The organism is Nocardia sp. NPDC051833 (assembly GCF_040681225.1).
Classification (GTDB): domain Bacteria; phylum Actinomycetota; class Actinomycetes; order Mycobacteriales; family Mycobacteriaceae; genus Nocardia.
In genome coordinates, this window is the sequence record NZ_JBFAYK010000002.1 from 1 (window position 1) to 113,738 (window position 113,738).

At 70.0% G+C, this 113,738-nt stretch carries 106 protein-coding genes and 2 pseudogenes (1 of these 108 running past the window's edge); 50 read left to right on the forward strand and 58 right to left on the reverse strand.

Features of this window, described 5'->3' with window-relative positions; translation table 11 throughout:
* Positions 1-1,001 (reverse strand): alcohol dehydrogenase catalytic domain-containing protein (locus tag AB0L91_RS17995; RefSeq protein ID WP_365011397.1); only part of this gene is annotated, 1,001 nt, incomplete at its 3' end.
* 45 nt (positions 1,002-1,046) lie between these two features.
* The gene (locus tag AB0L91_RS18000; protein WP_365011398.1) at positions 1,047-1,856 is read right to left on the reverse strand and encodes an enoyl-CoA hydratase-related protein; all 810 of its coding nucleotides are present in this window, start codon (positions 1,854-1,856) and stop codon (positions 1,047-1,049) included.
* A gap of 236 nt (positions 1,857-2,092) precedes the next feature.
* Between AB0L91_RS18000 and AB0L91_RS18005 the strand changes: the two genes are divergently transcribed.
* From AB0L91_RS18005 to AB0L91_RS18055, 11 genes are all read left to right on the forward strand, one after another.
* Entirely contained in the window at positions 2,093-2,245 is a 153-nt protein-coding gene (locus AB0L91_RS18005; RefSeq protein WP_365011400.1) for a hypothetical protein, read from the forward strand.
* Entirely contained in the window at positions 2,242-3,867 is a 1,626-nt protein-coding gene (locus AB0L91_RS18010; RefSeq protein ID WP_365011402.1) for an AMP-binding protein, read from the forward strand. Before AB0L91_RS18005 ends, AB0L91_RS18010 begins: the two co-directional genes overlap by 4 nt.
* Positions 3,864-4,703, forward strand: a complete 840-nt coding sequence (locus tag AB0L91_RS18015) for an amidohydrolase family protein (protein ID WP_365011404.1) — start codon at positions 3,864-3,866, stop codon at positions 4,701-4,703. Before AB0L91_RS18010 ends, AB0L91_RS18015 begins: the two co-directional genes overlap by 4 nt.
* Before the next feature lie 27 nt (positions 4,704-4,730).
* Entirely contained in the window at positions 4,731-5,777 is a 1,047-nt protein-coding gene (locus AB0L91_RS18020; RefSeq protein WP_365011405.1) for an acyl-CoA dehydrogenase, read from the forward strand.
* A 15-nt stretch (positions 5,778-5,792) separates the two neighbouring features.
* The gene (locus AB0L91_RS18025; RefSeq protein ID WP_365011407.1) at positions 5,793-6,995 is read left to right on the forward strand and encodes an acyl-CoA dehydrogenase family protein; all 1,203 of its coding nucleotides are present in this window, start codon (positions 5,793-5,795) and stop codon (positions 6,993-6,995) included.
* 20 nt (positions 6,996-7,015) lie between these two features.
* On the forward strand, positions 7,016-8,680 hold the full coding sequence (locus AB0L91_RS18030) for an OB-fold domain-containing protein (protein ID WP_365011409.1): 1,665 nt from the start codon (positions 7,016-7,018) through the stop codon (positions 8,678-8,680).
* Positions 8,677-9,591 (forward strand): alpha/beta fold hydrolase, encoded by a 915-nt coding sequence (locus tag AB0L91_RS18035; protein WP_365011411.1) that lies wholly within the window; start codon positions 8,677-8,679, stop codon positions 9,589-9,591. The genes AB0L91_RS18030 and AB0L91_RS18035 overlap by 4 nt, the downstream gene beginning before the upstream one ends.
* Positions 9,591-10,007, forward strand: coding sequence for an OB-fold domain-containing protein (locus AB0L91_RS18040; RefSeq protein ID WP_365011412.1), 417 nt, complete (start codon positions 9,591-9,593; stop codon positions 10,005-10,007). Before AB0L91_RS18035 ends, AB0L91_RS18040 begins: the two co-directional genes overlap by 1 nt.
* 18 nt (positions 10,008-10,025) lie before the next feature.
* Positions 10,026-11,174, forward strand: a complete 1,149-nt coding sequence (locus tag AB0L91_RS18045; RefSeq protein WP_365011413.1) for a thiolase family protein — start codon at positions 10,026-10,028, stop codon at positions 11,172-11,174.
* 62 nt (positions 11,175-11,236) lie between these two features.
* Positions 11,237-12,247, forward strand: coding sequence for a Rieske 2Fe-2S domain-containing protein (locus AB0L91_RS18050; RefSeq protein ID WP_365011414.1), 1,011 nt, complete (start codon positions 11,237-11,239; stop codon positions 12,245-12,247).
* Between the two features lie 25 nt (positions 12,248-12,272).
* Positions 12,273-12,890: an isochorismatase family protein gene (locus AB0L91_RS18055; protein ID WP_365011415.1), complete on the forward strand. Its 618-nt coding sequence runs from the start codon at positions 12,273-12,275 to the stop codon at positions 12,888-12,890.
* Positions 12,891-12,963: 73 nt separating this feature from the next.
* Here AB0L91_RS18055 and AB0L91_RS18060 read toward each other — a convergent pair whose 3' ends face one another.
* From AB0L91_RS18060 to AB0L91_RS18080, 5 genes are all read right to left on the reverse strand, one after another.
* On the reverse strand, positions 12,964-13,266 hold the full coding sequence (locus AB0L91_RS18060; protein WP_365011417.1) for a hypothetical protein: 303 nt from the start codon (positions 13,264-13,266) through the stop codon (positions 12,964-12,966).
* Positions 13,263-14,780 (reverse strand): fatty acid--CoA ligase family protein, encoded by a 1,518-nt coding sequence (locus tag AB0L91_RS18065; protein WP_365011419.1) that lies wholly within the window; start codon positions 14,778-14,780, stop codon positions 13,263-13,265. The genes AB0L91_RS18060 and AB0L91_RS18065 overlap by 4 nt, the downstream gene beginning before the upstream one ends.
* Positions 14,781-14,853: 73 nt before the next feature.
* Complete coding sequence (locus tag AB0L91_RS18070; protein WP_365011420.1) at positions 14,854-16,155, reverse strand: amidohydrolase family protein; 1,302 nt, start codon at positions 16,153-16,155, stop codon at positions 14,854-14,856.
* A gap of 54 nt (positions 16,156-16,209) precedes the next feature.
* Entirely contained in the window at positions 16,210-16,368 is a 159-nt protein-coding gene (locus AB0L91_RS18075) for a DUF1059 domain-containing protein (protein ID WP_365011422.1), read from the reverse strand.
* Entirely contained in the window at positions 16,365-17,585 is a 1,221-nt protein-coding gene (locus AB0L91_RS18080; protein WP_365011424.1) for a CoA transferase, read from the reverse strand. The genes AB0L91_RS18075 and AB0L91_RS18080 overlap by 4 nt, the downstream gene beginning before the upstream one ends.
* A 169-nt stretch (positions 17,586-17,754) precedes the next feature.
* Here AB0L91_RS18080 and AB0L91_RS18085 point away from each other — a divergent pair, with 169 nt between their 5' ends.
* The 7 genes from AB0L91_RS18085 to AB0L91_RS18115 all read left to right on the forward strand — a co-directional run bounded on the left by AB0L91_RS18085 (position 17,755) and on the right by AB0L91_RS18115 (position 24,458).
* Positions 17,755-19,218, forward strand: coding sequence for an aldehyde dehydrogenase family protein (locus AB0L91_RS18085; RefSeq protein WP_365013609.1), 1,464 nt, complete (start codon positions 17,755-17,757; stop codon positions 19,216-19,218).
* A gap of 48 nt (positions 19,219-19,266) precedes the next feature.
* Complete coding sequence (locus tag AB0L91_RS18090; protein WP_357347458.1) at positions 19,267-20,115, forward strand: mycofactocin-coupled SDR family oxidoreductase; 849 nt, start codon at positions 19,267-19,269, stop codon at positions 20,113-20,115.
* A gap of 3 nt (positions 20,116-20,118) precedes the next feature.
* Entirely contained in the window at positions 20,119-20,310 is a 192-nt protein-coding gene (locus AB0L91_RS18095) for a rubredoxin (protein WP_355278275.1), read from the forward strand.
* Positions 20,307-21,575: an FAD-dependent oxidoreductase gene (locus AB0L91_RS18100; protein ID WP_365011426.1), complete on the forward strand. Its 1,269-nt coding sequence runs from the start codon at positions 20,307-20,309 to the stop codon at positions 21,573-21,575. Before AB0L91_RS18095 ends, AB0L91_RS18100 begins: the two co-directional genes overlap by 4 nt.
* Positions 21,576-21,657: 82 nt before the next feature.
* Positions 21,658-22,839, forward strand: a complete 1,182-nt coding sequence (locus AB0L91_RS18105; protein ID WP_365011428.1) for a thiolase family protein — start codon at positions 21,658-21,660, stop codon at positions 22,837-22,839.
* 36 nt (positions 22,840-22,875) lie between these two features.
* Positions 22,876-23,637, forward strand: a complete 762-nt coding sequence (locus AB0L91_RS18110; RefSeq protein WP_365011429.1) for a crotonase/enoyl-CoA hydratase family protein — start codon at positions 22,876-22,878, stop codon at positions 23,635-23,637.
* A 50-nt stretch (positions 23,638-23,687) separates the two neighbouring features.
* Complete coding sequence (locus AB0L91_RS18115) at positions 23,688-24,458, forward strand: SDR family NAD(P)-dependent oxidoreductase (protein ID WP_365011431.1); 771 nt, start codon at positions 23,688-23,690, stop codon at positions 24,456-24,458.
* A gap of 69 nt (positions 24,459-24,527) precedes the next feature.
* On the opposite strand, the gene AB0L91_RS18120 is transcribed toward AB0L91_RS18115, so the two are convergent.
* Positions 24,528-26,210 (reverse strand): FAD-dependent oxidoreductase, encoded by a 1,683-nt coding sequence (locus AB0L91_RS18120; RefSeq protein ID WP_365011432.1) that lies wholly within the window; start codon positions 26,208-26,210, stop codon positions 24,528-24,530.
* A gap of 198 nt (positions 26,211-26,408) precedes the next feature.
* On the opposite strand from AB0L91_RS18120, the gene AB0L91_RS18125 reads away from it, so the two are divergent.
* Together AB0L91_RS18125 and AB0L91_RS18130 are read left to right on the forward strand one after the other, a co-directional pair.
* Positions 26,409-27,257, forward strand: coding sequence for an NAD(P)-dependent oxidoreductase (locus tag AB0L91_RS18125; RefSeq protein ID WP_365011433.1), 849 nt, complete (start codon positions 26,409-26,411; stop codon positions 27,255-27,257).
* A 44-nt stretch (positions 27,258-27,301) separates the two neighbouring features.
* Positions 27,302-28,102, forward strand: a complete 801-nt coding sequence (locus tag AB0L91_RS18130; protein WP_365011434.1) for an enoyl-CoA hydratase-related protein — start codon at positions 27,302-27,304, stop codon at positions 28,100-28,102.
* 11 nt (positions 28,103-28,113) lie between these two features.
* Here the strand turns inward: AB0L91_RS18130 and AB0L91_RS18135 are convergent, their stop codons facing one another.
* On the reverse strand, positions 28,114-28,971 hold the full coding sequence (locus tag AB0L91_RS18135; protein ID WP_365011435.1) for a TetR/AcrR family transcriptional regulator C-terminal domain-containing protein: 858 nt from the start codon (positions 28,969-28,971) through the stop codon (positions 28,114-28,116).
* Positions 28,972-29,175: 204 nt separating this feature from the next.
* Between AB0L91_RS18135 and AB0L91_RS18140 the strand changes: the two genes are divergently transcribed.
* Positions 29,176-30,042 carry a CoA ester lyase gene (locus tag AB0L91_RS18140; protein WP_365011436.1) on the forward strand — a complete coding sequence of 289 codons (867 nt, stop codon included), beginning with the start codon at positions 29,176-29,178 and terminating at the stop codon, positions 30,040-30,042.
* A 24-nt stretch (positions 30,043-30,066) separates the two neighbouring features.
* Here AB0L91_RS18140 and AB0L91_RS18145 read toward each other — a convergent pair whose 3' ends face one another.
* The 6 genes and pseudogenes from AB0L91_RS18145 to AB0L91_RS18170 all read right to left on the reverse strand — a co-directional run bounded on the left by AB0L91_RS18145 (position 30,067) and on the right by AB0L91_RS18170 (position 36,824).
* Positions 30,067-31,296: a CoA transferase gene (locus AB0L91_RS18145; protein ID WP_365011438.1), complete on the reverse strand. Its 1,230-nt coding sequence runs from the start codon at positions 31,294-31,296 to the stop codon at positions 30,067-30,069.
* Positions 31,293-32,843, reverse strand: coding sequence for a class I adenylate-forming enzyme family protein (locus AB0L91_RS18150; protein ID WP_365013610.1), 1,551 nt, complete (start codon positions 32,841-32,843; stop codon positions 31,293-31,295). Before AB0L91_RS18150 ends, AB0L91_RS18145 begins: the two co-directional genes overlap by 4 nt.
* Positions 32,844-33,005: 162 nt before the next feature.
* A pseudogene (locus AB0L91_RS18155) lies at positions 33,006-34,124 on the reverse strand (AMP-binding protein); the annotation flags it as partial.
* Positions 34,061-34,777, reverse strand: coding sequence for a TetR/AcrR family transcriptional regulator C-terminal domain-containing protein (locus AB0L91_RS18160; RefSeq protein WP_365011439.1), 717 nt, complete (start codon positions 34,775-34,777; stop codon positions 34,061-34,063). The pseudogene AB0L91_RS18155 and the gene AB0L91_RS18160, both read right to left, overlap by 64 nt.
* Entirely contained in the window at positions 34,774-35,574 is an 801-nt protein-coding gene (locus AB0L91_RS18165; protein ID WP_365011441.1) for an enoyl-CoA hydratase-related protein, read from the reverse strand. The genes AB0L91_RS18160 and AB0L91_RS18165 overlap by 4 nt, the downstream gene beginning before the upstream one ends.
* The gene (locus tag AB0L91_RS18170; RefSeq protein ID WP_365011443.1) at positions 35,571-36,824 is read right to left on the reverse strand and encodes a CaiB/BaiF CoA-transferase family protein; all 1,254 of its coding nucleotides are present in this window, start codon (positions 36,822-36,824) and stop codon (positions 35,571-35,573) included. The genes AB0L91_RS18165 and AB0L91_RS18170 overlap by 4 nt, the downstream gene beginning before the upstream one ends.
* A gap of 154 nt (positions 36,825-36,978) precedes the next feature.
* Between AB0L91_RS18170 and AB0L91_RS18175 the strand changes: the two genes are divergently transcribed.
* Both AB0L91_RS18175 and AB0L91_RS18180 read left to right on the forward strand, forming a co-directional pair.
* Positions 36,979-37,890, forward strand: a complete 912-nt coding sequence (locus AB0L91_RS18175) for a TIGR03619 family F420-dependent LLM class oxidoreductase (protein ID WP_365011445.1) — start codon at positions 36,979-36,981, stop codon at positions 37,888-37,890.
* Between the two features lie 57 nt (positions 37,891-37,947).
* Entirely contained in the window at positions 37,948-38,328 is a 381-nt protein-coding gene (locus AB0L91_RS18180; RefSeq protein ID WP_365011446.1) for a pyridoxamine 5'-phosphate oxidase family protein, read from the forward strand.
* A 71-nt stretch (positions 38,329-38,399) separates the two neighbouring features.
* Here the strand turns inward: AB0L91_RS18180 and AB0L91_RS18185 are convergent, their stop codons facing one another.
* From AB0L91_RS18185 to AB0L91_RS18195, 3 genes are all read right to left on the reverse strand, one after another.
* Positions 38,400-39,608, reverse strand: coding sequence for an amidohydrolase family protein (locus AB0L91_RS18185; protein ID WP_357347430.1), 1,209 nt, complete (start codon positions 39,606-39,608; stop codon positions 38,400-38,402).
* Positions 39,609-39,816: 208 nt separating this feature from the next.
* On the reverse strand, positions 39,817-41,067 hold the full coding sequence (locus AB0L91_RS18190) for a GGDEF domain-containing protein (protein WP_365011448.1): 1,251 nt from the start codon (positions 41,065-41,067) through the stop codon (positions 39,817-39,819).
* Positions 41,068-41,239: 172 nt separating this feature from the next.
* Positions 41,240-42,121: an enoyl-CoA hydratase-related protein gene (locus AB0L91_RS18195; protein ID WP_365011450.1), complete on the reverse strand. Its 882-nt coding sequence runs from the start codon at positions 42,119-42,121 to the stop codon at positions 41,240-41,242.
* A gap of 62 nt (positions 42,122-42,183) precedes the next feature.
* Here AB0L91_RS18195 and AB0L91_RS18200 point away from each other — a divergent pair, with 62 nt between their 5' ends.
* Positions 42,184-42,840, forward strand: coding sequence for a winged helix-turn-helix transcriptional regulator (locus tag AB0L91_RS18200; RefSeq protein WP_365013612.1), 657 nt, complete (start codon positions 42,184-42,186; stop codon positions 42,838-42,840).
* 174 nt (positions 42,841-43,014) lie between these two features.
* Here AB0L91_RS18200 and AB0L91_RS18205 read toward each other — a convergent pair whose 3' ends face one another.
* A complete protein-coding gene (locus tag AB0L91_RS18205; protein ID WP_365011451.1) occupies positions 43,015-44,280 on the reverse strand; it encodes a helix-turn-helix domain-containing protein in 1,266 nt (421 codons plus the stop codon).
* Between the two features lie 504 nt (positions 44,281-44,784).
* Here AB0L91_RS18205 and AB0L91_RS18210 point away from each other — a divergent pair.
* Both AB0L91_RS18210 and AB0L91_RS18215 read left to right on the forward strand, forming a co-directional pair.
* Positions 44,785-45,342, forward strand: a complete 558-nt coding sequence (locus tag AB0L91_RS18210; RefSeq protein ID WP_355278222.1) for a helix-turn-helix domain-containing protein — start codon at positions 44,785-44,787, stop codon at positions 45,340-45,342.
* Positions 45,343-45,582: 240 nt separating this feature from the next.
* Complete coding sequence (locus AB0L91_RS18215; RefSeq protein ID WP_365011453.1) at positions 45,583-46,872, forward strand: lipase family protein; 1,290 nt, start codon at positions 45,583-45,585, stop codon at positions 46,870-46,872.
* A gap of 42 nt (positions 46,873-46,914) precedes the next feature.
* Here the strand turns inward: AB0L91_RS18215 and AB0L91_RS18220 are convergent, their stop codons facing one another.
* The 3 genes and pseudogenes from AB0L91_RS18220 to AB0L91_RS18230 form a co-directional block, all read right to left on the reverse strand.
* Entirely contained in the window at positions 46,915-47,850 is a 936-nt protein-coding gene (locus AB0L91_RS18220; protein WP_365011455.1) for a CoA ester lyase, read from the reverse strand.
* A 28-nt stretch (positions 47,851-47,878) separates the two neighbouring features.
* Positions 47,879-49,063: a CoA transferase gene (locus AB0L91_RS18225; RefSeq protein WP_365013615.1), complete on the reverse strand. Its 1,185-nt coding sequence runs from the start codon at positions 49,061-49,063 to the stop codon at positions 47,879-47,881.
* 13 nt (positions 49,064-49,076) lie between these two features.
* A pseudogene (locus AB0L91_RS18230) lies at positions 49,077-50,114 on the reverse strand (NtaA/DmoA family FMN-dependent monooxygenase); the annotation flags it as partial.
* A gap of 153 nt (positions 50,115-50,267) precedes the next feature.
* On the opposite strand from AB0L91_RS18230, the gene AB0L91_RS18235 reads away from it, so the two are divergent.
* A complete protein-coding gene (locus AB0L91_RS18235) occupies positions 50,268-51,653 on the forward strand; it encodes an ammonium transporter (RefSeq protein ID WP_365011457.1) in 1,386 nt (461 codons plus the stop codon).
* A gap of 40 nt (positions 51,654-51,693) precedes the next feature.
* Here AB0L91_RS18235 and AB0L91_RS18240 read toward each other — a convergent pair whose 3' ends face one another.
* A complete protein-coding gene (locus AB0L91_RS18240; protein ID WP_365011458.1) occupies positions 51,694-52,008 on the reverse strand; it encodes a hypothetical protein in 315 nt (104 codons plus the stop codon).
* 234 nt (positions 52,009-52,242) lie between these two features.
* Between AB0L91_RS18240 and AB0L91_RS18245 the strand changes: the two genes are divergently transcribed.
* The 7 genes from AB0L91_RS18245 (at position 52,243) to AB0L91_RS18275 (ending at position 58,583) form a co-directional block, all read left to right on the forward strand.
* Positions 52,243-53,556, forward strand: coding sequence for an ABC transporter substrate-binding protein (locus AB0L91_RS18245; RefSeq protein ID WP_365011460.1), 1,314 nt, complete (start codon positions 52,243-52,245; stop codon positions 53,554-53,556).
* Positions 53,553-54,353 carry an ABC transporter permease subunit gene (locus AB0L91_RS18250; protein WP_365011462.1) on the forward strand — a complete coding sequence of 267 codons (801 nt, stop codon included), beginning with the start codon at positions 53,553-53,555 and terminating at the stop codon, positions 54,351-54,353. Before AB0L91_RS18245 ends, AB0L91_RS18250 begins: the two co-directional genes overlap by 4 nt.
* A 2-nt stretch (positions 54,354-54,355) precedes the next feature.
* Positions 54,356-55,177: an ABC transporter ATP-binding protein gene (locus AB0L91_RS18255; protein WP_365011464.1), complete on the forward strand. Its 822-nt coding sequence runs from the start codon at positions 54,356-54,358 to the stop codon at positions 55,175-55,177.
* Entirely contained in the window at positions 55,174-56,016 is an 843-nt protein-coding gene (locus AB0L91_RS18260; protein ID WP_365011466.1) for an ABC transporter permease subunit, read from the forward strand. The genes AB0L91_RS18255 and AB0L91_RS18260 overlap by 4 nt, the downstream gene beginning before the upstream one ends.
* Before the next feature lie 45 nt (positions 56,017-56,061).
* A complete protein-coding gene (locus AB0L91_RS18265) occupies positions 56,062-57,324 on the forward strand; it encodes an amidohydrolase family protein (protein WP_365011467.1) in 1,263 nt (420 codons plus the stop codon).
* Positions 57,325-57,478: 154 nt separating this feature from the next.
* A complete protein-coding gene (locus AB0L91_RS18270; RefSeq protein WP_365011468.1) occupies positions 57,479-58,132 on the forward strand; it encodes a GntR family transcriptional regulator in 654 nt (217 codons plus the stop codon).
* Between the two features lie 178 nt (positions 58,133-58,310).
* Positions 58,311-58,583, forward strand: coding sequence for a hypothetical protein (locus AB0L91_RS18275; RefSeq protein WP_365011470.1), 273 nt, complete (start codon positions 58,311-58,313; stop codon positions 58,581-58,583).
* A gap of 21 nt (positions 58,584-58,604) precedes the next feature.
* Here AB0L91_RS18275 and AB0L91_RS18280 read toward each other — a convergent pair whose 3' ends face one another.
* The 11 genes from AB0L91_RS18280 to AB0L91_RS18330 all read right to left on the reverse strand — a co-directional run bounded on the left by AB0L91_RS18280 (position 58,605) and on the right by AB0L91_RS18330 (position 72,027).
* On the reverse strand, positions 58,605-59,558 hold the full coding sequence (locus AB0L91_RS18280; RefSeq protein WP_365011472.1) for an NAD(P)-dependent alcohol dehydrogenase: 954 nt from the start codon (positions 59,556-59,558) through the stop codon (positions 58,605-58,607).
* A gap of 73 nt (positions 59,559-59,631) precedes the next feature.
* Positions 59,632-60,999, reverse strand: a complete 1,368-nt coding sequence (locus AB0L91_RS18285) for a hypothetical protein (RefSeq protein WP_365011473.1) — start codon at positions 60,997-60,999, stop codon at positions 59,632-59,634.
* Between the two features lie 11 nt (positions 61,000-61,010).
* Positions 61,011-61,835 (reverse strand): ABC transporter permease, encoded by an 825-nt coding sequence (locus AB0L91_RS18290; protein WP_365011474.1) that lies wholly within the window; start codon positions 61,833-61,835, stop codon positions 61,011-61,013.
* A gap of 14 nt (positions 61,836-61,849) precedes the next feature.
* The gene (locus AB0L91_RS18295; RefSeq protein ID WP_365011476.1) at positions 61,850-62,797 is read right to left on the reverse strand and encodes an ATP-binding cassette domain-containing protein; all 948 of its coding nucleotides are present in this window, start codon (positions 62,795-62,797) and stop codon (positions 61,850-61,852) included.
* A complete protein-coding gene (locus AB0L91_RS18300; protein ID WP_365011478.1) occupies positions 62,794-64,137 on the reverse strand; it encodes a nucleotide disphospho-sugar-binding domain-containing protein in 1,344 nt (447 codons plus the stop codon). Before AB0L91_RS18300 ends, AB0L91_RS18295 begins: the two co-directional genes overlap by 4 nt.
* Positions 64,138-64,141: 4 nt before the next feature.
* Entirely contained in the window at positions 64,142-65,557 is a 1,416-nt protein-coding gene (locus tag AB0L91_RS18305) for a condensation domain-containing protein (protein WP_365011480.1), read from the reverse strand.
* Positions 65,558-65,987: 430 nt separating this feature from the next.
* Positions 65,988-67,307 (reverse strand): diacylglycerol kinase family protein, encoded by a 1,320-nt coding sequence (locus AB0L91_RS18310; RefSeq protein ID WP_365011481.1) that lies wholly within the window; start codon positions 67,305-67,307, stop codon positions 65,988-65,990.
* Between the two features lie 52 nt (positions 67,308-67,359).
* Positions 67,360-67,791, reverse strand: a complete 432-nt coding sequence (locus AB0L91_RS18315) for an acetyltransferase (protein WP_355271768.1) — start codon at positions 67,789-67,791, stop codon at positions 67,360-67,362.
* A 172-nt stretch (positions 67,792-67,963) separates the two neighbouring features.
* The gene (locus AB0L91_RS18320; RefSeq protein WP_365011483.1) at positions 67,964-69,802 is read right to left on the reverse strand and encodes a glycoside hydrolase family 15 protein; all 1,839 of its coding nucleotides are present in this window, start codon (positions 69,800-69,802) and stop codon (positions 67,964-67,966) included.
* A 70-nt stretch (positions 69,803-69,872) separates the two neighbouring features.
* Entirely contained in the window at positions 69,873-71,477 is a 1,605-nt protein-coding gene (locus tag AB0L91_RS18325) for an MFS transporter (protein WP_365011484.1), read from the reverse strand.
* 16 nt (positions 71,478-71,493) lie between these two features.
* A complete protein-coding gene (locus AB0L91_RS18330) occupies positions 71,494-72,027 on the reverse strand; it encodes a hypothetical protein (protein ID WP_365011486.1) in 534 nt (177 codons plus the stop codon).
* 601 nt (positions 72,028-72,628) lie between these two features.
* Between AB0L91_RS18330 and AB0L91_RS18335 the strand changes: the two genes are divergently transcribed.
* The 3 genes from AB0L91_RS18335 (at position 72,629) to AB0L91_RS18345 (ending at position 74,722) form a co-directional block, all read left to right on the forward strand.
* Positions 72,629-73,198, forward strand: coding sequence for a hypothetical protein (locus AB0L91_RS18335; protein ID WP_365011487.1), 570 nt, complete (start codon positions 72,629-72,631; stop codon positions 73,196-73,198).
* A 69-nt stretch (positions 73,199-73,267) separates the two neighbouring features.
* The gene (locus AB0L91_RS18340) at positions 73,268-73,639 is read left to right on the forward strand and encodes a nuclear transport factor 2 family protein (RefSeq protein WP_355271776.1); all 372 of its coding nucleotides are present in this window, start codon (positions 73,268-73,270) and stop codon (positions 73,637-73,639) included.
* Between the two features lie 96 nt (positions 73,640-73,735).
* Positions 73,736-74,722 carry a helix-turn-helix domain-containing protein gene (locus AB0L91_RS18345; RefSeq protein ID WP_365011489.1) on the forward strand — a complete coding sequence of 329 codons (987 nt, stop codon included), beginning with the start codon at positions 73,736-73,738 and terminating at the stop codon, positions 74,720-74,722.
* Between the two features lie 22 nt (positions 74,723-74,744).
* Here AB0L91_RS18345 and AB0L91_RS18350 read toward each other — a convergent pair whose 3' ends face one another.
* Positions 74,745-75,086, reverse strand: coding sequence for a hypothetical protein (locus AB0L91_RS18350; RefSeq protein ID WP_357347391.1), 342 nt, complete (start codon positions 75,084-75,086; stop codon positions 74,745-74,747).
* 260 nt (positions 75,087-75,346) lie between these two features.
* Between AB0L91_RS18350 and AB0L91_RS18355 the strand changes: the two genes are divergently transcribed.
* On the forward strand, positions 75,347-76,063 hold the full coding sequence (locus AB0L91_RS18355) for a hypothetical protein (protein WP_365011490.1): 717 nt from the start codon (positions 75,347-75,349) through the stop codon (positions 76,061-76,063).
* Here AB0L91_RS18355 and AB0L91_RS18360 read toward each other — a convergent pair.
* The 16 genes from AB0L91_RS18360 to AB0L91_RS18435 all read right to left on the reverse strand — a co-directional run bounded on the left by AB0L91_RS18360 (position 76,053) and on the right by AB0L91_RS18435 (position 92,504).
* Positions 76,053-76,391 (reverse strand): ferredoxin family protein, encoded by a 339-nt coding sequence (locus AB0L91_RS18360; RefSeq protein ID WP_355271782.1) that lies wholly within the window; start codon positions 76,389-76,391, stop codon positions 76,053-76,055. The two genes, AB0L91_RS18355 and AB0L91_RS18360, sit on opposite strands and share 11 nt — an antisense overlap.
* On the reverse strand, positions 76,388-77,977 hold the full coding sequence (locus AB0L91_RS18365; RefSeq protein ID WP_365011492.1) for an FAD-binding protein: 1,590 nt from the start codon (positions 77,975-77,977) through the stop codon (positions 76,388-76,390). The genes AB0L91_RS18360 and AB0L91_RS18365 overlap by 4 nt, the downstream gene beginning before the upstream one ends.
* A 65-nt stretch (positions 77,978-78,042) precedes the next feature.
* A complete protein-coding gene (locus AB0L91_RS18370; RefSeq protein ID WP_357347383.1) occupies positions 78,043-78,978 on the reverse strand; it encodes a TauD/TfdA family dioxygenase in 936 nt (311 codons plus the stop codon).
* 107 nt (positions 78,979-79,085) lie between these two features.
* Entirely contained in the window at positions 79,086-80,426 is a 1,341-nt protein-coding gene (locus AB0L91_RS18375) for an LLM class flavin-dependent oxidoreductase (protein WP_365011494.1), read from the reverse strand.
* 15 nt (positions 80,427-80,441) lie between these two features.
* The gene (locus tag AB0L91_RS18380) at positions 80,442-81,335 is read right to left on the reverse strand and encodes an ABC transporter permease (RefSeq protein WP_365011496.1); all 894 of its coding nucleotides are present in this window, start codon (positions 81,333-81,335) and stop codon (positions 80,442-80,444) included.
* Positions 81,328-82,188: an ABC transporter ATP-binding protein gene (locus AB0L91_RS18385; RefSeq protein WP_365011498.1), complete on the reverse strand. Its 861-nt coding sequence runs from the start codon at positions 82,186-82,188 to the stop codon at positions 81,328-81,330. The genes AB0L91_RS18380 and AB0L91_RS18385 overlap by 8 nt, the downstream gene beginning before the upstream one ends.
* A complete protein-coding gene (locus AB0L91_RS18390) occupies positions 82,185-83,267 on the reverse strand; it encodes an ABC transporter substrate-binding protein (protein ID WP_365011500.1) in 1,083 nt (360 codons plus the stop codon). Before AB0L91_RS18390 ends, AB0L91_RS18385 begins: the two co-directional genes overlap by 4 nt.
* Positions 83,268-83,576: 309 nt before the next feature.
* Entirely contained in the window at positions 83,577-84,317 is a 741-nt protein-coding gene (locus tag AB0L91_RS18395; protein ID WP_365011502.1) for a helix-turn-helix domain-containing protein, read from the reverse strand.
* A gap of 102 nt (positions 84,318-84,419) precedes the next feature.
* On the reverse strand, positions 84,420-84,581 hold the full coding sequence (locus AB0L91_RS18400; RefSeq protein WP_365013722.1) for a hypothetical protein: 162 nt from the start codon (positions 84,579-84,581) through the stop codon (positions 84,420-84,422).
* A gap of 33 nt (positions 84,582-84,614) precedes the next feature.
* Positions 84,615-86,003, reverse strand: a complete 1,389-nt coding sequence (locus AB0L91_RS18405) for a hypothetical protein (RefSeq protein WP_365011504.1) — start codon at positions 86,001-86,003, stop codon at positions 84,615-84,617.
* A gap of 10 nt (positions 86,004-86,013) precedes the next feature.
* Complete coding sequence (locus AB0L91_RS18410; RefSeq protein WP_365011506.1) at positions 86,014-86,838, reverse strand: ABC transporter permease; 825 nt, start codon at positions 86,836-86,838, stop codon at positions 86,014-86,016.
* Between the two features lie 29 nt (positions 86,839-86,867).
* Positions 86,868-87,830: an ATP-binding cassette domain-containing protein gene (locus AB0L91_RS18415; RefSeq protein ID WP_365011508.1), complete on the reverse strand. Its 963-nt coding sequence runs from the start codon at positions 87,828-87,830 to the stop codon at positions 86,868-86,870.
* Positions 87,827-89,083 (reverse strand): glycosyltransferase, encoded by a 1,257-nt coding sequence (locus tag AB0L91_RS18420; RefSeq protein ID WP_365011510.1) that lies wholly within the window; start codon positions 89,081-89,083, stop codon positions 87,827-87,829. The genes AB0L91_RS18415 and AB0L91_RS18420 overlap by 4 nt, the downstream gene beginning before the upstream one ends.
* Before the next feature lie 2 nt (positions 89,084-89,085).
* Positions 89,086-90,513, reverse strand: a complete 1,428-nt coding sequence (locus tag AB0L91_RS18425; protein WP_365011512.1) for a condensation domain-containing protein — start codon at positions 90,511-90,513, stop codon at positions 89,086-89,088.
* 302 nt (positions 90,514-90,815) lie between these two features.
* On the reverse strand, positions 90,816-91,760 hold the full coding sequence (locus AB0L91_RS18430; RefSeq protein ID WP_365011514.1) for a hypothetical protein: 945 nt from the start codon (positions 91,758-91,760) through the stop codon (positions 90,816-90,818).
* A 57-nt stretch (positions 91,761-91,817) separates the two neighbouring features.
* Positions 91,818-92,504 (reverse strand): TVP38/TMEM64 family protein, encoded by a 687-nt coding sequence (locus AB0L91_RS18435; protein WP_357347359.1) that lies wholly within the window; start codon positions 92,502-92,504, stop codon positions 91,818-91,820.
* A 178-nt stretch (positions 92,505-92,682) separates the two neighbouring features.
* Here AB0L91_RS18435 and AB0L91_RS18440 point away from each other — a divergent pair, with 178 nt between their 5' ends.
* The 5 genes from AB0L91_RS18440 to AB0L91_RS18460 are packed head-to-tail and all read left to right on the forward strand — an operon-like array spanning position 92,683 to position 98,876.
* Positions 92,683-94,554 (forward strand): methylmalonyl-CoA mutase family protein, encoded by a 1,872-nt coding sequence (locus AB0L91_RS18440; protein ID WP_365011516.1) that lies wholly within the window; start codon positions 92,683-92,685, stop codon positions 94,552-94,554.
* Entirely contained in the window at positions 94,554-96,818 is a 2,265-nt protein-coding gene (scpA, locus tag AB0L91_RS18445; RefSeq protein ID WP_365011518.1) for a methylmalonyl-CoA mutase, read from the forward strand. Before AB0L91_RS18440 ends, scpA begins: the two co-directional genes overlap by 1 nt.
* Before the next feature lie 52 nt (positions 96,819-96,870).
* Positions 96,871-97,983: a methylmalonyl Co-A mutase-associated GTPase MeaB gene (gene meaB / locus AB0L91_RS18450; protein WP_365011520.1), complete on the forward strand. Its 1,113-nt coding sequence runs from the start codon at positions 96,871-96,873 to the stop codon at positions 97,981-97,983.
* Between the two features lie 57 nt (positions 97,984-98,040).
* A complete protein-coding gene (locus AB0L91_RS18455) occupies positions 98,041-98,406 on the forward strand; it encodes a metalloregulator ArsR/SmtB family transcription factor (protein WP_357347353.1) in 366 nt (121 codons plus the stop codon).
* Positions 98,403-98,876 carry an SRPBCC domain-containing protein gene (locus AB0L91_RS18460; protein WP_355271818.1) on the forward strand — a complete coding sequence of 158 codons (474 nt, stop codon included), beginning with the start codon at positions 98,403-98,405 and terminating at the stop codon, positions 98,874-98,876. Before AB0L91_RS18455 ends, AB0L91_RS18460 begins: the two co-directional genes overlap by 4 nt.
* Here AB0L91_RS18460 and AB0L91_RS18465 read toward each other — a convergent pair whose 3' ends face one another.
* A complete protein-coding gene (locus tag AB0L91_RS18465) occupies positions 98,877-100,355 on the reverse strand; it encodes a multicopper oxidase domain-containing protein (protein WP_365011522.1) in 1,479 nt (492 codons plus the stop codon).
* A 161-nt stretch (positions 100,356-100,516) separates the two neighbouring features.
* Between AB0L91_RS18465 and AB0L91_RS18470 the strand changes: the two genes are divergently transcribed.
* From AB0L91_RS18470 to AB0L91_RS18485, 4 genes are all read left to right on the forward strand, one after another.
* Positions 100,517-101,665 carry a histidine kinase gene (locus tag AB0L91_RS18470; RefSeq protein ID WP_365011523.1) on the forward strand — a complete coding sequence of 383 codons (1,149 nt, stop codon included), beginning with the start codon at positions 100,517-100,519 and terminating at the stop codon, positions 101,663-101,665.
* Positions 101,662-102,315: a response regulator transcription factor gene (locus AB0L91_RS18475; protein ID WP_365011525.1), complete on the forward strand. Its 654-nt coding sequence runs from the start codon at positions 101,662-101,664 to the stop codon at positions 102,313-102,315. The genes AB0L91_RS18470 and AB0L91_RS18475 overlap by 4 nt, the downstream gene beginning before the upstream one ends.
* A gap of 65 nt (positions 102,316-102,380) precedes the next feature.
* Positions 102,381-103,010 carry an NAD(P)H-binding protein gene (locus tag AB0L91_RS18480; RefSeq protein ID WP_365011527.1) on the forward strand — a complete coding sequence of 210 codons (630 nt, stop codon included), beginning with the start codon at positions 102,381-102,383 and terminating at the stop codon, positions 103,008-103,010.
* A gap of 123 nt (positions 103,011-103,133) precedes the next feature.
* On the forward strand, positions 103,134-104,180 hold the full coding sequence (locus AB0L91_RS18485) for an alpha/beta hydrolase family protein (RefSeq protein ID WP_365011529.1): 1,047 nt from the start codon (positions 103,134-103,136) through the stop codon (positions 104,178-104,180).
* Here AB0L91_RS18485 and AB0L91_RS18490 read toward each other — a convergent pair whose 3' ends face one another.
* Positions 104,181-105,062, reverse strand: a complete 882-nt coding sequence (locus tag AB0L91_RS18490; protein WP_365011531.1) for an amidohydrolase family protein — start codon at positions 105,060-105,062, stop codon at positions 104,181-104,183.
* Positions 105,059-106,102, reverse strand: a complete 1,044-nt coding sequence (locus AB0L91_RS18495; protein WP_357347337.1) for a nucleoside hydrolase — start codon at positions 106,100-106,102, stop codon at positions 105,059-105,061. The genes AB0L91_RS18490 and AB0L91_RS18495 overlap by 4 nt, the downstream gene beginning before the upstream one ends.
* A 211-nt stretch (positions 106,103-106,313) precedes the next feature.
* On the opposite strand from AB0L91_RS18495, the gene AB0L91_RS18500 reads away from it, so the two are divergent.
* The gene (locus tag AB0L91_RS18500) at positions 106,314-107,861 is read left to right on the forward strand and encodes an acyl-CoA carboxylase subunit beta (RefSeq protein ID WP_365011534.1); all 1,548 of its coding nucleotides are present in this window, start codon (positions 106,314-106,316) and stop codon (positions 107,859-107,861) included.
* A 39-nt stretch (positions 107,862-107,900) separates the two neighbouring features.
* On the opposite strand, the gene AB0L91_RS18505 is transcribed toward AB0L91_RS18500, so the two are convergent.
* Positions 107,901-109,115, reverse strand: coding sequence for an FAD-dependent monooxygenase (locus AB0L91_RS18505; protein WP_365011535.1), 1,215 nt, complete (start codon positions 109,113-109,115; stop codon positions 107,901-107,903).
* Between the two features lie 107 nt (positions 109,116-109,222).
* Here AB0L91_RS18505 and AB0L91_RS18510 point away from each other — a divergent pair, with 107 nt between their 5' ends.
* On the forward strand, positions 109,223-109,792 hold the full coding sequence (locus AB0L91_RS18510) for a TetR/AcrR family transcriptional regulator (RefSeq protein WP_365011536.1): 570 nt from the start codon (positions 109,223-109,225) through the stop codon (positions 109,790-109,792).
* Between the two features lie 10 nt (positions 109,793-109,802).
* Here AB0L91_RS18510 and AB0L91_RS18515 read toward each other — a convergent pair whose 3' ends face one another.
* Positions 109,803-111,173 (reverse strand): CoA transferase, encoded by a 1,371-nt coding sequence (locus AB0L91_RS18515; protein ID WP_365011538.1) that lies wholly within the window; start codon positions 111,171-111,173, stop codon positions 109,803-109,805.
* 43 nt (positions 111,174-111,216) lie between these two features.
* Here AB0L91_RS18515 and AB0L91_RS18520 point away from each other — a divergent pair, with 43 nt between their 5' ends.
* Positions 111,217-111,969: an alpha/beta fold hydrolase gene (locus AB0L91_RS18520; protein WP_365011540.1), complete on the forward strand. Its 753-nt coding sequence runs from the start codon at positions 111,217-111,219 to the stop codon at positions 111,967-111,969.
* Here AB0L91_RS18520 and AB0L91_RS18525 read toward each other — a convergent pair.
* The gene (locus tag AB0L91_RS18525) at positions 111,950-112,330 is read right to left on the reverse strand and encodes a DUF2784 domain-containing protein (RefSeq protein ID WP_355271843.1); all 381 of its coding nucleotides are present in this window, start codon (positions 112,328-112,330) and stop codon (positions 111,950-111,952) included. The genes AB0L91_RS18520 and AB0L91_RS18525 overlap by 20 nt on opposite strands.
* Positions 112,331-112,403: 73 nt before the next feature.
* Positions 112,404-113,738, reverse strand: partial view of an SDR family NAD(P)-dependent oxidoreductase gene (locus AB0L91_RS18530; RefSeq protein ID WP_365011542.1) — the 3' portion only. Its footprint extends 96 nt past the window's final position; 1,335 of the gene's 1,431 nt are visible here — the last part of the coding sequence; its start codon lies off the right edge, out of view; it ends in the stop codon at positions 112,404-112,406.

Below are 113,738 nucleotides of genomic sequence, written 5' to 3' on the forward strand. Positions count from 1 at the left end.
CCGAGTTTGTGCAGCGCGAGCACCTCGAGGATGTCCTCGTGCGGGTTGCCGCCGCCGAACAGGGTGGCCTGGATGTTCTTCTGTAGCAAGGCGCGCATCGACAACGTGAGGGTGGCCTCGCCGGCCATGGTGGGACCCATGGCGGTGAGGACACAGGTGCCCGTTCGCGCGGTCAGGTTCAGCCACGCCTCCGGATCGTGGCCGTCGCGGCGGCTCATCGACGCGATCACCTTGTGGCACATGCGTCCCGCGGTCGCGTCGGCGATCGCCGTGGTGGCGGTCGCGAGGTCCGGGAAAACCGCGGTGGCGCCGAGCTTCTCGGCCTGCGCACGCTTCCAGGCGACCGGATCGACGACGAACACCCGGCCGGCGCCCGACAGCACCGCGCCTTGCAGCGTGGACGCCCCCGCCCCCGCCAGGCCGACGATGGCGACATCGTCACCGGGCTGGATCCGTGCGGTGTGCACCGCCGATCCGTAGCCGGTGGTGATGCCGCAGCCGACGAGACAGGCGACCTCGAACGGGATCGAGGGGTCGATCTTGACCACCGAGGCGCGATGCACGACGGCATAGGGCGCGAACGCCCCCACCAGGGCCATCGGATAGACATCGCGGCCACCGGCGGTGACCCGGAAACTGCCGTCGGAGACGGCGGCACCGCCGAGCAGACCCGCGCCGAGGTCGCACAGATTGCACAGACCGGCCCGGCACGGCGGGCAGACGCCGCAGGAGGGCACGAACGACATCGCCACGTGGTCGCCGACCCGCAGATCGTCGACGCCGTCGCCGACCTCGACGACGACGCCCGCGCCTTCGTGCCCACCCAGGACGGGGAAACCGGCCAGGTCGAGGTCCCCGGTCGCCAGATGGTGGTCGGCATCGCACAATCCGGCCGTCTCCATCCGGATCTTGACCTCACCGGCCCGCGGGTCGCCGATCTCGATATCCTCGATCGACCACGCCTGGTGCCGGTCCCGGATCAGTGCGCCTTTGGTTTTCATCGGACCTTCTTCGTCGAGTCGGGCGGGGATGTGTGGTCGGCCGGGTCAGCGGCCCTGGAAATCCGGGGCGCGGCGCTGCCGGAACGCCGCCAGACCCTCCTTGAAATCCGCGGTACGGCAGGCGAGTTCGAGCGCGTAGAGCTCGTTGTCCATGGCCTCGGCGAGCCCGGTCCCGAGGTTGCGGTGGACGGCCTGCTTGGCCAGGCCCAGCGCGACCGTCGGCGCGTTCGCCAGCCGGTCGAGCAGCTCGGCGGCGACCTCGTCGAGGTCGGCCGGTGCGGAGGTGGCGTGGATCAGGCCCCAGTCCGCGGCCTCGGTGGCGGACACCTTCTCCCCGAGCAGCAGCATGCGTTTCGCCCGGGCGAGCCCGATGAGCCGGGGCAGCAGCCAGGTGGCGCCCGAATCCGGGCTGAATCCGCGCGGCAGGAAGGGTTCCCAGAACACCGCGTTGGTGTCGGCGAGGGTGAAATCGGCGGCCAGGGCCAGATTGCACCCGAGCCCGGCCGCCCATCCCCGGACGGTGCACACCACGGGCAGGTGACAGGTGTGCAGGAGTTCGATCACGCGGTGGGCGGTGTGGGGGATCCGGCGGACCAGATCGCCGGCGGGCGGCCTGCGTCCGGCGTCGTTGGTCGAGACCCAGTCGACACCGGCGCAGAAGTGCTCGCCCGCGCCACCGAGGTGGACGACGCGCAGCTGCTCGTCCGTGGCGGCGTCGGTCAGTGCCGTGGTCAAGGTATCGATCATGCCGGGGGACAAGGCATTACGCCGGGTGCGCCGATGCAGCCTCAGGCGCAGTACCGGCCCGTCGCGGGTCACCTCGACCCTGCCCGTGTCCTCGTCTTCGCCTGCCACCCGCTGTCACCTTCCGATCAACACTTCACGGTTACTGTCGTAGTTACTGTAAACGATACCGTTCTGACTGGAGGGTGTTCGGGTTTTGCGGCCCGATTCCTTGCTTTCGTCCCTACTGTTACGTATACAGTAGTCATATCTATTCGAGCTGCGGTACGTCGTGCGGCCACCGGGACGCGGTGGATCGACACCGGTGGCCACATGTCGAAGCGACCCCGCGACACGAGAGGATGTTGATGACCGCGCTCAGCTGTTCGGCGATCGACGTCGGCACCCAGTATTACGAGCCGCTCACCGCCCTCACCTCCGACGGGCGATCGCCGCGGGCCGTGCCGGACGGCGCCGGCGCCGGCGTATCCGGTGACGTCGGCAGCGGAGTGCCGCGGTGAGCGAGTGGACGATCAGCGCGGTCTTCGACGAGATCGCCGCGGCGGTACCCGACCGCACGGCCACGGTCTGCGGCGAACGGCGCCGTAGCTTCGGCGACACGGCGCTGCGCACCCGCCGATTCGCGAACTTCCTCGCGGGCCGGGGATTCGGCGTGCACACCGAACGGACCGAGCTCGACCGGTGGGAGTGCGGCCAGGACCGCATCGCGCTCGTCCTGCGCAACGACCAGTACCTCGACGTGATGCTCGGCTGCCTGAAAGCCCGTGTGGTGCCGGTCAATATCAACCACCACTACACCGTCCACGAGATCCGCGACCTGCTGGCCTACCTGCGGCCCCGCGGCATCGTCTACCACCGCTCGTTCGGGCCCGTCGTCGCCGAGGCGATGCCCGAGGGCGTGGACCTGCTGATCTCGGTCGAGGACGGCAGCCGGGTCCCGGAGATCGCCGGCGCGACCGGATACGAGAACGCGGTGACCGTCGGCCGCCCGGAACCGGTGATCGAGACCTCGCCCGACGACCTGGTCATGCTGTGCACCGGCGGGACCACTGGCAGGCCCAAAGGTGTGCTCTGGCGGCAGGGCGACATGTACGTCTCGTCCATGAACGGCGCCGATCACGACTCACCGGACGGACTGCACGAGCTGGCGCGGATGACCGGGCACGTGTGGTTCGCGGTATCGCCACTGTCGCACGCGGCCGGCATCTGGACCTCGTTCGCGGGCCTGCTGGCCGGGCAGACCGTGGTGCTCTACGACGATCGCGAGCGCTTCGACGCCGCGAACGCCCTGCGGATCGCCGAGGCCGAGCGGGCCGCGCTCATGACCATCGTCGGCGACGCCTACGCCGGACCACTGGTCCGCGCGTTGCGCGCCGGCGACTACGACCTGTCGGCACTGCTGGCGATCGGCACCGGCGGCGCGGCGACGAACCCGGTGCACCGGCACGACCTGCTCGAGCTGCTGCCGCACGCCTACATCGTCGAAGGCTACGGATCCTCCGAAACCGGGGGAATGGGCTTCGGCCGCAGTACCCGCGGCAACGAGGTCGACACCTTCGCCCCCATGCCGGGCGGCACCGCGGTGTCGCACGACCTCACCCGTTTCCTGACGCCGGGGGAGACCGAGGTCGGCTGGGCGGCCCGGACCGGCCGGGTGCCGCTGGGCTACTTCCAGGACCGCGAGGCCACCGAACGCACCTTCCCCGAGATCGGCGGCGTGCGCACCGCGGTGCCCGGGGACCGGGCCACCGTCGACGCCGACGGGACGCTGCGACTGCTCGGGCGCGACGCCCTGGTCGTGAACACCGGTGGCGAGAAGGTGTTCGTCGAGGAAGTCGAGGAGGTCCTGCGCGCCCACCCGGACATCCGCGACGCGCTGGTCGTCGGACGCCCCAGCGCCACCTGGGGAAACGAAGTGGTCGCACTGGCGTGCACGGACACCCCGGGCGACGACATCGCGGCGGCGCTGCGCGACCTGTGCCGGTCGCGCCTGGCCGGATTCAAGGTCCCCAAAGCGGTGATCTTCGTGGAGGAGATCCGGCGACTCGGCAATGGAAAGCCGGACTACCGGTGGGCCATGCAGCGGGCGGTCGAGGAAACCGCGGAAGGAATCGGAGCATGAGCGAACGCAAGGTCAACGACTGCCTGGTCAATGTGCACTTCGGCGAACGGGCTCAACCGCCCTGGATGCTCAAGGTCCGCGACGACTACTTCAAGGGCGGCAGCTCGATGTATGCCCCGGTCGACCTCGACGCCCTGCTCGGTGAGATGGACGAACAAGGCGTCGAGAAGGCAGTGCTGATGTACTCGATGGTCAAGCCGTCGACGACCGCGCTGAAATTCGTCGAACAGCGACCGGACCGATTCTCCCTGGCGGTCAACGGAGTCGACCTGCTGCACCCGGTCCCGTCGCTGCGGGAACTGTCGGCACTCGTGCGCGATCTGCCCGTCAGCTATACGACCACCGGTGCCAGCTTCTGGGGCGACGGCCGGTATCCGCCCACCGACGCCGTGTATTACCCGCTCTACTACAAATGCGCGGAAATGGGCCTGCCGCTGTGCATGAACACCGGCCTTCCCGGCCCGCCGATTCCGGGTGAAGTGCAGAACCCGATCTATCTCGATCGCGTGTGCTACCAGTTCCCTGAACTGCGCCTGTGCATGATCCACGGCGCCGATCCCTGGTGGGACACTGCCATCCGGCTGCTCATCAAGTACGAGAATCTGCGCTTGATGACCTCGGCGTGGTCACCGAAACGCCTGCCGGACAGCCTGATCCACTTCATGCGGACCCGGGGCAAGAACAAGGTGATCTTCGGCTCGGACTGGCCGGTCCTGGCCATGCGCCGGGTGGTGCCCGAGGCGCTGGCGCTGGATCTGCCCGAGGACGTGGTGGACAACTACCTCTACAACAACGCCGAGGAATTCTTCTTCGGCGACCGGCCCGTCAGCAATTGACGCAGGCGAAATCAGGAGCAAACCACAATGGACCGTTACGAATTGCGCAGGCAGGACTACTCCCTGTCCGCCGACCAGACCGAACTCCAAGCCGTCTACGCGAAGTTCTTCCGCTCGCGGAGTCCGATCGACACCGTCCGGGCCGCCGAGGAATCCGGCTTCGACAAGGACCTGTGGGAACAGCTGTGCGCCACCGGCGCCACCACGATGGCACTGCCCGAAGCCGCCGGTGGTGACGGCGCGACGCTGGTCGACCTGTCGCTGGTCGCCGAGGAACTCGGCCGTGCGCTCGCTCCGGTGCCGTGGATCGACCACGTCTGCGCCGCCCGGCTGCTCGCCCGCCTCGGCGCGCTGACCGGCGCGGCAGGTAGCGCCGTCGTCGAGGGCGAGCGCCTGGTCGCGCTCGACACCCGCGTCGATTCCGCGACGGGGCGGCGACTCGTCGGCGCCGCCGCCGCGGCCGACCGGATCATCGTGCGTGACGGCGAGGAGATCGTCGAGCTCGGCTTCGACACCCGTCCGACGCCGGTCGCCAACATCGGCAAACTGCCGATGGCGTGGGTGGATCCCGCCGCGGCCGACCACCGGACGGTGCTGGCCGCGGGGGCGGCGGCCCTGGCCGAATACGATCGCGCGCTGGACGAATGGCGGGTGCTCACCGCGGCGGCACTGGTCGGGCTCGTCGAGGAGACCTTGCGGATCGCCGCGGAGTTCGCGACCACCCGCTACACGATGGGCGTGCCGATCTCGACGCTGCAGGGTATCTCGCACCCGCTGGCCGATATCGCGATCACCGTCCACGCCGCCCGCAACCTGACCCGACGCGCGGCCTGGTTCCTCGAACACGAACCCACCGTGCAGCCGGGTCTGCCCGCCGCGGCCTTCGTCTACATAGCCGAAGCGGCGCCGAAAGCGGCGACCACGGCGACCCACGTCCAGGGCGGTCTCGGCGTGTCCGAGGAATCGGCGGCCGCGTCCTACCTGCTCCGGGCCAGGGGCTGGCCGTTGGCCGCTGGTGACCTCGGAGCCAGCGCGGTGCAGGTCGCCGAACTCTTCGCCGCGGCGACCGCCTAGAAACGGAGTACGAACATGGATTTCTCACGCGTCGAACTGTCCAGCGAGGATCAGGAATTCCTCGACGGGGCACGAGAGTTCCTCACCACCCACGTCACCGACGAGGTGCGGCGCCGGGATCGCGAGACCGGCGACAACTTCGACGAGGGCGTCCATCTGGCCCTCGGTGCGGCCGGCTGGCTGAGCGCCGAACTCGCCGACGAGAGCGACGGGGGACTCGGCAGGCTGCGCAGGCGCCTGTGGGATCTGGAGAAGCGGCGGGTGCACATCCCCTGGGTCACCTGGGGCACCACCGCCATCGTGGCGACCTCGGTGCGCTCGCACGGTTCGGCGGAACTGCAGGCCGAAGTGCTGCCGGGGCTGGAGCGTGGCGAGATCCGGCTGTGCCTGGGCTACACCGAACCCGAGGGCGGATCCGATGTCGCGATGTGCAAGACCAGGGCGGTGCGCGACGGCGACCAGTGGGTGATCAACGGCTCGAAGATGTTCACCACCGGTGCGCACAACTGCCAGTACGTCTTCCTCATCACCAACACCGACCCCGAGGCGCGTAAACACAAGAGCCTCACCATGTTCCTGGTGCCGCTGGACAGTCCGGGCATCGAGATCCAGGGCATCAAGACGGTCGACGGCGACCGCACGAACATCGTGTACTACAGCGATGTCCGGGTCGACGACAGGTACCGCCTCGGCGCGGTCAACGAAGGCTGGTCGGTCCTGATGGGTCCGCTCAGCACCGAACACGGCGTGGTCGACGCCGAAGCCGACGGACTGCAGGACGTGTCGATCCTCGTGCACCAGGGCACCATGATGGCGACCTCGGTCGACCGGGTCACCGCGATCGCGGCGAAGCCGGGGCCCGGTGGGCAGCGGCTGCTCGACGACCGCTCGGTGGCGTTGCGGCTGGGCCGCAGCATCGCCCGGATGGAAGCGGCCCTGTCCGCGCCGCACATGTTCGGCCGGGTGGCCATCGCCCAGACCATGCGCGACATCTCCCCGGACCTGATGGACATTCTCGGGCCCGCCGCCGCGCTGCCGATCGACACCGAGGGCGCGGCCGACGACGGCGGCATGGAGTACATCTTCCGATGGGCGCCGCTGTGCGGCATCTACGGCGGCACCCTCGAGGTGTTCCGCAACATGATCGCCCAGCACGTCCTCGGACTCGGCAGGCCCACCTACGCACCGCTCGCCACGCCGAAGGCCACGGCGAGCTGACCGGCTCGGAGGGAGTACCCGTGGCCGAGGACATCCAGCGGCTGGCACCGCCGACGACGCCGGAGACCGAATTCTATTGGGCCTCCGGCGCCGACGGACTGCTGCGCTTCCGGCAGTGCCGGTCGTGCGCCGCGCTCGTGCATCCACCGCGGCCGGTGTGCCGGTACTGCCGGGGCGAGGACTTCGACATCGAGGCGGTCTCCGGGTACGCCACGCTGATCGGATTCACCGTCAACCACCGCTTCACGGTGCCCGGTCTGCCCGCACCGTATGTCGTCGCCCAGGTCGCGATCGCCGAGGACGACCGGGTTCGGCTGACCACCAACGTGATCGGTGCCGACCCGGCCGATCTCGCGCTGGGACAGCGGATGGTCGTGGAGTTCCAGCAGGCAGGCCGGAGCTGGCTGCCGCTGTTCCGGCCGGCGGATCCAGCGGCGGCGCAACCGCTTTCGGCGCTACCCACCGATCCGGTGGAACCGGCACGGCTGCGTGAGCGGATTCGCGGGCCGGTGACCGGGGCCAAGTTCGAGGACCGGGTCGCGATCACCGGCATCGGCCGGTCCCGGATCGGCCGTCGGCTCCTGGCCGACCCGATGTCGCTGACGGTGCAGGCGTGCCGGGCGGCGGTGCAGGACGCGGGACTGTCCTTCGACGACATCGATGGACTGTCGACCTACCCCGGATCCGGCGACTTCGGGCCGTTCGGTGAGGGCGGCGTCACCGCGGTGGAATCGGCACTCGGCCTGTACCCGACCTGGCACAACGGTGGCGCGGAAACCTTCGGGCCCGGCGGATCGGTGATCGCGGCCATGCTCGCCGTCGCCGGCGGGCTGGCCCGGCACGTCCTGTGCTTCCGCACGGTCTGGGAATCGAGCTACGGCGAACTCGTGCGCACCGGGCGGATCACCCCGGCGGGCGGCATCACCGATCCCTGGCTGGTGCCCTTCGGCGCCGTGTCGGCCGCGCACCTGCTGGCCCAGACCGCGCAACGGCACTTCCACCGCTACGGTACCGACCGGGAGACCCTGGGCTGGATCGCGCTCAACCAGCGCGCCAACGCGGCGCTGGACCCGAGCGCGATCTACCGGGATCCGCTGACCATGGACGACTACCTGTCCGCGCGCACGATCACCACCCCGTTCGGACTCTACGACTGCGACGTCCCCTGCGACGGCGCCGTTGCCGTGGTCGTCTCCGCGCGCGAAACCGCGGCCGATCTGGCCCAGCCCGCCGTCCTGGTGGAAGCGGTCGGAACGCAGATCGCCGAGCGCCTGGAATGGGATCAGAGCACCCTCACCCACGAACCGCAGGTGCTCGGCCAGGCCGCCCACCTGTGGTCACGCACCGACCTGCGCCCCGACGACGTGGATGTCGCCGAGCTCTACGACGGGTTCACCTTCAACTGCCTGTCCTGGATCGAAGCCCTCGGCTTCTGCGGCATCGGCGAGGCGAAGGACTTCCTGGCCGGCGGCGTCAATATCGCCCGTGACGGCGTTCTGCCGCTCAACACCCACGGCGGTCAGCTCTCGCACGGGCGCACGCACGGCATGGGCCTGATCCACGAGGCGGTCACCCAGCTGCGCGGGCAGGCGGGACAGAGACAGATACCGGACGCCCGCGTCGCGGTCGTCAGCAGCGGGGGACTGACCCCCAGCGGAGTGATGTTGTTGCGGAGGGACGCATGAGTGACGAGAACGGTCCGGCCACCACCGGTCCGGTGACCACCCGCACGGTCGACGTGGCAGGCACGAGATTCTCGGCGCTGTGCGCCGAGGTCGCCGACCCACGCGCGGTCGTGGTCGCCCTGCACGGCGGCGCGACCACCGCACAGTACTTCGACCTGCCGGATCGGCCGTGGTTGTCGCTGCTCCGGATCGGCGCGCGGCTGGGATTCACCGTGCTGGCGCTCGACCGCCCCGGCTACGGCGAATCCGCGCCGTGGGACCGCTCTTTCGACCCACCTCAGCAGCGGGTCGACGCCACCTTCGCCGCGATCGACGCGCTGCTCGGCACCGGTCCGCGCGGCGCGGGCGTGTTCGTGCTCGGCCACTCGGCCGGCTGCGATCTGGCGGCCCGGATGGCCGCCGACCCCCGCGGGCACGACCTGCTCGGCCTCGAGCTGGCAGGCACCGGCGTGCACAAGCAAACCGCCGCGATCCGGGTCATCGAAGAAATCCACCGCACCCGGCGCCCCGGCGGCATCCGGGACCTGCTGTGGAGCCCGCCGGACGGCTATCCACCCGAGGTGTTCGGCGGCCGGTCCCTGTCCTCGGCCACCCCGGCGTACGAAACCGTCGTCGTGCGGGAGTGGCCGACGGACTTCCCGGTGCTCGCCGAGCAGGTGCGGATCCCGGTGCGGCTGACCCACGCCGAGCACGAACGGGTGTGGCGCACCGATCCCGGCGCGGTGCGCGAGCTGGCCGCGATGTTCACCGCGGCGCCCCGGGTCGTGAACCACGAACAGGCCGGATGTGGGCACAACATGAGCGTCGGCTTCGGCGCCGCGGGCTATCACCTCGGCCTGCTGGCCTTCGTCGAGGAATGCGCGGTGCGAGCCGGAGACCTGGTGACCAATTCGACGAAGAGGAACGACTGATGCAAAGAATGATCGCCCCCGAGATATCCACCTGGCCGGAGCCGGACTTCCAGCTGATCGCCGGATCGTGCGGCGACTGCGGCGCCGCGGTGTTCCCGGTCCAGGACATGTGCCCGCGCTGCAGCAAGCCCGCGATCGAGCCGATCACGTTGCCGCGCACGGGCACCCTCGTCGCCTGGACCACGCAGGGATTCCTGCCCGGCGCACCGTATCTCGGCGACGAGACCGCGGCGACCTTCGTGCCGTTCGGCGTCGGGCTGGTCCAGCTCGGCGACACCATCCGGATCGAGGGGCGGCTGACCGAGAACGATCCGGCGACTTTGACATTCGGGATGAGTGTCGTGCTGACCAGCATCCCCCTCGGTACCGACGCCGAAGGCAACGAGGTTCTCACCTTCGCCTTCCAGCCCGCCTGACGGACAGGAACTTCTGAGATGACCAACGAGGTCGCGATCATCGGTGTGGGTATGCACCCGTTCGGTCGCTTTCCCGGCAAGACCGCCATGCAGATGGGGACCGACGCGATCCGCGCCGCCCTGGCCGATGCCGGCCTGGAATGGCGGGACATCCAATTCGCCGTCGGCGGCAGCTGGGAGGTCGCCAACCCCGATGCCATCGTGTCGCTGATGGGCCTGACCGGGATCCCGTTCACCAACGTGTTCAACGCGTGCGCCACCTCGGCGTCGGCCACCGAGGCCTGTGCGGACGCCATCCGGCTCGGCAAATACGACATCGGCATCGCGATCGGCATGGACAAGCATCCACGCGGCGCGTTCACCGTCGACCCCACCCTGGTCGGGATGCCGAAATGGTACGGCGAGAACGGTCAATACCTGACCACCCAGTTCTTCGGGATGAAGGCCAACCGCTACCTGCACGACCACGGCATCTCGGTGGACACCCTCGCCAAGGTCGCCGCCAAGAACTACCGCAACGGCGTGCTCAACCCGAATGCCTTCCGCCGCAAGCCGGTCGCCGAGGCCGACATCCTCGCCGCGCCCATGCTGAACTATCCACTGACCCACTACATGTTCTGTGCGCCGGACGAGGGCGCCGCCGCGGTGATCATGTGCCGCGCCGACATCGCGCACCGGTTCACCAGCACGCCGATCTATGTCCGGGCGGTGGAGGTACGCACCCGCACGTACGGTGCCTACGAGGTGAACACCACCTACGCGCCCGTGCAGGAGGTCGCGTCGCCGTCGGTGTTCGCCGCCCGCGCGGCATTCGAGAGCGCGGGCATCGCCCCGGCCGACATCGACGTGGTCCAGTTGCAGGACACCGACGCGGGCGCGGAGGTCATCCACATGGCCGAGGCGGGCTTCTGCGCCGACGGCGAGCAGGAACGGCTGATCGCCGAAGGGGCGACCGAGATCTCCGGGACACTGCCGGTGAACACCGACGGGGGGCTCATCGCGAACGGAGAACCGATCGGCGCTTCGGGCATGCGCCAACTGCACGAGCTGGTGTTGCAACTACGCGGCACCGCCGGTGAGCGGCAGGTCGCCGGCGGCCCGAAGGCCGGATTCGCCCTGCTCTACGGTGCGCCCGGCACCGCGGGCGCGACCATCGTGACGACCTGATCGGGCCAGGCTATGCGATCCCGTGAATGTCCGAGTACCCCATCCGGCACAGGAGGTGCCCTGTGAAAGTCCCGTTCACCTGGAAAGTCACCGGCTGGTTCATGGTCGGTTGGTCCGCGGAATTCCCGCAGGGGGAGACCAAGCCGCTGCACTACTTCGGTGAGGATCTCGTCGCCTACCGGGACGAGGCCGGGGAACTGCACATCCTCACCGGGCACTGCAAACATCTGGGCGCGCACCTCGGCCACGGCGGCAAGGTGGTCGGCGACTGTGTCGAGTGCCCGTTCCACGGCTGGCGGTGGGGCCCCGACGGCAGGAACCGGCACATCCCCGGCGAAGACCGGGTCAACCGCGGCCTGCGGCTGCAGGTCTATCCGGTCAACGAACAGAACGGGTGTGTCTTCCTGTGGCATCACCCCGAAGGCAACCCGCCGTCGTGGGAGATGCCCGACATCCTGCGCATGTTCCCGGAACGGGGCTCCGATCCGGTCGACTACTACCGGCCCTATCCGGAGTTCTCGAGCAAGACCGAACGCGAGCCGGTGCATCCGCAGGTCGTGCTCGAAAATGGTCCGGACAGTCTGCATTTCGAGTATGTCCATGGTGCGACCGTCACCCCGCAGATGCTGGACTACAGCGCCGTCGATCACACCTGGTCGTTCTTGACCGGCTGGCCCGACGCGCGCAGCGACGACCCGGACAAGATGGCGCTGAAGATCCACGCGCAGATGTTCGGTCTCGGTGGTTCGATCAGCGCGTTCGAGGGCTCGTCCCGGCATCGGCTGATCTTCGCCACCACCCCGGTCGACGACGAATCCTCGGACCTGTTCTATTCGATCTGGTGGCCGCGCAACCCCGGTGACGACTCCGACGTTCCGCCACCGGAAGTCCGGGCGCGGGTGGAGAAACAGTTCCTGGTCACGGTCTGGGAGGACCTGAGCATCTGGCGGTACCAGAAATACGTGGAACATCCGCCGCTGTCGCCCAAGGACGCCAAACCGTATCTGTCCCTGCGCAAGTGGGCGAAGCAGTTCTACGACGTGCCGCCGGTGGATACGCCGGTGCGGACATGACCACGCCGTGCCTGCGGGCTCCGGCATGACACGCAGGTCGCTGGCCGAGCTCGCGGCGCCCGGCCACACCGCCATCGTCACCCAGGAACTCCAGGGTGCGGTGGTCGGTGCGTCGGCCGGGCTGCGCACGCTGGCCGAGGAGGCCCGCGTCACCGCGTTGCCCGCGATCGGCGCCCTGCTCCCCGTGGCCAGGGCGGCCGGCGTGCGGGTGGTGCACTGCCTGGTCTGGCGTCGGCCCGACGGCCTAGGGTCCAACCACAACGCGAAGCTGTTCGCCCTCGGAGCGCGCGGCGTGCCGCTGGCGCCCGACACCGAGGCCACCGCGCTGCTGCCCGAATTCGGGCCAGAGCCGGGTGATCTGGTGCTGCGGCGCAGGCACGGGCTCGGTCCCATGGGTGGCACCGATCTCGACGCGGTGCTGCGCAACCTCGGGGTGACGACAGTGGTCGCGGTGGGCGTCTCGCTGAACGTGGCCATCCCGAATCTGGTGATGGACGCGGTCAACGCCGCCTACGACGTGGTGGTGCCCCGGGACGCCGTGGCGGGCATCCCCCGCGCGTACGGGGCGGCGATGATCGAGAACACACTGTCGATGATCGCCACGATCACCACGACCGAAGAACTGCGGGCCGCCTGGCGCTGACCCGATCGGCACCACGAAACACCAACGGCGCTCCTGCCTTTCGTGCTGGAGCGCCGTCGGTGTTTCGTTGCGCTCAGTCGCTGGACGGAAGTTGCTTGGCTTCCTTGAGATCCAGGGGCACCGCGTCGACGTCGAGGGTGCCCACACCCGCCCGGGTCACCAGGATCTCGGCGCCGGTGGCGTGGACGTATCGCTTACCCACGGCGGTCCCGTGGGCGAATTCCGGGTCGATGACCGCGCGTGCGTCCTTGGCCGCGCCCAGATTCACCATGGGGGTGCCACCGCAGCGCAAGCCCGCGATGGCGTCGGTGGCTTTGATGACGATGACCTGGGTGTCGCAGACCTGGCTTTCGAGGCGGGTTCCGCTGGTGATCACGATGCTCCTCGGGTGGTGGTCGCGGCGGAGAGCTCGTCGACGAGATCGCGCCGCAGGATCTTGCCTGTGGGGGTGGTCGGGAGGTCGGTCCGGAAGACGACCCGGTCCGGAGTACGGGAGCCGCGCAGGTTCGCGCGGACGTGTGCGCGCAGCCGCTCCGGGTCCGGAGCCGCACCGGGGACCGGCACGACAACGGCGACCAGGAGCTGGCCCCACTGCTGGTCCGGTAGGCCGACGACGGCGACCTGTGCCACCTCGGGATGCTCGACCAGTACATCCTCGAGCTCGGCCGGGGCGATGTTCTCGCCGCCGCGGATGATGGTGTCGTCGGAGCGCCCACCGATGAACAGATAGCCGTCGGCGTCCAGCGCGGCCAGGTCCCTGGTCGGGAACCATCCGTCGTCGTCGAGTACCGAGCCGAGGCCACGATAGACCCCGGACACCTGGGGGCCCCGGACGAAGAGCTCGCCGATCTCGCCGGGCGCCAGGACGGTTCCGTCCTCGGCCCGGATCTGCAGTTCGATGCCGGGCACCGCCCGTCCGACCGAACCGAGCCTGCGGGCGATCGCGGGATCGGTCGCCGCGAAGGCGATCCGATGATCCTCCGGTGTCGACACCGCGATGGTCGAGCTGGTCTCGGTGAGCCCGTAGGCATTGACGAGACCGACCTCCGGCAGCAGCTCGAGGGTCGCGCGGACCAGCGGCATCGGCGCCCGGGAACCACCGTAGGCGAGGGTGCGCAGGCTCGGCAGTCCGGGCTCCGGCTCCGCGCGTAGGGCGGTGACGATCCGGTCGAGCATCGTCGGCACCACCGTCGCGTTGGTGACGGCTTTCTCCCGGACCAGCGTGATCCAGCGCTGTGCGTCGAACTGGCGCAGATACACCGTCGTCCGGCCGGCATAGAGGTTCGACAGGGCGGCACCCACACCGGCGATGTGGTAGGGCGGGACACAGACCAGGGCCGCGTCCGCCGGTGCGGCGGAGCCGAAATCGACGGTGCCCATGACATAGCTCGTCAGGTTGGCGTGGGTGAGTTCGACGGCCTTGGGCTGTGCGGTCGTGCCCGAGGTGAACAGCAGGACCGCCGTGTCCTCGGGAGCGGGCTCGGCGATCGTGGTGTCACCGGCGGCGTCGCGGATCGCGGCGCAGAAGAGCGCGGAGCTGATCACCTGCGTGCCGGTCCCCGCGACGATATCGGCGTACTCGTCGTCGGCGACGACCAGCGGTGTGGGGAGTCGCGCGATGAGCTCCAGCAGTGCGTTCGCGCCGAGGCGGTAGTTGAGTGGGGTGAACGCGCGACCCGACCGCGCGGACCCGAACAGCAGCAGCGGCAGCATGATTCCGCCGGTGCCGACATAGGCGACATGGCCGACGCCCGCCGAGTCGATCAGGCTCGCCGCGCGGTCGGCCAGGCCGTTCAGCTCGGCCACGGTGGTCGTGGTGCCGTCGGCGACGACGGCGTTGTGGTCGGGCCGGGTGGCCGCGGCCATCTCGAGGAGCACGGAAATGCTCAAGATCTCACCTCATCGGTTCACAGCGGAGGCGGCCACCCCGAAGGTGTTCCGGGGTGGCGCGCGGTCGTACCGGTCAGCTCGCGGTGTGCGCGGTGGCTGCCTTGATCTGGGCCTGGAAGGCGGCCAGCTTGTCCTCGGCCGCCGAGGTGGTCCGCTGGCTGCGGGACCGGATGCTGACGTCGTGGTCGGCCGCGGCGGCACGCAGCGCACCGACGGTGGCCTGCTCCCTCGGGATGTGCTGGAACGGGTCGAAGGAGTACCAGCGCATCGCGTTCAGGTGCGTGATCTTGTCGATCTCCTCGTCGGGCACCCGCTCCTGCTCGAGCAGCGCGAACAACACCTCGGGAGCGTCGGGCCACATGGAATCGCTGTGCGGGTAGTCCATCTCCCAGGAGATGTTGTCGACGCCGATCTCGTGCCGGAGGCGGACACCGACCGGATCGCTGATGAAGCAGGTGAGGAAGTGATCGCGGAACACCTCCGAGGGCAACTTGCCGCCGAAGTTCTGCAACGTCCAGGTCGAATGCATCTCGAAGGTGCGGTCCACCCGTTCGAGGAAATACGGGATCCAGCCCGTGCCGCCCTCGGACAGCGCGATTTTCAGGTCGGGGTAGTCCTTGACGGGCCGGGACCAGAGCAGATCGGCAGCCGCTTGCACGATGTTGAGGGGCTGCAGCGTGATCATCACGTCCGGCGGGGAGTCGACCGCGGGAATGGACAGCCGCCCCGAGGACCCGATGTGCACACTCAGCACGGTGTCGGTATCGACGAGTGCCTTCCACAGCGGATTCCAGTACGGGTCATGGAAACTGGGATAACCAAGCGCCGCCGGATTCTCACTGAAGGTCAGCGAATGGACGCCCTTGGCCGCGACCCGGCGGACCTCGGCGGCGCACAGCTCGGCGTCCCAGATCACCGGCAGCGCCATCGGGATGAAGCGGCCGGGGTAGGCGCCGCACCATTCATCGATGTGCCAGTCGTTGTAGGCCCGGACGAGCGCCAGCGAGAAGTCCGAATCCTCGGTCGCGAACAGCCTGCCCGCGAAGCCGGGGAAGGAGGGGAAGTTCATCGACGCCAGGATGCCGCCGGCGTTCATGTCCTTGATGCGCTCGTGCACGTCGAAACAGCCCGGGCGGATCTCGTCGAGGCCGTCGGGCTCGAGGCCGTACTCCTCTTTCGGCCGCCCCGCCACGGCATTGAGGGCGACATTCGGGATGACGGTGTCGCGGAACTTCCAGACATCGGCACCGTCGGGGGTGTGCACCAGGCGCGGAGCGTCGGCGGCGTATTTCTTCGGCAGGTGTTCGGCGAACATGTCCGGCGGTTCGATGATGTGGTCATCGACGCTGATCAGGATCATATCGTTCTTGTCCACGAGCACTCTCCTAACTTAGATACTGTAAGTATTACTATAGAGATTTCCGCAAGGCTAGTGGGCCAGGAAGAGGATTTGGTCCCTGGTATAGCTGTGGTCGGGATGGCGCTCGGTCAGGTGCTGCCGAGCTCGCTCGACGAGGTCGTCTTCGTCGGCGCCGGTCAGCCACTCGCCGCACGGGCAGCTGAGGTGCCGCTTCCCCGTCTCGGTCACAGGATTGCTCCGCTGTCCTTGGCCGCGACGATGTCGTCCCAGCTCAGGCCGATCTCGAGCAGGATCGTCTCGGTGTGTTCGCCGTACTCGGGTGCGCGGCTGGCCGGAGCCGGGGTCTCGTCGAACTGGACCGGGGCGGCGACCGTGCGGTACTCGGTGCCGCCGCTGTCGGTCATGGTCATGAGGTAGCCGTTGGCGGTGACCTGGGGGTCGGTCAGCACTTCCCGGGGGCTGGCGATGGTGGCCCACACGCCCGGCTCGTCCGCGAGGGCCTTCTGCCAGTGGGCGAGGTCTGCCTCGGCGAAGGTCTTGCGCAGCTCGGTGGTGGCGGCTTCCTGGTTGACGACCAGATTGGCGAGTGGGGTGAACCGTGGGTCGGTGCCCAAATCGGGGCGGCCGATGCGCTCGCAGAAGCCGGCCCAGAACCGATCGGCCTGCAGCAGCACCAGTTGCACCCAGCGGTTGTCCCGGGTGCGGTAGCGGTTGACGGCGGGGTTGAGGGCGGTGCCCGCCTCGCCGGCCGGAATCCGGTCGATGGCGTAGTAGTCGGCGGCGGCGATGTCGGGCGCGACCGACCACATGCCCTGGGCGAGCAGCGAACTGTCGACGATCGGCGCGTGGCCGGTGCGCTCGCGATGGAACAGCGCGGCGGTGACGCCACCGGCCAGCGTGATGCCGCCCTGCAGATCGCCGAAGGCGGGGCCCTGTGCCATCGGGAACTCGGCGTCGGTCGGGGACAGGGCGTAGGCCACGCCCGCGCGGGCCAGGTAGCTCGCCGCGTCGAAACCGCCCCGGTTCTTCTCCGGGCCACGGCTGCCGTGGCCGCTGCCGCGCGCGATGATCACCGACGGGTTGAACTCGCGGATCTGCGGCACGGTCAACCCGGCGCGTTCGAGCGGCGCGGGCAGCCAATTGGTCAGGAAGACGTCGGCTTCGGCGATGAGGCGGCCCAGGATCCGCCTGCCCTGGTCGGATTTGATGTCGACGCCGATGCTGCGCTTGCCGTGATTGCCGAGTTCCATCATGAAATTGGCCTGGACCGCGGTGCCGGTGCCGTCGAGGCCACCGATGGTCAGGTTGCGGCAGGGATCTCCGCCCCGGGTGTCCTCGACCTTGATGACATTCGCGCCCCAGTCGGCCAGTGCCGCGCCGGCGCTCGGCACATAGGTCCACGACGCCAGCTCGACAACCGTGACGCCACTGAGCAATCCGGACATCGGTGCTCCTTTCCCGCGATTGATACGTGTCCCGAAGTACTATACGGTAATCATTACAGTTAATCATCCAGGATGGTCATCGGGAGGCAATGTGAGCGAGGTCGTCGGCGAGCGGGCCGCACTGAGTCCGGAGCTGGGGCTGGTGGCCGCCGCGCAGGCCGAGTCGCGCATGCTCATCGACGGTGAGCTGACCGGCGCGCGGTCGGGCGCGACGTTCGACAACCGCAGCCCGGCCACCGGGGCGGTGCTCGGCGTCACCGCCGCCGCGGGGGAGGCGGACATGACCCGGGCGATCGCCGCCGCGCGGCGGGCGTTCGATCACAGTTCCTGGCCGGTCGACCGGGCGCTGCGCCGCCGCTGCCTCGAACAGCTGCAGAGCGCGCTGGAAGCCGAGAAGGAACTGCTGCGCACCGAGCTGGTCGCCGAGGTCGGCTGCCCGGTCATGACGACCCACAACGCCCAGCTGGACTGGCCACTGGCCGAGGCGCTGCGCTATCCGGCCGGGCTCATCGACGAATTCGCCTGGGAGCGGGTGCTCGCGGGCGGCGGCCTCTTCGGTGACCGGAACAAGCGCACTGTGGTGCAGGAACCGGTCGGTGTCGTCGCGGCGATCTGCCCGTCGAACTTCCCCGTCGAAGTCGTGCTCAACAAGCTCGGCCCCGCCCTGGCAGCGGGTAATACCGTTGTCCTGAAACCGGATCCGCACACACCGTGGAACGCCACCCGGCTCGGCAGGCTGATCGCCGAGCACACCGACTTCCCGCCGGGTGTGGTGAACATCGTGACCACGCCGTCGAACGAGGTGGCCGGACTGCTGTCCACCGATCCGCGCGTCGATCTGGTCTCGTTCACCGGGTCGACCGAGGTGGGGCGCCTGCTCCTGCGCCAGGGCGCGGCGACGATGAAGCGGACGTTCCTCGAGCTGGGCGGGAAGTCGGCGCTGATCGTGCTCGACGACGCGAAGCCGGAGCTGGCCCTGCGCAGCGCCGTCGGGGTCTGCGTGCACGCGGGTCAGGCCTGCGCGGCGACGAGCCGGATGTTGGTGCACCGCTCGATGTACGACGACATGGTCGAGGCCGTCGCGGCGGCCTTCGCCGCGGTCCCCGTCGGCGATCCGGCACTGCCGGAGACCCTCGTCGGTCCGTTGATCAGTGCCGCACAGCAGGATCGGGTCCGCGCCGCGTGCGCGCGGGCGGTACGCGACGGTGCCCGTCTGGTGACCGGCGGCGAGGTACCCACCGATCTGCCCGGACACCTGGCCGGCGGGCACTTCTTCTCCCCGACGGTCTTCGCGACCGAGGATCCCGGTCTGGCGATCGCGCAGGAGGAAGTGTTCGGGCCGGTACTCGTCGTCATCCCGTTCTCCGACGACGACGAGGCGGTCCGCATCGCCGACAGCACCGCGTTCGGTCTGGCCGGCGCCGTGCTCTCGCGCAGCGACGAACGCGCGATGGCGATCGCGCGTCGTCTGCGCACCGGCGCGGTCGGCGTCAACGGCGGCATGTTCTACGGCGCTGACGCGCCGTTCGGCGGCTACAAGAACAGCGGAGTCGGCCGCCAATGCGGCATCGAGGGCTTCCAGCAGTACCTCGAGACCAAGACCATCGGCTCCCGGCTCCCGCGACAGCACTGAGCCCGCGAGCACCCCGACCACCGTAGAAGTACTGAAAGGTTGCCATCAGTGGGAAGTTTGGACGACAAGGTCGCCGTCATCTCGGGCGCGGCCCGCGGACAGGGGCGGTCGCACGCGGTCAACCTGGCCGCCGCGGGCGCCGACATCATCGCCCTCGACATCTGCGCGGACCTCGAGGGGAACACCTACCCCCTGGCCCGCCCCGAGGATCTCGAGGAGACCGCCAGGCTGGTCGAGAAGGAGGGCAGGCGCTGCCACCCGGCGATCGTCGACGTGCGCGACCGCACCGCGGTCTGGGCCGCGGTCGCCGCCGGCGCGGAAGCGCTGGGCCGCCTCGACATCGTGGTCGCGAACGCGGGCATCGCGCCGCTGGGCAGCGGGCAGAGCATGCGATCGTGGTCGGACACCATCGACACCGATCTGGTCGGGGTGTTCAACGTGGTGCAGGCCAGTCTGCCGCACCTGGGCGCGGGCGCCTCGATCATCGCGACCGGTTCGCTGGCCGCGCAGCTGGGCAGCTCCACCAAGCAGGGGCCGGGCGGTTCGGCCTACAGCTTCGCCAAGCAGGTCGTCGCGCACTACGTCAACGATCTGTCGATCCAGCTGGCCAAACAATCGATCCGGGTCAACGCCGTCCACCCGACCAACGTGGACACCGACATGCTGCACAACGACGGCATGTACAAGATCTTCCGCCCCGACAAGGACGCCCCGACCCGCGCCGACGCGGAGCAGGCGTTCCCGGCCATGCAGGCCATGCCCGTGCCCTACATCCAGCCGCAGGACGTCTCGAACATGGTCGTGTTCCTGGCTTCCGACGCCGCCCGATTCGTGACCGGCAGCCAGATCCGCGTGGACGCAGGCGGATTCGTCAAGGCCGTGCCCTGGGGGAAGTGAACCATGACCGAAACGACCACGGCCAGCAAGCTCTTCCGCTGCGTCATCTGCGGCTGGGAGTACGACGAGGAACTGGGCTGGCCCGACGACGGTATCGCTCCCGGCACCCGCTGGGACGACATCCCCGACGACTGGACCTGCCCGGACTGCGGTGCGGAGAAATCCGACTTCGAGATGATCGAGGTCGCGCGGTGACGGTTCCGCGCCGCGGGCAGATCGTGATCGTCGGCTCCGGCATCGCCGGCGTCAGCGCCGCCAGAACCTTGCGCAAGGAGGGGTTCGCGGGGTCGATCGTGCTGACCGGTGCCGAACGGGCACAGCCCTACCGGCGGCCGATGGTGTCCAAGGAACTGCTGGCCGGCGCGGCCTCCGCGGAGCGGGCCCGGCTCGAACAGCCGGCCTTCTGGGCGGACATGAGCATCGAGCTGCGCACTGCCACGATCGCCACCCGCCTCGATACCGATGCCGCTCGTGTCGAACTCGGGGACGGATCCGAGCTGGCGTACGACGCTGTGGTGCTGGCGACCGGAGGCCGCGCGAAACGGCTGGACCACCTCGTCCCCGAGGCGTATACGGTGCGGCAGCTGGCCGACCTCGACGCGCTGCGACCGGTGCTCGGCGCGGCCGGAAAGGTCGGCGAGACCCCGTCGGTGCTGGTCATCGGCGGCGGGTTGATCGGTATGGAGGTGGCCGCCGCCGTGCGCGGCAGCGGGGCCGAGGTCACCGTGCTCGAGGCCGCCGACCAGGTGCTCGAGCGGGTGCTGCCCGGCGCGATCTCGGCGAGTTACGCACGCCTGCACCGTGATCGCGGGGTCGGCGTGCACACCGGAGTGCGGCTCGTCGCGGCGGAGACCAGGGACGCGGTGACCACGGTGTCCGCCGAGGACGGCCGGTCCTGGCGCGGCGATGTCGTGATCGTCGCGGTGGGGATGACACCGGAGACCGGCCTGGCCGAGGCCGCCGGGCTCTCGGTCGCCGACGGTGTGGTCGTCGACGAGTACTGCGCGGCCTCGGCGCCCGCGGTGTTCGCCGCCGGCGACGTCGCCCGGTTCCCCAACGCGATCCTGGGCGGGACCGAGCGGGTCGAGCACTGGAACCATGCCCAGGCACACGGCAGTGCCGCGGCACGCAGCGTGCTCGGTCACGGATCGCCCTACCGCGAGGTCCCGTGGTGCTGGACCAGCCAGTTCAGCCGCACCCTGCAGATCGCCGGATGGCCCACGCGCGGTGACGAACTCGTCGTCCACGGCGACCTCGACGGCTCCTTCCTCGCGCTGTCCCTGGCGGAGGACCGGCTGATCGGTGCGCTCGGCGTCGGCAGGCCGAAAGACATCCGTGCCGCACAGGACCTGATCGGGGACGGTGCCCCGCTTCCGCGCGACCTGCTCGGCGCGGGCGACCTCGATCTGGTGGCGGCAGCGGCGACGCTCCGATCCGCCGGCGCACCGGCGGCGTCGTGACGCCCCGCAGCCCCACCGCTGTCACCGAACAGACCAACGCCGCACCGCCCGGTGCGGCCCAGAGAGACGAAGGTTGAGAGATATGGCCAAACCGGTCATCGTCAGCGCGGTACGGACCGCGATCGGGCGGTCCTTCAAAGGCGCGCTCGTCAATGTGGCATCGGAGACCCTCGCCACCGAGATCCTGACCGAGGCGGTCCGCCGCTCCGGTATCGACCCGGCCGAGGTGGACGATGTCATCCTCGCCGAATTGAACTACGGCGGTGGCGATCTCGCCCGGCACGCCGCGGTGGCCGCCGGGATGACCGGCGTGCCGGGCCAGGCCGTGAACCGGCACTGCGCGGGCAGCCTGACCTCGATCGCCAACGCCGCGGCCCACATCAGCGCAGGCGTGGAACGGGTCATCGTCGCCGGTGGTGTGCAGTCGCTGTCGACGGCCCCGCTGATGAAGTGGCGGGTGCCCGGCGTCGGCCCCGATCTCGAGTTCCGCGAGCCCTGGATCCCGCCATCGCATCCGGAGACCCCCGACGCCCCGGCGACCGACATGTCGATCACGGTCGGCTGGAACACCGCCAAGAAGGTCGGCATCAGCCGCCAGGAGATGGACGAATGGGCGCTGCGGTCCCACCAGCGGGCGATCGCCGCGATCGATGAGGGCCGCTTCGCCGAGGAGATCCTGCCGTTGAAGGTGGCCCAGGCCGACGGCTCGGTGCTCGATTTCGCGGTCGACGAGCATCCTCGCCGCGACACCACCCTCGAGCGGCTGGCCTCGCTGCCGGTGCTGCACCCCGGGATCGAGGGCTTCTCCATCACCGCGGGCAACAGCAGCGGCATCAACGACGCCGCCGCCGCGGTCACCGTCACCGCCGACGACTACGCCGCGGGTGCCGGTCTCGAGGTGCTGGCCACGGTCCGCACCTGGGCCAATGTCGCGGTGACTCCGGCCGACAACGGGATCGCGGCGGTCGAGGTGGTCGGCAAGGTGCTCGATCGCGCGGGGCTGAAGGTCTCCGATGTGGCGCTGTGGGAGATCAACGAAGCCTTCGCCTCGGTCCCGATCGCCGCCTGCCGCAAGCACGGCATCGACGAGTCGAAGGTGAACTTCTCCGGCAGCGGTTGCAGCCTCGGCCACCCGATCTCGGCCTCCGGCGCCCGCCAGGTGGCGACGCTGATCTACGAGCTGCGCCGTCGCGGCGGCGGGATCGGTGTCAGCGCCATGTGCGCCGGTGGCGGTATGGGCGGCGCCCTGGTCATCGAAGTCTGAGCACCCGGCAATCAGCGAAAGAACAAGGAGGTCCCTGTGTCGGATGAGGTACAGGTCGAACGACGCGGCCGGACACTGGTCGTCACGATCAACCGGCCGCAGGCACGCAATGCGGTGAATCTCGCGGTCAGCCAGGGGCTGGCCGACGCCATGGACGAACTGGACGGCGACGCCGAACTGTCGGTCGCGGTGCTGACCGGCAGTGGCGGAAACTTCAGTGCCGGAATGGATCTGAAGGCGTTCGCGGCGGGGGAGTACCCGTACGTCGCCGGTCGGGGTCTCGGCTTCACCGAGCAGCCGCCGCGCAAGCCGATCATCGCCGCGGTCGAAGGCTACGCCCTGGCCGGCGGCACCGAACTGGTGCTGGCGACCGACCTGGTCGTGGCCTCGCGCACCGCGCAGTTCGGTGTCCCCGAGGTCAAACGCGGCCTGGTCGCCGGTGGCGGCGCGTTGCTGCGGCTGCCGCGCCGGATCCCGTACCAGAAGGCGCTGGAACTGTCCCTGACCGGCGACACCTTCACCGCCGCGGACGCCGCGTCGTGGGGTCTGGTGAACGAGCTGGCCGAGCCGGGCGAAGCCCTGGACCGGGCACTGGCGCTGGCCGAGCGGATCACCGCCAACGGGCCGGTCGCCGTCGCGGTGACCAAGCAGGTGATCGTCGAGGCGGCCGCATGGCACCCCGACGAGATGTGGCAGAAGCAGATGGCGCTCATCGGGCCGGTCTTCGCCACCGCGGACGCGCAGGAAGGCGCGAAAGCCTTCGCCGAGAAGCGAACCCCCCAGTGGACGGGCAAGTGAGGCCGCACGGCCACCTTGTCCGCCGTCGAACCGAGAAGTGAGGAGAAACAGTGTCGTTCGAAGGTGAAGTGGTATTGGTGACCGGCGGTGCCGGTGGCCTCGGTGCCGCGACGGTGCGCAAGGTGCACGCCGAGGGTGCGGCCGTGGTGATCGCCGACCTGAATGACGAGAAGGGCAACGCCCTGGCGACCGAGCTGGGCAACAAGGCCGTCTACGTGCGGACCGATGTGCTCGACGAGGACTCGGTGGAGCACGCGATCGCCGCGGCCGCCGAGCTGGGCACGCTGCGCTACGCGGTGATCGCCCACGGTGGCTTCGGCGTGCTGGAGAAGGTGGTCAACCGGGACGGATCCCCGCACACCCTGAAGGGTTTCACCGACACGATCGCGCTCTATCTGACGGGCACCTACAACGTGCTGCGGCTCGCGGCGGCCGCGATGGCCGAGCTCGAGGCCAAGGCCAACGGTGAACGCGGTTCCGTGGTGATGACCAGCTCGATCGCCGGCTACGAGGGCCAGATCGGCCAGTCCGCCTACGCGGCGGCCAAGGGCGGCGTGATCGGCCTGACGCTGGTCGCCGCTCGCGATCTGAGTGCGGTGGGGATCCGGGTCAACAGCATCGCGCCGGGCACCATGCACACCCCGATCATGGATTTCCTCGGTGAGGAGAAGCTCGCGCAGTTCGCCGCGTCCGTGCCGTTCCCGAAGCGGCTGGGCGCACCGGTGGAATACGCGTTGCTGGCCCAGCACCTGCTCGAGAACCCGTACATCAACGGGGAAGTAGTGCGGATCGACGGCGGTCAGCGCTTCCAGCCGAAGTGAGCTGTGCTGTCACCACGGCCACCCGAAACCGCTACCGCCGCTCCGTGATCCGGAGCGGCGGTAGTGCTGTCAGGAGGGCTGGGGTGTGGTGGCCGCGGCGAGCAGTGCGGCACGGGTGGTCAGTTTGACCCGCGGTCTGCCCGTGGCGGCGCCCACGGCCAGTTCGGCGCGATCGATGGCCGCCCAGCCGTCCCGGTCGATGCGGTCGGGCTGCCTGCGGTCGAGCAGTTCGGTGAGTGCGGCCCGGTCGCCGCTGGGCGACGGCAGGCGCCCCGCGGCGAAGTCGGACAGGATGGCCTCGACCGTCTCCTGCGCGTCGACTCGGTTGGTCCCGATGACGCCCTGCGGACCGCGTTTGATCCAGCCGGTCACATAGACCCGCTCCACCGGTGCGCCGTCTGGTCCGACGACCCGGCCGTGCTCGTTGGGGATCACCCCACGTGCGGGATCGAAGGGCAGACCGGGTTGCGCAGTGCCGCGATAGCCGACCGCGCGCAGTACGAGTCCGGCCGGGAGGGTTTCGGTGCGGTCGGTGGGTTCGGCATGGAGGCGCCCGTCCCGCGCGGTGAGTTCGTTGTGGACCAGCTCGACGGACTCGACCTTGCCGTCCCCGGTCAGTTCGGTCGGGGAGACGAGATAGCGGAAGACGATGCGGCGGTGTCCCGGCGTTGCTGCCGACGTCGAGTACTGCTGTGCCACCGAATATTTCAGCCGCAGCGATGGTTCGGCGGCGGGATCGTCGAGCCGGGCGCGGCTCCCGGGGTCCAGGTCGAGGTCGGTCTCCTCGACGACGATATCGACACCGTCGAGATGACCCAGCGCGAGGAATTCCGGACCCGTGTAGGCCGCCTGGAGCGGACCGCGCCGCCCGATCAGGACGACCTCGGTGATACCGCTTTCCCGCAGGGCCGTGAGCGCGTGCTCGGCGATGTCGGTCCGGCCCGCGAGCAGATCCGGCGGCATCGTCAAGACCCGGGCCACATCCAGGGCGACATTGCCGTTGCCGATGATCACCGCGCGCGGGCCCGACAGGTCGAACACCCGGTCGGCGTAGTCGGGGTGACCGTTGTACCAGGCGACGAACTCCGTGGCGGAATGCGAGCCCGGCAGGTCCTCGCCCGGGATGTCCAGCGCGCGGTCACCGGAGGCGCCGACCGCGTAGAGCACCGCGTGGTGATCGGCGAGCAGCTCCTCGTGCGAGATATGCACGCCCACATCGACATTAAGGTGGAGTCCGACGGCCTCGCGGTCGAGGAGCGGCTCGAACCGGGTCGTCATCGCCTTGGTGCTCCGGTGATCCGGCGCGACTCCGGATCGGAGCAGGCCCCACGGGGTGGGAAGGCGGTCGAAGATCTCGATCTCGGCGGCGGAGCGCCGCAGCAGTTCCTCGGCGGCGTAGCAGGCCGCGGGGCCGGCGCCGACGATGGCGACCCGCAGCGGCCCGAGGTCCTTCGGCAATTGTACAGGTGCGACGGGGCCGGACGCGGGCAGCAGCGGATGCCGCCGGAAGTACGCCGCGTTGATGTCGGCGAATCCGGTCAGCACGTCGGGCAGGTCGTCCTCGGCGAAGACGGCGTCCACCGGGCAGGCGTCGACGCACGCGCCGCAATCGATGCAGGTGTCGGGATCGATGTAGAGCATCTCGGCGGTCGCGAACTCGGGTTCGTCCGGACGTGGCCGGATGCAGTCGACGGGGCAGTCGGCGACGCAACTGGCGTCGTTGCAGCAGCGCTGGGTGATGACGTAGGCCATGGTGTTCCGCTCCTCGGGGCAGGGTGGGGTGAACCGTCGTCGACGGGAGAGAGCGCGGGCCGGAGTCGGCCGGAAAGATACTGTCATTATTACAGTAAGTATTATTGGACGCGAGTCCGCGGAGTGTGTACTGTAATAGCAACAGTATGATCACCCGCCGGTCTGGCCGCCGGGTCGAGCGGATCGGAGACCGGCCGAATGCCCGACGGTGACAGAGCCCTCGCGGGGCGAACGATGATCATGTCCGGCGGCAGCCGCGGCATCGGACTCGAGATCGCCCGGCGCGCGGCCGCGGACGGCGCCAACATCACTCTGATCGCCAAAACCGATCAGCCGCACCCGAGTTTGCCCGGCACCATCCACACCGCCGCCGAGGAGCTCGAGCTGGCGGGCGGCTCCGTGCTGAAGGTGATCGGCGATGTCCGCCGGGACGAGGTCGGCGCGGCGGCCGTCGAGCAGACCGCCGAGCGGTTCGGCGGGATCGACATCGTGGTCAACAACGCGTCCGCGATCGACCTCTCGCGCACCGAGGACCTGTCGATGAAGGCCTACGACCTGATGCAGGACATCAACTGCCGCGGCAGTTTCCTGCTCGCCAAGACGGCGCTGCCGTACCTGCGGAAATCGGCTGCGGCGGGCCGTAATCCGCACATCCTGACGATGTCGCCACCGCTGAACCTCGAACCGCGCTGGGCCGGAGCTCATCTCGGTTACACCATCGCCAAGTACGGTATGTCGCTGGTCACGCTGGGGCTCGCCGAGGAACTGCGCGGCAGCGGCATCCGGGTCGACTCCCTGTGGCCGCGCACGACGATCGCGACCGCGGCGATCCGCAACCGGCCCGGTGGTGCGCAGCGCGTGGCCACCGCGCGGATTCCACAGATCTGCGCCGACGCCGCCTATCTGGTGTTCACCGCGCCCCGTGGCGAGGTGACGGGCCGGTTCCTCATCGACGAGGACGTGCTGGCGGCGCACGGCGTCACCGACTTCGGCCGATACCGGGCGGTGCCGGGCCTGGCTCCGCTCGACAAAGACCTGTTTCTCTGATCGCGCACCGGGTGACGCCGGCAGGACGGAAGGACCCGATCCACGTGACCGACATTCTCCGCCGTGAGCGCGACGACCGTGTCGTGACGCTCACGCTCAATCGGCCCAGCCGCAAGAACGCGATCACCCTGGAACTGTGGGACGCGCTGCGCGGTGCGCTGGACGCGATCGCCCATGAGCCCGGCGTGGGTGCCGTCGTCCTCACCGGGGCGGGCGGCGCCTTCTGCTCGGGCGCGGACGTCGTCGACAGCGATCCCTATGCCGCGCCGTTCCGGAAGCTGCGGGCGATCACCGATGTCGCCCAATACCTGCACGATCTGCCGGTGCCCACCGTCGCGAAGGTGCGCGGCGTCGCGGTCGGCGCGGGCTGGAACCTGGCGTTGGGCTGCGACCTGGTCGTCGCCACACCGGACGCGACGTTCTCCCAGGTGTTCACCCGGCGCGGGCTCTCGATCGACTGCGGGGGCTCGTGGCTGCTGCCCAAGCTCGTCGGCGTCCAGCAGGCCAAGCGGCTCGCGCTGCTCGCGGAGACGATCGACGCGGCCGAAGCGCGCGAACTCGGCCTCCTCACCTGGATCAAGCCCGAGGCGGAGATCGACGAGTTCGTCGACGGGATCGCGCAGCGGCTCGCCGCGGGCCCGCCGATCGCGATCTCGCAGACCAAGGCGTTGCTCAACGAGGGGGTGGACCGATCCCTGCGTGAGGCCCTGGCCGGCGAGTCGCGCGCGCAGGCGGTCAATTTCGCCGTCGAGGATCTGCCCGAGGCCTACGCGGCGTTCGCGCAGAAACGGGAGACGGCGTTCACCGGCCGATGGAATGTCCGTCGGCTCGACGAGCTGGCGTAGCGGTCGGGTCGCTACTCGGTGCCCGCCGCCGCGCGGGTACGGCGAGGGGTGGCAGTCTTGCGGGCCGTCGTGGTCTTCTTCGCCGCGGTGGCCTTCGCGGCGGGTTGCGCGGCCGCCTTCTTTGCCGGGGCCTTCTTCGCTGCGGCTTTCTTGGCCGCGGCCTTCTTCGGGGGCGCGCCGATCAGGCGCACCGCTCGTTCGAGAATGCAGTCGAGCCCGTATTCGAAGTTGTGATCGTCCGGAGCGCCGCTGTGGTGGCCCCTGGCGCCCGCTTCGGCCAGCAGCGGGGTGGTGTCCGGTGCGATCTGCAGGTGTTCGTAGTACGCACCCGGTTCGTCGCCGGATTCCTTGTTCTTGTCGTAGAGCCGCTGCAGAACCACCGAGCCGCGCGTGTGCAGCTGGACCGCGGAATAGGTGTCCACCGCGTCGTCGATCGACATCCCCGCGTCGACCAGATTGGCGACGACCTTCTCGGTCATCACGGCGCCGACCTGTGCCGCACGAGGACTCAGCGCGCCGCGGATGAGGATCAGATCGCACAGGATCGGGTTGCTCAGGAACGTCTTGCGCATGGTGCGCGCGTGGTTGCGCAGGGTGTCCTGCCAGTCGTCGGTCTCGATGAACGGCGCGGCATTCTCGTACTGCTGCAACGCTCGGTCGGTCATCGCGTTGAGGAGTTCGTCCTTCTTGCGGAAATACCAGTAGATGCTGGTGACGCCGACGCCGAGGTGCTTGCCGAGCAGCGGCATGCTCAGGTTGTCCAGCGAGATCTCCTCGGCGAGCTCGAAAGCGCGGTCGAGGATGTCGTCGGGGTTCAGCGAACCCCGCTCGCGCCGGGGGCGCCTGTCCGTGGTTGCTCGTTTCGTCATCTGTGGCCACCTTCGTGGAGTCTTTGGTGTGGGGGCTATATCGGTGCGCGGCCTTTGTTATTTACCACAGTAACCATTACCGATGGAGTTTCCGCTGCCCGGCACGCGGGCGCGCGGCTCGCGGAAATGATTACCTGAATCGAATACAGTAACATTCACGGGATGATATACAGTGAGGCGCGCGGCGCAGGTGCCGCCCTCGGTATGAGATCGTGGTTGTTCGCTCCCGCCGACAGCGAGCGGAAGACGACGAAAGCCGCGGCGAGCCCGGCCGATATCGTGATCCTCGATCTCGAGGACGCGGTGGCCCAGGATCGCAAAACCCACGCTCGCGCCCAGTGCGCCGAATTCCTGGCCGACTGCCCCGCCGCGGACCGGCGACGGCTGTGGGTCCGGGTGAACCCGTTCGACAGCCCGCACACCCTGACCGACCTGGCGGCGGTGCTGCCCGCCCGGCCCGGCGGCATCATGCTGCCCAAAGCCCGCGGCGGCCAGGACCTGCGGACGCTGGACAACTATCTGTCCGCCCTGGAAGTGGCGGGCGGAACACCGCCCGGGCACACCGCGGTCATCGCGCTGGCCCCCGAGACCGCCGAATCGGTCCACACCATGGGGACCTATCGAGGCGCGCCCCGGCTGGCCGCTGTCACCTGGGGTGTCGCCGATCTCGCGGCCGAGATCGGCGCGGCGGCGGCGAGCGGCGCCGACGGACGGTTCGGCCCGGTCCTCGAGACGGCGCGCAGCCTGTGCCTGTTCGGCGCCGCTGCCGCCGGGGCGGTCGCCGTCGACACCATCCACGCCGACTACCGCGACTCCGCCGGGCTGCGGGCGCGCTGCGTCCGTGCCGGGCAGGACGGTTTCGGGGGCATGCTGGCCATCCATCCGGACCAGGTCGAGATCATCAACGACGCGTTCACGCCGACCGAGGACGAACTGGCCGCCGCGCAGGAGATCGTGGATCTGTTCGCCGCCGACCCCGCGGCAGGGGCGATCGGCCATCGCGGTGCCCTGCTCGACCGGCCGCACCTCACCCGGGCCCAGGCGCTGCTCTCGCAGCGGCGCCCGAGCTGACCGGGCCGTCCGGTCGCTCGCGGATCAGGTATCGGCCGCCACGACCGCTGCCTTCCGTAACTCCGCGATGGACGGGTTCGAGAGCCCGATCAGGTCGCGCAGGACCGCGGTGGTGTGCTGACCCAGCGCCGGAGCGATCCGGGCGGGCGGGTGCGTCCCATTGATCGAAACCGGCCCGCCGGGCGCGAGATAGGTGCCGATGCCGGGCTGGTCCAGGGGCGAGAACAGGGGATTGGCGGTGACTTTCGGGTCGGCGGCGACTTCGCCGAAGGTCCGGTAGCGCTCCCACAGCAGGGATGTCCCCGCCAGCCCGGCGGCGATCTGTACGCCGGTGTGGGTCCGGAACCAGGGCGTGAAGAGACCGGTGAGCACCTCGCGATGGCGATAGCGATCTCCTTCGTCGGCGAAGTTCGCCCCCAGCGCGTCGGCGAGCGCGCCGACGACGCGGTCGGTCCCGGTGAGCTGGGTGAGATCCCGGAAGTGCCGGGCGGTCAGTGCCACCACCATGAAGGTCGCGCCGTCGGTTCCGGTGAAATGCCCGCCGAACTGGCCGTAGACGGCATTGCCGAGCCGGGGACGGGTGCGCTCGCACACCATGGCCTCGGTGAGGAACCCGAGGTTGCCCGCGGTGGCCAGCGCGACGTCCTCCAGTGGCAGCGAGATCCGGCTGCCCTCCCCGGTGGCGTCGCGGTGCCGGACCGCGGCGGCGATCGCGAGCGCCGCGTACAGGCCGCAGAGCAGGTCCCACACGGGCACCACATGATTGACCGGTTCGGTGTGGTCGGCCGGTCCGGTGACGAGGGGGAAACCGGTGGCCGCGTTCACGGTGTAGTCGACGGCGGTCGACCCGTCCGCACGGCCGAGGATTTCGAGATGGATCAGATCCGGCCGCAGGGCGGACAGAGCGGCATGGCTGTGCCAATCGCGGCCGGACACATTGGTCAGCAGGATTCCGCCCGCGGGGCCACCGGCCGTGATCAGCCGGCTGATCAGCTGCTGTCCCTCCGGCGATCGGAGATCTGCGGTGACCGAGTGTTTGCCCTTGTTCAGGCCCGTCCAGTAGATGCTGGCGCCGTCATCGGTCAGCGGCCACCGGTGGACATCGGCGGCACCGCCGAGCGGGTCGACCCGGATGACCTCGGCGCCGAGCTGACTCAGGGTCATCCCGGCCAGCGGTGCGGCCACGAAGCTGGAGATCTCGACGACCCGGACCCCGGCCAGGGGCTGTGTCGCGGACCGCTGATCCTCGGTCATCGGCCAGTTCCTTCCGGCTGGGGGGACTGCAGCAGGGTGCGCAGACCACGGATGTCGACCTTGCCGGTCGCGCCGCGCGGTATCCGCTCGGGCGAATCCGTCAGCACCCACACCGTGGGTATCTTGAAGGCGCTCAACGACTCCCGGACCTGGGCGCGCAGCCCGTCCGGCGTGGCCGACCTGTCGCAGACCACGAGCGCGCCCACGCGTGCGCCCTGTTCGCCCGCGACATCGGTCACGCACGCATCGATGACGCCGTCGAGACCGCGCAGCGCCCGCTCCACCTCGCTGGGATACACCGTCGCGCCGCTGACCTTGAACATGTCGTCGGCACGGCCGTGATAGAAGAGGAAACCCCGGTCGTCGACACGGCCGAGGTCACCCGTGCGGTAGAAGCCGTCCGGTGTGATGAATTCGGCGCGCTCGCGCAGGCACATCCCACGCAGCAGGTGAGGTCCGCGCAGTTCGATGACACCCACGCCGCCGGTGGACACCGCGGATCCGGTGTCCTGGTCGGTGATCCGGAGCTGCGTCCCGGCGAACGGCTGTCCGCAGCTGCCCCAGGCCGACGCCGGCATGTCGGTGTGCGCGGGATACCCGCTGTACGGGCCGAACGATTCGGTCATGCCGAACAGGTTGGCGCGAGCGCCGGGTCTGGGCCGTAGATCGGTGGGCAGCAACGCGTCCAGGCTGCCCGGCAGCAGCGTCGTCACGGCGACACCGTCGGTCGCGGCCACCCGGGCAAGGGCCTCGGCCTGCTCGGGCCAGCCCCGGAACAGTGTCACCCCTTCTCTGCGCAACAGCTCGAGGGTGGACTGCGGGTGGGGGACGGCTTCGGTGACGAGGGTGGCACCGGCGAGCAGTGTCGAGAGCACTCCACCGCCGAGGCCACCGACCCAGAAGAACGGCATCGGCAGGTAGAGGCGGGTGCTCGCGTCGATGGCGCGGGCGGACAAGCCGGCCCGGACAGCGCCGAAGGCACTGCCGTGGGAGTGCAGGACTCCCTTGGGCATGCCCCGGCTTCCCGACGTGAACAAGACGGCGAAAGTGTCGGCCGCCGACACGGATTCGGCCAGGGCCGTCGCGATCCGGACCGCCCGGCCGGTCGGCTTCGCGGTCAGGAGCCGATCCGCGGTCCAGATCTGCCTGAGTGCCGGGAGCGACGAATCGGGGGCGACCGCGCCGTCCTGGTGAGCCGGTGGGAGATCGTCGAGATAGTTCCGGCCGCGGAACTCCGGCACCGTCACCACGATCCGGACCGCGGCGACTCGCAGCTGGGCACGCAACTCCGGCGGACGCAGCAGCGTGCTCAACGGGACCAGGGTCGCACCGGTCCTGGTGAGCGCCACAGCGATCCGGACCCAGTCGATGCCGTTGGGCAGCAGCAGCCCCACCCTGGTTCCCTTGCCGACACCGGAATCGACGAGCACGGCGGCGAGTTCTCTTGTCGCCGAATCGAGCTCGCCGTAGGTGAGTCGGTCACCGGGTTCGATCACCGCCGGTACATCGCCGAACCTCTCGGCCCGATCGCGGACGAGCCGGTCCATGGTCGTGGCCGGATGCTCACCCGGGTGCGTCCGCGGCGACGGCTCGATGCCGCGACCCACCGGGTGGATCACGCCGTCGTCGTCGCGATGGACGAGTTCGCCCGTGTGGAACCACTGGTCGGGATCGAAGCACTCCTCACGGCTTCGCCGATGGTAGTTCTGCATGACGAACGGTCCGCGGAAACAGAACTCGCCGACCCTTCCCGGAGCGACCTCGGCGCCGGTATCGGGGTCGAGCACCGCTGTATCGAAGCCCGGCATCGGCTTTCCGCCGGATCGGAGATCGTCCCCGGGCAACAGAACCGAACCGCCCGCTTCGATCGAGCCCGGCCCCTCGGAGCGACCGGCGGGGACCGGCGGGGGACCGGTGACGTCGTGGCATTGCAGCGTCGCGCCGGCGAGTACGGCGGGCAGCAACCCGGACAGGATTCCGGCGGGGGAGGGGAGCGGGTGATCGGTCCGCAGCACGGACGCCGCGGCCGGCCCATGCGCGCGGTTGCGTACCCGATGTCCGCCGAGCAGCGAGCCGTGGGTATGGACGGCACCGGTGAGCGAGTCGGTCGATGGCAGGTACAGCAGGCACAGCGGATCGGCGGCATGGATATCGTCTTCGAGCGCGGCCAGCTGTTCGTCGCCCACGGCGTCGGCCCATCGGTGGACGTCCGGGGCGTACCGTGCCGGTGTCGTGCTGTCGGTGACCACGTGCCGTAACTGTGGTGCCGCCGTGCAATACCACCGCCCTTCGGCATCGAACTCCGTGCCGCGCAGGGCCTCGGACACCACCCTGGCCGCACTGGGCAGGTGGTCTTCCCTTGCCCGCAGAAGGATCCGGACATCACCGTGGGCCAGGAGATTCCGGATCTCGACGGGGCCTACGGAGGCGGGCAGCGGGACGGCGACGGCTCCGATGCGCGCGGCGGCGAGCAGCGCGACGACGAATTCCGCCCCGTCGGGGTACAGCAGGCCGATGTGCACGCCCTTGCCCGCGCCGAGCCCGGCGAGACCTCGGGCAAGCAGCGCTGAACGATGCTCCGCGACACCGAAGGTCAACTGCTCGCCGCCCCGGTCGAGCAGCGGCCGGTCCGGGAACGCTCGCGCGTGCGCGCGCAGCACTCCGCCCAGAGTCGTGAGTTCTGCGCCGGGTGCTCGCCGTGTCGGCTCCACCTCGGTACCGCCTTCCATCCAGGTTCTCCTGTCACGCATGGCCATCCGCGCGGCTAAGGGCTGCTTCGCGTCGCGATGGCCTGCTGGGCGCGGTCGAGCACGGAGGCCAGACCCCATTCGAAGTTGTGGTCGTCGGGTGCGCCGGAGCGGCGCCCTTCCGCCATGGCCGCGGCGAGCAGCGGTGTCGTCTCGGGCTCGATCCGGATCACGTCGTAATACGCGGCGGCCTCGCTGCCCAGCTCCTGGTTCTTGTCGTGCAGGCGCTGGAGCACCACCGATCCCTGGACGTGCAGGTTGACCGCCGAATAGACGGTGAACGCGTCGTCGAGCGACAACCCGGCGCTGACCAGGTTCGCCACGGTCCGCTCCACCTGCTCGGCGCCGAGGCGCGCGGCGTGCTGGCTCAGCGCCGAGCGGATGAGGACCAGGTCGCACAGGATCGGGTTGTCGAGGAAGGTGCGGCGCATGATCCGCGCGTGCCGGGCCAGCGAATCCCGCCAGTTGTGCGGCTCGACCGAGGGAAAGGGCACCGCGTACAGGTAGCGGCGCAGCGCGCGGTCGGTCATCGCGTTGAGCAGATCGTCCTTCTTACGGAAGTACCAGTAGATGCTGGTCACCCCGACGTCGAGGTGTTTGCCCAGCAGGGGCATGCTCAGGCCGTCGACGGTGACCTGCTCGGCCAGTTCGAACGCGCCGTCGATGATGTCCTCCGGATTGAGGGAGCCACGTTCGCGCCGCCGTCGCGGTGTGCTGCCCTGACGGCCGCTCACGCGGTGACTTCCGTGGCGCGGGTGTAGCGCGGTTCGCGCTTCTCCGCGTAGGCGGCGAACGCCTCGAGCACGTCCGGTCCCGCGAGATTGGCGCTCGCCGCCGATGCTTCGGCGTCGAGGGCCTCGGGGAGGGTACGACCGGTGCCGGTGTTGAGCAGGTCCTTGGTCTGCCGGAGTGCCAACGGCGGACCGGCGGCGAGGCGCTGCGCCAGCTCGGTCGCGACGCCGTCGATCGTGTCGGCGGTGTGCAGCCAGGTGACCAAGCCCAGTTCGAGGGCTTGCGTTCCGTCGATCATCTCCGCGAGCAAGGCGAGGCGTTTGGCCTGCTGGAGGCCGACGAGTCGCGGCAGCAGCCAGGAACCACCACAGTCGAGTGACAATGCCCGGCGGGCGAAGATCTGGCAGAACCTCGTCTCCGGCGTCGCGACCACGAGGTCGCAGGCCAGCGCGAGGTTCCAGCCGGCGCCGACGGCGACGCCGCGAACCTTGGCCAGGGTCGGCACCGGCAGTTCGTGCAGCAGGCGCACGGTGTCGTTGATGGTCGCGAGTTCCGCGCGGGGATCGGGGAATTCGTCCATGCCCTCGGCGTCGGCGATATCGGCACCGGCGCAGAATGTTTCGCCCGCACCGGTGAGGACCACCGCGCGGACCGTCTCGTCTCCGGCGATATCGCGCAGTGCCGCCCGCAGCGCGTGCCACAGCGGGAAGCTGATCGCGTTCTTGCGGTGCGGGCGGTTCAGTGTCAGGGTGCGCACCCCGTCGGTCTGGTCGATGAGCAAGGTGGGTTCTGCGGTCACTGGATCGTCCTTTCGTCGTTGTTCCCGGCGGGCCCGAGTGCGCCCCGGCTGCGGAACTCCTCGATCTCGTCCGGCGTGAAACCCGCTCTCGCCAGGACCGTCTCGGTGTGCTCGCCCAGTGCCGGTACCGCCCCCATCGGCGGCTCGAAGCCGGTGATGACCGGTGGTGGCAGCAGTGCGGTGACCGGACCCGCCGGGGTCGGGATGTCACGCCAGCGCCGCCGTGCCGCCAGGTGCGGATGCGTGAGGACCTCGCCGGGAGTCCGGAACCGGGAATTGCCGATACCGGCCGCATCCGCCTGTTCCTGCACGGCATCGGCCTCGTGGCGGCCGCACCAGCGGGCGATCTCCCGGTCGAGTTCGGCGCGCAGCCGCACCCGGTCGGCATTGGTGGCGTAGCGGGGGTCGTCGGCGAGGTCGGGCCGGTCGATCAGGTCGCGGGACAGGCGCTGCCATTCGCGGTCGTTGGTGGTGCCGAGGACGACTGTCGCGCCGTCGGCGGTGCGGTACGCGCCGTAGGGGGCGACCGCGGGCGAACTCATGCCCAACGGCTGCTGGTCGACTCCGGTGTGGCGGGTGTAGGTGAGGTGGTAGCCCATCAGCTCGGCCGCGGTGTCGAACAGGCTCACCGATGCGCTGGTGGGCACGGCGGATCGACCGGCGGGAGCACGTTTGGCGCAGAGCAGCGCGAGGATCGTCAGCGCCGCGTACAGGCCGGAACTCACATCGGCGATGGGTGGTCCGGGCTTCGCCGGCGCGTCCGCCGTACCGGTGACCGCGCAGGTGCCCGACTCGGCCTGGATGAGCAGGTCGTAGGCCCGCTTGTGCGACAGCGGGCCGTCGGCGCCGTAGCCGTCGATCTCCATCACCACCAGCTCCGGGAACTCCGCCGTCAGCTGCTCGGCCGACAACCCCAGGCCGGCCGCCGCGCCCGGTGCGAGGTTGGACACGAAGACATCGGCGGTCCCGAGGATCCGCCACAGGATCGCGCGGCCGTCGGGATCCTTGAGATCCAGCGCGACGGATTCCTTGCCCCGATTGGCCCACACGAAGTGCGCGGCCAGGCCGTGGACGACATCGTCGTAGTGCCGGGCGAAGTCGCCGCCGGCCGGATTCTCGATCTTGATCACCTGGGCACCGAAGTCGGCGAGGACGCGTGTGCACATCGGCGCCGACACGGCCTGCTCCAGCGCGACCACGGTGACCCCGGACAGCGGTCCTTCCGGTCCTGCGTCGGCGGAAATCTGCACAGTTGACCTCGTTTGCGTCGTTCGGGTCGGTGACATCGACCGCGATAGTATCTACTGTAATATATACAGTAGTAGAAACCGCACGGGCTACTGTCGTCAGGTGGCCGTGCGCGTGACGGCGGCGCGAGGATCGGTGAGGCAGAGGTTGTCAGTGATGAAATACGTTCTGGAGTACCCCGGTGAGCGCCCCGGCGCATCGGAGGCGTTTATGCATCCCGCGGTGATCCGCGAACTCACGGTCGCGGCCGAGGAATGCGGATTCGCCGCGGTGGCGCTGAGCGAGCACCCCGCGCCGTCGCTGAAGTGGCGGCACAACGGTGGGCACAACACGCTGGACCCGATCGCGGCGCTGAGCTACATCGCCGGCGTGACCTCGCGGATCCGGCTGCTCACCAACCTCTACGTGCTCCCTTTCCGCAACCCGTATCTCGCCGCGAAGGCGCTGGGAAGTCTCGACATCGTCTCCGGCGGCCGGCTGATCGCCGGTGTCGGAGCCGGATACCTGCGCGCGGAGTTCGCCGCGCTCGGCATCGATCACACCCGGCGGGGCCGCCTGCTCGACGAGTCGCTCGCGGCGATGTGCCGGATCTGGTCCGACCCCGGATCTCCGGTCGCCGGAGAAGGTTTCGGCGCGCCGGGGCCGGTGTGGCTACAGCGTCCGGTTCAGCGGCCCCATCCGCCGCTGTGGATCGGGGGCAACGGCGCCGCCGCCCGGCGCCGGGTCATCCGGCACGGTGCCGGATGGATGCCCATCATCGCGGATCGAGGGATGGCCGCGGCGATGCGCACGACCGCGATCGAGAGTGCCGAGGAGTTCAGCGAAGGTGTCGACGGTTTGCGTCGCGAACTGGCCGCCGCCGGACGTGATCCGGACTCCGTCGACATCCAGATCGTCTGCCCGGTGATCGATTTCGCCGACGGCTCCTCGGTGCGGACCGCGATAGATGTCCTGGAGGACCTCGGGAAGCGCGGCGCCACCTGGGCCGTCGTGCATGCCGACAGCACGAGTCCCGATGCCGCGGCCCGGTCGATCCGGGCGTTCGCGGACTCGGTGATCGCGCGGTAGACGCGCCATGGAAATCGTCACAGCGAACCGAAGATGGAGTGTGTCATGACCGCACAGGTGCCCGCCGAACTCGCGGACCTTCTCCGGCGGCCGATCGTCGGTGTTCTCGGAACGGTCGCGCCACACGGTGCTCCGGATCTGTCGCCGATGCGGTTCAAATGGGACGGTGCGCATCTGCGGATGAGCCATACCATTCCGCGTCGCAAGTTCACCAGCCTGCAGGCGAATCCGAACTACTCGTTCCTGATCACGGATCCGGATGCTCCGTCGCGATGCCTGGAAACCCGAGGGTGGCTGGTCACGGTGCTCGGGGACGAGAAGGGTGAGTTCTATCAGGAGCTGAACGAACTCTACGGTGACGCGGGAGGTGAACTGCCCGACGACGTCTACGACCGTGTCGTGCTGATTCTCGATGTCACCAGGTTCCTGGTCAAATGAGGACGGCCGCCCGCCCCGGCACCGTCGTTCCGGTGCTGGGGCGGGCGGCCTGATGGGGTGGGTCCGCCGAGTCAGTCCAGCGTGACCTTGGCGCCGATCAGTTCGAGCGCGTTGTCCCGCATGACCTTTCGGGTGTCCTCGTAGGAGAACTCCGGGAACTGCGGGATATCCGCGGTGAAGGTGGTCGGATCGGCGAGACCCTCACCGTGCGGCCAGTCGGAGCCGAACAGGATCTTGTCGACGCCGATCGTCTCGGCCAGCAGCTTGACGTCGTCCTCGTAGTACGGGGCGATCCAGACGTGGTTCTTCAGCTGCTCGACCGGGTCCTCCGTGAAGTGGTACGGCGCGGTGTTCGCCGCCTTCTTCAGGCGCTTGATCAGGCGGTGGACGAAGTATGACCCGTTCTCGATGCTCGCGACCTTGAGCTTCGGGTGCCGGGTGAAGACCTGGTGGACGATCATCGAGGCGATGGTGTCGTGGATCGCCCGGTCGTCCAGGAGGATCTGATCCAGCGGATCCTTCTTGCCGAACCCCTCGAATTGGGCCTTGCCGCCCCACAGTGCGTTGATCGCGAGGTACCCGCTGTCGGACAGGTGGAAGCCGACCGGCACCCCGGCCTCGGCCAAGCGGGCCCACACCGCGTCGTGCAGCGGGTCGCCCAGCGATCGTGGGTGCGTGACGCCGGGCACCGGCGCCGGGCGGACCAGGACCATCTTGGCTCCCCGGCTCAGCACGAACTCGACCTCTTCGATCGCGGCCACCGGGTCGGCGAGCGAAATGATCGGCGCCGCGATGATCCGATGGTCGGGCCGGTCGAATCCCCAGTCCTCGTCGAGCCACAGGTTGAAGGCGTGCAGGGAAGCCATCGTCGCGGGGATGTCGTGCTTGAGTGCTTCCTCCACCCCGCAGGCGAAGGTGGGCAGCATGAAGACGGTCTCGAGCTTCTGCCGGTCCAGGACCGGTACGCGGGCGTCGCGCTGCTGGTACTCCGGGTGGTCGGCCAGGCGGTCGACTTTCATCAACGAGGCGGGATCGACGCCGTCCGGGATCTCACCGCGGAACAGCAGATCGAGGCAGCCGGGTTCGATGATGGGGTCGAACGTCGGGTTGGGGACGAAGTGATTGACCTTCCCGCCCATGATCGCGAGGGTGCGCTTGCCGTCCTGGACCATCTGCACTCCGCGCTGCCGGAATTCCTTGGGCAGGTGGCGGGTGAACGCGTCCAATGATTCGTAGTAGTGGTTGTCGACGTCGATGGCGAGATAGTCCAGCGTTGTCATTCCCTGTCCCTTCGTTGCGGATACCGCCGTCGAGGCCTCGTAGCAGACCGCCGGAGACGCTGCGGTGGGTCATACTGTATCGCTTCCAGTATTGCATTTAGAACATCGGATGACGAGGTTTCCGGTCGCACGGCGGCAGCGGCTGTCGATCGGGCTAATCGCGCGGCCGACCGGGTGCCGCCGGATCGGGTGGGGCGGGCGGTGATCGCTACTCGTGGTGATCCGGGGTCGCGTGGTGGTGGTTCGGCGGCGGCGTGAGATCGTCGACCACCACCAGATTCCCGCCGGATCGTTTGGCCCGGTACATCGCAGCGTCGGCGGATTGCAGCAGCCGGTCCGGCGTCGGGCTCGGGCACTGTGCGCACAGCGTCGCGTCGAAGACGGCCACGCCGACGCTCGCGGTGACCACCACACCGGACGCCGGCGGTTCGGCGACCACTCGGCACAACCGCTCGGCCTCGATTCGAGCGGCCGCTGCGGCGATCGGGGCGGCCACGACGAATTCCTCTCCGCCGGTGCGTGCCACCACCGCCAGTTCCCCGGCGGCGTCGCGCAAGCGGTGCGCGGTTCGTTCCAGGACGGTGTCGCCGATGCCGTGTCCCCAGGTGTCGTTGACGTTCTTGAACCGGTCGAGGTCGAAACAGATGACACAGATCGCGGGATTGCGGTCCATCAGTTGCGGCAGCCGGTTCTCCAGGCCTCGGCGGTTGAGCAGTTCGGTCAGTGGGTCCGACAGCGACTCGGAGCGTAGTAGCCAGTAGAGGAGCTGGTACGCGGGCATCGCGCCGGCCACCGACGCGAGGAGGAGTGCGACCGCGACCGCCAGATGAACATCGCCGCCGCCGGTGGCGATGCGCACCGACAACACCAGTACCGACAGCACCGACCAGGCCGAGTGCACGGCCAGTGCCCGCGCACTGTGGAAGAAGCTCAGGTAGCTGCCGGTGACCAGGAACAGGACCGTGCCCATCGCCCCGAACAGCCGATCCTGCAACTGCAGGAATTCGACCGTGAACAGCACGTCGGCACAGGCGATCAACAACAGCGACTCGGTCCGGTTCGGCCACGGCAGCAGCCACCAGCGCACCGCCCACAGCGTCCCGGACAGCACGCCGATCGTCGAGGCGATACCGGGATCGCCGGGCGGACCTACCGGGGTTCCGGCGATCACCGCGCCCATCACCGCGATTGCCGCTCCAGCCCCGCCGATCAGCACTTTGAGGGGCCCCAGAGCCGAGCGAGCCGCCAGGGTGCAGACCAGCCATCGGTAGTCGACCGGGTCCTTCCACCAGGCGCGCAGCATGTCGCCGCCCGTCATCGCCCCACCCTGGGTCCCCGACCGCGTTGCCGACTGTCGCTCGCGCCGTTTGGGAGAAGTCCGGAAATCCCACCAGCTCATCGGCAGTAGTCTAGGTCGCACCCGTTCATGCCCGACGCGTGCGTGTGTGTCGCAGCCCACGATCGACGTGTCGGGCGGAGGGCTTCGCCGCTGCGGCGCGCGGTTCGCTCGATCCCGCGGTCACGTCACGCCGGAAAGCGACTCGACCGACGTCGGTGTCGACCGGGCGGGCGCGGGGTGCCGCGGTCCGTCGGGCTCGCGACTCCCTGGCCGCCCATGCACGGCGAAGGACTCAGTTGCTGAGGCGATCCCAGGCCTGTCGGATGGTCGGACCGGTGGGGAGCGCGTGCCGGTTCAGCTCGCTTCGCAGAGCCAGGAAGTGTGCTTCCGCGCCCGGTGCCGTCACCGCGGTGACGAGGCCGGCGGCCTCCATCGCCAGTCCGGTGCCGAGCGGACGTGAGCCCGCGTCGTATACGGCGCGCTTGATCTCCCGGTTGACCAGTGCGGAGCGATCCGCCAACCGCTGCGCCGTGGTCAGTGCTTCGGTGAGCAGTTGATCTGGTGCGACGACCCGGTGGACCAGGCCGATCGCGGCGGCTTCGTCCGGGGAGAGGCGGCGGCCCTCCAGCAGGAGTTCGGCGGCGCGCGCGGTGCCGACCATCCGGACCAGCCGTTGCGTACCACCGGCGCCGCCGAGCATCGCCACCGCGCTTTCCGGCAGCCCGATGACGTGGTCGCCCTGCGCCGCCAGGCGGATGTCGCAGGCCAGCGCGAAGACACAGCCGAAACCCAACGCCGTGCCGTTGAGCGCGGCGATGAAGACGGTGTCCATGCGGTTCATCCGCACGAAGGACGCGCTGGTGCGGGGGAGGAACATCAGTGCGCCTGCGCGCGTGCGGCGGAGCAGTCGGTCGAGTAGGCGGCTGCGCCGCGCGAGATCGGCGACGGTGACGAGTGCCCGTGCCGGGCGATAGGGGATCGCCAGCGGTGTCAGGCGTGCACCGCGGAGCAACTCCTCGATCGACAGGTGGGTGAAGGCGGTGTCCTGTCCGGTGAACACGACCGCGCCGACGGTGTCGTCGCGCTGCACCCAGCGGGTGAGCTGGTCGAGTTCGACGCTGGTCTGTTCGTCGAAGAAGTGATGGGGCGGGTTGTTGAAGCGGGCGATCACCACCCGGCCGATCCGTTCGGTCAGGAACCTGGGCGTGACCTGCCCCTGGTCGTTGCTGCTCAGCGCTGGAGTCTGCTGGTGGTGCGCGAGTTGATGTCCGGCCCAAGCGCTACTCGGATCTGGCCGCGGCGCTGGTCGGCATCGGCACCAGCATGCTCGCCTCCCGGATGCGGTATCTCGAGGTGGATGGGATCGTCGCCCGCCGTCATCTGCCGCCGCCCGCGGCGTCGCTGGTGTACGAACTGACACCCGCGGGCCGGGAGCTCGCCGAGGCGATGACGCCGCTGGCCATGTGGGGTGTGCGTTACCGTCTCGGCGCGCCCCGGTTGCCGGAACAGACCTTGCGGGCGGAGTGGAGTCTGGTCTTTCTCGCCGAACTGATGGACCGTGACGCGCTCGCCGGCGTGCGCGCGACGATCGAATTCCGGGTCGACGAGTCGATCGCGCAGATGCGGCTGGCCGATGGGCACGTCGAGGTCCGGCCGGGTGAGGCGATCGGTGAGGCGGACGCGGTGGTGACGACGGACGTCGTGACACTGGCGGCGATCGGGGCCGCGCGGCTCTCCGCCGTCGACGCGATCGCCGCGGAACGTGTTGTCCTGGACGGTGATCCGTCGGTGCTGCAGGTGCTGCTGGCGGCGCTGCCGTCCGCCCTCGTCAACGGGGAGGCGGGCGGCAACAGTTCCGCTGCCGCCCCCGCTGGCGAGCTGAAAGCTATGTGATGTCGAAGGGGTCGGATCGTCGAGGATCTAGGAGGGGATGATGGACGTTATGAACGGCCTCGCGTGGGGACGGATCGCGCTGGGTGTCGTGTCGCTGGTGGCACCGCGCAGGTCGGCCGGATCTCCGGGCTGACGGACGGTTCCCGGTCGACGAGCTCGCCCGGGAACCACCGGCTACGGAGCAGGCAGGAGCTCGTCGCCGTAGATCTCGAGGCAGCGCAGGGCCAGTTCGATATGGACCCGGCGGCGCTCGATCTGGTGACCCATGCGACGCTCGGCCTGGTGGAGCCGGTAGCGGATGGTGTTCGCGTGCACGCCGAGCAGGTCCGCCGTCGCCGCGATACTGCCTCCGGCGTAGAGGAATTCGCGCACCGTATCGCGAAGCCGGGCGACCGGCTCGCTGCGCTCGGTGAGTTCGCCGAGTTCGCGCTCGACGAGCGCGCGCACGGCATCGATGTTCCCGTCGCCGGTGAGCAGGCACACCAGGTCGACGTCCTGATAGGCGGTCACGGTGGCGGCGTGCGAGGCCGTGGTCGCGATCCGCTGTGCGGCACGTGCTTCCAGATGACTGCGGCGGAAGCCGTCGACGCCGGGACTCGGAATGCCGACCGCGACATGGGTGTGCGTGGTCGGCGGCGCCGGGAGATGGCCGGTCTCCGGGCGGTGCGGTGTCCCCACCCAGGCCCACATGCCGTGGGTGCCGCTGCTGATCAGCAGCGGCGGTGGTGCGCCGAGCCAGTCGGCGAGGTGCGTCGCGTGTTCGCGAAGCAGGTGCGTTGCCTGCCGGGCGGGCACCTCGCCGTCGGTCCAGAGCACGAGCGCTGTCTGGAAATCGTCCATCGGGTGACCGAGATCGTCGGGCGAGTCGGCGGTCGGCGCCGGCTCGCCGTGCAGGATGGCCTGGACGGTCGCGGTGCGGTGGGCATCGGAGTCGTGGATGCGGTGCTCGCGCTCGTTCAGGTACGCGGCGACGATGTCGTCGAGACAGCTGTCGAGCCACAGGGTGCTGCGTTCCCAGAAGGTGACCAGGACGACCCCGCGCAGCTCGGAATCGGGAATCTGCTCGTTCAGTACGTGAGTGATGTACCGCCACAACCCGCGCTGGGCGGCACGATATGTCTTGAGCAGGATGTCCACGCCGTAGCCGCGGCGCGCCACTGTCCGCGCGCCGTCCACGGCCTCGGTGGGCGGCCGTGCCTCGAACCGGGTGTGCCCGACGACGGTGAGGAAGCTCAGCCAGTGCGCCCGGGTGGCCGCCCTGACCTCCCCGCGGAGTTCGGCGTCGGCGAGGAAGTGCGGAAACGTCTCCTGGATCGCGGAATCGACGGTGGACAGGATCGTCTCGCTCGCGGGTTCGGACCGCATCCGCAGTGCGAACCCGGTCAGCCAATCGAGGGCTGTCGCCTGGTCCGCCACGGCGGCGCGGATCGGTTCCGGCACGCGGGGGCGCGCTGTCCTCACTGCGCCGCGGCGTGGTCGAGCCGAGGCGCCTGTCCGGTGGGTGTGGATGTGCTGTCGGGAGTAGCGGATGCCGGCATCACTGCACCATAGCCCAACCGGACTCGACTGTCCGGATGTTTGGGGTTCTCACAGTTCCGGGCACGCGGCATTGTGCGGGCGCATCAGTCGCGCGACCATATTTGGAGGGGAAAACAATCTCACGACGCACGGTTGGAGCGGCCGTATTTCGCTGCTACATTCGAAACGGTCGATGTCGAGTTGGGGTGGGAGGTCCTAGGCTTCCGGCGTTTCTCGGAAGTCGGGAGATGGTGAATTCAACACCTGTTTCCGCGGCGATAGAAAAATGCGGGAAACGGTCGATGCACTTTTCGGCATGACCGCGCGGGAGAAGTTGATCGGCGCGGTCTGTCGCCCGGTGAGCGTGCGCCGCCCGGCTGGCGATTCGCGACCGGGCGGGGCTCGCCTGTGGGTAGCGTTGTCCGGATGAGCTCGCCACGTCGTGTCAACAGGGGGCCTGCCGCCGCCGCCGGGAATCGGGTCGCCCTCCTCGCCGCGGCGAAGACCACCTTCGCCGAACACGGCCTCGACGCGCCGCTGAACCTGATCGCGCGCACGGCGGGAGTCGGGCAGGGCAGCCTCTACCGGCATTTTCCGACTCGTGAGGCGATCATTCTCGCCGTCTTCGACGAGAACCTCGCCCAGTTGGAGGCGATGGTCGCGAAGACCGACTCGACGCTCGACGAGCTGCTGGCGGAGATCTTCGACCAGATCGTCGAGGTGGCGGTCTTGTTCGACCTGTTCCGTCTCGCCGACAGCAGCGACCCGCGGCTGGTGGAGATCATCGCCCGCCTCTACGCCCTGCTCGACGAGAAGCTCGCCGACGACAGCAGGCGGGGCAGCGTCCGCCGCGGGGTCACGGCGGAGGAGATCTTCCTGGCCGTGGGCATGCTGGGCGCACTGCTGAACAAGACGCCGGAACAGGACCGGGTGGTGGTGGCGGGCAAGTGCTGGGGACTGTTGTTGCGCGCGCTGTGTGAGTGAAACCCGGCACACTTGACGCCGCCGGGTGGTCCGGTTCACAATATGCCTCGGCAACCGGATATTCATGTCCGGTTGTGGTCGGGGGACGCGCCGGTGAAATCACCGGCGCGTCGGCGGCGACAATTTCGCGCAGTGCGCCGATTCCGCACTCGGCCCGGTCGAAATGACGACCGGACATGGTCCGGTGTCAGGTAGCAGATTGCAGGGGAATTCTTGAAGAAAGCACGTACAGTCGCCCCGATGACGTCGGCGATTGCTGCGCTCGCGGTGGCATGCGCCTCGGCGACGGTGTTCGCGCCGCCGGCGCACGCGGTGTCGGACTCGTTCTACAGCTACCGCGGGGAGACGTCGCTGGCCGATGTCGAGCCCGGCACCGTCCTCGACACCAGGACCACGACCTATCACCTCATCGGCATCCCCACGCCGATCACCGCGGTGCAGCTGCTGTACCGGACGACGGATGCCCAGTATCGGCCCAGCGCCAACGTCACCTCGATCCTGCTCCCGCCCGGCGGTGTGGATCCGGCACGGGCGGTCGCCTACCAATCCTTCTACGATTCGCTCGATCCGGAGCACGGTCCCTCGCGATCGATCGCCGGCGACGTCAGCTTCGGCGGCATGGTGCTCACCTCCGAGGCCACGGTGATCGCCGACATCCTCGCCCGCGGCTACACGGTGATCATCGCCGACACCGAAGGGCAGCAGGCGAATTTCGCGGCGGGGCCCGAATACGGGATGAATACCCTCGATTCCCTCCGCGCGGCCGTGCGCTCGGCCGAGACCGGACTCACCGCGCAGACGCGCATCGGTCTGGTCGGCTACTCCGGCGGCGCGATCGCGACCGACTGGGCCGCGGCGCTGGCGCCGGACTACGCGCCGGAGGTGAACGCGAGGCTGGTCGGGGCGACCCAGGGCGGTCTGCTGGTGAATCCGGCGCACAACCTGCGCTACGTCAGCGGCAGTCTCGGCTGGTCCGGTGTCGCCGCCATGGCGATCATCGGTGTCGCGCGGTCCTACGACATCGACTTCACGCCCTATCTGAGTGACTACGGCACCCGGGTGGTCGCCGCGCTGCGCGACGCCTCGATCGGCAATGTGATCTTCCAGTACCCAGGCCTGACCTGGCAGCAGCTGGTCAAGCCCGAGTACGCCGACCCGAATTCCGTTGCGCCGCTGGTCGAAGCGGTCGACAAGGTCAACCTCGGCTACGCGCCGACGCCGACCATCCCGCTGTACATCGCCCAGGGCGCCAACGGGAATCTGGAAGGCACCGACGGCGGCAAACCTACCGTCGGCGCCGGTGACGGTGTCATGGTCGCCGGCGACGTCCGCAGTCTCGCCCGCAAGTACTGCGCGGACGGTAACCCCTACGTCGAGTACCGGCAGTACGACGAACTGAGCCACATTCCGACCCTCGCGGCGTGGAGTGCCGGTGCGATCTCGTGGATCGACGCGCGCTTCGCGGGCCTGCCCGCGGGCTCGAGCTGCGGTTCCATTCCCGAGGGCAACCCGCTCACCTCGGACCTGTGACGGCCGGGGCCGCCGGTCGGGTGAGACCGGCGGCCCCGATCCTCAGACCGACACGGTGGTGTCGGCGCGCCGAGCGGGATCGATCGCGGCGGCGCGGGCCAGCGTCGCCCGTGCCATCTTGATGTGCGCGGCGTCGACGAGCACGCCGTCGACGCCGACGGCGCCGCGTCCAGCCGCCTCCGCCTCCCGGTAGGCGGCGATATTGCGTTCTGCCAGCGCGATTTCCGCCGCGGTGGGGGAGTAGACGGCATTGGCGATCGGCACCTGGCTCGGGTGGATCGCCCATTTCCCGGTGTAGCCGAGCAATGAGGCCCGCTGGGCGTCGCGCTCGTAGCCGGCGAGGTTGCCGTAGTCGGGGAACGGCGCGTCGATCGCGTCGATACCCGCGATGCGGGCCGCGACCAGCACCTTGTTGCGGGCGTAGTGCCAGAAGTCGCCGGGGTAGTCGCCGAGCGGTTCGAAATTCGTGTCCACCCGGGCGCCCTGGGACAGCGAGAAGTCTCCGACCCCGAAGATCAGGGCGTCCACCCGGGGACTGGCGACGGCGATCGCCTCGGCGTTGGCCAGTCCCTCGACCTCTTCGATCAGCACCTCGAGCCGGATCTCGCGCTCGAGCCCGAGCTTGTCCTCGAGCTGGGTCAGCAGCACGTCGACCCACCACACATCGCGGGCGGTGCGCGCCTTGGGCACGACGATGGTGTGCAGGTGGGCGCCGGCGCGGCTGACCACTTCGATGATGTCGTCGTGGCACCAGCGGGTGTCGAGGGCGTTGATCCGGATCGCGGGAACCGTACGGCCCCAATCCAGGTCGGTCAGTGCCGAGATCGCCTTCTCCCGGGACTGCTCCTTGAGTGCTTCCGGGGTCGCGTCCTCGAGATCGAGGAATACCAGGTCCGCGCCGCTGGCCAGGGCCTTGGCGAACATGTGGTCGTTGCAGGCGGGCAGCGCGAGTTCGGAGCGCCGGATCAGCAGGGTCATCGTGGAATCCTTTGTCGTGGAGGAAGACTCACAGCACGCCGCGGCGGTGCAGGTCGTCGATGGTCGCGGCGTCGAGGCCGAGCAGCTCGCCGTAGACCTCGGCGTTGTGCTCGCCCAGCCGGGGCCCGAGGTGGGAGACCCGGCCCCGCGCCGCGGAGAAGCGCGGCACCGGCGCCTGCACGGTCACGGTGCCGAGTTCGTCGTCGGCGACGGGCACGAACACCTCGCGGTGGCGCATCTGCTCGTCGCGGACGAGATCGGTGATGTCGTAGACGGGGGCCGCGGCCACCTGTTCGGCGTCGAAGACGCGCATGGCTTCGTCGAGGGTCTGGCGCGAAACCCAGTCCGCCACCACCGCGTCCACTTCGCGAGCGCGGGCGAGGCGGCGCTGTGGATCGCCGAAGTCCGCATCGTCGACCAGGTCGGCACGGCCGATCGCGTGGAACACCCGCAGGGCCAGGGCGGGCGAGCTGCCCGACATCGCCAGCCACTTGCCGTCGGCGGTGCGATAGGTGTTGCGTGGTGCGGAGATATCCCACCGGTTGCCCGCGCGCTGGGCCACGGTGCCGAGCTGGTCGTAGCTGAGCAGTGTCTGTTCCAGCAGCCGGGTGAGCGGATCGACCAGGTTGATATCGATCAGCTGGCCGGGGCCGCCGTGCACATCGCGGTGGTAGAGCGCCATGAGGACGGCATAGGCGGCGTTGAGCGAGGCGACGCCGTCGGCCAACATGAACGGCGGCAGCGTCGGTGGGCCCTGCGCCTCGCCGGTGATGTGCGCGAAGCCGCTCATCGCCTCGCCCAGCGTGCCGAAGCCGGGGCGTTCGCTCTTGGGGCCGGTCAACCCGAAGCCGGTGATGTGCAGCATCACCATGCGCTCGTTGACCGCACGCAGACTCGCGTAGTCCAGGCCCCACGTACGCAGGGTCTGCGGCCGGGTGTTGGTGACCACGACGTCGGCGGTCGCGACCAGCTTACGTAGCAACTCCTGGCCTTCGGCGACGCGCAGGTCCAGGGTGATGGAACGTTTGTTGCGCGACACCGACTTCCACATCAGGCCGACGTCATTGCGCTGCGCGCCCCACGTCCGGATCGGGTCACCGCCGGTGGGTTGCTCGATCTTGATCACCTCGGCGCCGAATTCACCGAGGTAGGTGGCGGCCAGTGGCGCCGCCGCGAGCGTGGCGAGATCGAGCACCCGCACGCCGTCGAGCATGGCTTGGTTCATCTCACACCACGGTGCTCGTGGGCCGGGCGGGCGCGGGCCGGGACAGGCCGAGATGCTCGCGCAGGGTCGTGCCCTCATAGGCGGTGCGGAACAGACCGCGCTGCTGCAACCGGGGTACCACCATCCGCACGACGTCCTCGAACGAGCCGGGCATGTGCGTGGCCGCCAGGACGAAACCGTCACAGGCCTCGCCGTGGAACCACTCGGCCATCTGGTCGGCGACCTGTTCGCCGGTGCCGACGAACCGCGGCCCCTGTAGCAGGGTGGCGCGGTGGCCCGCCAGATCCCGCACGGTGACGGTGCCACCGATGTGGGTGCGCAGGTTCTGCACCAGACCGCGGATACCCGAGACCGAGGCGATCAGTTCGTCGGTGACCGGGTCGTCCAGATCGTGTTGCGCGAAGTCGTAGTTCATCAACTCCGAGAGCAACGTCAGCGACGCCATCGGATGGACCAGGTCCGCGAGCAGCATCGCCTCACGTTCCCTGGCGTGCTGCTCGGACTCGCCGACGACCGCGTAGGCCATCGGACAGATGCGCACCGAGGCCGGATCGCGGCCCGCGTCGGCGATCCGGGCCTTCTGGTCGGCGTAATGCGTGCGGGCCACTTCCAGGCCGGGGTCACCGGTGAAGATCAATTCGGCCCAGCGCGAAGCGAATTCGCGGCCGCGGCCGGAGGAGCCCGCCTGGATGATCACCGGTCGGCCCTGCGGTGTGCGCGGCACGGTGAGCGGTCCGCGTGCGTTGAAGAAGCGGCCCGAGTGCCGCAGTTCGTGCACTTTGGCCGGGTCGGCGAAGTAGCCCGCCGCGCGGTCGTGCACGATCGCGCCGTCGTCCCAGGTGTCCCACAGGCCGCCGACCACCTCGAGGAATTCGTCGGCGCGGTCGTAGCGCTCGTCGTGCCCGAGGTGGGCGTCCACGCCGAAGTTCTGTGCCTCGCTGTCGTTGACCGAGGTCACCACGTTCCACGCGGCCCGGCCCGCGGAGAGGTGATCGAGGGTCGCGAAGGTGCGCGCGACGTGGAAGGGCGCGTAGTAGGTGAGGATGGATTCGACCTCGTCGAGGACGGTGAGGACATGCTGCGGGCCGGCGCGCATGTCGTCGAATTCATCGGCTCGAAACACCGCGGGTTGTTCGGGGAAACAGCGCTTCTCGATGCTGTGCCGGAATCCTGTCGGACAAGAGGTACGAATGTGAATTCGGGAGATACCGCGTGGGTGCTGGCCTGCGCCGCGCTGGTCATGTTGATGACACCGGGACTGGCGTTCTTCTACGGGGGCATGGTGGGCAGCAAGAGTGTGCTCAACATGTTGATGATGAACTTCGTCTGTCTGGGTGTGGTGTCGACGCTCTGGGTGCTCTACGGCTATAGCGAAACATTCGGTGACGACGTCTTTTACGGGCTCGTGGGGGACATGTCGCACGCGCTGTTGCGCACGACCCACGCGACGTTGTCCGGGCCGGTGGGGCACCAGATCCCGACGATGGCGTTCGTCATGTTCCAGTTGATGTTCGCGGTCATCACCACGGCGTTGATCACCGGTGCGATCGCCGGGCGGACCCGTTTCTGGTCGTGGATAGTGTTCGCGGCCCTGTGGGTCACCGTCGTCTATTTCCCGGTCGCGCATTGGGTTTTCCATGTCACCGGTTTCACCGACACCGATTCCTCCGGCGCCTCCGCCGATGTCGGCGGGTGGATCGCGAACCGGCTTCGCGCGTTCGATTTCGCGGGTGGCACCGCGGTGCACATCAACGCGGGCGCGGCGGCGCTGGCGTTGGCGCTGGTGCTCGGCAAACGTCACGGTTGGCCGCGCAGCATCGCCCGTCCACACAATGTGCCGTTCACCTTGCTGGGTGCGTCCCTGCTGTGGTTCGGCTGGTACGGCTTCAATGCCGGATCCGCGCTGACCGCAGGCGATCTCGCTGCGCTGGCGTTCACCAACACCACCATCGCGGCAGGTGCCGCGTCGTTCGCCTGGATCGTCGTCGAACAACTCCGGGACGGGAGACCCACCACCATCGGGGCGTCCTCGGGCGCGGTCGCGGGGTTGGTCGCCGTCACTCCCGCGTGCGGTTTCGTCGGCGTCGTCGGCGCCTTGTGTATCGGTGTGGCCGCGGGTGTCTGTTGCGCGCTCGCGGTGAGCCTGAAATACACCTTCGGCTACGACGATTCGCTCGACGTGGTCGGAGTTCACCTGGTCGGCGGGGTGGTCGGCACCCTGTTGGTCGGCGTGTTCGCCGATGTCTCGGTCAACCCCGCGGGTGGCAATGGGCTGCTCTACGGTGGCGGGTTCGTCCAGTTGCAGCGCCAGGCCATCGCTTCGGTGGCCGTCATGGCCTATTCCTTCCTGGCGACGTTGCTGTTGGCGTGGATCGTCGACCGGCTCGTCGGCCTGCGAGTCGGCTCCGAGTCCGAGGCCGAGGGCATCGACGAATCCGAACATGCCGAGTCCGCCTACAGCCTGAACCTCCCGCCCGCGGGCCCGGCGCCTGCTCTGCTGCCGTCTCGGGCGCCGTCCCGGCCCCAGCGTCTCCCTCCGCCTCGCCCAGCCCCGCGGCCCAACGACCACCGCTGGTGAGACAGTAGGACCGCGTCGGCTACGCCGCGGTGATGCCTGCTCAGTGGGGTGAGCCGGCCCTGTCACCCTTCGGCGCCGTCTTGCTGGTGACCAGGCCGATGCCGAAGCCGAGCACCGTGATCGCGAAGAAGCACAGCAGCAACCCGCCGATCTTCGCCTCGGTGTCGGTGTCGGGACTGCGCCCGGTGCGGGAGGATCCGGCGACCACCGCGGCGGGATCGATGATCGCCTGGATTCCGGTGATCAGCAGAACGACCGCCACCAGGATCAGCGCGATACCGCCGAGCACGCGCTTGGCGGTACGGCGCGGCGGGGCAGGGGTTTCGGCGGATTCGGTGATGTCGGAAGCTGACATGCACGCAACCTATCACCGGGATTCCCGCCGTCGCGCCGACCCCGCTGCCGCGCTCGTGTGCCGCCACGCGGCGCGAAATGCGCTCGCAACACCGCCGCTGTCCGCCTAACGGCATCGAAACATCGCCGTCGCCGTTGCGACACGCCCGGGGATGTTAATGAATGCATCATCCATTCCTAGCAATCGCTGGAGGTCACTATGCGCAACGGGTCGAAGTGGGGAGTGTGGCGGAGGGTGCGGACGCCGCTCCTCGCGGGCATCACCGCGGCGGTCATGGTCTCCGGCTGCGCGGCAGGTGGAACCACGGGCACGCGGGCGGACGGGGTCGACCTGAGCGCGTTCGTGCCGAGTGCGGGGGCCGAGATTCCCACCGTGCCGGTGAAATTCGGGATGAAGCCGTTCCCGAACTCGACGCTCTACAGCATCGGGCTGAAGAACGGGTACTTCAAGGATGTCGGGATCGACATCCAGCCCCAGCCCTACGGCACCGCCGTCACCCCCGACAACGTGGTGTCGCTGCTGCGCAACGGCTCGATCGACATCGCCACGATGTACGGGCCCGCGGCGATCCAGGTGCTCTCGCAGGTTCCGGATCTGCGCATGTTCGGCTTCTCCGACACCTACGAAGCCACCTACCTGCTGGCTTCGCCGAAGTCGGGGATCACGCCTGCCTCGGAACGCATTGCGGCAGGACAGGAACCGGCGGCGGCGATCCGCGAGGCGATGCAATCGGTGCGGGGCCGTGAGGTCGCGATCAACAGCAGCGGTTCCCAGCGGGTGTTCCTCAACTCGGTGTTCACCGCCGGTGGGATGACCTTCGACGATGTGCAGCTCAACGTCACCGACGACGCCAAGATCGTCGCGCTGGCCACCGGCGGCAAGATCGACTTCGCCACCCCGGACGGTGCGGGGCAGAACGTCCAGCTGCTCGAAAATGGTTGGTATCCGCTGGTTTCGGTGAACGACCTGGCGAGGGTGGCAGGCAATGAGGCGGTCGTGGCCGCCTCGCTCGGCCATGAGGGCCCGGCCGCGCTGGACGGCTACCTGGAGAAGAACCCCGAGACGGCGATGCGGTTCCTGTCGGTGATGTTCCGCATCATCGACGACATCCTCGGCAAGCCCGACGCTTCCCTGGCGGCGCAGCTGCCCTACCTCAACGAACGCAGCGGCCTGAATCTGCAGGTCGCGGGGTTGCAGAAGATCTATGACGTGATCGACCCGGTGGTGCCGTTCGAAGGCCAGCCGAAGTTCTGGGACGAGGGCAGCCGCGATCCGAAGAACTACCAGGTCGTCTACAGCGAGCAGGTCGCGGCGGCGAAGAAGGGCGGCATTCTGCCCGACAAGGCCTTCGAATTGGCCCAGCACTTCGTCGGTGGCAAGTTCTACGAGGTCCTGATGAGGCTCAAGGCCGACTACGACGAGCTCGTCGGCCAGGCCGCGACGCTGACCGGCAAGCCCGCCGAACTGGCGGCCCAGGCCGCGCAGCAGTACCAATGGCGAAACTACCTCGACGCCTACCGGATCCTGAAGACGGCGCTGGCCCCATGATCACCGTACGCAGAATCGCTGCGGCTTCCGGCCCGACGTTCTACGTCGGGCTGGGGGTGGTGGCGACAGTGATCGTGTGGTGGCTGCTCTCCCGACAGCTCGACCCGGTGCAGTTGCCCGCACCCGGTGCGGTGTGGACGGCGTTGCGCGACGGCTGGTCCGGGATCGCGGCGCTCGAGTACGTCGGCGTGCAGACCGGTGGCTTCTCGGCGGCGTTGCTGCACACCGCGGGCATCGTCTTCGTCGGCGCGGGTGTGGGTTCGGTGCTCGGGGTGCTCGTCGGTGCCGCGATCGGCGCTTCCCGTACCGCATCCGCGGTGCTCGGGCCGCCGCTGGTGGTGATCGGCGCGACGCCGGTGCTGATCGTGGTGCCGTTCGTGCTGATCTGGTTCGGCACCAGCGGATGGGCGCAGCCGGTGCTGGTCGTCTTGTTCACCTTCGTCACCGTCGCCGCGGCCACGCAACTGGCCGTGGCCGGAGTCAGCAGGCACTACCTCGATTTCGGTGCGTGTCTGGGCGCGAGCAGGCCCCGGTTGTTCTGGAGTGTGTCGCTGCCCGCCGCCGCACCGGCCGTGCTGGGTGCGGTCCGGGTGTCCTTCGCGCTCGGCTGGAGTTTCGCGACCGTCTCCGAACTTCTCGGCAGTCAGGAGGGCACCGGCAAACTGCTGCAGGCGATGTCGCAGCTGCAGCGGACTGCCGACGTCGTGGCCGCGGTCCTCGCGCTCGCGGTCCTGGCCTTGCTGGTCGATCTCGTCATCGCCCGCGCCGGCGCGTACGCCGTGCGGTGGAAGGAATGAACATGAACACCTCGACTCAGGCACTGAACACCACCGTGCCCGCAGGTCGTGAGCGGCCTGCCGTCGAACTGCGCAATGTCACCAAGCAGTTCCAGCTGGCGTCGGGACGGACCGTGACCGCGGTCAACGATCTGTCGCTCACGATCCCGCAGGGCCAATTCGTCTGTCTCGTCGGTCCTTCCGGCCACGGGAAGTCGACCCTGCTCAACATGCTGGCCGGGTTCACCCCGCTCAGCCAAGGACAGATCCTCGCCAACGGCGAGCAGGTCACCGGCCCCGGTCCGGACCGGGGCGTGGTGTTCCAGCGCGACACCCTGTTCCTGTGGCGGCGGGTCGCCGACAATGTCGGGTTCGGCCTGGCAGCGCGGGGCGTCCCCGCCGCCGAACGCAAGCGCATCGTCGATCGCTACCTACGGCTGACCGGTCTGGAGCGCTACGGCCGGGCCTGGCCCAAGCAGCTCTCGGGTGGCATGCGCCGTCGCGTCGCCATCGCGACCGTGTTCGCCAACGAACCCGGCATCCTGCTGATGGACGAGCCGTTCGTCGGCCTCGACTACGCGCGTCGCGCCGACCTCTACGAGGTGCTGGGCACCCTGCGCGCGCAATCGAACTGCACCGTGCTGTTCATCACCCACGAGATCGACGAGGCACTGGTGCTCGGGGACCGGATGCTGGTCATGGTCGGTGGCGAGATCGCCCTGGACGAACCGATCGATCTGCCGCGCCCGCGGACGGGCCGGGAGATCACCTCACCGCGCGCCCAGGAGCTCAAGGCCGCGGTCATCGCCCGCTTGGACGCGACCCAGATCCAGGACGAAGCGTGACCGCGCCCGGAACGGGGCGCAGGTCGACGCGGTGGGCGGCCGCCGCCGTGCTGGCGGCCGTCGTCGGCGGCTGGATGGTCGCGCATGTCGCCGCGGGCACCAACGCGGTGGGGGAGTCGATGGTGCCCGGCATCACCGACATCTACCACGCCACCAAGGGTTTCGCCTCGGAGTGGCCGGGCGGCTGGGGGATCGGGCGCACCGACGAAGGCACCGAACCGACGTGGACAGCGGCCCTGCTGGCCATCGGCTATCACTCCGTGATCACCGGTGCCCGGATGCTGTCGGGATTCGTCGCCGGTGCGCTCGCGGGCATCGTGCTCGCCGCCGCGGTGTCGTGGAGCCGCCGGGTGCGGCAGGTCGTGTATGTGCCCGCGCACATCTCGCGAATGCTGCCGCTGCTCGGGCTGGTCCCCCTGTTCGGGCTGTGGTTCGGTAACTCCGCCACCGGGGTGGTGGTGTTCGTCGCGTTCACCGTGTTCGTGCAGGTGTTCGCCTTCGGCATCAACGCCGTCGCCGCGGTCCCGGAATACTACGAACACGCCGCGCGGTCACTGGGTGCGGGCCGCATCCGCACCTATGTGGCCGTGGTGCTGCCCGCGGCGACTCCCGCGCTCGGTGCCGGGCTGTCCATCTCGCTGGCCCTGGGCTGGAGCGCGGCGATCTCGGCCGAGTTCAACGGCCAGGTCGACGGATTGGGCCAGGTCGCCTACATGGCGCAGTACTTCACCCGCACCTCCACGCTCGCCGTCGTCGCGATCGTCGTCGGTGTGCTCTCGGCAGGCAGCTTCGTCGCGGCTCGCGCCGGCGTCGCCTGGCTGACCCGATGGTCGGAATGACCGGCCGCACACCACCATCTGCCCGTACACCTGCAAGGAGAATCCGTGCACACCACGGCCCCACCGTCCGAGGTCCGCATCCGCTCGGCGCGCACGCGCTCCGGTGACCTCGTCGACCTCACCGTCACCGGCGACCGGATCACCGGACGCCACCGGGCCGGTGAGGCGCCGGCGACCACCGGCACCGAACTCGACGCGGGGGGCGGGCTGGTCCTGCCCTCGTTCGTCAACACCCACCTCCACCTGGACAAGACCCGCCTCGGCGACCAGCTCCCCGCCGACATCACCGGCACCATCCAGGACGGGCTGGCCGCGACCTGGCCGCTCAAGCGCAACTATTCCGTCGCCGACATCACCCGCCGCGCGAGCGAAGTACTCGACAGCGCCGTCGTCCACGGCGCCGGCTTCATCCGTGCCATGACCGACGTCGATTCGCTCGGCGGGTCGGCCGGGGTCGAAGCCCTTCTCGGACTGCGCAAGACCTACAGCGATCGCGTCCGCATCCAGGTCACCGGTTTCACCCAGGAGGGTATCTTCGGCGCGCGGGGTTCGCTGAGCCTGCTCCAGGATGCCGTGGCCGCGGGAATCGACGTGGTCGCGGGCTGTCCACAGATGGAGAAGGACGAGGCGCTGAGCCGCAAGCATGTCGAGACCTGCTACCAGCTGGCCATCGACAACGACCTCGACGTCCACTTCCTCGCCGACGACACCGACGACCCGAGCGCGCGCAGCCTCGAACAGATCGCGACGATCGCGGCCGAGACCGGATGGGGGCCCCGGGTCATCGTCGGCCACGTGGGCGCGCTCGGCGCCTACGACCACACCTACGCGCGCAAGGTGATCGCACTGTGCGCCGACGCCGGGCTGACCATCTGCACCAACCCTCACATCAGCCTCGTTCTGCAGGGCCGGGAGGATCGCGGGCTGGTCCGGCGCGGGGCGACCCGAGTCGGCGAGCTCCTGGCCGCGGGCGTGCGGGTCATCGCCGCCCAGGACGACGTGGACGACCCCTACTATCCCTTCGGGATACCCAGCCAACTCGAAGTCGCCAAGTATGTCGCCCACGTCGCCCACCTGTCTCACCCCGCGGGCATCGCCAGGACCCTGGACATGGTCACGACCGACGCCGCGGCCGCGGTCCGGCTCGACGGCTACGGTCTCGAGGTCGGTGACCGCGCGGACCTGGTCGTGCTGCCCACCGCGACCGCGGCGGAATCGTTGCGCCTGACCCCGGCGCCACGATGGGTCCTGCACGGCGGCCGTGTCGTGGCGACCACCCGGGTCGAGTCGTGGCTGGCGCCGGCGTGACCGCCCGCCTCGGCGTCGGACAGGCGAGGTCGTTCGGCGCGCGAATACGCTGACAGGAGATACCTACTCGAACCGGTAATGTTCGGCCGGTGCGGTGCCCGCACCGGCCGAACCCGCCGGGCACCGACACAGAGACCGGAGGGGTTGATCACGAATGCGTGGTCTGGAAGATGTCACACCGAGAACCGCGCAGGAAGCTGTCGCGGAAAGATTGCGCAGGGATATCTTGTCGGGCCGATGCGAGCCTGGCAGCCGGCTGGCGCAATCCGAGATCGCCGCGGCGATGAAGGTGAGCATCACTCCGGTGCGCGAGGCATTACGAGAACTGGCCACCGAGGGGCTCGTCGATGTCGACCGGTTTCGCGGCGCGATCGTGCACACCCCGACCGCCGAGGAACTCCGCGAGGTCTTCGCGATCCGGCAACGGCTCATTCCGATGGCTACCGAGCTGGGGGTGCGGTCGATCACCGCGCGCGAACTCAGCGCCTGCGAACTGATCCTGAACGAGATGGAGGCCACCGCCGACGACTCCGAATGGAGCCTGCTCAATCGCAGCTTCCATCGCGCCCTCGACGGCGCCAGCCGCACCCAGCACCTGACCGGCATCCTGCACCGACTCGACGACATCGCGATGCTCTACATCAGGCTCTCGCTCGGTGAGCAGGTCGCCCGCCGATCAGAAGCCGAAGCCGAACATCGCGCACTGCTGCACGCCTACCTCGACCGCGATGCCGACACCGCGATCCAGCTGTACCTCGAGCACTTCAAGGGCACCCTCCGCACCGCGGGCGACCTCCTCGGCGAGTAAGGCGCTGCCACGGATCGACGGCGACCTGCCGGCACGTCGACAGGCGGAGCGTTCCGCGCCCGCCGACGGTGTTACCGCGAGCGAGCCGACACGCGGGCTCGGTGTCGGCGGCGGCGGCCCGGATCGTACGTAGAGTCCGAAGTCCGAAGTCCGAAGTCCGACGGAGGAGGCTGGATCTATGGCACGCGAGCTGTTGGCCGGGATCGTCGTCGCGATCGGTGCCGCTGTGGTGGCTGTGGGGTTGGTGTCTGCCGGGTCGGGTTGTGGCGGTGCAGCACCGGGTGCTGGTTGTGGATCGGTGCCCGAGCAGGCCGAGGTGGGGCAGGCGCAACCGAGGACGAAGACCATCACCGTGACCAAGACCGCCGCACCGGATGGGAAATCCTCCACGCCGACCAACGTCCCGAAGTCGACGAAGACGAAGACGGTCACGGTCAGCAGGACCAAGTAGGACCCCGACGGTTCCCGCTGTTCAGTCGATCTCGACTACTACCTTTCCGAGTGCGCGGCCCGCGCCGACGTAGGCCAAGGCCAGCGGCGCCTCCTCGAGCGGGAAGGTGCGGTCGAGGTGGATGTCGATCTCGCCCGCGACGCACATGCGCGCCAGCGGCTCGAAATGCGCCGGGCCTTCCTTGACGACGAGTACGCCGAGCGAACGTCCGGTCACCAGGCCGAGGAGCGCGCCGGCGGTCGCGGTGCGCAGCACGGCCCGGGTGGTCCCGCCGACGCAGCGGTATCGGCCGCCGCGCGCCAGTGCCCGGCGGTAGGCGAAGACCGATCGGAGGGCGACGAGGTCGAGTATCCGGTCGTAGGGGCCGGTGCGGGTGAAGTCCGTGACGCGGTAGTCGAGGACCTTGTCGGCGCCGAGCGCGCGCAGGAAGTCGAGTTTGCCGTCGTTGTCGACGCCGGTCACCCGGGCGCCCGCCCGCCTGGCCAGCTGGATCGCGAACGTGCCCGTCCCACCGCCCGCCCCGTTGATCAGCACCGACATCCCCGAGGTGATGCCAGAGGTGCCCTGGAGCGCGATCGCCCCTGATTGCGGCAGTGCGGCGGCCTCGGCGAATCCCAGTTCCGGCGGCTTGTGGGCCACCGTGGAAGCGGGCGCGACGGCGTACTCGGCGAATCCGCCCTTGTGCACGAGATTATCGCTGTACACCGCGTCACCCGGCGCGAACCCGGTCACCGACGACCCGACGGCCTCGATCACGCCCGCGATATCGGAGCCGAGAATGCCCCGGCGGGGTGCCCGCAAGCCGCCGATCCGCGAATAGAACGGCGTCCCACGCAGACTCTCCCAGTCCGAGAGGTTCAGCGCGGTCGCGCGCACGCGGATGAGTACCTGGTCCGCGGCGGGCTCGGGTACGGGAACGTCGGTGAGAGACAGTACTTCCGGACCGCCGTAGCGGTCGTAGACGACGGCTTTCACAAGGTCTCCGCGGGCATCCGGTGACAGCCTGACACGCCACGAATTCTAGTCGAGGCAAGGCACGGCGCGCGGATCACCAGTAGTGCGGTGTCAGTCCCCAGAAGTCGAATTCGGCGGTGAGGAGGGCCCGCAGCGCGGCGCGGGTCGGGAAGCGGTCGGGGTCGGCGCCGGTGACGGCGAGGGTCACGGTGCGGCCGTCGGTGGAGAAGGACAGGTTCACGCCGACCTCCACCCGGCGGAACATGGCGGGATCGTTGGTGCACACGACCGGGCGCATGAGGACGGCGGCGGCCCGGTGACCGGCGAAATCCGCGACACCCTGGGCGGTGTCGCCGAGATTGGTGCACAGGCATTCCGGTGCGGTGGCGGTGCGGGCGAAGTGACGCAGGACGAAGCGGGGCAGGATCATCTGGAGTGGTTGCAGATGCTGGAGGGCGGGGGTGGTCGCCGGGTCGCGGTAGGCGGTCGCGGCTCGCTTGACCGCCGCCCTGACCGCGCCGAGGTCGATGCGGTCGGTGGCGCGGTAGCGGACCGAGATCGGCAGGCCGGTGGTGGCATTCGCGCGCGGGTCGTCGGCGGTGCGCATCGAATGGGGGATGTCGACGCGGATGTCGGCGGCGTCGCCGACGCGCCCGCTGCGGCCGAGCAGGCCCGCGCCGAGGGCGATCAGGAGTCCGTTGGTGGTGCCGGAATGCGCGGCGGCGATGGAGTTCCACTGGTCCAGGGACAGGTGCACGACGGCATCGGCGGGCGACCAGCGATCCGGCAGCGGCAGCTCGGGGTCCGCCGGTCGGGGAGTGCGGCCGGGCTCGGTGACGGCGCGCGCCGCGAGGGCGGCCCGGATTCCCCGCGCGACGGCCCGGAGCTGGAGCACGGCGTCGGAGATGTTCGCGCCGACCGTATTCCGGGGTGCCCGGCCGACCAGGCTCCCGGAGCTCACGGTCCGATCGGGCTCTTCGGCCAGGCGGGCCAGCGCGTCACCGACGGCGAACAGCACCGCGCCGCCGTCGGAGGCCACATGCGAGGTCACCAGCGACACCAAGGTGCCGCCCGTGGCGGTCGGCGCGGCGGACAACCGCCACACCGACCCGGCCGCGGGGTCGAAATCGACTCGGCTCTGGGCGAAGTACCAGTCCAGGACCTCGTCCTCGGCGACCGGCACCGTGTCCCAGCCGAGCGGGATCGAGGCGGCGGCGGGCACCCAGTAAGGGCGGGCGAAGGGCACCCGGGTGCCCTGGACCCGGCGGGCCAGGAAGCCGTGGGCGAGCTGGGCGTGGAAGCGGTCGAGCAGCTCCCGGGACAGCGGTTCGTCGAATCGCCAGGCGAGCTGGTTGACCAGCGCGTTGCCGTAGAGGCTGTGCAGTTTGAGGAACAGATCGTCGTCGGCGGTGAGACGGTTGACGGCGGCCGCGGGGGTGATCGCGGGGGCGGTGAGTGTCATGGGGGCTCCTCTCAGCGGGCGCGCAGTGTGCGGACGGTCAGGGGCGCGAACACGGCGACGACGACGAGCGAGGCCACCACCGACCAGCACGCGTCGGCGCCGATCGCGCCGTCCTCGGCGAGCGTGCGGACCGCCGACACCAGATACGACACGGGGTTGTAGTCGGAGACGTAGGCGAGCCAGGTGGGCATCGACTCCTCCGGCACCAAGGCGTTGGAGGCGAAACTCAGGAACGTCAGCACCAGCATCGACATGCCCTGCACGGCGGCGGGCCGCGACACGGTGACCCCGATGAACGCGAACAGCCAGCTGATCGCCGTGGTCGCCAGCACGACCAGCACCGCGCCGGCGAGGAATCCGAGCGGATGCGCGGGTCGGTAGCCCATGGCGAAGCCGACGATCACCACCGTGGTCGCGGCGATCACATACCGGGTCGCGCCGGCGAGCAACGCCCCGGCGACGGGCGCCGACCGGGCGATCGGCATGGCGACGAACCGGTCGAACACCCCCGACCTGATGTCCTCGGACAGCTGCACGCCGGTGGCGACCGAGGAGGTGAGCACGATCTGCACCAGCACGCCCGGGATCAGAATCGGCAGGTAGGCCTCCATGCTGCCCGCGATGGCGGTGCCGAAGATGCTGCCGAACAGCAGCGGTCCGACGATCGGCAGCAGAATGGCGTCGTAGAGCAGTTGGGGGCTGTGCCGGAAGGTGAGCAGTCCGCGCCAGGCCATCAGCAGGGACTGGAACAGCGCGGCGGGCAGGCTCACGTAGGTGACCCGGGGGCGGCGATCGATCGTCGCGGGGGCGGCGATCTCGGCGATGGTGACGGTCATGGTGGTCTCCGTGATCAGGCGGCGGCGCGGGCCGTGCCGGTGAGAGCGAGGAACACCTCGTTCAGGTCGGGGCGGTCGACGGCGAAGCCGCGCAGCGCGATGCCCGCGGCCCGGCAGGCGGCGACGATGTCGGCGGCGGTGCCCGCGTCCGCGAGCGCGACGGTGAGGATCCCGGCCGAGGATCCCTCCGGTACCTCGCCGGTGAGGTCGGCGACGATGGCCTCCGCGTGCGCGGACTGCGCCGCATCGGCGAGCTCGAGGCGCAGCACCTGATCGCCGATGGAGGCCTTGAGTTCGGCGGCGGTGCCCTCGGCGACGATGGCACCCCGATCGATGACGGCGATCCGGTCGGCCAGCGCGTCGGCTTCCTCGAGGTACTGGGTGGTGAGCAGCACGGTCGCGCCGCGCGCGACGAGCTTGCGGATGATGCCCCACATGCGGTCGCGGGTGTGGGGGTCCAGGCCGGTGGTCGGTTCGTCGAGGAAGATCAGCGGGGGATCGGTGATCAGCGTCGCGGCCAGGTCCAGTCGCCGCCGCATACCGCCGGAGAACTGGCCGACCGGACGATCGGTGACCGCGCTCAGTTCGAACTCCGTGAGCAGTTCGGCGCTGCGCGCGGCGGCCTCGCGACGCGAGAGCCCCAGCAATCGTCCGAACAGCCGCAGATTCTCACCGGCGGTGAGGGTTTCGTCGACGGAGGCGTACTGGCCGGTGAGCCCGATCATCGAGCGCACCGCGGTGGCCTCGCGCACGATGTCGTAGCCGAAGATCTCGGCGCTGCCGCGATCGGGCCGCACCAGGGTCGCGAGCATCCGCACGGTGGTGGTCTTGCCCGCCCCGTTGGGGCCGAGCAGGGCGAAGACCGTGCCCGCGGTGACGGTGAGGTCGACGGCACCCACGGCGGTGAAGTCGCCGTAGGACTTGCCGAGTCCGGTGATCCGGATGGCGATCTCGGGGTTCATGGCAGTCTCCCTGCGGCGTGGACGAACTCGGAGGTGATCGGGGCCAGCGCTTCGACGGAGTCGGCGGCGCGCGCGACCCCGTCGGTGGTGAACGTCGCGGCGTAATCGGTGGCCCTGCGACGGACATCGGGGGTCGAGATCCGGTCGAGCAGTGCGCCGAGGCGTGCGGCGGTGAGCGTGCGCGCGGGCGCGGTCGCCGCCAGGCCGAGCCGCTGGAGTGCCTGCCCCCAGTAGGGCTGGTCGGCCTGGACGGAGCAGATGACCTGCGGCACACCGGCTCTCAATGCGGCGGCGGTGGTGCCCGCGCCGCCGTGGTGCACGGCCGCCACGCACTGCGGCAGCACCTCGGCATGGTCGACCTGATCGACCACGGCCACCTCGGCATCGAGGGAAGGCGGGATCGCGGCCCACCCCGAGGCCAGCAACAGCCGCAGGCCCCGACGCGCGCAGACCGCACGCAGCATGGCGACGAGCGCGACGGGATCCCCGACATCCATCGAGCCGAAGCCCACATAGATCGGTGCGGAACCGGCCGCCAGCCACCGGCGAACCGCGACCGTGGTGTCGAAGGGGGAATCGCCGGCTGCCCTGATGGTTTCGGTCGACGGGAGCGAACCCTCTGCCGAACCGTGAGGCCCGTCGATCCGGAGGTCGTCGCAGCGGTGATCGGCTGTCGGCGGTGTGGTGAGCACACCGTCGACGTCGACCGGAAAGCCGGTGAACGGTCCAGGCAGTTCGTCGCGCAGACCGGGGAACAGCGCGGGGTCGTAGGCCTGGATACGCACCCGGACCGGCGGTTCGCCCGCGGGCAGGACCGGCGCCAGCGCGGCGGCCCTGGCGCGGGCGAGCACCGACCAGCCCCAGCGGTGCACGACACCCGGAATCCGCTCCGCCCACCGCGCCGGAACCACCGGGACGACAGTCGTGGCCTGGATCGGGAAGAAGTGCATCGCCGCGAACGGCACCCCCGCCTCCCGCGCCACGACCGCTGCGGCCTCCTCACCCGCCATGCCCGCCACCACAACCTCGTGACCGGGCACCAGCTCGCGCAGGTCGGCGACCATCTCCGGCACGCCACGACGCTGCAGGTCGAGCACCGCCCGCACCCGTGCCCACGGATTCCGGGCACCGAATCGGGCGTCGGTGCGCTGGGCACGCAACAGCGCGGCGCTGTCGCAGCCGAACCCGACGGCGGGGACCCCGTGCTCGGTCGCGAACCCGACGAGGTTGGGGGCGAGCGCGAGGGTCACCCGGTGGCCCCGGGCGATCAGCGCGCGCGCCAGCAGGATGCCGGGCTGGGCGTCGCCCCGGCTGCCGGTGAAGGCCAGCAGTGCCCGCATCGGCTCACACCGCCTGCGCGACGACGGGCGCCGCCGCGGGCGCGTCGAGGTGGACCGCCGCGGTGACCTCCGCGAGCGCCTCGCCGAACGCGGTGAGGAACTCGTCCATCACCTCGGCCGGCAGGCCCGCCGGATACCGGGTGGACACGTAGAGGCCGTCGGCGGCCCGCACGACCCACAGGAACACCTCGTCGGTGGAGTACGACTCCGCCCGCAGGGTCCGGCCACGCAGGTCGGCGACGAGCTCGTAGCCGGGCAGCACCCGGATATCGAGGAAGGAGATGCCGAACCGGGGCGTCTCCGCGACCCCGAGGAGCTCCAGCACCCGGGACCAGGACGCGTCGTTCGCGGTCCGCGACCGGCGCAGCGCCGTGCGCGCGCTCTCCAGCGCGGCGGCCATCCCCGCCTCGGGCTCCACCCGGATGTCGACCGGGACGACATTGACGAACCAGCCCATCGACTCCAGCCAGCGCAGATCGGGCCGGGTCGCGATCGGCATGATGGTGCGCATCCGCTCGGCGCCGAACCGGCGCTGATGGGCCACCGCCAGCGCGGCGAACACCGCCACCGACATCCGGTGCCGCACCTGGTCGAGGACCGCCTCGACCCGTTCGAGCTGGTCGAGCTCGAGCACTCGGCGCGACACACTCGGCTGCGCCAGGTCGGCCGGTGCGGGCCGGTGCGTGTGCGGGGCGAACCGCGGCATGGTGCCGTCGCCACCGGCGAGGAACTCCCGCCAGGTCGCCACCGCGGGCGAGTCGGCATCGAGCTCGGCGGCGGCCGCGCGCTCGACCACCGCGAAGTCGGCGGCACTACCGAAGGTGGCCGACTCGCGGGCCTGCTCGCCCGCCAGTACCTCGCGGTACAGGGTGCGCAGCTCGAGAATGAGAATGGCTTGGGAGTAGGCGTCCATGACCGAGTGATCGGCGGCCACCAGCACGGTGAAGTCCGCGGTAGCGGCGTGCTCGACCGTCGCGGCGAGCAGATGTGGCCAGACCAGCGGGGACAGGCGCAGTTCCAGTGCGCCGCAGAGGAATTCGTTGATCCGGGCGCCGTCGGTGAGTCCGTCCACCCGGTGCTCGGCGATGCCGACCGCCGTGGCGGGGGCGAGCAGTCTGCGCGGTTCGCCTGCGGCGTCGACGCGCACCGTGGTGCGCAACCCCTCGTGCCTGGCATGCCAGCGGCGCAGCGTCTCGCGCCAGGCGGCGGGCTCGAGGCGCGCATCCATCTCGAAGACAGTGCCGATCCAGCGCCCACGACCCGGTCGCGGATCGGCGGGGTCGACGCCGGCGCAGTAGCCGGCGTGCACGCTGGTCAGTGGACGGTCGTCGGGCTGCCAGGCAGCCGGGGGGAGTTCGGGCGTCCAGATCGACAACGTGCCGGGACGGATCTGGAATTCGGACAGGTGGGTGTATTCCATGACCGGGTTCACCTCGCGACGAATACATGCCGAAGCGGCGGAAGACGGATTCGAAAAAGGGGCACGTCGATGTGTCACCACTGGTGCTCTGGAACTTCGACGGCGGATATTCCCGGGAAGCCTCGGCGGATCTGATGGTATAGCCGGAACGGCGGAATTCATTCCTGTGACGGCGATCACGATTTCGCTGAACAAAACTCGTCGGTCAGCACTGTGTGCCGAGCGGTCGGCGGATTACGGCTGGCGCACAGAATATTTCGGAATGGAATTACCTGCGCACAGTGGTGTCCGTCGATAATTTTGTTCACCCGGGCCCTTCGACGGTGTCGGCGTCATCACAGCCCGGGGCGCCCGTTGTCCGGTGCTGTTTCCCCGTCGTTCACCTGACGCATGATGGCAGTGGGTGCAATCCCGGAACCGGTGACGGCGCTCAGCGCGGTGCCGCGGCGTCGCCGCGAATGGCCAAGTCGCGCAGCCGGAGCCAATCGATCGTGGGTGGGGCGGGCGGCGTTCCCGGCCGGTGGCGCGGTACCCACACGCGCAGCGCGCCCGGTTCGATGACACAGCGCACCGGGGTGTCGAGCTGGCGGGACTCGCCGTCGACACCGACCGGGATCTGTGGCGCGTCGGTGTCGACGGCGACTTCCGGGGTGGTGTGCTGGGTGAGGCCGCGGCTGCGGGTGCGACGGATCAGCCCGACCGCGTCGCGGGTGTTGGCGACCGAGACGGTGACCGCGCCGAGCGTGCCGCGATCGAGGCGTTCGCGGCGGCTCAGCCCGGCGAGATCGCTGGTGCCGTAGGGATTGTTGCTCACCAGGATCGCTTGCGGGCCGTCGACCGTCGTCCCGTCGATCCGGGCGACGAGCCGGTTGCCGGTGTGCCCGGCGAGCAGGTCGGGCAGCAGGCGCAGCACCGTCGCGGTCTTGTCGTCGCGATAGGCGGGACTGCGCACGATCTCGGCGTAGACGCCGAACGAGGCGTTGTTGACGAACGGCAGGCCGTTGATCCGGCCGAGGTCCACCCGCAGCTCCACGCCGTCGCGGAGGGCGTCGAGCCCGGCGGCGGGATCGGCGCGATCCAGGCCGAGGTCCATCGCGAAGTGATTGCGGGTCCCCGCGCTGATCACCAGGAACGGCAGATCGTGCTCGGCCGCGATGCCCGCCACCAGCGCCTGGGTCCCGTCGCCGCCCGCCACTCCGAGCAGATCCGCGCCCCGGGCGACGGCGTCTCTGGCCAGTGTCTCGACGTCGACATCGCCTTCGAGCAGGGCGACTTCCGCGCCGAGCTCCTCGGCGCGGCGGCGCAGATCGAACTTCTCGACCTTCCCGCCCCCGGAGCGCGGGTTCATGATGAGGAACGGGCGCTTGGCCACCGGGGCGGGCCGGTCGGGCGCGGGGGCGTGATGCGTCCCGGTGCGCAGCGCGACGCGCGCGCACAGCAGCGCCAGCAGAGCCACCGCCACGGTGAGCAGCACCACCCACAGCAGCCGGGCCCGCACGAAGGCCACGATGACGATGATCGGCGAGAGCACCACGATCGCCAGCGACACCCAGCGCAGCAGTCCGTACCTGGTCAGGAACCAGTACAGGGCGGCCAACGTGACGACCACGCCGCCGGTGCCCACGATCAGCACGCCGAGAGTCCCCACCACTCCCGCGAACAGCACCGGGATCACCGCGGTCAGCGCGGCGAGAAGAAGGGCGGCCCGGGCCGCCCAAGTCCGGATCCGCGCACCGGAGTCGGCGCTCATCGCCCGGCCCGCCGCACGTCGGGCCGGGGCGATGTCGGTAGCGCCGGCGGAGTCAGTGCTGTGGTCTCCAGGTGGAGATCGCCCAGACGATCACCAGGCTGAGCCCGATGATGATGAACGACCAGGCCGGATAGTAGGGCAGGGACAGGAAGTTCGCGACGATCACCAGCGCGGCGACGGCGAGCGCGCTGTACCGCCCCCAGGTGGCGCCCAGGACCAGGCCGACGCCGACGATCAGCGCCAGCACCCCGAGCACGACATGAATCCATCCCCAGGTCGTCGTGTCGAACTTGTACACGTATTCGACTCCGGCGACATATATTTCGTCGTCCAGCAGCGCGGCAATGCCCTGCAGGATCGAGACCGCCGCCAAGATGAGCAGCATGCACGCGGCCGTGATGGAAATACCCTCCGCGATGGCCTGCGTCTGGAAGGGTTCTTCCTCGGGTGGCGCGCGATGCGCCGACGAAGTATTGCTGGTCATGCTCGACTCCTCGGGATGCTGAGGGAAAGAAAGTGCCCGTCGAGAAATGGATCGCCGAGAATTGCGCCGACGGTCCGAGAGCGAAGTCGGCGAGCAGTGTGTATTCGGTGCGAGAACGCACTGATTTTACCGAAATAGTGTCCTCCGAACAAGGAATCGGGTGGTCACGGGATCAGCCCGCCGACGGGGGCGCCGCCTCGACGCGGTCGAGTTCTTCGTCGAGGGCGAGCGCGGCGGTGATCAGGGCCAGATGCGTGAACGCCTGCGGGAAATTGCCGAGTTGCTCGCCGGAGGGTCCGATCTCCTCGGCGAACAGCCCGACGTGATTGGCGTAGGTGAGCATCTTGTCGAAGGCGTAGCGGGCCTGCTGCAAGCGGCCGGTCCGGGCCAGGGCTTCCACATACAGGAAGCTGCACAGGTTGAAGGTGCCCTCGGTCCCGCGCAGACCGTCGGGGGAGGCCTCGGGGTCGTAGCGGTAGACCAGGCTGTCGCTGACCAGTTCGTGGTCCATCGCGTCGAGGGTGCTCAGCCACATGGGGTCGTTCGGTGACAGGAATCCCATGCGGGGCATGAGCAGCAGCGACGCGTCGAGGACATCGGTGGCGTAGTGCTGGACGAAGGCCTGGCGCCGCTCGCTCCAGCCGCGCTCGATGATCTGCCGGAAGACCGCGTCGCGTTCGGCCGTCCAGCGCGCCAGATCGGCGGGTCGGGCATGCTCGGTCGCCAGCCGGATACTGCGATCGAAGGCCACCCAGGTCATCAGCCGGCTGTAGGTGAAATCCTGACGCCCACCGCGGGTTTCCCAGATCCCCTCGTCGGGCCGGTCCCAGTGGTCGGCGAGCCAGTCGATCAGGCCGGTGAAGGTGCGCCAGCCGGCGATCGCGGCCATGTCGGTGGCCTGGGCCAGGGCGTCGGCCGCCTCGCCGTAGATGTCGAGCTGGATCTGGTCGGCCGCGCCGTTGCCCACCCGCACCGGCGCCGACTTCTCGTAACCCTCGAGGTGGGGCAGGATCAGCTCCTCGAGCTTCGGATCGCCGTCCACGCGGTACATGATCTGTAGGGGCTCGCCGGAGGCGGTGCCGCCGGCGTCCACTCGTTCGCGCAGCCAGCGCCGGAATGCGAGGCCCTCCGCGGTGAATCCGAGGTCCATCAGCGCGCGGACCGAGAGGGAGGCGTCCCGGATCCAGGTGTAGCGGTAGTCCCAGTTGCGCTCGCCGCCGATCTGCTCGGGCAGTCCCATGGTGGCCGCGGCGATGGGGGCGCCGGTCGGCGCGTAGGTGAGCAGCTTGAGGGTGATCGCCGAGCGGTTGACCATGTTGCGCCAGCGGCCGCGATAGGTCGACGAGCGCAACCAGGTCTGCCAGAAGTGGCGGCAGTGGTCGAATTCGGTGGCGATGGCGGCCCATTCGGGTGCCGCCGACGCGGCCGCGCCCGGGGCGGTGGTGGTCAGCACGACCGCCGCGCGTTCCCCCGCGGACAGGGTGAAGCGCGCGGTGACGTCCGCGCCGTCGGGGGCGTGCACGATCGGCTCGGTGGCCTGCAGGTGCAGATCGGCGGCGGGGGAACGAAAGACGGCGGTGCGCTCGTCGACCTGTTCGAGGGTGTGAGTGGCGCGGGCGTAGTCGAAGCGTGGCCGGCACTCGAGGGTGAAGGTCAGGCTGCCGCGCACCACCCGCACGACGCGGACGAGCCGGTGCCGATCGGTGGGCGCGGTGCCGGGGATCGGGACCATGAAATCGGCGACCTCGCCGACGCCGTCGGGTCCGGAGAATCGGGTGACCAGGATGGCGGTGTCGGAGAGGTACAACTGCCGGACCGTGCCCGCGCTGGCCGGGTCGACCGCGATCGAGCAGTGCCCGCCCCGCGCGCTGTCCAGCAGCGAGGCGAACACACTCGGTGAGTCGAAGCGGGGCGCGCACCACCAGTCGATGGTTCCGGCCGACGACACCAGCGCCGCGGTCTGCAGGTCGCCGACGATGCCGTGCTCGTCGATGGGTGGGTACGCGTTCACGAGCGCTCCTCGCCTCGGGACTCTGCGGTCGGCCGTGCTGCCAGCCAACCAGCCGCCCGCGGCGCGGTCCTCACCCGGAACGGGTGATTCCCGTGACGGGACGGCGGGGCAGCAGGCCGGTGCCGAACAGCGCCAGGATCGCCAGCAGCGCGGTCACCGCGAACGCCACCTGCAGTGCCTCGAGGCGGGCATCGGTGTTGACGGTCAGGATGGCCTCGGCGGTGGTGTCGTCGATCCCGGCGTTGTCGAGCGCGTCCGACAGCTGCCGGTCCGACAGGAAGGGCACGCCCGACGACAGCTCGGTGGTGGCCTGTTGCTGCACGGAGGCGGGCACGGCGGGGTTCTGCTGGATACCCGAGATCACCGACGATGTGAGCGTCGCGATCAGGATCGACCCGATCAGCGCGGTCCCCAGGGACGCGCCGAGCTGGGTGGCGGTGTTCTGGATGCCGCCGACCTCGGAGCTGCGCGAATCGGGCACGGCCGAGACCGTGATCGCGCCCAGCTGCGAGGCCAGCGCGCCCAGACCCAGCCCCATCAGCAGCATCGGGATCGACACTACGGCCGCGTCGGCGCCGGGATCCATGCCGGCGGCGAGCATCAGCACGCCGACGATGATCACGCCGAGACCCAGCCGGACGACCCGGCGTGGATCGGCTTGCGGCCGGAAGCGGGGGATCCCGATCGCGGCCAGCACCAGCGCGACCGACAGCGGCAGGATGCGCACCCCGGTCTCGACCGCGCTGAGCTCGAGCACCACCGACAGGAACAGCGGCACGGTGAAGAACACCCCGGCCTGCACGGCGAACTGCGCGAAGAACATGCTCGACCCGCCGACGAGCTGCCGATTGCGCAGCAGCGCCGGATCGACGAGCGGGTCGCGGCCCCGGTCGACGAGATAGGTCTGCCTGCGCAGGAACAGATACATGGTGAACAGGCCGCCGAGCACCAGCCAGATGACCGCCGACAACCCGAACAGCGCGGGCGCGCCGGAGGTCGGTCGCACCCACCCCCATTCGCTCGACCGCAGCACGCCGAACACGATCGCGCCCAGGCCGAGGACCGACAGCACGGACCCGACCAGATCGAGCCGGACCTGCTCGGCGGGCGCGTCCTCGACGCGGCGCAGCACGAGCAGGATCGCCACCACGATGACCACCTCGCCGAAGAAGACGTAGCGCCACGACGCGAATGTCGTCACCGCGCCACCCAGCAGCGGACCGACGGCGACCGCGACCGCGCCCGCCGCCGCGACCATCCCGTAGGCCGCCGACCGGCGCGCGGGCGGGAAGTTGCCCGCGACCAGGGCGACGATCGCGGGCATGATCAGGGCCGCGCCGATCCCCTCCAGCAGCGACCAGCCCAGCAGCAAGACCGTCAGATTCGGCGCCAGGCCGGTGACGAACGAGCCGATGCCGTAGATGACCAGGCCGATCCCGAACACCCGGCGCCTGCCGATGATGGCGCCCACCTTGCCGCCGGTGATCATCAGCGAGGCCATCACCAGCGTGTAGAGCGTGATGGCGGTCTGGATCCCGGTGATCGTGGTGTCGAGGTCCTGGGCGACGGTGGCCATCGACACGTTCATCACCGAACTGTCGAGCGTCATCAGGAACTGGCCGGCGGCCAGTACGAGCAGGACGAGCGAACTCGACTTCACCGGTGGCGCCGACACGTGGTCCTCCTCGCGGTCAGTGGGTCAGGACGACTTTGACCGCGACGACCGTGGTGGCCGCGCAGCCCAGCACCACCGCCCCGATCAGCGTCGATCGGTCCGGGCGCCGGCCTTGCAGCCGCCGGATGACGAAGACGATGCCGGCGATCCGCACCAGCATCACGACCTCGGCCAGCACCTGTGCGGTGCGCGGCTGCAGCCACCCGAAGGCCGCGGCCGCGAGCACGACGCAGGGCACCACCGCCGAGCTGAGGATGGGCAGCGAATCGCGCAGGTCGGCCAAGCGATCCGCCGCGGTCTGCGGCGAGCCCTCGCGCACCGATCGGCCGACGCTCTCGGCGAAGGAATGCGCGATGAACGTCGACACGGCGGTCCCGAGCACGACCAGGATGCCGACGTTCTCGGCGGACGGCGCGACCGGGATCAGGGCGGCCAGGATCAGCACGTTCCCGTAGATGTAGGCGCTGATGCGGCTGGCCGCGTTGCCCTGGTCGAGGGGGACACGGGAGAACAGGGGCCTGTGCAGGAGCTCGTGACTGATGCTGTCCATCCGTCCTCACCGTGTTCGTCGGGCGCTACCGGTCTCACGTCGGAAAGGTGTGCTTCCCCAGTACTGTATTCGCGGTTCGCGACGGCCGCGAGGAGGTGCGACGCCTGTCGTCGTCGGGACCCGGTGCCGATCGCTCGCCGCCTCGATCTCGGGCGAATATCTGTCCGGCGGGGAATTCGCCGCACCGGACGAGCTGTCCGGCAATTGTGCCCGCACGGCATTCGAGCGCCGGGAGATTTCGCATCGGCAACGCTCTCACCTGCTGAAACATCGATTTCGTTGTCGACGAGACGAATGCGCGCGCGTGCTCACTGGTAATGCTCCAGTGCACCGAGATCGTGTCGTGATCGGCGGTGGCGAGTTGCTATGGTGGGCAAGCGAATCGTTCGTCCGAATGTTAGGAAAACTTGATGGGAAGCACTGCTCTCGACGTCATTGCCCTGCTGGTCAACCGGGCAGCCGGATTCTGGAACTGGATGGCGACCGGCTCGGCGGGATTCCCGCCGCTGTGACGGTGTGATCTGTGCGCGCGAAACCCCGGAAGGCCAACGGCCCTCCGGGGTTTCGCCGTTTCCGGTGCCGGGATCCGTAGGGTGGGCCCATGACGACCGTGGAGACCGGGACCGTGCCACCGACCCGGCGCTGGGTGTCGGCGATGCGCGCGTCGACGGTGCTGGCGGCGGGGGCGATCGTCGCGCTGCTGATCGACGACGCCACCGCCTTCGACCTGCTGATCACCGTCGTCGCGGTGCTCGCACTGCTGGTCGCCGGTGTGGTCTGGCTGTCGTGCGCGCCGATCGGGTGCGCACGCTACCGGCGCTACGGCACCGTGCTGGTCGCGCCGCTGGTGGTCCTGGCCGGGATCGGCGCCGTCGCGGCGGGGATTCCGGACCGGGTGGCCTGGTGGCTGTCGGAATCGGCGCTGACCGAGGTGGCGCGGGGACGGTGCGCGGAGTCCGACGCCGGCTGGATCGGGGTGATCCGGGTGTCCTCGGTCTCCGATCGCGACGGCGGCTGCCTGTTCGGGATCGGTGACTCGCTCGGCGGCCTGGCCTACTTCCCCGCCGGAACCAGGCCGCCGGTGCACGTCCCCACCGCCTATCAGGCCGTCTACACCGCGTTCGACGGGGACTGGTACCGCTACTCGGTCGACGTGCACGACGGGCACTGAAACGCTCGTCCGGTTCTGTCGTACCCCGGCGTTACCGTTGGCGCACAGCCCATGTCGAGGAGGGTGACGATGACCGACAGTGTCGACGGTGTGCGGGAACGAGCGCGGCGTCCGGAGGATCTGAGCCGGCTGGTGGTCGAACGGCTGAACGCCGGTGACGTCGACGGCCTGGTCGAGTTGTACGAATCCGAGGCGGTCCTGGCCCTGCCGGACGGCGTGGTGGCGACCGGCATCGCGGAGATCAGAGCCGCCTACGCGCGCCTGGTCGCGGACCGGCCGGTGTTCCAGCTCGGCGCGCAGGCGCCCGCGCTGCGGGCAGGCGATCTGGCGCTCACGTCGTCGCGGCTGCCCGGCGGTACGGGGGCGACCGTCGAGGTCGCGCGCAGGCAGCCGGACGGGAGCTGGCGCTGGATCCTGGATCAGCCGAACGTGCTCGGCTGAGCGGGCGGCGGTGTCCAGAATGTTGGACATCGCGGGGAACGCCCGCTCCGTAGCGTGGTCCTCGGGTCGGGACCAGCACATCGAGGAGGCCTGTACATGACGAGGTCGCATTCCGTCCTCGCCCGGGCGTCGGGCTCCGACGGCGAGTGGCGCACGACGATGCCGCTCGCCGAGCACGGAGACGACACGGGCCGGGTACGGCATTTGGTCGCCGCGTTCACCGAAGCCGAGGACACGGTGGGCGCCGCGGAGATCGAGGACGTCGTCGCCGCGTGGGTGCGCCAGGGCGTCTCGTTGGAGACGGTGCTGCGCTACGCGGTACTGCGCGAACACCACAGCGCGGTGCACGTGATCACCGCGGCCCTGCTCGACGGCAGCGCGACCGCGACGATGGCCCGGCGGTGCGGGGTCGAGATCGCCTCGCACTACTGGGTGCTCGCGGTGACCGTCGCTGATCCGCCGGAGCCCGGCGCCCGGGTGCGTCCCGACCGGGCACAGGCCAGGCGCAGGCTCGAACAGGTGCGCGCCGAGTTGTTCCGCTGGTCGGACGGCACCGCGCTGTCCCTGCTGACTGGCGACGGCGGCACCGCGCTGATTCCCGGCGATATCGACGCCGACGAACTCGATCCGCTCTTCGCCGCTCTGACCCGCGCCGCGGGCGTGCCGATCACCGTCGCGGTCGCGCACAGCACCAGCGACGCGCTGCCGACCTGGGCGGACCGGACCCACAGTCTGCTCGACATGGTGCAGCGGCTCGGCGTCGACGGCAGGCTGCACCATTTCGCCGACCTGGCGCTGGAATACCAGCTGACCAGGCCCGGACCAGGGCGGGATTTCCTCGCGGCCCTGCTGGATCCGCTCGACGAGCACCCCGAGCTGTTCGGCACCCTGCAATGCCACATCGCGCACGACGTGAACCGGCAGCGCACCGCGCGCGCCCTGCACGTGCACCCCAACACCGTCGACTTCCGGCTCAAGCGGATCGCCCGCCTGACCGGCTGCGACGCGACTCGCAGCCACGGCCTGTGGCGCTTGCGGTCGGCGCTGGTCGCGCGCAGCTATCGCAGCGCGGAACCGGTGTAGCGCAGCGGCTTTCGCCGATCGATCAGTTCTGGTTCAAGCCGGTCGACAGGACGACGACGACCTTGTCCTGGGTGACCTCGCTGACCCGGACATCCATCCCGTTGGCCGCCTGTGACTGGCCGACCGGCACCGTCACCTGCTGTCCGCCGATGCTCAGCGTCACCATGTCGCCGTTCACCGCGACCAGCTCGGCATCGATGCCGAGCACCGACGCCTTGGCGCTCACCCCGCGCTCGAAGGTGACCGTGCACCCGCCCACGTTGCACTCGGAGGTGGTGCCGGGGCCCGTCATGGTGCAGGCGGAGGCGGCGAAGGGCAGCAGGAGGGCGAACGCACACAGCGTGATCAGCCGACGAACAGGCATGCCGGTCAGTGTAGTGCGAGCCGCCGGGCCGGGGCCGAAAGCGATGACTCGGGAGCGAAGGTACAACGGAACGGTCTCGCCGTGTTGCGGGTTCGCCACGCCGGGTAATACCGTCGCTGACAGGTAACTGGCGTCGCAGAGGGGTTGCCGATCGTGTCCGGTACGTCGGGGTGAACTGGCCGAATCTGTCGATCGTCAACAGATCCGCCGGTCAACCGGATGGTCGCTGGGGGCGAGCGGTCGAGTCGGGAGGTGGGTCGATGAGCGCGAGCGAGATGACGGTTGCCAGCCGCTGGTGGTGGCGGCCGGGGTGGACACCGGGACGGTCCTTCTACGACTGGCAGGTCACGCCGACCCAGCCGGTCGCCGACAAGCTGGTGGAGATCTTCGCCCCGACGCTGACCAGGCTGCCCGGTTTCGAACCGGTCGACGCGGGCCGTCTGCGGATCGGGGTTCAGGGCATCGGCTTCGTCGACGGTGTCAAAGGGGTGCATCTCGCGGCGCTGGTCGCCGGCTCGCGCACCGTCCTCGCCGAGCGCGCCCCGTTCCAGATCGGGTTCGGCGCGCCCGTGGTCGCCGGCGATTCGATCCGGCTGCCGATCGCCTTGCCCGCCGATCTGCTCGAGGTCCGCGACGACCTCACCCGCGCGCTGACCGACGTGTGGATCCGCGAACGGATCCCCGAGTTCGGCGAGCCGCTGCGGCCGTACCTGGCCCTGGCCTACGCCACCCGGCCGACCCCGGTCGAGCACGTCCGGACGGTGCTCGCCGAGGACGGCTTCGCCGATTTCGGCCTCGACGACACGGTGTCGTCGGTGTCGCTGGTCGAATTGCAGTGCGAGAACCAGCGATACGACTGGTCCGAGGTGAGCACCGCCGATCTGCTCCGGGTGCCCGATCCGGTCGTCGAACCCACCGTCTACGACGATCCGCTCTTCGGCGCGTTGCGACGACCGGCGGACCTGCTCAGGGGATGAGCCGCGGCGGCGGGGTGCCGTGCGGCAGGCGCGGGCCGACCGCCACCCGGGCGCCCGCGGTCCGGCCGTTGCCCCAGCCGAGCTTCTCCCGGTACCGGCCGATGTGCTCGGTCGGCAGCGTGGCCTCGCGGGGGAGCGCGGTGGACTCCGGGGACACGTAGAGCGCGTCGGTGGGGCAGTACGCCTCGCACATGAAGCACGTCTGGCAGTCCGACTGCCTGGCGATGACCGGAATGCCGTCCTCGGTGCGGTCGAACACGTTGGTGGGGCAGGCGAGCACGCATTTGTCGCAGCCGATGCAATCCTGCGCGCGCAGCAATTCGATCACGACGCCACCGCCAGTCCGGAGTTGCGGGCATCGGCGGTGCCGGTCCACGGCGCGTCGAGGCCACCGGAGACGACGTGGTGATGCTGGGCCGGATCGATGGCGGGATGATCGGCCCGTTTGCTCATGCCCCTGGTCTCGGTGCGCGACAACGTCGATCGGTACATCAACCTGCCGACCGCCGTGATCGCCGCGGCCTGTCTGGCCCGGATCCAGTCGTCGCCGGTCGTGCCCGCCAGCCCGTCGGCGGCGGCGTTCCACAGCTCGTCGAGACGAGCGAGCGCGGGCCGCAACCGGTCGCCGTGGCGCAGGTAGTTCTTCTCGAACGGGATCAGTTCCGCCTGGGCGGCCGCGACCACCTCCGCGGCGGCGAGGGTGCCGGAACCGGTGGGTCGCAGGCCGACCCGGCCCGCGCCCTCGACCTCGCCGCCCGTGCGCGCCGTGCGGGCGTAGCGCGCGGCGCCCGCGCCGGCCCAGCTGCCCGACGACATCGCCCAGGCCGCGTTGTGGCTGCCCCCGCCGGTGAAGCCACCGCAGATCCGCTCCCTGGTGGCGGCGTCACCTGCGGCGAAGAGCCCGGGGATCGTGGTGGCGCAGTCGTCGTCGACCACATCGATGCCGCCGGTGCCGCGCACGGTGCCCTCGGCGAGCAGGTCGATCTCGAAACGCTGGGTGAACGGGTCGATCCCACGGCGGTCGAACTGCAGGAAGAAGTTCGGCTGCCCCAGCCGCATCTGCGCCTGCACCGTCGCGTCGGCCCGGTCGAGCTGAGCGAAGACCTTCTCCCGCGACAGGGTGCGCGCGATCACCGAGCGGCCCCTGGTGGACCCGGCGTCCTCGAGCACCCGGCCGTCCTCGCCGAAGAAGGTGGCGTAGCCGTAGTAGGCGGTCTTGGTGATGGTCGAGCCCTTGGGCACGATCGCGTAGGCGTTGGAGAACTCCATGCCCGAGAACCGCGCGCCCACCTCGGCCGCCATCAGCGCGCCGTCACCGGTGTCGACATTGGTGCCCAGCGCCCCGGACAGGAACGCGCACCCGCCGGAGGCCAGCACCACCGCACCCGCGGTGATCCGGTAGTCCCGGTCGAGCTGGCGCTGATGACCCGCCGCGCCGCGCACCGCGCCGGTGTCGTCGACGAGCAGTTCCAGCGCCGGGGAGTGGTCGTGGATGCGCACCCCGATCCGCTGGAGCCAGGCGCGCATCCGCCGCATGTACTCGGGACCCTGCACGCCGGTGCGCAGCTGCTCTCCGGTGACCGGGTCGACCGGGAAGGGATAGCGGCCCTCGACGGCCAGCCGGATCATGTTCGTGTAGGTCTGGTCCAGGACGCGGTCCATCCAGTAGTGGTCGGCGAGGTGGCCGCCCAGTGCCTCGCGCGACGCCTTCGCGCTCGCGCGGGCGGTGGCCTCGGGCGCGACGTACCAGACCCCGGTGCCCGACGGCGCGGTGGCGCCGCTGGTGCCGCAGTAGCCCTTGTCGACCAGGATCACCTCGGCGCCCGCCTCCCTGGCGTGGATCGCCGCCCAGGACGCGGCGGGGCCGCCGCCGATCACCAGGACGTCGGTGCTGGTGTGCCAGGTTTCGCTCATGGATCGTGCTCCTGTCGAGAAGAAGCCGGTGCCCGGCCGGGGACGGCCGGGCACCGGAGGGGAAATCAGGCGCCGGTGAACTTCTCGCCGGCCACCGAGCTGGACGCCGTGCCGTCGACGCCGACCGGGACCTCGCCCTCGAGGGTGGTGCGGTAGAGCACCCGGGTGACGTCGAGGTGGTCGAGGTCGCTCGGGGCCAGGTGGGCGGTGGCCCGGTTGTCCCAGAACGCGATGCTGCCCTTCGCCCACCGGAACCGGACGGTGTAGGCGGGGTGGGCGATCTCGTCGAAGAGCAGCTGCAGCAGCGCGTCGCTCTGCGGCGGGGTCAGGCCGATGATCCGGGTGGTGAAGCCCGGGTTCACGAACAGCACCCGCTCACCGGTCACCGGGTGCACCCGCACCACCGGGTGCTCGGTGACCAGCGGCGCGGCCGCGATCTTGCGGGCGTAGTCGCTGTCGGCCTCCCACGGCGGGATCCGGCCACCGAAGCGGTGCTCGGCGCGCAGGCCGTCGAGGAAGGTGCGCAGCGACTCCGGCAGTCCGGCGTAGGCGGCGGCCAGATTGGTCCACTGGGTGTCGCCGCCGCGCTCGGGGGCGATCTCGGCGCGCAGGATCGACGCCGCGGGCGGGTTGATCAGCGGCGAGACATCGGTGTGCCACTGGTTGGTGTAGCTGAACTTCTTGCGGCCGAACCGCTTCTCGTAGAGGCGGCTGTCGACGGCCAGGATCTCCGGGTGCTCGGTGGGCGCGTCGTCGTCGTAGGGGTGCGACGGGGTGACGGCGCCGAACCGGCGGGAGAAGGCGATCTGCTCGGCGTGGCCGATCTCCTGATCGCGGAAGAACAGCACCTTGTGCCGGTGCAGGGCGGCGGTGAGCTCCGCGACCTGGGCGTCGGTGAGCTCGGTGCGCAGGTCGACGCCGGCGACCTCGGCGCCGATGTGCCCGGCGACCGGAGTGATCTCCAGTGCGGTGGCGGTGCGGGGGGTTTCGATGGTGGTCATGTTCTCGGTCCTTCGGGGATGCCGGGCTGGGGGCGGGTGTGCTCAGCGGCCCGGACAGGAACTGCTCACCACCCGCATCAGGTCGATGTCGAGACGTCGGGTTCGCATCAGGCGCTGACCCGCGAATCTCGTTCGGCGAACCGGCTTTCCACCGGGTCCAGGCCGTAGTGGCCACGCAGCGTGGTGGCTTCGTAGTCGGCGCGGAACAGGCCGCGCTCCTGCAGGATCGGCACCACCCGGTCGACGAAGTCTGCCAGCCCACCGGGCAGGTACGGCGGCATGATGTTGAAGCCGTCGGCGGCGCCCGCCTCGAACCAGGTCTGCAGCTCGTCGGCCACCTGCTCGGGCGTGCCGGCGAAGGTGCGGTGCCCACGGCCGCCGCCCAGCTTGCCGATGAGCTGGCGCACGGTGAGGTCCTCGGTCTCGGCCAGCTCCTTGACCAGGGTGAACCGGCTCTTGCCGCCCTCGATCTCGCTCTCGGCGGGCAGTGGGGGCAGTGGCGCGTCCAGCGCGTGCGCGGTGAGGTCGACACCGAGCATGGACGAGAGCTGACGCAGCGCGTAGTCCGGCGAGATCAGGTCGGTGAACTCCTGCTCGAGCGACTTCGCCTCCTCGACGGTGTCGGCGATGAACGGCACCAGGCCGGGCAGCACCTTCAACTCGTGTTCGGCGCGACCGTATTTCGCCAGCCTGCTCTTGAGATCGCGGTAGAACCGCACGCCTTCCTCGACGGTGCGCTGCGCGGTGAACACCGCCTCGGCCCGGTGCGCCGCGAACTCCTTGCCCGACTCCGACGATCCCGCCTGCACCAGCAGGGGCCTGCCCTGCGGGCCACGCGGCGAGTTGAGCGGGCCGCGCACCCGGAACCGCTCGCCGGCGTAGTCGAGGGTGTGCACCCGGGTCGGGTCGGCGAACACGCCCGCCTCGGTGTCGAGCACGATCGCCTCGGACTCCCAGCTGTCCCACAGCGCGAGCGCCACGTCGACGAATTCCTCGGCGCGCTCGTAGCGGCGGGCGTGCTCGGGGATCGCGTCGAGGCCGAAGTTGTAGGCTTCGTCGACGCTGCCCGAGGTGACGATGTTCCACCCGGCCCGCCCCGCGCTGATGTGGTCGAGCGAGGCGAACTTGCGGGCCAGGTTGAACGGCTCGTTGTAACTGGTCGAGGCGGTGGCGATGAGGCCGATCCGCTCGGTGGCGGTCGCGATCGCCGACAGCAGCGTCACCGGTTCGAACACCGCGAGGGTGTTGCGTTCGATGCGCGGGCCGACGGCGAGGGTGTCGGCGAAGAACACCGAGTCGAGCTTGCCGCGCTCGGCGATGCGGGCCAGCTCCTGGAAGTGCCGCACATCGAGCACCCGGTGCGCGTCGGTCCGCGGGTGGCGCCAGGCCGCCTCGTGGTGGCCGACGCCCATCAGGAAGGCGTTGAGGTGAAAGGTCTTGCGGGACATGGAAGGAACTCCTGGTCAGGCGTCGGTCGGCGAGGTGCGCCAGCGGGAGAGGCGGCGTTCCAGCGCGACGAGGGCGAAGTTGAAACCGAGGCCGATCAGCGAGATGGCCACGATGCCCGCGTACATCTGCGGGATCTGGAAGTTCTGCTGCGCGGCGGTGATCAGATAGCCGAGACCGGCCCTGGCGCCGACCATCTCGGCGGCGATGAGGACCAGGATCGAGCCGGCGGCCGCCATCCTGATACCGGTGAAGATCGACGGGATGGCTGCGGGCAGGATCACCTTCTGGAACAGCCGCAGCGGCGAGAAGCCCAGCGACACCGCCGATTTCACCAGTAGCGGATCGACGGTGCGCACACCGGTGATGGTGTTGAGCAGGATCGGGAAGAAGGTCGCGTAGCCGATCAGCGCGATCTTCGACGTCTCGCCGATGCCGAGAATCAGGACGAACACCGGCAGCAGCGCCAGGGCGGCGGTGTTGCGGAACAGCTCGAGCACCGGATTGAGGAAGTCCGAGACCGGCTTGTACCAGGCGATCGCGATCCCGACCGGCACCGCGATCACCAGGGCGATCGAGAAGCCGGTGATCGACCGGGTGAGACTGGCCGAGACGTGCTCGCCCAGTTGCCCGTTGGCGGCGAGTTCGGCGAAGGCCTGCACCACCACCGAGAACGGCGGCAGGAACACCTCGTCGACCAGGCCGAACCGGGGCGCGAGCTCCCATGCGCTCAGCAGCAGCGCGAAGGCCAGCAGGGGCTTGGTGATCCGGATCAGGGTCGCGGCGGTCGTGCGGGCGGCGCGGGTCAGCCCGGCGGGCACGGCGGGCCGGGGGACCGGAATCGCCAGGGGGACCGCCGGTTCCGCGGCGACTTCGGCGGGGCGGACGAGGACGGGGACGGCGCTAGACATGGGCGGGGCTCCTGTCGGTGGACGCGACCGCCGCCGCGGCGCGGTCGTCGGTGGCGAGCTCGAGCCGCTGTGCCCGGCTCACCTCGCTCTGCAGTTCGGTCCAGATGCGGTGGCGGTAGTCGCGGAACTGTTCGCTGGAGCGGACGTCGATGTCGCCGGTGCGGTCGATGTCGATGTCGATCACGGCCTTGATCCGGCCGGGTCGCGAGGTGAGGACGGCGACGCGCTGGCCCAGGTACACGGCCTCGTCGATGCCGTGGGTGATGAACAGGATGGTCTTGCCGGTGGTGCGCCAGATGCGCAGCAGTTCGTCCTGCAGCGACTCCCTGGTCTGCGCGTCGAGGGCGGCGAACGGCTCGTCCATCAGCAGCACCTCCGGATCGAAGGCCAGGCTGCGGGCGATCGCCACGCGCTGCTTCATGCCGCCGGAGAGTTCGTGCGGGTAGCGGTCGCCGAAGCCGGCCAGGCCGACCAGTTCCAGGTAGTGCTCGGCGATCGCCCTGCGGTCCTTGCGCGCCACGCCCTTGGCCTCGAGGCCGAACTGGATGTTGGCGCGGGCGGTGCGCCACGGCAGCAGCGCGTACTGCTGGAACACCACGCCGCGGTCGAGCCCGGGGCCGGTGATCGGGGCGCCGTCGAGCAGGATCTGCCCCGCGCTGGGGGTGCTCAGGCCGCCGAGCAGGTCCAGCAGGGTGGACTTGCCGGAACCGCTGGGGCCGACCAGGACCAGGAACTCCCCGGCGCCGACGTCGATGCTGATGTCGTCGATGGCGGTGAACTTCTCGGCCGCGCCGCGTACGGCGAACTGCTTACCGACGCCCCGCAGGGCGAGTTTGGTTGTGGTGGTGCTCATTTCGCGGCCACCGCCTCGCCGGTCGGGCCGCTGGCGGGCTGGTAGGTGCCGTTGGCGTAGGGGTTGTCCTGGTTGGTGAACAGGTCCTTGGCGGCGATCTTGCCCTTGGGCAGTTCACCGTTGCGCTCGAGCCAGTCGATCCAGATCTGGATCTCGCGGTCGGAGATCACCGCACCCGCGACCGGGATGCCGGAGCTGCGCCAGTAGTCGAGCAGCTTGAGGTTCTCGTTGCGGCCACGCTTGGTGATGATCTCGGCGAACTTGGCGACCACCTCGTCGCGCGGGGTGATCTGCAGCCAGCGGGTCGCTCGCGCGGTGCCCTGCACGAAGTCCTTGACCGCAGCACCGTTCTGGGCGATGTAGTCCTTGCGGAAAACGTAGGTGCCGTAGTCGAATTCGCCGAAGATGTCCTTGTCGGTGAACAGCGGGCGCAGGCCGCCGCGTGGCACCGCGGTCTCGCGGTACACGCCACCGAGCGCGGCCACGTCGATCTGGCCGCTGCGCAGCGCCTCCTCGGTGTTCACCGGCGGCACCACGATCAGCTGGACCTGCTTGATCTCGGCTTCGCTGAGCCCCTGCTGGTGCAGCCATTCCCGGGTGACGAACTCGTGGTGCGCGCCGAGAGTGTTGACGCCGACCTTCTTGCCGATCAGGTCACGGGCGCTGGTGATGCCGGCGTCGTCGCGGACGAAGTACCCGGTGAACGACTTGGCGTCGGAACCGTAGGAGCTCAGCACCGCCTGCACCGGTGCGCCACCGGCGGCGAGCTTGACCACCGCGCCGTTGAACGCGCTGCCGAATTCGATCTGCTTGGTGGCGGCGGCCTGGATATTGGCCGGGCCGCTGGTGGTATCGCCCTCCCACTGCAAGCTGATCGTGCTGAAGTAGCCGAGGCTGTCGGCGAGTTCGAAGGCCGTGACCAGGCCGGTCTGGCCCTGATAGCGCAGGACGGTCTTGCCGTCGGCGGTCGTCGGCGCGTTGGTGGCGCCGCACGCGGTGACCACCGCGAGGGCGGCGGGAACGACGAGCGCGGCGGCGAGCGCCCGCAGCGGACGTCGTCGGAAGAGGGTGGAGAACATGTTTCGGGGTGCTTTCGACGGCACGCGTGACCGCGCGGCAGGCCACACGGGCGCATGCCGCGACGATCCGCGCGAACGGATTACCGGGAAGGAGGGGGAGAATCGGCGGACCTGGAGCCGCCGCGGCGTCAGCGGCGACAGAATCCGGGCGACAGGCGCATCAGGTCCACCGTACGGCGGCGGACGAGCGCGGGGGATTCGATCATGACGGGACTTTCGGTGACGAGTGCGGCGAGGGCTGCGCCGCAACGGATTCCATAGTGCGCCCGGCGGTATCCGGGCGGCAATGCCGTTTTCGCATCGTGGAAATCACGGTGCGCCGAATCCCGTACCAGCGGCGCCCGCGTGGAAATACGGTCCGATGCGCACGGCGATCTGGTGCATCGCGGGCACGACGGCCCGCACGAGATCCCGGTCGAGGCGGACCGAGCGCGCCTGCACACCCAGCGCGCCCCAGACCTGCCGGTCGGGTCCGAGCACCGGGACCGCGATCGCGCGGATCGGTTCGTCGCTGTCGATCTCCTCGACCGCGAACCCGCGCCTGCGCACCGTGTCGAACAGTTCGCCGGTAGTCGCGTCGCCCCTGGCCGGGGTGTGCGCGAGCAGTGCGTGGCCGACCGCGCTGCTGGACAGCGGGCTGCGCTCCTGCGGAATCTGGTTGTGGCAGAAGTACACCGGTGGCCGCGCCTGGAAGACGGTGAGCGCCTCTTCCGCGTCGGGCACGCTCAAACTGACGGTGATCTTGATACCGGCGGCGAGCGCGTACAGATGGGGCGCGGCGGCGTCGAGACCGAGCCGGGAGAGCGCGGGGCGCGCCAGGCAGGCCAGTCCGTGCCCGATCCGGTAGCGATCGGTGGCCGGATCCTGTTCGAGCAGCCTGCCCCGGACGAGCGCTTGGGCCAGCCGGAAGGTGGTGCTGACGGGTAATCCCGCCCGCTGCGCGAGTTCGCTGAGCGACAATTCGGGATCGCTGCCCTGGAAGCAGTTCAGCACGTGCACCGCGCGGTCGACTGCTTGCGCGCCGGAGCGCGGCGGTTCGGTGGCGGTCATGGCGGCTCCCTCTCGACGAAGTGCCGTGAACTATCGCCAACGCCGTGATCAGGCGCAATCCTTCCGCGCACCGATAGCGGAATTCGAGCGGTGCGCGGCGGCTCAGTCGCCGTCGGCCCGCACCGGGGCGACGGGCGGCGAGAGCCGGATGACGCCCGCGTCGAGATCGACGTCGAGGCGGGGTTCGCGCTCCTGGCCGTTGCTGTCGCCGCTGCCCTCGTTCTGCAGCTTCTTGCCCGGAAACAGCTCGCCCATGATGCCCACGGCTCCACGATAGCCGCGGGCACCGGCGCGACCTCACCAGAAGCGCGGTGTCAGTCCCCAGTCGCCGAACTCGGCGGCGAGCAGGTCCTGCAGCGCCGCGCGGGTCGGGAAGCGGTCGGGGTCGCCACCGGTGACCACCAGGGTGACGGTGTCGTCGTCGCAGGAGAACGCCAGGTTGACGCCCACTTCCACCTGCCGGAACAGCTCGACCGGGCCGGGATTGACCACGGGGCGCATGATCACGTCGCGCGCCCGGTGCTCGCCGAGCACAGCGATGTTCTGGGCGGTGCGCCCCATGTTCGTGCACAGGCACTCGGGCGCCTTGGCGGTCCGCGCGAACTTGTGCAGCACCACCTTCGGCAGCAGCATCTGGACCGGCTGCAGATGCTGGATCGGTGGGATGGTCGCGGGATCGCGGTAGGCCAGGCCCGCGGCCTTGAGCGCGGCGCGGACCGCGGGCAGATCGGCCCGCGCACCGGCGCGGTAGGTGACGCTGATCGGCAGCCCGGTGGTGGCGTTGGCCCGCGGATCGTCGGCGACCCGCATCGAATGCGGGATGTCCACGCGGACGTCGGCGCCGTCGGCGATCCGGCCGCTGCGCCCGAGCAGACCGACGGCGACACCGATCAGCAGACCGTTGGTGGTGCCGCCGTTGGCCGCGGCGACGGCGTCCCAGTCGGCGAGGTCGACCTGGACGATCGTCTCGGCGGCCTGCCAGGTCTCCGCGTGCGGCAGGCGAGGTTCGGCCGGGCGCGGATTGCGGGCGGGCTCGCTGACCCCGCGGGCGCGGCGGGCCAGACGCACCCCACGCGCGACCGCGCGCACCTGTCCCACCGCGTCGGCGATGTCGGCGGCGAAGCGGCCGGGGCCGGCGACCGGGCCGACCAGATGGCCCGCGCTCGCGGCCCGGTCGGGGGTCTCGCCGCGATTGAGCCGGTCCAGCGAGTCGACGATCGCGTGCATCATCCCGCCGCCGTCGCAGGCGACATGCGAGGCGACCAGGGTGACGACGGTGCCGCCGGACTCCGTGTGCGCGCCCGCAAGCTGCCACACCAGGCCGCGCTCGGGGTCGAACTCCACCGCGGCCTGCTCGAGGAACCACTCCAGCACCCGGTCGTCGGGCAGCGGCGTGGGCGACCAGATCAGCGGCAGCGACTCCGTGGCCGGCTCCCAGTGCGCCCGAGCGATCGGGAACCGGGTGGTGCGGACCTTGCGGGCGATGAATCCGGTGGCCAGGTGCGCGTGCCAGCGCCGCAGCAGGTCGGGGTCGAGCCGCTCGTCGAAGCGGTAGGCCAGCTGATTGACCAGCGCGTTCGGGTAGAGGCTGTGCAGCTTGAAGAACAGGTCGTCGTCGGCGGTGATCCGGTTGAGGCCGGCCGGTCCGGTGGCGACGGCCGCGACGGCGGGGGAGGTGACGGTCATCGGGAACTCCTCATCGGGAACGGAGAGTGCGCACGGTCAGCGGCGCGAAGACAGCGACGACGACCACCGAGGCCACCAGCGACCAGCACGCGTCGGCACCGACGGTGCCCGCGGCGGCCAGCTCGCGCACGGCGGAGACCAGGTAGGACACCGGATTGACGTCCGAGACGTGCTGCATCCAGGTGGGCATGGATTCCTCGGGCACCAGGGCGTTGGAGGCGAAGCCGAGGAAGGTCAGGACCAGCATGCACATGCCCTGCACGGCGGCGGGCCGGGCGACGGTCGCGCCGATGAAGGCGAACAGCCAGCTGATCGCGGTCGTCGCGAAGACGACCAGCACGGCACCGGCGAGGAACCCGGCGGTGTGCTCGGGCCGGTAGCCCATGCAGAAGCCGACGATCACCACCGTCGTCGCGGCGATCAGGTACCGCACCGTGCCCGCCAGCAATGCCCCGGCAACCGGAGCGGAGCGGGCGATCGGCATGGCGACGAAGCGGTCGAAGACCCCGGAATGGATGTCCTCGGACAGCTGCACGCCGGTGGCGACCGAGGAGGTGAGCACGATCTGCACCAGCACGCCTGGAATCATGATCGGGAGATAGGCCGCCATGCTGCCCGCGATGGCGGTGCCGAAGATGCTGCCGAACAGCACCGGGCCGACGATCGGCAGCAGGATGGCGTCGTAGAGCAGCTGGGGGCTGTGCCGGAAGGTGAGCAGGCCACGCCACGCCATCATCAGCGCGTGCTGTACCGCCGCGAGCGCGCCGACCCGGGTGATCCGCGGCGCGCGCACGACCTGCGGCGGCGTCGTGCCGGTGTGGGTGGTGAGAGTCATTGCGCTGCTCGACCTTTCACGGAGGGCGGTCATGCCGCGTCGACGGTGTCGGCGGTGCGGGCGTGTCCGGTCAGCGACAGGAACACCTCGTTGAGGTCGGGCCGGTCGACCGCGAAACCCCGCAGGGTGATGCCCGCGGCGCGGCAGGCGGCGACGATGTCGGCGCCGAGCGCGACATCGGGCAGCGCGACCGTCAGCGTGCCGGTGGAGGAGCCCTCGGGGACCTCGCCGGTGAGTTCCTGGATCAGCGACTCGGCGCGGCGCAGGTCCGCGGTGTCGGGGATGTCCAGGCGCAGGACCTGTTCGCCGATCGAGGCCTTGAGCTCGGCGGCCGTCCCCTCGGCGACGAGGGTGCCGCGATCGATCACCGCGATCCGGTCGGCCAGCGCGTCGGCTTCCTCGAGGTACTGGGTGGTGAGCAGCACGGTCGCGCCGCGTTCGACGAGTCCGCGCACGATGCCCCACATGCGGTCGCGGGTGTGCGGGTCCAGACCGGTGGTCGGTTCGTCGAGGAAGATCAACGGGGGCACGGTGATCAGCGTCGCGGCCAGATCCAGGCGGCGGCGCATCCCGCCGGAGAACGCGGAGACGCTGCGGCGCGCGACGGCCGAGAGCTCGAACTCCTCCAGCAGCTCGTCGCTGCGCGCGGCGGCGGCCCGGCGGGACAGGCCGAGCAGGCGGCCGAACAGGCGCAGATTCTCACCGGCGGTGAGGGTTTCGTCGACGGAGGCGTATTGCCCGGTGAGCCCGATCATCGAGCGCACGGCGGTCGCTTCGCGCACCACGTCGAAGCCGAACACCTCGGCGCTGCCACGATCGGGGCGCAGCAGCGTCGCGAGCATGCGGACCGTGGTGGTCTTGCCCGCGCCGTTGGGGCCGAGCATCGCGAAGACCGAACCGGCCGGGATGCTGAGATCGATACCGCCGACGGCGGTGAAGTCGCCGTAGGATTTGCCGAGTCCGCTGGTGCGGACGGCGATGTCGGTGGTCACAGGGGCCTCCCGGCATGGTCGAGTTCGGGGGTCGGGAAGGTCAGGGGCACCAGGGTTTCCACCTCGTCGGCGGCCAGGGCGACGCCCCGCCGGGGGAACGCGTGCGCGTACGCGGTGGCGCGCGCGACCACCTCCGGGTCGGCGACGCGGTCCAGCAGGGCGGTGAGCCGGTCGGCGGTCAGCTCCGCGGCGCGCAGGGTGCCGGCCAGGCCCAGCCGGGCCAGCGCCCGGCCCCAGTACGGCTGATCGGCCTGGATCGAGCAGATCACCTGCGGCACCCCGGCGCGCAGCGCGGCGGCGGTGGTACCCGCCCCGCCGTGGTGCACCGCGGCGACACAGCGCCCGAACACCGCGGCGTGGTCGACCTGCTCGACGATCGCGACCTCGGGGGACAGCTCCGGCTCCAGGCCCGCCCAGCCCGCGGCCAGCAGCAGCCGCCTGCCCCGCCGGGCGCAGACCGTGCGCAGCATCGCCACCAGAGCCGCCGGATCGTCGACGGCCATCGAGCCGAAGCCGACATAGATCGGCGCGGGGCCCGCGTCGAGCCACGCGGTGAGCGCGGGATCGGCGGGGCCGCCGAGGAACCCGTCGGTGTCGACGGCGAAACCGGTGATGGGATGCCGCTCGGGCAGTTCGGCCGCCAGCCCGGGGAACAGGTCGATGTCGTAGGCCTGGATCGAGACCCGGCCCGGCAGTGGATGTTCCACGATGCCGAACTCGGCGAGCGGCTCGGCCAGCGCGGCATCGCGCGCCCACCGCAGTCCGGACCAGATCCGCCGGTTGAGCGCGCCGGGAATCCGGGCGCCCCACGCGGTGGGGACGACCGGCACCGAGCGATTCGGGTGGATGGGAAAGAAGTGCACCGCGGCCAGCGGCAGGCCGACCCGCCGGGCGGCCTTCTCGGCCGCCTCCTCGCCCGCCATCCCCGTCACCAGCACGTCGTGACCCGGCGCGAGCGCGAGCAGGTCGCGCACCGCCTCGGCCACGCCACGCCGCTGCAGATCCAGCACGGCCCGCAGCCGCTGACGCGGGCTGGGGCTGCGGAACCGCCGGTCGTCGTGCTGGGTGCGCAGCAGCTCGGCGCTGTCGCGACCGAAGCCGACGGCGGGAATGCCGTGCGCGGTGGCGAAGTCGACGAGATTGGGGGAGAGGGCGAGCGTCACCGAGTGCCCGCGAGCCAGGAGCTCGCGGGCCAGCAGGATGCCGGGTTGGGCATCGCCACGGCTGCCGGTGAAGGCCAGCAGTGCACGCATCGTCAGCCCGCGCTCAGCGCTGCCGACGCGGTGTCGGCGACCGGGGCGCTCGCGACGGGCGCCGCGAGGGTGGTGACCGCGTAGATGGCCCTGGCGAATTCGGTGAGGAAGCGATCCATCACCTCGGCGGCCAGGCCGGCCGGGTAGCGGGTGGACACGTAGAGGCCCTCGGGGCCGCGCACGACCCAGAAGTACACCTCGTCGGTGGAGTACGACACCGCGCGCAGGGTTCGTCCGCGCAGGTCGGCGACCAGTTCGTAGTCCGGCAGCATCCGGATGTCGAGGAACGAGGCGCCGAAGGTCGGGCCCTCGAGCGCCCCCGCCATCGCCAGCGACCGGCCCCACGAGGCGTCGTTGCAGATGTGGGCGCGCTTGAGGGCGGCCCGGGTGACGTCGAGCGCGGCGCCCATGTCGGCGCCCGCGGGCAGGGTGATGTCGACCGGCACCACGTTGACGAACCAGCCCATCGACTCGAGCCAGGTCAGGTCGGGGCGGGTCGCGATCGGCATGATGGTGCGGAACCGGTCGTCGCCGAACACCTCTCGCGAGGCGGCGGCCAGCGCGGCGAAGACGGTGACCGAGAGCCGGTGCTTGAGCCGGTCGAGCGCCTCCTCGACCTCTTCGAGCTGGTCGAGGGTCAGCAGCGTGCGCGAGACACTGGGCTGGGCGTGCTCTCCGTCGAGTGCGGCCACCAGGCCCTCGGCGAAGCGGGGCATCGGCGAGCCGGGCGTGCCGACGAAGTCGCGCCACACCGCGACGGCGGGGGAGTCGGGGGTGAGTTCCTCGGCGGCGGCGCGTTCGACGGCGGCGAAGTCGGCGGCGCTGCCGAAGGTGGCCGAATCGCGGATCTCCCCGCCGTCGCGCACCGCGGTGTAGAGGGTGCGCAGCTCGAGGATCAGCACGGCCTGGGAGTAGGCGTCGAGCACCGAGTGATCGGCGGCGACCAGGACGGTGAAGTCGTCGGTGTCGTGGGCGACGGTGGCCACCAGCAGATGCGGCCAGATCAGCGGCGACAGCCGCAGTTCCAGCGTGTCGCACAGGAATTCGTTGATCAGGTCACCGTCGGTGAGTTCGGGGACCGGCGCCGAGGCGACCCGCACGGTGCCGGGGGCGGTGGTGATCCGGTGGTAGTCGCCGTCGCCGGTGGGGGCGACCGTGGTGCGGAAGCCCTCGTGGCGGTCGTGCCACAGTTCCAGGGTCCTGGCCCACACCCGCGCGTCCAGCGGGGCGTCCATCTCGAAGATGGTGCCGATCCAGCGGCCGCGACCGGGGGTGGGATCCTCGGGATCGAGGAAGCCGAGGTACTGGGAGTGCACGCTGGCGAGCGGGCGTTCGTCGTCGTACCACGAGCCGGTGTCGGCCAGCTCCGGGGTCCAGATGGACAGGGCGCCGGAGCGGATCGTGAATTCGGACAGATGGGTGTATTCCATGCGGGGTCACCTCGAGGTGCAGTGCATGCCGAAGACGGCGCGAACGGGGATGTCGGTGACCGCGGTCGCGTCACCGGATGTTGCTCTGGATCCCGCACCGGATGTAGCTGGCGAACCCTGGGCTATCCCGAGTCTATAACTCTGAGAGTTTTCTGAAATATGCGTTAGTCACAACTGGCCTATGTGAAGAAGCTCACTTTCAATTTGTCTCGGAACGCCAGCGTAACCCGGTGCCCCTGAAGTAAGGGGGTTTCAGTTCAGAAAGTCCGGAACCGAATCGGTGGATGGGCCCTGACCTGTGGTTATGTCGTGACAGTCGGCCCGTACTCGGCGAGCACGGTGCCGTGGCGGACCACGCCGGAGAGCCCGGGGAGCTCCGTCGGGGGCGTCCAGGACCGGAATCCGTCGTAGCTGTCGCTGTAGACATAGCGGCCGTCGGTGTAGGCGTCGAGGTAGATCCGGTGCCCGCCGCCGGGCAGGCGGACCACCGACTGACCCTCACACGGACCGCCCCAGCCGGCCCAGTCGCCGGTGGCCGCGAAGGAATAGGGGCCGATCGGGCGGTCGGCCACGGCCAGTTCGATCAGCTTGCTGTCCTCGTTCTTGACGAACGCGAACAACCGGCCCGCCAGCCGGACCAGGGTGGTGTCGATGTAGCCGAGAGACCCCGGTCCGCCGGGGCCGAGGCCGAGCAGCGGCACCGGTGGCGCCCAGGTCGTCAGGCCGGGGTCGAGCGGGATCAGCAGGTGCGGGGTGAAGCCGTGGCCCCAGGTGAGCGAGACGATGATGCCGACGCGGCCCGCGGCGTCGGCGTACCACTCCGGCGCCCACGCGCCGTCGAGCCTGCCCGCCACCAGCATGGGCACCGGGGCCATGGCGGTCCAGGTGATCCGGTCGAGGCTGTGCGCCAGGCCGATCGCGGTGGCGTCACCGGCGATCGTGTAGGTGAGGTAGTAGCGGCCGTCGGTGTGCCGCAGGATGCTCGGATCGCGGACCAGGCCCGTGGGTGAGGTGTAGGCGTACTCGTCGACGGGGGTGAACGCCGTGCCGTCGGCCGACTCGTACACCGCCAGCGTGGTGTCGCTGTCGGCGCGGAAGGCGGTCATCGTGTAGCGGGTGGGCGTGCGGTCGGGGTCGATCCCGACACCGGGACCGAGCGCGGATTGCGCCCGCGCGGCGCCCGCTGCCAGCAGGGGCACTCCGGCCAGTAGTGCGAGTGCGGATCGTCGGCCCACCGTCATCGCCATGACCTGGGATTATCCGATCGCGAACGGGTCGGGCCGCGCAGGCGCGCCGCGACGAACTCAGCCGCGCACCGCGACCGGGTCGGTGTCCGGCGCGGCCGGAGCGGCGGCGATCGGCATCTTCGCGTCGAGCGCCAGTCCGAGCAGGCCGATCGAGAGGCAGACCGCCGAGACGACGACCGCGATCGGATCGGTGTGGCCCGCCAGGGAGCCGGCCAGGACGACCGTCGAGATGGTGCCCGGCGCCGAGCCGACGAGGGTGGCTGCCAGATAGGGCAGCACCCGCACCGAGGACAGGCCACAGCAGTAGTTGACGATCGAGAACGGCGCGAGCGGGATCATCCGCAGCGCGGCCACCGCGAGCCAGCCGCGCTGGGCCAGGCGGTCATCGATCGCGCGCACCGCCGGGTGGTGCAGATGCCCGGCGACCCGGTCCCGGCCGAGCGCGCGGACGCCCAGCAGCGCCAGTGTCGCGCTGATCCCGGTCGCGCCCAGCGCGACGATCGACCCGAGCACCGGACCGAACAGGACACCACTGGTCACGGTCAGCACGGTGCGCGGCACCGGCGCCACCGCGACCAGCGCGTAGAAGAGGAAGAACAGCAGCGGCAGCAGCGGACCCGCGCCGCCCGCCCACTCCCTGATCTGCTGCGGGCCGGGCAGCGGGACCATCATCGCCACCACGAACAGCACGGCGACCCCGGCCAGAGCCATGAGCAGGCGCGGGGAGCGGATCAGTCGGGACACCGGGTAAGCGTACCGGCCGGTAGGGGATGGCCGGAGAGAGTGGACAGAGTGTCACAGTTAGCATCATGTAAGAACCGGACACATCCTGGTTCGCCGCAGTATTCCGCTGCTGGGCTGATGCTGCCGGATCGGCAGTACACCGGGATGCGGTCGTCGAATGGAAGAGAGAACAGCAGCTATGCCGATTGGTTCAGAGTCCGGGGCGGGACTCGCGCCGGATCCGGTGCCCGAGTACGCCGCGTGGCGCAAGGGTGTGGCGGGCGTGCTGGCGAAGGCGCGACGGGTCGAGGTCGCCGAGCTCCCGGCGGAGCCCGAGCATCTGCTCGACGAGACCACCTATGACGGGCTGACCATCGCCCCGCTCTACACCCGCCGCGACGAGCTGCCCGAGCAGCCGCTGCCCGGCGCGTTCCCGTTCGTGCGCGGTGGCAGTGCCACCCGCGACCCGCAGCGCGGCTGGTTCGTCGCCGCGTTCGCCGGCTCGGCGGATGCCGCGGCCACCAACCGGACGATTCTCGGCTGGCTGGAGAACGGCGTCAGCGCCGTGTCGCTCGGGATCGGCGCCGACGGCGTCGCGCCCGCCGACATCCCCACCGCGCTGACCGGCCTGCTCTTCGAGCTGGCCCCGCTGACCCTGGCCGCGGGCGCCGACGTCGAGGCCGCCGCCGCGCAGGTCTTCACGGTGCTCGACGGCTACCAGCTCGCCGAGCGCGCGCAGATCCAGGTCGGCCTGGGTGCCGCGCCGCTGACCAGCGCCTTCGCCGGCACCGCCGACATCGACACCGATCAAGCCGTCGCCCTGGCGGCGCGCGCGATCGCCCGCCCGGAGACCGTCCGCGCGATCACGGTGGACGGCACCGCCTTCCACAATGCCGGCGCCGCCGACGCGCAGGAACTGGGCGCGTCCGTCGCGGCCGGTCTCGCGTACCTGCGCGCGCTGACCGCCGCCGGTGTCGACATCGCCGACGCGTTCGGCCAGCTCGAGTTCCGCTTCGCGGCCACCGACGACCAGTTCGCCACCATCGCGAAATTCCGTGCGGTCCGGCGCCTCTGGGCGCGCGTCGCGCAGGTGTGCGGTGCGCCCGCCTTCGGCGCGGCCCCGCAGCACGCGGTCACCTCGGCCGCCATGATGACCCAGCGCGACCCGTGGGTGAACCTGCTGCGCACGACCCTGGCCGCCTTCGGGGCCGGTGTCGGTGGCGCCGACTCGGTCACCGTGGCGCCGTTCGACTCCGCCCTGCCCGCGGGTGAACTCGGTGTCTCGCAGTCGTTCTCGGAGCGCATGGCCCGCAATATCCAGCTGCTGCTGCTGGAGGAGTCGCGCCTCGGGCACGTCCAGGACCCGGCCGCCGGCTCCTGGTACGTCGACTCCCTGACCGACGACCTGGCCGCCAAGGCCTGGGAGTTCATGCAGGAGATCGAGGCCGCCGGCGGTTACCCCGCCGCGCTCGCCGCGGGCCTGGTCGCCGACCGCATCGCCGAGACCGCCGCCAGCCGCGCGGCCGACATCGCGCACCGCAAGACCGCGGTCACCGGTGTCAACGAGTTCCCCAACCTGGCCGAGACCCCGCTCTCGGAGCAGGCCCGCGCCGGGGATTCGGTCGCGCGCTACGGCGCCGCGTTCGAGTCGCTGCGCAACCGCTCCGACGCGTTCCTCGCGGCCACCGGCGCCCGGCCGAAGGCGTTGATCGTGCCGCTCGGCCCGGTCGCCGAACACAACGCGCGCACGATCTTCACCGCGAACGTGCTGGCCTCCGGCGGGATCGAGTCGGTCAACCCCGGCCCGCTCACCGTCGACGGGATCGCCGCGGCCGCCACCGAATCCGGCGCGCCCATCGCGGTGCTGTGCGGAGCGGACAAGCGCTACGGCGAGGAAGCGGGCGCCGCGGTCGAGGCCCTGCGCGCCGCGGGCATCGACACGGTCCTGCTGGCCGGACCGGAGAAGTCGGTCGCGCAGTACAGCGGTACACAGCGTCCCGACGGGTACCTGACCCTGCGCATCGACGCGGTCGCGGTCCTGTCGCAGCTGCTGGAGAAGGTGGGAGCCTGATGACGACATCCGATATCGAGCACCTGATCGGTAGTTTCGCCGCGGTGCCGCTCACCGAGCACGCGCCGACGGCCGCCGAGGTCGACGACGCGCAGGTGAAGGAGTTCGTGGCCGAGGCCGCCGCGGCCAACCACACCACCGCCGATCAGCTCACCTGGGCCACGCCCGAGGGCATCGACGTGCCGCCGGTGTTCACCAAGGCCGACCGCGATGCCGTTGTCGCGCAGGGCTATCCGCTGGACACGGTGCCCGGTGTGGCGCCGTTCCTGCGCGGTCCCTACCCGACCATGTACGTCAACCAGCCGTGGACCATCCGCCAGTACGCGGGTTTCTCCACCGCCGCCGACTCCAACGCCTTCTACCGCCGCAACCTGCAGGCCGGTCAGAAGGGTCTGTCGGTCGCCTTCGACCTGGCGACGCACCGTGGCTACGACTCCGACCACCCGCGCGTGCAGGGTGACGTCGGCATGGCCGGTGTCGCGATCGACTCGATCCTGGACATGCGCCAGCTGTTCGATCAGATCCCGCTGGACCAGGTGTCGGTGTCGATGACCATGAACGGCGCGGTGCTGCCGATCCTGGCGCTCTACGTCGTCGCCGCCGAGGAGCAGGGCGTCACGCCCGCACAGCTGGCCGGAACCATTCAGAACGACATTCTGAAAGAGTTCATGGTCCGCAACACCTACATCTACCCGCCCAAGCCCTCGATGCGGATCATCTCCGACATCTTCGCCTTCACCAGCGCCGAGATGCCGAAGTTCAACTCGATCTCCATCTCCGGCTACCACATCCAGGAAGCCGGTGCCACGGCCGATCTGGAGCTGGCCTACACCCTCGCCGACGGCGTGGAGTACATCCGGGCCGGTATCGCGGCGGGCATGGACGTCGACAAGTTCGCCCCGCGGCTGTCGTTCTTCTGGGCCATCGGCATGAACTTCTTCATGGAGGTCGCCAAGCTGCGCGCGGGCCGGCTGCTGTGGAGCGAGCTGGTCTCGAAGTTCGAGCCCAAGAGCGCGAAATCGCTGTCGCTGCGTACTCATTCGCAGACCTCGGGCTGGTCGCTGACCGCGCAGGACGCCTACAACAACGTGGCGCGCACCTGCATCGAGGCGATGGCCGCGACCCAGGGCCACACCCAGTCGCTGCACACCAACGCCCTCGACGAGGCACTCGCCCTGCCGACGGACTTCTCCGCCCGCATCGCCCGCAACACCCAGCTGCTGATCCAGCAGGAGTCCAACACCACGCGCCCGATCGACCCGTGGGGTGGCTCGTACTACGTGGAGTGGCTCACCCACCAGCTCGCCGAGCGCGCCCGCGCGCACATCGCCGAGGTGGAGGCGCACGGCGGGATGGCGCAGGCGATCTCGGAGGGTATTCCGAAGCTGCGCATCGAAGAGGCGGCCGCGCGCACCCAGGCGCGCATCGACACCGGCCAGCAGCCGGTGATCGGCGTCAACAAGTACCAGGTCGAAGAGGACCAGCAGGTCGAGGTCCTCAAGGTCGAGAACTCGCGCGTGCGCGCCGAGCAGATCGAGAAGCTGGAACGCCTGCGCGCCGAACGTGATTCGGCCGCCGTCGAGGCCGCGCTGGCCAACCTGACCCGCGCCGCCGCCTCGTCCGAGGGCGGGATGGAGAACAACCTGCTCGCGCTGGCCATCGACGCCGCCCGCGCCAAGGCCACCGTCGGTGAGATCTCCGACGCACTGGAGAAGGTCTACGGTCGCCATCAGGCCGAAATCCGTACGCTCTCCGGTGTGTACCGTGACGAAGCAGGCAAGGCTTCCAACATCGGCGCGGCCATCGCGCTCGTCGAGGAGTTCGCCGAGGCCGAGGGCCGGCGCCCGCGCATCCTGGTCGCCAAGATGGGCCAGGACGGCCACGACCGCGGCCAGAAGGTGATCGCCACCGCGTTCGCCGACCTGGGCATGGACGTCGATGTGGGCCCGCTGTTCCAGACCCCCGAAGAGGTGGCGCGCCAGGCGGCCGACAACGACGTGCACATCGTCGGTGTCTCCTCGCTGGCCGCGGGTCACCTCACGCTGGTGCCCGCCCTGCGGCAGGCGCTGGCCGAGGTCGGTCGCCCCGACATCATGGTCATCGTCGGCGGTGTCATCCCGCCCGGCGACTTCGACGAGCTGTACGAGGCGGGCGCCGCGGCGATCTTCCCGCCCGGCACGGTCATCGCCGACGCGGCCATCGACCTGTTGAAGAAGCTGGGTGCCTCGCTCGGACACGAGATCGGCGGCGGCGCGCAGGCATGACCGGTGAGCGCCCGGAGGCGGTAGCCGGCGTCACGACGAAGGGTGCCCGAGCATGCCGTTGGGGAACACGATGAGCGAGGCCGCACAGGGAGGCGGGGGTGCCGTGGCGCACCCCCGGCTCGGCACCACCGCGGGTGTCGGGGCCCCGCGCAACGAAGGCAGGACCGTCGCCCGTGCCGCGCGCACGATCGATATCGGTGAACTCGCCGACGGGATCCGCGCGGGTCAGCGTGCTCCGCTGGCCCGGGCGATCACGCTGGTCGAATCGACCCGCGCCGATCATCGGGAGCTGGCCCAGCAGTTGCTGCTGCGGTTGGGGACCGAGCCGGGCACGGTCGTGTCGAACCGGGTCGGTATCACCGGTGTTCCGGGCGTGGGCAAGTCGACCTTCATCGATGCGCTCGGGATGTACCTGCTCGGCAAGGGGCATCGGGTGGCGGTGCTGGCCGTCGACCCGTCCTCGACTCGTACCGGCGGCTCGATCCTCGGCGACAAGACCCGGATGGCGCGGCTGTCGCTGGAGGCCGACGCGTTCATCCGGCCCTCGCCGACGGCGGGCACGCTCGGCGGCGTCGCCAAGGCGACCCGCGAGACCATCGTGCTGCTCGAGGCCGCGGGCTACGACGTGATCCTGGTGGAGACCGTCGGCGTCGGCCAATCCGAGGTGACCGTCGCCAATATGGTCGACGTGTTCTGTTTCCTCACCCTGGCCCGCACCGGTGACCAGTTGCAGGGCATCAAGAAGGGTGTGCTGGAGCTGGCCGAGCTGGTCGCGGTGAACAAGGCCGACGGCAAGCACGAGATCGAGGCCAAGGCCGCCGCGCGCGAGCTGGCGGGCGCCCTGCGCCTGATCCACCCGCACGACGCCCTCTGGCGGCCGCCGGTGCTCACCATGAGCGGCCTCGAAGGTGTCGGCCTCGACAAGTTCTGGGACACCGTCCTGGAACACCGCCGCGTCCTCACCGACGCGGGCGAGTTCGCCGAGAAGCGCCGCCGCCAGCAGGTCGACTGGACCTGGACCATGGTGCACGACCAGATCCTGCGTCGCCTCGCCGACAATCCGGCCGTGAAATCCGCACGCGCCCAGATCGAATCCGCCGTCCGCGACGGCACTCTCACCCCGGCGCTGGCCGCCGAGGAAATCCTGCGCGCTTTCGACGCCTGACAACTTTTCGCGACCCAGGGGTTGCGCGAAGTCTTGTCGGTGTGAATACTTAGGCATGTGCCTAAGTATTCGGGTGGTGAGTCGGACGGGGGACTGGACAGTGTCTTCCGGGCGCTGGCCGATCCGACACGGCGGGCGATCGTCGAGCGGCTCGCTCGGGGTCCGGCCTCGGTGTCGGATCTCGCGGCGCCGTTCGAGGTCGCGCTGCCGACGATCGTGCAGCACCTGAAGGCGCTGGAGGCCGGGCGGATCGTCAGCTCGGCCAAGATCGGGCGCGTGCGGACCTATCAGCTGGCGCCGGGGGCCTTCGGGTCCGCGATCGACTGGCTGCGGCAGCAGCGCCCACCGGCCGAGCGCCAGCTGGACCGGCTCACGGCACTACTCGTGGAATCAGCGAACAACGCAGAGAGAGAAGAACAATGAACAACACCGCTACCCGCTCCATCAACCACGCCCAGTTCACCATCGAGCGCGAGGTGCCCGTGGCGCCCGCGGTCGCGTTCCAGGCGTTCGCCGACCCCGCCATCAAGAGCAAGTGGTTCGGCGGCGAGGAGGGCTGGGAGCTCACCGAGGCCTCCGTCGACTTCCGGGTCGGTGGCATCGAGGTCAACGAGGGCGTCTTCCAGGAGACGGTGACCTCGCGCTTCGTCGCCACCTACACCGACATCGTCGCCGACGAACGCCTCGTCTACACCTACGACATGTGGCTCGACGGTGCCCACATCTCCACCTCGGTCGCCACCTGGGAGTTCGAGCCGACCAGCACCGGCACCAAGCTCACCCTCGTCGAGTTCGGCGCCCACCTCGACGGCCACGACACCGGCGCCCAGCGGGAAGAGGGCACCCGCGAACTGGTCGCCGCCCTCGCGAAGTACCTCGAATCCGTCGCCTGATCACCCGTGACCCATGTCCATCCGCATCGGGGCGGGCCGCTGCCCCGGCGCTAGGACCAGGAACTGGCCCATCATGCCCTGGTCCTCGTGATGCAGCAGGTGGCAGTGGTACATGTAGGGGAAGGTCGGGTCGGTGTGATCGGCGAAGTGCATGGCCAGGGTGTACGTGGCGCCCGGTGCCGTGTACACGGTGTCCTTCCAGCCGGAAAGCGCTGGGGGCGGCGGATTTCCGTCGATCGCGAGGATCTGGAACTGGACATCGTGGATGTGGAAGTTGTGCGGCCAGTTGTCCTCGTTGCGGACCGACCAGACCTCGGTGGTGTCGACCGGGATCGTCAGATCGATGCGGTTCATGTCCATCCGGCGGTTGTTGATCATGAACCACCGCAAGGCGAAGGTCCGGGTCGGCGCGGTGTTCGCTGTGGCGAGCGGCCGGATCGGTACGAGCGCCGCGGGCACGGCCGCGGTGGGGCGCAGGGTGTCGGCGCCCCGGAGGGCGAGGATGTCGAAGGTGTCGTCGAAACCGAACTCGGCCGCGCGATCGATCCCCGCGCGGTCCTCGATCGGGAGCGACCGTAACGTGACGTTCTCACCGGCGCGGACGGTGACGACGATCTCCGCCCTTTCCCCGGGGCTGAGCTGGATTCGGGACAGCGCAACGGGTTCCGGGAGCAGGCCACCGTCGGTGGCGATCAACTGAAACGTCCGGCCGTCGCCGAGCGCCAGGTGGTACAGGCGGCCCGACGATCCGTTGAGGACACGCAGCCGCACCCGCTCGGTGGTGACGTCGAGATGGGCGCCGACGATGCCGTTGGTGACGATGGTGTCGCCCAGCAGGCCGACATCGGTGGCGTCGGATTCGTCGATGCCGCCGTCGGCGGTGAACCGGCGGTCCTGGATCACCAGCGGGATATCGTCCACGCCATAGGTTTTCGGCAGGTCCAGCGCATCGGACGGATCGTCGTCGAGCAGGAAGAAGCCGGCCAGTCCGCGGTGGACGTGTTTCTCGGTCGCGCTGTGCGGATGCGGGTGGTACCAGAGCGTGGCCGCCTGCTGGGCCACCGTCCAGCTCGGCGTCCACACCGCCCCGGGCGCGATCATCTGATGCGGTCCGCCGTCGACCGCGGCGGGCACGTGCATCCCGTGCCAGTGCACCGACGTCGGTTCGGGCAGGTCGTTGGTCACCGTGACACCGACCCGCTCCCCGCGGCGGGCCCGCAGTGTCGGGCCGAGGACCGACCCGCTGTACCCCCAGGTCGCGGTGCGGGTGCCGGGCAGCATCTCGGTGCTTCCGGCCTGGGCCCGGAGCGTGAACCGGCGAACACCGTCGGTGCCGACAGTCGACGGCGCCTGCGGTGGGATCGGCAGCGGACGCGTGCCCGCCGGTGCCGCGGGGGAGGCCGTGCGGACCGAGCATCCGACGGCATAGGCGAGCGGGGTGAGGGCGAGCCCGGTGAGGAAGCCTCGGCGGGAGACCACGTGTCGTACTCCTTGTCTGTGCGGGTGCCTCCAGCTTCGATCGGGCCGGGCCCCGGCGACTCCGCCCTGGAGCCGGATCGCGGGCGGTCGATTCCGGCCGCACGGCTGTTGCGGACGCGCCGATCGCGTGCTACTCCCGACGCGTCGCCTACCGTGGGTGCGTGATCGACACCAGCGCACGCCGCACCCGGCGGCCGCTCCTGCGGTGGCTGCCGCTGGCGCTGATCCCGGTCCTGCTGCTGGCCAGCACCTATCCGGGCCAGTACCGGGTGCCGCCGCACTACTGGCTGCTCGCGATGACGGCCGGCGTGGTGTTCCTCGCGGGAACGCGATGGCCGCTGGCGGTGTCGCTGATCCTGTCGGCGCTGGCCGTGCCGATGCTGCGGACCCCGGCCTGGGGCGTGTCCGGCCTGGTGCCGTACCTCGGCGCGGTTGCGCTGGTCGACGTGATCGCGCGCACGCATCGGCGCTCGACGGTGTGGGTGGCGACCGCGGGTTGGGCCGCAGCGGTGGTCCTCGGGCGCGTCGGCCTGCACGACACCTCGATCGGGCGGGCCTCGACCGTGGTCGAGGCGGTCGCCTACGTCGGCCTGCCGCTGCTGCTCGGGCTGTACCTGCGCGGCCAGCGCGATCTCGCTGACAATCTCCGGATGCGCGCGGCCGAGGCCGAGGCCCGTACCCGCCTCGACGAGCGCGCGGCCATGGCCAGGGAACTGCACGATGTGGTCGCCCATCACATGGCCTCGATCGTCCTGCGCGTCGCCGTCGCGGGCCGGGTGGTGCGTGACGCCGATCCGCGGGTGGTCGCCGTCCTCGACGACGTGCGCGCCACCGCCGCCGACGCGCTCGCCGACATCCGCCGCTTCCTCGCCGCCCTCCGCGATCCCGCCCTCGGCACCGTGGCCCTGGTCGAGGCGGACGCCGTCGACGCCGAGATCACCGCGGCGCTGGCCCGCGCGCGGGCCGCCGGATTCACCATCGACGCCGAGATCGCCACCGACCTCGGCGCACTCGACGCGATGCGCAGGCTGACCCTGCTGCGGGTGGTGCAGGAATCACTGACCAACATCATGAAACACGCGGATCGCGCGGTGCCCGTGCGGTTCCGGATCGACCGGCGCGCGGACGGCATCGACCTCGAGGTGATCAGCGGCCGTGCCGGGGGCACCGCGCCGCCGGGCCACGGCCTGGTCGGAATGCGGGAGCGCGCCGCACTGGCGGGCGGCACGCTCACCGCCGCGGCCGACGCCCGGCACTGGATCGTGCGGGCCTGGCTGCCCGACGTCGCGAAGGGAACCGAACCGGCATGATCTCGGTACTGCTGGCGGACGATCAGCGCCTGGTGCGCGCGGGGCTGCGCATGCTCATCGAGGACACCACCGACCTCGCCGTCGTCGGTGAGGCGGCCGACGGTGCGGAGGCCGTGCGCCTGTGCGCCGAACTCGCGCCCGATCTGGTGGTGATGGACCTGCGCATGCCCGGCCTGGACGGTGTCGCGGCCACCCGGCAGATCATGGCCTCGTCGCCGGGTGCGAAAGTGCTGGTGCTCACCACCTTCGACGACGACGAGCACCTGTTCCCGGCGCTGGCCGCCGGTGCCGCCGGCTACTTCGTCAAGGACACCGACCCCGAGGTCCTGCTCGATGCCATCCGGCGCACCGTCGACGGTGACCTGGTGTTCTCGCCCGCGCTCCTGCGCCGCCTGGTCGACCGGGCACTCACCGCCGCGCCCGCGGTCGCCGTGCCGGAGCTGAGTCCGCGTGAGCGCGAGGTGTTGCGTCTGGTCGGTGCCGGGTACGGCAATCAGGAGATCGCCGAGCGGTTGCACCTCGGCGTGAGCACTGTCAAGACCCACCTCGCGAATCTGTTCGAGAAGACAGGCACCGACAATCGCGTCCGTTTGGCCGTCTACGCCGCCAAGCTCCCGGAGTATCTCAATGGTGAGATAAGTCATGATTAACTAACTCAATATTGAGATATATTCGTCCTGTCAGGCAGTCGGGTTGTCGCACAGGAGGATTGATCATGCGGATCGCGGTGTTCGGAGCCGGTGGCGCCGTCGGGAGCCGGGTCGTGGCCGAGGCCCTCGCCCGCGGACACGAGGTGACCGCGGTGGCGCGGCGGGCAGTGCCGATACCCGCGGGGGTGCGGCTCGTGCTCGGCGACGCGTCCAGTGCCGAGCAGGTCGAGCGGCTCGCGGCCGGGCAGGATCTCGTCGTCGCCGCGACCCGGCCCGCGCCGGGCTCCGAGGCGGAGCTGCCGGTGGTCGCGGCGGCGATGCTGGCCGGGGTGGCGCGTGCAGGCGCGCGGCTGCTGGTCGTGGGTGGTGCGGCGACGCTGGTCGTCCCCGGCGTCGGGCTGCCGTTGCACGAAACCGCGGAGTTCCCGGCGGAACTGGTCGCGATCGCCCAGGCCTGCGCCGAGCAGCTCGCGATCTGCCGCGCGGACGCCGTGACGGACTGGACGTATCTGAGTCCGCCCGCGGACCTGGCGCCCGGCATGCGCACCGGTGTCTACCGCATCGGCGCCGATGAGCTGCTCGTCGACGCGGACGGCGCGTCGACGATCTCGATGGAGGATTTCGCCGTCGCGCTGCTGGACGAGGCCGAGCGCCCGGCGCATCGGCGGGCCCGGTTCACCGTTGCTGCTTCATAATTCACCCGGGGTTCCGTTGTCTCTGGTGACGAATCGGTAAGAAGCCGGTAACGGCGCTGTGATCTTCCCCGATACTGAGTCGGACCGCACTGAGTGGTCGGTTTTCAGTAGGAGGTTCGATCGATGAGGTGCCGCAGCGCGCTCTCGGCGTTGGCGGCGGTGTTCCTCGCCGTCGGTGCGACGGTCTCCGGTGGCGCGACGGCCACCGCGCAGGGCCCGGAATCCGGTGTCGCGGTGGCCCATCGGGCGGTGACGATCGACGGCTCCCGCGCCGAGGTGACCTCGGTCGACGGACGGCAGGTGACGGTCCGGATCTACTCGGCGGCGATGGCCCGCGAGGTGTCGGTGAAGGTGCAGCGCCCCGCCGACGCCTCGGTGCCACGGCCCGCGCTGTATCTGGTGAACGGCGCCGGCGGCGGCGAGGACACCGCGACCTGGGAACAGAACACCGACGTGGTGGACTTCCTGGCGGGCAAGGACGTCAATGTCGTGATGCCGGTGGGTGGCGCGTGGAGCTACTACACCGACTGGCGCAGTACGGATCCGCGTCTCGGTGTGAACAAGTGGCGCACCTTCTTCCTCGACGAACTGCCCGCCCTGGTCGACACGATGTTCGAGACGACCGGCCGCAATGCCATCGCCGCGAACTCGATGACCGTCACCTCGGTGCTGCAACTCGCCATCGCGAAACCGGGGCTGTTCCGCTCGGTCGCGGCCTACAGCGGTTGCGCGCAGATCAGCGATCCGGTCGGCAGGCAGTTCGTCAACGTCGTCGTCGGCACCGGGGGCGGGGACGCGTCGAACATGTACGGGCCGCCCGGGGATCCGGAATGGGTCGCCAACGACCCGGTCGTCAACGCCGAGGGGCTGCGCGGCACCAAGCTCTACATCTCCAACGGCAACGGCCTGCCCGGCGAACACGACAAGCTCGGTGACCCGCACCTGATCACCTGGGGCCCGGTCGGGCTGGCCAATCAGATCGTCGTCGGCGGCGTGATCGAGGCCGCGACCAGCTGGTGCACCGAGAACCTGCGGGAACGGCTGGCGGAGCTCGACATTCCCGCCACCTTCGACGTGGACACCCAGGGCACCCACTCGTGGGGCTACTGGCAGAAGGCGTTCAAGAACTCTTGGCCGCTGCTGGCCGAGGGGATGGAGATCCCCGCCTGATCAGCCCAGCTCGAACAGCGCGACCGCGTTGTCGTGGCAGACCTTGCGCAGCCACTCCGGGCCCAGATCCAGGCGCTCCAGCGACTGGACGGCCTCGGCGTACGGGTACGGGATATTGGGGAAGTCGCTGCCGAACAGGATCCGATCACCGAAGCGGCGCAGGCGTTCCCGCTCACCGGGCGGGAACGGGGCGTCGCTCTCGCTGAAATCGGTCCACACCATGGTGGTGTCGAGGTACAGGCGCGGGTACCGCTCGGCCAGATCGAGGAACTCGCTGTGCTCGGGGGTGCCCATGTGCGCGATGATCAGGCGCAGGTCCGGGAATCGCCGCAGCAGTTCGGCGATGGGCGCCGGCCCGGTGAATTCGCCGGGGGCCGGACCGGATCCGCAGTGGATGAGCACGGGCACGCCCGCCTCGGCGAGGATCGCCCACACCGGGTCGAGCAGCGGATCGAGCGGGGAGAACGCGCCGACCTGGATGTGCACCTTGAAGACCCGCGCGCCACGGTCGATCGCCGCACGGACGTAGTCGGGGGCCGAGGGCTCCGGGTAGAACGTCGAGGTGTGCAGGCAGTCGGGCGTGCGGGCGGCGAAATCGGCGGTCCAGTCGTTGAGCCAGGCCGCCATCTGCGGCTTGTGCGGGTACACCAGCGAGGTGAACGCGCGGACGCCGAAGTCGCGCAGGGTCTTCAGCCGCACCTGCTCGTCGTCGCGATAGGTGATCGGCCACGTCCGCCCGGTCAGCGGGCCCGCCTGGTCGAAGTACGCCCACACCTTGCGCATCACCTGATCGGGCATGAAATGGGTGTGCACGTCGACGATCGCGGGCAGCCCGAGGCGGGCACGGAAGTCGGCGAGGTAGGCGGCGGTGTCGACGGTCACGAGGGCGGCTCCGGGTACAGGCGACGGGCCAGCGCGCCGACGCGGGTGACGAGACGTTCGAAGAAGACGGCGGGATCGGTGCCGATCACGATGTCGGCGTTGGGCTCCCGGCCCCACATGCCCGCCCAGTCGGCGACGGTGGTGGCGCGGGTCAGCGTGCCGGTCAGCTCGACATCGACGGTCGCGGGCCTGGTCGTCGCCAGGGTGGGGTCCAGCGCAACCGCTGCGGCGAAGGGATCGTGCATGTGCGCGAGGTAGCCCAGGTCGTAGCCGTCGTGGAAGTCGAAGTAGAAGCGCACCGCGTCGACCAGGTAGCGGATCACCGGATTGCTTGCCGCCGAACGCCATTCGGCGGCGTCGCCCGCCGCGACCCGCTCCGGCGGCGTGCTGTGCGCGGCCTCGGCCAAGCGCACCAGGTGCTCGGGCCACATCTCGATCGACTCGGTGATGTCGAGCGCGCACACGAGGGGCCTGCGGTCCGGCGGGGCGGCCGAGAACGCGTCGAAGACCTCTTTGGCGGCCTCGGGGTCGACGTGGATGTTCCACTCGTTGGTCGGCGTCGTGTTCCCAGGGTGGTTGAACGCGCCGCCCATGATGACCAGGCGGTCCAGGAGCCGGGGCAGCTCGGGTTCCATGCGCAGGGCCAGCGCCAGGTTGGTCAGCGGGCCGGTGCACAGGCCGATCGCGGTGCCGGGGTGCGCGCGGGCCAGCTCCACCCACATCCGCGCGGCGGAGCGGTCCGAGAGCGGCCGGGGCGAGGCGGGGAGTTCGGCGTAGCCCAGGCCCTGCGGGCCGTGGGTGTCCTCGGTGGTGCGCAGCGGCACGACCAGCGGTCCGTCCGCGCCCGCCGCGACCTCGACGGTGCCCGCGCGGGCGAGATCGAGCAGCGCCAGGGTGTTCGCGGCGACCTGGGCGGTCGGGACGTTTCCCGCGGTCGCGGCGATCCCGAGGAGTTCGGCCTCGGGGGAGGCCAGCAGGTACAGCAGCGCCAGCGAATCGTCGATTCCGGTATCGACATCGAGGATGATCTTGCGCGCCACAGGTCGAGGGTAACCGCGGGCGTTTCGCGTTCCGTCGCCGCCCGTGCCGTTCGCCGCTGGTCATGGCGGTTTCGCCCGGCGGAAGGACGCATCCGGCTCCCCGAATATGACGTCGGCGGGGGCGAAAGAGCTGTGACGGCGGCGGTTTCGGTTAGTCTCGCTGGGAGATTGCGGACCGATAGCTCATAAAACCGGCGAGGGTAGGTGCATCTTGAAGGCGACGACCGCTGCGAAATTGGCAGAGTTGCGGAAGAATCTGGCAGCCGCGCAGGAGCCTGCGGGGGACGTGGGGGTCGCCAAACGGGCCGCCAAGGGGATACCCAGTCCGCGAGAGCGGATCGGCATGCTGCTGGACGCGGGCAGTTTCGTCGAGATCGGGGCGCTGGTGAAGCAGCCCGGCGTGGCGAACAGCCTCTACGGCGACGGCGTGGTGACCGGGCACGGCACGGTCGACGGTCGCCCGGTGGTGGTGATCGCCCACGATCAATCGGTGTTCGGCGGTTCGGTCGGGGAGATGTTCGGGCGCAAGGTCGCCAAGGCGATGGACCTCGCTGCCGAGATCGGCTGCCCGTTCGTGGCGATCAACGACTCCGGCGGGGCGCGCGTGCAGGACGCGGTCACCTCGCTGGCCTGGTACGCGGCCATGAGCAGGCGGCAGCTGAACCTGTCGGGCGTGGTGCCGCAGGTGTCGATCATGCTGGGCAAGTGCGCTGCGGGCGCGGTCTACGCCCCGATCAACACCGACGTGGTGATCGCGACCGAGAACGCCTACATGTTCGTCACCGGACCGGAGATCATCCGCGAGACCACCGGCGAGGAGGTGACCCTCGAGGAACTCGGCGGCGCCTACAACCAGGCGCAGAACGGGACCATCCACCATGTCGCGGTCGACGAGCGGGCCGCGTTCGACTGGGCCCGAGCCTATCTGGGCTTCATGCCGTCGAACTGCTTCGAGCACGCCCCGGTGGTCAACCCGGCGCTCGAGCCGGAGATCACCGACACCGACCGGGAACTCGACACCCTGATCCCCGACTCCGACCGCGCCGGCTACGACATGTACGACGTGCTGCTGCGGATCTTCGACGACGGCGAGTTCCTCGAGGTCGGGGCCAGCGCCGCCCGCAATATGATCACCGGCTTCGCCCGGGTCGACGGCCGCAGCGTCGGTGTCGTGGCCAACCAGCCGCAGGTGTTCAGCGGGGCGATCGATGCCCGATGCTCGGACAAGGCGGCGCATTTCATCCGGCTCTGCGACGCGTTCGGGCTGCCGCTGATCTTCGTCGTCGACACGCCCGGGGTGCTGCCCGGCGTCGAGGAGGAGAAGATCGGCGTCATCAAGCGGGGCGGCCGGTTCTTCTACGCGGTGGTCGAGGCGACCGTGCCGATCGTGACCGTGGTCGTGCGCAAGGCCTACGGCGGCGGCTACGCGGTGATGGGGTGCAAGCAACTCGGCGCCGACGTGAATCTGGCCTGGCCGACCGCGCGGATCGCGGTCATGGGCGCCGAGGCCGCGATCGGGCTCACCCAGCGACGGCAGCTCGCCGCCGTGCCCGAGGCCGAGCGCGACGGCGTCCGGCAGCAGATGGTCGACTTCTACAACACCGCGGTCGCCACACCGTGGATCGCCGCCGAACGCGGCTACATCGACGCGGTGATCGAGCCGTCGACCACCCGGCTGGAGATCCGCAAGGCCCTGCACCTGCTGCGGGACAAGCACGTCGAGCAGCGACCGCGCAAGCATCTGCTGATCCCGCTGTGAGCCCGGCGCCCGCGTCGCCGCGAGGCCGGGCGGCGCGGATCAGTAGGTCGGCAGGGCGAACTCCTCGGTGTGGCCGAAGAAGATCTTCTTGGTGATCGGCCGCATCGGACGCGACATCATGATCCGCACATTGGTCTTGGCCAGGCGCGTCATCAGCGGGGTCTTGGGGAGCATCATGGCGATGCCGCCGCCGGGGATCTCCTTGGCCTTGGCCAGGAACGGCGTGATCTTGTCCTGGTAGCGCTGCTGCGCGCCGGCCGGATCGTCGGGGGTGGCGGCGATCTCGGCGGCGAGTACGTAGGCGCCGACGATGGCCATGGCGGTGCCCATGCCGGTCATGGGGGAGCCGCAGTAGCCGGCGTCGCCGACGAGGGTGACCCGGCCGACGGACAGCTCGGGCACGTCCACCCGGGCGAGCTCGTCGAAGTAGAAGTCGGTCGTGGTCTCCATCGCGGCGAGCACCGCGGGGGCGTGCCAGCCCGCGTCACCGATCATCCGGCGGATGAGCGCGCGCTGGGCGTCACCGTCGCGGCGCAGGGTCGGGTCGACCTCGGTGCGCAGGGTGATGATCGCCTTCGCGGTGGCCGGGTCGCCGTCGGGCCGGATGCCGAGCATAGCGCCGGGCACCAGGCGCATGCCGAACCAGCCGGGCTCCACATCGGCCGGGGACGGCATCGTGAAGAACGCGCCGTAGCCGCCGAGGTTGGTGCTGAACCGTTCCTCCGGGCCGAAGACCAGCCGCCGGGTCGCCGAGTGCACGCCGTCGGCGCCGATCACCAGGTCGAAGCGCTCGGTGGTGCCGGAGGCGAAGGTGACCGTGACGCCGGTGTCGTCCTGGTCGATCTGTTCGATCCACTCGTCGTAGCGGTAGTCGAGCTCGCCGGTGTCGACGGTGGCGATGGCCTCGAGCAGGACATTGTTCAGATCGCCGCGGGTGATCTCGATTTCGGCGACGGCGCCCTGACCGTCGAAGTCCTCCATCGCCATCCTGGCGTAGATCTTGCCGTCGCCGTCGATGTAGGACATGCCGCGCTCGTCGAGCTGGTACTTCGCGATGCCCGCCATCAGGCCCATCTTCTCGGCGGCTTCCTTGCTCGGTCCGCGCAGGTCGACCGCCTGGCCGCCGGGGCGGGGGACCGCGGCCCGCTCGACCACCGTCGTGCGAATGCCGTTGCGCAGCAACTGGAGTGCGACCGCGTTGCCCGCGATACCGCCGCCGGAGACCAGAACGTGCAGGGGGCTGGTGGTGGTCATGGTGTTTCCCGTCTGGAGAAGAACGAATGTCTTAGACATATGTCTAACACAGGCCTGGCACGAATGTCTAGCACAAATGTCTAAGACGATCCGGTACGCTCGTGAGCATGGGAAACAGGGAAGACCTACTGGCGGGTGCGCGAAAGGTGATCTTGGAGCGCGGCGTGGCGAAGGCGACCGCCCGCGACATCGCCACGGCGGCCGGGGTGAGCCTGGCCGCGATCGGCTACCACTTCGGGTCGAAGGACCGCCTGGTGACGGAGGCGCTGGCCGAGGCGCTCGGCAACGCGATCGGCGATGCGATGGAGGCGCTGATCGCCGACGGTGCCGGCTCGGCGCCGCTGGCCGGGTTCGCCGGGCTGTGGAACGCGATGCCCGGGGTGTTCGCGGACAACCACGAGGCGATGCTGGCCAGCCTGGAGAACATCGTGCGCATCGTGCGTTCCGACGAGGCGCGCGCGCAGCTCGGTGACCAGCTGACCCGCGCGGTCACCGACATCGGGGACAACGTGCGGGCCGCGCATCCCGAACTCGACGCGGCCCAGGCCGACGCCATCGGGCGCCTGTACTTCGCCCTGGTGCAGGGGCTGGGCGTGCTGTGGCTGCTGAAGCCGGGCGAGGCGGTCGCCGACGGCGACCAGCTGGCGACCGCGATCCAGGCGCTGGCGGGGAAGTGAGCGTCGTCGGTCAGCCGCGGCGCAGGCGGTCCGGCGCGTCGAGCCAGAACGGCTGGGCCGAGCCATACGGCGGTGCGGGCCAGCGGTAGTCGTCGTAGTCGGCGAAAGCCGGTGCGGCTGTGACGATATCGCCGTGCGAGGTGGTCGCGGCGGGATCGGGCGGTGCCGGTGCGGGGTGGTCCGGGCTGCGGTCGGCCGCCTGGAGCCAGGCCGCGGTGCGGGCCAGCGAGACCCGCACCGTACGGCCAACGCCGTCGGTGGTGCGGGCCCGCAGCGCGTCCATGACGCCCGCGGCGAGGAGGTAGCCCGAGCCGTGGTCGAGCGCCTGTGCGGGCAGCGCGCCGGGGCGATCCGGACCGCCTTCGAGTAGGGAGATACCCGAAGCCGCCTGGACGATGCTGTCGAAGCCGCGTCGCCCGCCCCACGGTCCGGTCGTGCCCCATGCCGAGACGGACGCCTCGATCAGGCCGGGCCGGGCCGCCGCGCGGACACCGGCGGCGGCCAGCGCTCCCGGCCGGTAGCCGGTCACCAGGACATCGGCGGTGGCCAGCAGTTCGGAGAAGGTCGCGAGGTCGGTGCGCAGGTCGAGCAGCGTCGAGCGCTTGCCCTGGCAGGTGTCGGCGAACTGCCAGTCGATCTCGGGCAGGTGCGGTGGGTCGACGCGGAGGACGTCGGCGCCGAGCAGGGCCAGGGTCCGGGTGGCGACCGGGCCCGCGAGGACCCGGGTCAGATCGAGGACGCGGACATCGGCCAGCGGTCGTTCGACGGTCGGGGCAGCGGCGCCGGGGCGCGGCGGGTCCGCGGGCGCCCGATCCGGGCGCGCGTCGACCGCGACCAGCGGGCCGGTCGCGGCGGCCCGGCCTTGCGGACTGATCGACCACTCGGCCTCGGTGCGAACCCGCACCGCGATGGCGCCCACCGTGGCGGCGGCGTCCTCGATCTCGGCGCCCTTCAGTGTGGCGAATCCGGCGGTGAGCCGGGCGAGGTCGGCGTCGGCGGGCAGATCGAGCGCGCGCAGTAGCCGCGCGCGATGGTGCGGGTAGTTGGCGTGGGTGCGGACCCAGCCGTCGGCGCTGCGGAAGAACCCCGACAGCTCGGCGAAGATCGACGGCGCCGCCCCGGCCCGGCGGAACAGCCGTTCGCTCGCGAAAGCCGCGGCGATGCGGTCCGGGTCGAGCAGTGTCGGCCGGGTGGCCAGGCCCAGCGCCGCGCGGTACCGATTGGCCGAGCCGGCCGCCGCGGCCACCGATCCCGCGGCCAGCGCCCACACCGGTAGCGTGGCTGCCAGCCGGGCACCGGGCGCCGGCTCGCCGTCGAGTGCCGACGGCTCGAGTCCGAGCCCGGTCTCATAGGCGTGCACGAGGGACTGCGCGGTGGTCACACCGCTCAGCCTAGCGACGAGGATGTCAGGTGAGGAGCGTGATGTGGGCGTGAATACAGCGGCGACGGAATGGATTCGGGTGCTGCGGGCCGACCCGGTGGCCCGGCGGCGGCTGGTCTGCTTCCCGCCCGGTGGGGGATCGGCCACCGCCTACCGTGCGCTGGCCCAACACATCGGACCCGGCGCCGAGGTGACGGCCGTGCAGTACCCCGGCCGCCAGGATCGGCTCGGCGACGCGGTGATCACCGAGCTGCACGCGCTCGCCGACCGCATCGCCGAGGACGTCACCCGTCGTCCCAGTCCGCCGCGGGTGCTGTTCGGGCACAGCATGGGCGCGACGGTCGCCTATGAGACCGCGCGCAGGCTGGTCGCCGCCGGCGAACCGCCGGCGGCGCTGATCGTGTCCGGCCGTCCCGCACCGGATGTCGTCGAGACCGGGCGACTGCACCGCGGCTCCGACGCTGCCCTCATCGACGACCTCGAGCGCCTCGCCGCCGACCCGGCCCCGGTGCGGCTGCTGCGCACCGAACCCGGCCTGGCCGAGCTGGTGCTGCCCGCGGTTCGCGCCGACTACCAGGCGGTCGAGACCTACCGCCACGCGCCGGGCCCCGCGTTGACCTGCCCGGTCGTCGCCCTGGTCAGCACCGAGGACCCGACCACCACGGTCGAGCAGGCCGAGCGGTGGCGCACGGTCACCGAGGGGTCGTTCGCGCTGCGGACCTTCCCCGGCGGGCACTTCTACCTCGACGAGCAGCCCGCCGCGGTGGCGCAGGAGATCACACGGCACCTGAGCTGAGGCCGCGGTGGCGCAGCTGGAGGCGCACATAGCCCGCCCACGACACCAGCACCGCCACCGCGGCCGCCAGCCGCACCAGCCCGAGCGCGCTGTCGGGGTAGATCACGCCGGTCAGATAGTGGTCGATGAACCCGGCCTGCGGCAGCCGAGCCACCCCGGCCTGAGTGCGCGCCCAGTTCTCGGCGTAGGTCAGCGGGCAGTCGAAGCCGATCAGAATGGTGCCGAACCCCCACGATGCCGCCAGCAGATGCAGCCCGATGGTGCGCGGCCATCGCCACGCGAGGAAACCGCCGGCGACCACGTACGCGATGAACGCGACGTGGGTGACGGCGATCAGATCGGCCAACACCCGGAACGGCACATATTCAGATTAGGCGGCCGTCCGCCGATCGGAATCATGATCAACATTCCGGTTCGGCATCGCTTGGTTCGTGTTACCAGGGGGACGGCTGGTAATCCTTGAGGAAGCAGCCGTAGAGGTCGACGCCGTTCTCGCCCTGCACGATCGGGTCGTACACGCGGGCGGCGCCGTCGACCAGGTCCAGCGGTGCGTGGAAGCCCTCCTCGGCCAGCCGCACCTTGGTGTAGTGCGGGCGCTCGTCGGTGATCCAGCCGGTGTCGACCGCGGTCATCAGGATCGAGTCGGCCTCGAACATCTCCAGCGCGCTGGTGCGGGTCAGCATGTTCAGCGCGGCCTTGGCCATGTTCGTGTGCGGATGGCCGGGGCCCTTGTAGCCGCGGCTGAACTGGCCTTCCATCGCCGAGACGTTGACGACGTACTTGCGCAGCCCCGCCGCCGCGGCCATCACCGGCCGCAACCGCGACACCAGGATGAACGGCGCGACGGAGTTGCACAGCTGCACCTCGAGCAGCTCGGTGGCGTCCACCTCGGCGACCGTCTGCACCCAGCTGTTGGTGTGCGCGAGGTCGGGCACCAGCCCACCGGCATCGATCGCCACGCCCGCCGCGATCCGCTCCGGCGTCGCCGATCCGGCGACCAGTGCCAGCTCGGCGACATCGGCCGCCGACAGCGACGGCGTGAGCGAGGCGGTGAGCGCGGTCGGATGCGCCTGCATGGTCTTGCCGAAGGTGACCATCTCCGGCAGCACGCCCGCGGGCAGCGGCGCGGTCTCGGCGTCGACCAGGGCGCTGTAGGCGCCCACCGAACGGCGCACGGTCTGCGCGGCGTTGTTGATCAGGATGTCGAGCGGGCCCTGCGCGGCGACGTCGTCGGCCAGCGCGACGACCTGGGCCGGGTCACGCAGGTCGATGCCGACGATGCGCAGGCGGTGCAGCCAGTCGGCGCTGTCTTCCATGGCGGCGAAGCGGCGGATGGCGTCGTTGGGGAACCGGGTGGTGATGGTGGTGTGCGCGCCGTCGCGCAGCAGCCGCAGCGCGATGTACATGCCGATCTTGGCGCGGCCGCCGGTGAGCAGGGCGCGCTTGCCGGTCAGGTCGGTGCGGGCGTCGCGCTTGGCGTGGCTCGCCGCGGCGCAGTCGGGGCAGAGCTGGTGGTAGAACGCGTCGACCTGGGTGTAGCGCTGCTTGCAGATGTAGCAGGGCCGCGGCTTGAGCAGGGTACCCGCGCTCGCGCCGGTGGTGGCCGAACTGATCGGGATGCCCGCGGTCTCGTCGTCGATGCGCTGCGGCGAGCCGGTGGCGGTGGCCGCGATGACCGCGCGATCGGCCGTGGCGACCTGCTCCCTGGCTTCGATGCGCCGCCGCTGCTTGAGCTTCTTGAACATGTGCCCCACCGCGCGCTGCACGGC

Coding starts and splice junctions, on each gene's coding strand:
- AB0L91_RS18250 (WP_365011462.1), top strand. CDS start 53,553: ATGATCACCGTACGCAGAATCGCTGCGGCTTCCGGCCCGACGTTCTAC.
- AB0L91_RS18285 (WP_365011473.1), bottom strand. CDS start 60,999: ATGACACTCACCGCCCCCGCGATCACCCCCGCGGCCGCCGTCAACCGT.
- AB0L91_RS18430 (WP_365011514.1), bottom strand. CDS start 91,760: ATGGCGATGACGGTGGGCCGACGATCCGCACTCGCACTACTGGCCGGA.
- AB0L91_RS18330 (WP_365011486.1), bottom strand. CDS start 72,027: ATGGACAGCATCAGTCACGAGCTCCTGCACAGGCCCCTGTTCTCCCGT.
- AB0L91_RS18175 (WP_365011445.1), top strand. CDS start 36,979: ATGAAATACGTTCTGGAGTACCCCGGTGAGCGCCCCGGCGCATCGGAG.
- AB0L91_RS18295 (WP_365011476.1), bottom strand. CDS start 62,797: ATGAACCCCGAGATCGCCATCCGGATCACCGGACTCGGCAAGTCCTAC.
- AB0L91_RS18125 (WP_365011433.1), top strand. CDS start 26,409: ATGCCCGACGGTGACAGAGCCCTCGCGGGGCGAACGATGATCATGTCC.
- scpA (WP_365011518.1), top strand. CDS start 94,554: ATGACGACATCCGATATCGAGCACCTGATCGGTAGTTTCGCCGCGGTG.
- AB0L91_RS18080 (WP_365011424.1), bottom strand. CDS start 17,585: ATGTCCGGATTGCTCAGTGGCGTCACGGTTGTCGAGCTGGCGTCGTGG.
- AB0L91_RS18240 (WP_365011458.1), bottom strand. CDS start 52,008: ATGTCAGCTTCCGACATCACCGAATCCGCCGAAACCCCTGCCCCGCCG.
- AB0L91_RS18085 (WP_365013609.1), top strand. CDS start 17,755: ATGCTCATCGACGGTGAGCTGACCGGCGCGCGGTCGGGCGCGACGTTC.
- AB0L91_RS18395 (WP_365011502.1), bottom strand. CDS start 84,317: ATGACCGCCACCGAACCGCCGCGCTCCGGCGCGCAAGCAGTCGACCGC.
- AB0L91_RS18425 (WP_365011512.1), bottom strand. CDS start 90,513: ATGGAATACACCCATCTGTCCGAATTCACGATCCGCTCCGGCGCCCTG.
- AB0L91_RS18255 (WP_365011464.1), top strand. CDS start 54,356: ATGAACACCTCGACTCAGGCACTGAACACCACCGTGCCCGCAGGTCGT.
- AB0L91_RS18120 (WP_365011432.1), bottom strand. CDS start 26,210: ATGGCCTACGTCATCACCCAGCGCTGCTGCAACGACGCCAGTTGCGTC.
- AB0L91_RS18140 (WP_365011436.1), top strand. CDS start 29,176: ATGAGATCGTGGTTGTTCGCTCCCGCCGACAGCGAGCGGAAGACGACG.
- AB0L91_RS18355 (WP_365011490.1), top strand. CDS start 75,347: ATGAGCGCGAGCGAGATGACGGTTGCCAGCCGCTGGTGGTGGCGGCCG.
- AB0L91_RS18505 (WP_365011535.1), bottom strand. CDS start 109,115: ATGACCACCACCAGCCCCCTGCACGTTCTGGTCTCCGGCGGCGGTATC.
- AB0L91_RS18365 (WP_365011492.1), bottom strand. CDS start 77,977: ATGAGCGAAACCTGGCACACCAGCACCGACGTCCTGGTGATCGGCGGC.
- AB0L91_RS18410 (WP_365011506.1), bottom strand. CDS start 86,838: ATGACTCTCACCACCCACACCGGCACGACGCCGCCGCAGGTCGTGCGC.
- AB0L91_RS18210 (WP_355278222.1), top strand. CDS start 44,785: ATGAGCTCGCCACGTCGTGTCAACAGGGGGCCTGCCGCCGCCGCCGGG.
- AB0L91_RS18220 (WP_365011455.1), bottom strand. CDS start 47,850: ATGACCCTGCTGATCCGGCGCTCCGAACTCGCGCTGCCCGCCTGCAAC.
- AB0L91_RS18045 (WP_365011413.1), top strand. CDS start 10,026: ATGACCAACGAGGTCGCGATCATCGGTGTGGGTATGCACCCGTTCGGT.
- AB0L91_RS18510 (WP_365011536.1), top strand. CDS start 109,223: ATGGGAAACAGGGAAGACCTACTGGCGGGTGCGCGAAAGGTGATCTTG.
- AB0L91_RS18185 (WP_357347430.1), bottom strand. CDS start 39,608: ATGACAACGCTGGACTATCTCGCCATCGACGTCGACAACCACTACTAC.
- AB0L91_RS18390 (WP_365011500.1), bottom strand. CDS start 83,267: ATGTTCTCCACCCTCTTCCGACGACGTCCGCTGCGGGCGCTCGCCGCC.
- AB0L91_RS18005 (WP_365011400.1), top strand. CDS start 2,093: ATGACCGCGCTCAGCTGTTCGGCGATCGACGTCGGCACCCAGTATTAC.
- meaB (WP_365011520.1), top strand. CDS start 96,871: ATGCCGTTGGGGAACACGATGAGCGAGGCCGCACAGGGAGGCGGGGGT.
- AB0L91_RS18015 (WP_365011404.1), top strand. CDS start 3,864: ATGAGCGAACGCAAGGTCAACGACTGCCTGGTCAATGTGCACTTCGGC.
- AB0L91_RS18020 (WP_365011405.1), top strand. CDS start 4,731: ATGGACCGTTACGAATTGCGCAGGCAGGACTACTCCCTGTCCGCCGAC.
- AB0L91_RS18310 (WP_365011481.1), bottom strand. CDS start 67,307: ATGAGCGCCGACTCCGGTGCGCGGATCCGGACTTGGGCGGCCCGGGCC.
- AB0L91_RS18150 (WP_365013610.1), bottom strand. CDS start 32,843: ATGGACCGGCTCGTCCGCGATCGGGCCGAGAGGTTCGGCGATGTACCG.
- AB0L91_RS18440 (WP_365011516.1), top strand. CDS start 92,683: ATGCCGATTGGTTCAGAGTCCGGGGCGGGACTCGCGCCGGATCCGGTG.
- AB0L91_RS18025 (WP_365011407.1), top strand. CDS start 5,793: ATGGATTTCTCACGCGTCGAACTGTCCAGCGAGGATCAGGAATTCCTC.
- AB0L91_RS18335 (WP_365011487.1), top strand. CDS start 72,629: ATGACGACCGTGGAGACCGGGACCGTGCCACCGACCCGGCGCTGGGTG.
- AB0L91_RS18275 (WP_365011470.1), top strand. CDS start 58,311: ATGGCACGCGAGCTGTTGGCCGGGATCGTCGTCGCGATCGGTGCCGCT.
- AB0L91_RS18370 (WP_357347383.1), bottom strand. CDS start 78,978: ATGACCACCATCGAAACCCCCCGCACCGCCACCGCACTGGAGATCACT.
- AB0L91_RS18145 (WP_365011438.1), bottom strand. CDS start 31,296: ATGACCGAGGATCAGCGGTCCGCGACACAGCCCCTGGCCGGGGTCCGG.
- AB0L91_RS18300 (WP_365011478.1), bottom strand. CDS start 64,137: ATGCGGGCACTGCTGGCCTTCACCGGCAGCCGGGGCGACGCCCAGCCC.
- AB0L91_RS18480 (WP_365011527.1), top strand. CDS start 102,381: ATGCGGATCGCGGTGTTCGGAGCCGGTGGCGCCGTCGGGAGCCGGGTC.
- AB0L91_RS18135 (WP_365011435.1), bottom strand. CDS start 28,971: ATGACGAAACGAGCAACCACGGACAGGCGCCCCCGGCGCGAGCGGGGT.
- AB0L91_RS18405 (WP_365011504.1), bottom strand. CDS start 86,003: ATGACCGTCACCTCCCCCGCCGTCGCGGCCGTCGCCACCGGACCGGCC.
- AB0L91_RS18345 (WP_365011489.1), top strand. CDS start 73,736: ATGACGAGGTCGCATTCCGTCCTCGCCCGGGCGTCGGGCTCCGACGGC.
- AB0L91_RS18095 (WP_355278275.1), top strand. CDS start 20,119: ATGACCGAAACGACCACGGCCAGCAAGCTCTTCCGCTGCGTCATCTGC.
- AB0L91_RS18350 (WP_357347391.1), bottom strand. CDS start 75,086: ATGCCTGTTCGTCGGCTGATCACGCTGTGTGCGTTCGCCCTCCTGCTG.
- AB0L91_RS18375 (WP_365011494.1), bottom strand. CDS start 80,426: ATGTCCCGCAAGACCTTTCACCTCAACGCCTTCCTGATGGGCGTCGGC.
- AB0L91_RS18385 (WP_365011498.1), bottom strand. CDS start 82,188: ATGAGCACCACCACAACCAAACTCGCCCTGCGGGGCGTCGGTAAGCAG.
- AB0L91_RS18460 (WP_355271818.1), top strand. CDS start 98,403: ATGAACAACACCGCTACCCGCTCCATCAACCACGCCCAGTTCACCATC.
- AB0L91_RS18475 (WP_365011525.1), top strand. CDS start 101,662: ATGATCTCGGTACTGCTGGCGGACGATCAGCGCCTGGTGCGCGCGGGG.
- AB0L91_RS18270 (WP_365011468.1), top strand. CDS start 57,479: ATGCGTGGTCTGGAAGATGTCACACCGAGAACCGCGCAGGAAGCTGTC.
- AB0L91_RS18305 (WP_365011480.1), bottom strand. CDS start 65,557: ATGGAATACACCCACCTGTCCGAATTCCAGATCCGTCCCGGCACGTTG.
- AB0L91_RS18420 (WP_365011510.1), bottom strand. CDS start 89,083: ATGCGTGCACTGCTGGCCTTCACCGGCAGCCGTGGCGATGCCCAACCC.
- AB0L91_RS18485 (WP_365011529.1), top strand. CDS start 103,134: ATGAGGTGCCGCAGCGCGCTCTCGGCGTTGGCGGCGGTGTTCCTCGCC.
- AB0L91_RS18340 (WP_355271776.1), top strand. CDS start 73,268: ATGACCGACAGTGTCGACGGTGTGCGGGAACGAGCGCGGCGTCCGGAG.
- AB0L91_RS18035 (WP_365011411.1), top strand. CDS start 8,677: ATGAGTGACGAGAACGGTCCGGCCACCACCGGTCCGGTGACCACCCGC.
- AB0L91_RS18040 (WP_365011412.1), top strand. CDS start 9,591: ATGCAAAGAATGATCGCCCCCGAGATATCCACCTGGCCGGAGCCGGAC.
- AB0L91_RS18380 (WP_365011496.1), bottom strand. CDS start 81,335: ATGTCTAGCGCCGTCCCCGTCCTCGTCCGCCCCGCCGAAGTCGCCGCG.
- AB0L91_RS18215 (WP_365011453.1), top strand. CDS start 45,583: ATGACGTCGGCGATTGCTGCGCTCGCGGTGGCATGCGCCTCGGCGACG.
- AB0L91_RS18290 (WP_365011474.1), bottom strand. CDS start 61,835: ATGACCGTCACCATCGCCGAGATCGCCGCCCCCGCGACGATCGATCGC.
- AB0L91_RS18225 (WP_365013615.1), bottom strand. CDS start 49,063: ATGCTCGACGGCGTGCGGGTGCTCGATCTCGCCACGCTCGCGGCGGCG.
- AB0L91_RS18315 (WP_355271768.1), bottom strand. CDS start 67,791: ATGACCAGCAATACTTCGTCGGCGCATCGCGCGCCACCCGAGGAAGAA.
- AB0L91_RS18105 (WP_365011428.1), top strand. CDS start 21,658: ATGGCCAAACCGGTCATCGTCAGCGCGGTACGGACCGCGATCGGGCGG.
- AB0L91_RS18055 (WP_365011415.1), top strand. CDS start 12,273: ATGACACGCAGGTCGCTGGCCGAGCTCGCGGCGCCCGGCCACACCGCC.